This window comes from Burkholderia sp. BCC1985 (assembly GCF_905339915.1).
Lineage (GTDB): Bacteria > Pseudomonadota > Gammaproteobacteria > Burkholderiales > Burkholderiaceae > Burkholderia.
Genome location: NZ_CAJPGY010000026.1, coordinates 1 through 100,826 on the forward strand (window position 1 = coordinate 1; position 100,826 = coordinate 100,826).

93 protein-coding genes are annotated in these 100,826 nt (G+C 67.9%); 50 read left to right on the top strand and 43 right to left on the bottom strand.

The window, feature by feature from the left end; translation table 11 throughout:
- On the top strand, nt 1–769 hold a 769-nt coding region (locus tag U4Z31_RS24405), incomplete at its 5' end, for an AAA-associated domain-containing protein (RefSeq protein ID WP_321811582.1).
- A gap of 27 nt (nt 770–796) precedes the next feature.
- On the opposite strand, the gene U4Z31_RS24410 is transcribed toward U4Z31_RS24405, so the two are convergent.
- On the bottom strand, nt 797–1,675 hold the full coding sequence (locus U4Z31_RS24410; protein WP_321811583.1) for a MurR/RpiR family transcriptional regulator: 879 nt from the start codon (nt 1,673–1,675) through the stop codon (nt 797–799).
- Between the two features lie 368 nt (nt 1,676–2,043).
- Here U4Z31_RS24410 and ggt point away from each other — a divergent pair, with 368 nt between their 5' ends.
- Both ggt and U4Z31_RS24420 read left to right on the top strand, forming a co-directional pair.
- The gene (gene ggt / locus U4Z31_RS24415; protein ID WP_321811584.1) at nt 2,044–3,795 is read left to right on the top strand and encodes a gamma-glutamyltransferase; all 1,752 of its coding nucleotides are present in this window, start codon (nt 2,044–2,046) and stop codon (nt 3,793–3,795) included.
- A gap of 227 nt (nt 3,796–4,022) precedes the next feature.
- Nucleotides 4,023–5,351, top strand: coding sequence for a dicarboxylate/amino acid:cation symporter (locus U4Z31_RS24420; RefSeq protein WP_321811585.1), 1,329 nt, complete (start codon nt 4,023–4,025; stop codon nt 5,349–5,351).
- Here the strand turns inward: U4Z31_RS24420 and U4Z31_RS24425 are convergent.
- Both U4Z31_RS24425 and U4Z31_RS24430 read right to left on the bottom strand, forming a co-directional pair.
- Nucleotides 5,348–5,737, bottom strand: coding sequence for a DUF3331 domain-containing protein (locus tag U4Z31_RS24425; RefSeq protein ID WP_321811586.1), 390 nt, complete (start codon nt 5,735–5,737; stop codon nt 5,348–5,350). The two genes, U4Z31_RS24420 and U4Z31_RS24425, sit on opposite strands and share 4 nt — an antisense overlap.
- Before the next feature lie 44 nt (nt 5,738–5,781).
- A complete protein-coding gene (locus U4Z31_RS24430) occupies nt 5,782–7,074 on the bottom strand; it encodes an NAD(P)/FAD-dependent oxidoreductase (protein ID WP_321811587.1) in 1,293 nt (430 codons plus the stop codon).
- A gap of 146 nt (nt 7,075–7,220) precedes the next feature.
- Here U4Z31_RS24430 and U4Z31_RS24435 point away from each other — a divergent pair, with 146 nt between their 5' ends.
- Nucleotides 7,221–7,874, top strand: coding sequence for a TetR/AcrR family transcriptional regulator (locus tag U4Z31_RS24435; protein ID WP_124892734.1), 654 nt, complete (start codon nt 7,221–7,223; stop codon nt 7,872–7,874).
- 211 nt (nt 7,875–8,085) lie between these two features.
- Here the strand turns inward: U4Z31_RS24435 and soxR are convergent, their stop codons facing one another.
- Nucleotides 8,086–8,562 (bottom strand): redox-sensitive transcriptional activator SoxR, encoded by a 477-nt coding sequence (gene soxR / locus U4Z31_RS24440; RefSeq protein WP_044846696.1) that lies wholly within the window; start codon nt 8,560–8,562, stop codon nt 8,086–8,088.
- A 79-nt stretch (nt 8,563–8,641) separates the two neighbouring features.
- Between soxR and U4Z31_RS24445 the strand changes: the two genes are divergently transcribed.
- From U4Z31_RS24445 to U4Z31_RS24460, 4 genes are all read left to right on the top strand, one after another.
- Nucleotides 8,642–9,868 (top strand): efflux RND transporter periplasmic adaptor subunit, encoded by a 1,227-nt coding sequence (locus tag U4Z31_RS24445; protein WP_044846697.1) that lies wholly within the window; start codon nt 8,642–8,644, stop codon nt 9,866–9,868.
- A 13-nt stretch (nt 9,869–9,881) separates the two neighbouring features.
- Complete coding sequence (locus tag U4Z31_RS24450; protein ID WP_321811588.1) at nt 9,882–13,055, top strand: multidrug efflux RND transporter permease subunit; 3,174 nt, start codon at nt 9,882–9,884, stop codon at nt 13,053–13,055.
- Complete coding sequence (locus tag U4Z31_RS24455) at nt 13,052–14,548, top strand: efflux transporter outer membrane subunit (protein ID WP_321811589.1); 1,497 nt, start codon at nt 13,052–13,054, stop codon at nt 14,546–14,548. The genes U4Z31_RS24450 and U4Z31_RS24455 overlap by 4 nt, the downstream gene beginning before the upstream one ends.
- Nucleotides 14,549–14,995: 447 nt before the next feature.
- Nucleotides 14,996–16,513, top strand: a complete 1,518-nt coding sequence (locus U4Z31_RS24460) for a purine-cytosine permease family protein (protein WP_321811590.1) — start codon at nt 14,996–14,998, stop codon at nt 16,511–16,513.
- Nucleotides 16,514–16,702: 189 nt separating this feature from the next.
- Here U4Z31_RS24460 and U4Z31_RS24465 read toward each other — a convergent pair whose 3' ends face one another.
- From U4Z31_RS24465 to U4Z31_RS24475, 3 genes are all read right to left on the bottom strand, one after another.
- Nucleotides 16,703–17,458, bottom strand: a complete 756-nt coding sequence (locus U4Z31_RS24465; RefSeq protein WP_321811591.1) for a glucose 1-dehydrogenase — start codon at nt 17,456–17,458, stop codon at nt 16,703–16,705.
- Nucleotides 17,459–17,500: 42 nt separating this feature from the next.
- Nucleotides 17,501–18,034: a VOC family protein gene (locus tag U4Z31_RS24470; protein ID WP_044846702.1), complete on the bottom strand. Its 534-nt coding sequence runs from the start codon at nt 18,032–18,034 to the stop codon at nt 17,501–17,503.
- Between the two features lie 351 nt (nt 18,035–18,385).
- Complete coding sequence (locus U4Z31_RS24475; RefSeq protein ID WP_321811592.1) at nt 18,386–19,303, bottom strand: LysR family transcriptional regulator; 918 nt, start codon at nt 19,301–19,303, stop codon at nt 18,386–18,388.
- Nucleotides 19,304–19,596: 293 nt separating this feature from the next.
- Here U4Z31_RS24475 and U4Z31_RS24480 point away from each other — a divergent pair, with 293 nt between their 5' ends.
- On the top strand, nt 19,597–20,913 hold the full coding sequence (locus tag U4Z31_RS24480; protein WP_321811593.1) for an MFS transporter: 1,317 nt from the start codon (nt 19,597–19,599) through the stop codon (nt 20,911–20,913).
- A 150-nt stretch (nt 20,914–21,063) separates the two neighbouring features.
- Nucleotides 21,064–22,314 carry an MFS transporter gene (locus tag U4Z31_RS24485; RefSeq protein ID WP_321811594.1) on the top strand — a complete coding sequence of 417 codons (1,251 nt, stop codon included), beginning with the start codon at nt 21,064–21,066 and terminating at the stop codon, nt 22,312–22,314.
- A gap of 265 nt (nt 22,315–22,579) precedes the next feature.
- On the opposite strand, the gene U4Z31_RS24490 is transcribed toward U4Z31_RS24485, so the two are convergent.
- Complete coding sequence (locus U4Z31_RS24490) at nt 22,580–23,056, bottom strand: nuclear transport factor 2 family protein (protein ID WP_321811595.1); 477 nt, start codon at nt 23,054–23,056, stop codon at nt 22,580–22,582.
- 259 nt (nt 23,057–23,315) lie between these two features.
- On the opposite strand from U4Z31_RS24490, the gene U4Z31_RS24495 reads away from it, so the two are divergent.
- Nucleotides 23,316–23,702, top strand: coding sequence for a helix-turn-helix domain-containing protein (locus U4Z31_RS24495; RefSeq protein WP_321804382.1), 387 nt, complete (start codon nt 23,316–23,318; stop codon nt 23,700–23,702).
- A gap of 298 nt (nt 23,703–24,000) precedes the next feature.
- Here U4Z31_RS24495 and U4Z31_RS24500 read toward each other — a convergent pair whose 3' ends face one another.
- Nucleotides 24,001–24,375 (bottom strand): hypothetical protein, encoded by a 375-nt coding sequence (locus U4Z31_RS24500; RefSeq protein WP_321811596.1) that lies wholly within the window; start codon nt 24,373–24,375, stop codon nt 24,001–24,003.
- A 611-nt stretch (nt 24,376–24,986) separates the two neighbouring features.
- On the opposite strand from U4Z31_RS24500, the gene U4Z31_RS24505 reads away from it, so the two are divergent.
- Nucleotides 24,987–26,093, top strand: a complete 1,107-nt coding sequence (locus U4Z31_RS24505; protein WP_044846708.1) for a porin — start codon at nt 24,987–24,989, stop codon at nt 26,091–26,093.
- Nucleotides 26,094–26,279: 186 nt separating this feature from the next.
- On the opposite strand, the gene U4Z31_RS24510 is transcribed toward U4Z31_RS24505, so the two are convergent.
- A complete protein-coding gene (locus U4Z31_RS24510) occupies nt 26,280–26,678 on the bottom strand; it encodes a GreA/GreB family elongation factor (protein ID WP_044846709.1) in 399 nt (132 codons plus the stop codon).
- Between the two features lie 514 nt (nt 26,679–27,192).
- Here U4Z31_RS24510 and U4Z31_RS24515 point away from each other — a divergent pair.
- Nucleotides 27,193–27,522: a DUF4148 domain-containing protein gene (locus U4Z31_RS24515; RefSeq protein WP_044846710.1), complete on the top strand. Its 330-nt coding sequence runs from the start codon at nt 27,193–27,195 to the stop codon at nt 27,520–27,522.
- Nucleotides 27,523–27,675: 153 nt separating this feature from the next.
- Here the strand turns inward: U4Z31_RS24515 and U4Z31_RS24520 are convergent, their stop codons facing one another.
- On the bottom strand, nt 27,676–28,137 hold the full coding sequence (locus U4Z31_RS24520) for a CBS domain-containing protein (protein ID WP_044846711.1): 462 nt from the start codon (nt 28,135–28,137) through the stop codon (nt 27,676–27,678).
- Between the two features lie 177 nt (nt 28,138–28,314).
- On the opposite strand from U4Z31_RS24520, the gene ribA reads away from it, so the two are divergent.
- Complete coding sequence (gene ribA, locus U4Z31_RS24525; protein ID WP_044846712.1) at nt 28,315–28,965, top strand: GTP cyclohydrolase II; 651 nt, start codon at nt 28,315–28,317, stop codon at nt 28,963–28,965.
- Nucleotides 28,966–29,221: 256 nt separating this feature from the next.
- Nucleotides 29,222–29,791 (top strand): GNAT family N-acetyltransferase, encoded by a 570-nt coding sequence (locus U4Z31_RS24530; RefSeq protein WP_321811597.1) that lies wholly within the window; start codon nt 29,222–29,224, stop codon nt 29,789–29,791.
- Here U4Z31_RS24530 and U4Z31_RS24535 read toward each other — a convergent pair.
- From U4Z31_RS24535 to U4Z31_RS24550, 4 genes are all read right to left on the bottom strand, one after another.
- The gene (locus tag U4Z31_RS24535) at nt 29,776–30,339 is read right to left on the bottom strand and encodes a VOC family protein (protein WP_321811598.1); all 564 of its coding nucleotides are present in this window, start codon (nt 30,337–30,339) and stop codon (nt 29,776–29,778) included. The genes U4Z31_RS24530 and U4Z31_RS24535 overlap by 16 nt on opposite strands.
- A 203-nt stretch (nt 30,340–30,542) precedes the next feature.
- Nucleotides 30,543–31,304 (bottom strand): hypothetical protein, encoded by a 762-nt coding sequence (locus U4Z31_RS24540; protein WP_321811599.1) that lies wholly within the window; start codon nt 31,302–31,304, stop codon nt 30,543–30,545.
- A 52-nt stretch (nt 31,305–31,356) separates the two neighbouring features.
- Nucleotides 31,357–31,968 carry an acyl-homoserine-lactone synthase gene (locus tag U4Z31_RS24545; RefSeq protein WP_321811600.1) on the bottom strand — a complete coding sequence of 204 codons (612 nt, stop codon included), beginning with the start codon at nt 31,966–31,968 and terminating at the stop codon, nt 31,357–31,359.
- 209 nt (nt 31,969–32,177) lie between these two features.
- Nucleotides 32,178–32,621, bottom strand: a complete 444-nt coding sequence (locus U4Z31_RS24550; protein WP_044843158.1) for a DUF4902 domain-containing protein — start codon at nt 32,619–32,621, stop codon at nt 32,178–32,180.
- Nucleotides 32,622–32,694: 73 nt separating this feature from the next.
- On the opposite strand from U4Z31_RS24550, the gene U4Z31_RS24555 reads away from it, so the two are divergent.
- Nucleotides 32,695–33,414, top strand: coding sequence for an autoinducer binding domain-containing protein (locus U4Z31_RS24555; protein ID WP_044843159.1), 720 nt, complete (start codon nt 32,695–32,697; stop codon nt 33,412–33,414).
- Nucleotides 33,415–33,462: 48 nt separating this feature from the next.
- Here U4Z31_RS24555 and U4Z31_RS24560 read toward each other — a convergent pair whose 3' ends face one another.
- From U4Z31_RS24560 to U4Z31_RS24580, 5 genes are all read right to left on the bottom strand, one after another.
- Nucleotides 33,463–34,170 carry an MgtC/SapB family protein gene (locus tag U4Z31_RS24560; protein ID WP_044843160.1) on the bottom strand — a complete coding sequence of 236 codons (708 nt, stop codon included), beginning with the start codon at nt 34,168–34,170 and terminating at the stop codon, nt 33,463–33,465.
- 308 nt (nt 34,171–34,478) lie between these two features.
- Nucleotides 34,479–36,038, bottom strand: a complete 1,560-nt coding sequence (locus U4Z31_RS24565; protein ID WP_321811601.1) for a TolC family protein — start codon at nt 36,036–36,038, stop codon at nt 34,479–34,481.
- Nucleotides 36,025–38,133 carry an FUSC family protein gene (locus U4Z31_RS24570; protein WP_321811602.1) on the bottom strand — a complete coding sequence of 703 codons (2,109 nt, stop codon included), beginning with the start codon at nt 38,131–38,133 and terminating at the stop codon, nt 36,025–36,027. The genes U4Z31_RS24565 and U4Z31_RS24570 overlap by 14 nt, the downstream gene beginning before the upstream one ends.
- On the bottom strand, nt 38,114–39,163 hold the full coding sequence (gene mdtN / locus U4Z31_RS24575; RefSeq protein WP_321811603.1) for a multidrug transporter subunit MdtN: 1,050 nt from the start codon (nt 39,161–39,163) through the stop codon (nt 38,114–38,116). Before mdtN ends, U4Z31_RS24570 begins: the two co-directional genes overlap by 20 nt.
- Nucleotides 39,160–39,453 carry a hypothetical protein gene (locus tag U4Z31_RS24580; protein WP_124488186.1) on the bottom strand — a complete coding sequence of 98 codons (294 nt, stop codon included), beginning with the start codon at nt 39,451–39,453 and terminating at the stop codon, nt 39,160–39,162. The genes mdtN and U4Z31_RS24580 overlap by 4 nt, the downstream gene beginning before the upstream one ends.
- 321 nt (nt 39,454–39,774) lie before the next feature.
- Between U4Z31_RS24580 and U4Z31_RS24585 the strand changes: the two genes are divergently transcribed.
- The 4 genes from U4Z31_RS24585 to U4Z31_RS24600 all read left to right on the top strand — a co-directional run bounded on the left by U4Z31_RS24585 (nt 39,775) and on the right by U4Z31_RS24600 (nt 43,512).
- A complete protein-coding gene (locus U4Z31_RS24585) occupies nt 39,775–40,923 on the top strand; it encodes a metallophosphoesterase (protein ID WP_321811604.1) in 1,149 nt (382 codons plus the stop codon).
- A gap of 95 nt (nt 40,924–41,018) precedes the next feature.
- Complete coding sequence (locus tag U4Z31_RS24590; protein ID WP_321811605.1) at nt 41,019–41,624, top strand: alpha-ketoglutarate-dependent dioxygenase AlkB; 606 nt, start codon at nt 41,019–41,021, stop codon at nt 41,622–41,624.
- Between the two features lie 354 nt (nt 41,625–41,978).
- Entirely contained in the window at nt 41,979–42,185 is a 207-nt protein-coding gene (locus U4Z31_RS24595) for a hypothetical protein (RefSeq protein WP_044843168.1), read from the top strand.
- Between the two features lie 382 nt (nt 42,186–42,567).
- Nucleotides 42,568–43,512: an IclR family transcriptional regulator gene (locus tag U4Z31_RS24600; protein WP_321811606.1), complete on the top strand. Its 945-nt coding sequence runs from the start codon at nt 42,568–42,570 to the stop codon at nt 43,510–43,512.
- 122 nt (nt 43,513–43,634) lie between these two features.
- On the opposite strand, the gene U4Z31_RS24605 is transcribed toward U4Z31_RS24600, so the two are convergent.
- Nucleotides 43,635–44,714, bottom strand: a complete 1,080-nt coding sequence (locus U4Z31_RS24605; protein ID WP_044843170.1) for a porin — start codon at nt 44,712–44,714, stop codon at nt 43,635–43,637.
- A gap of 450 nt (nt 44,715–45,164) precedes the next feature.
- On the opposite strand from U4Z31_RS24605, the gene U4Z31_RS24610 reads away from it, so the two are divergent.
- The 16 genes from U4Z31_RS24610 to U4Z31_RS24685 all read left to right on the top strand — a co-directional run bounded on the left by U4Z31_RS24610 (nt 45,165) and on the right by U4Z31_RS24685 (nt 59,961).
- Nucleotides 45,165–45,482, top strand: a complete 318-nt coding sequence (locus U4Z31_RS24610; RefSeq protein WP_006758060.1) for a non-heme iron oxygenase ferredoxin subunit — start codon at nt 45,165–45,167, stop codon at nt 45,480–45,482.
- A gap of 3 nt (nt 45,483–45,485) precedes the next feature.
- Nucleotides 45,486–45,797 carry a recombinase-like helix-turn-helix domain-containing protein gene (locus tag U4Z31_RS24615; protein ID WP_044843171.1) on the top strand — a complete coding sequence of 104 codons (312 nt, stop codon included), beginning with the start codon at nt 45,486–45,488 and terminating at the stop codon, nt 45,795–45,797.
- 60 nt (nt 45,798–45,857) lie between these two features.
- A complete protein-coding gene (locus tag U4Z31_RS24620) occupies nt 45,858–46,928 on the top strand; it encodes an aromatic ring-hydroxylating dioxygenase subunit alpha (protein WP_321811607.1) in 1,071 nt (356 codons plus the stop codon).
- Nucleotides 46,921–47,691, top strand: coding sequence for an SDR family oxidoreductase (locus U4Z31_RS24625; RefSeq protein ID WP_124520791.1), 771 nt, complete (start codon nt 46,921–46,923; stop codon nt 47,689–47,691). Before U4Z31_RS24620 ends, U4Z31_RS24625 begins: the two co-directional genes overlap by 8 nt.
- Nucleotides 47,692–47,724: 33 nt before the next feature.
- Complete coding sequence (locus tag U4Z31_RS24630; RefSeq protein ID WP_034180369.1) at nt 47,725–48,252, top strand: cupin domain-containing protein; 528 nt, start codon at nt 47,725–47,727, stop codon at nt 48,250–48,252.
- An 18-nt stretch (nt 48,253–48,270) separates the two neighbouring features.
- Nucleotides 48,271–49,182 (top strand): alpha/beta fold hydrolase, encoded by a 912-nt coding sequence (locus U4Z31_RS24635; RefSeq protein WP_321811608.1) that lies wholly within the window; start codon nt 48,271–48,273, stop codon nt 49,180–49,182.
- A gap of 100 nt (nt 49,183–49,282) precedes the next feature.
- Nucleotides 49,283–50,140: an IclR family transcriptional regulator gene (locus U4Z31_RS24640; RefSeq protein ID WP_321811609.1), complete on the top strand. Its 858-nt coding sequence runs from the start codon at nt 49,283–49,285 to the stop codon at nt 50,138–50,140.
- The gene (locus U4Z31_RS24645; protein WP_321811610.1) at nt 50,137–50,934 is read left to right on the top strand and encodes an SDR family oxidoreductase; all 798 of its coding nucleotides are present in this window, start codon (nt 50,137–50,139) and stop codon (nt 50,932–50,934) included. Before U4Z31_RS24640 ends, U4Z31_RS24645 begins: the two co-directional genes overlap by 4 nt.
- Nucleotides 50,927–52,594 (top strand): thiamine pyrophosphate-binding protein, encoded by a 1,668-nt coding sequence (locus U4Z31_RS24650; RefSeq protein WP_321811611.1) that lies wholly within the window; start codon nt 50,927–50,929, stop codon nt 52,592–52,594. The genes U4Z31_RS24645 and U4Z31_RS24650 overlap by 8 nt, the downstream gene beginning before the upstream one ends.
- On the top strand, nt 52,587–53,414 hold the full coding sequence (locus tag U4Z31_RS24655) for an aspartate dehydrogenase (RefSeq protein ID WP_321811612.1): 828 nt from the start codon (nt 52,587–52,589) through the stop codon (nt 53,412–53,414). Before U4Z31_RS24650 ends, U4Z31_RS24655 begins: the two co-directional genes overlap by 8 nt.
- Before the next feature lie 98 nt (nt 53,415–53,512).
- Complete coding sequence (locus tag U4Z31_RS24660; RefSeq protein ID WP_321811613.1) at nt 53,513–55,003, top strand: aldehyde dehydrogenase; 1,491 nt, start codon at nt 53,513–53,515, stop codon at nt 55,001–55,003.
- Between the two features lie 18 nt (nt 55,004–55,021).
- Entirely contained in the window at nt 55,022–55,984 is a 963-nt protein-coding gene (locus U4Z31_RS24665; protein ID WP_321811614.1) for a VOC family protein, read from the top strand.
- Nucleotides 55,981–57,225, top strand: coding sequence for an NAD(P)/FAD-dependent oxidoreductase (locus tag U4Z31_RS24670; RefSeq protein ID WP_321811615.1), 1,245 nt, complete (start codon nt 55,981–55,983; stop codon nt 57,223–57,225). The genes U4Z31_RS24665 and U4Z31_RS24670 overlap by 4 nt, the downstream gene beginning before the upstream one ends.
- A gap of 38 nt (nt 57,226–57,263) precedes the next feature.
- The gene (locus U4Z31_RS24675) at nt 57,264–58,664 is read left to right on the top strand and encodes an MFS transporter (RefSeq protein ID WP_321811616.1); all 1,401 of its coding nucleotides are present in this window, start codon (nt 57,264–57,266) and stop codon (nt 58,662–58,664) included.
- A 164-nt stretch (nt 58,665–58,828) separates the two neighbouring features.
- Complete coding sequence (locus tag U4Z31_RS24680; RefSeq protein ID WP_124666740.1) at nt 58,829–59,380, top strand: GNAT family N-acetyltransferase; 552 nt, start codon at nt 58,829–58,831, stop codon at nt 59,378–59,380.
- Between the two features lie 179 nt (nt 59,381–59,559).
- On the top strand, nt 59,560–59,961 hold the full coding sequence (locus U4Z31_RS24685) for a PPC domain-containing DNA-binding protein (protein WP_124520778.1): 402 nt from the start codon (nt 59,560–59,562) through the stop codon (nt 59,959–59,961).
- Nucleotides 59,962–60,028: 67 nt separating this feature from the next.
- On the opposite strand, the gene U4Z31_RS24690 is transcribed toward U4Z31_RS24685, so the two are convergent.
- From U4Z31_RS24690 to U4Z31_RS24705, 4 genes are all read right to left on the bottom strand, one after another.
- Nucleotides 60,029–61,264, bottom strand: coding sequence for a DUF2252 family protein (locus tag U4Z31_RS24690; RefSeq protein ID WP_321811617.1), 1,236 nt, complete (start codon nt 61,262–61,264; stop codon nt 60,029–60,031).
- A 104-nt stretch (nt 61,265–61,368) separates the two neighbouring features.
- Nucleotides 61,369–62,655 carry an Nramp family divalent metal transporter gene (locus tag U4Z31_RS24695; protein ID WP_321811618.1) on the bottom strand — a complete coding sequence of 429 codons (1,287 nt, stop codon included), beginning with the start codon at nt 62,653–62,655 and terminating at the stop codon, nt 61,369–61,371.
- Between the two features lie 466 nt (nt 62,656–63,121).
- Nucleotides 63,122–63,370, bottom strand: coding sequence for an adhesin (locus tag U4Z31_RS24700; RefSeq protein ID WP_124520772.1), 249 nt, complete (start codon nt 63,368–63,370; stop codon nt 63,122–63,124).
- A gap of 483 nt (nt 63,371–63,853) precedes the next feature.
- Nucleotides 63,854–64,288 (bottom strand): universal stress protein, encoded by a 435-nt coding sequence (locus U4Z31_RS24705; protein WP_044843188.1) that lies wholly within the window; start codon nt 64,286–64,288, stop codon nt 63,854–63,856.
- 374 nt (nt 64,289–64,662) lie between these two features.
- Between U4Z31_RS24705 and U4Z31_RS24710 the strand changes: the two genes are divergently transcribed.
- The 4 genes from U4Z31_RS24710 (at nt 64,663) to U4Z31_RS24725 (ending at nt 69,123) form a co-directional block, all read left to right on the top strand.
- Nucleotides 64,663–66,147: an amidase gene (locus U4Z31_RS24710; RefSeq protein WP_321811619.1), complete on the top strand. Its 1,485-nt coding sequence runs from the start codon at nt 64,663–64,665 to the stop codon at nt 66,145–66,147.
- Between the two features lie 377 nt (nt 66,148–66,524).
- Nucleotides 66,525–67,217 (top strand): hypothetical protein, encoded by a 693-nt coding sequence (locus U4Z31_RS24715; protein WP_257769710.1) that lies wholly within the window; start codon nt 66,525–66,527, stop codon nt 67,215–67,217.
- 117 nt (nt 67,218–67,334) lie between these two features.
- Complete coding sequence (locus tag U4Z31_RS24720; protein WP_321811620.1) at nt 67,335–68,168, top strand: arylamine N-acetyltransferase; 834 nt, start codon at nt 67,335–67,337, stop codon at nt 68,166–68,168.
- 94 nt (nt 68,169–68,262) lie between these two features.
- Complete coding sequence (locus U4Z31_RS24725; protein ID WP_321811621.1) at nt 68,263–69,123, top strand: class I SAM-dependent methyltransferase; 861 nt, start codon at nt 68,263–68,265, stop codon at nt 69,121–69,123.
- 15 nt (nt 69,124–69,138) lie between these two features.
- Here the strand turns inward: U4Z31_RS24725 and U4Z31_RS24730 are convergent, their stop codons facing one another.
- The 4 genes from U4Z31_RS24730 to U4Z31_RS24745 all read right to left on the bottom strand — a co-directional run bounded on the left by U4Z31_RS24730 (nt 69,139) and on the right by U4Z31_RS24745 (nt 76,131).
- Nucleotides 69,139–73,980: an NAD-glutamate dehydrogenase gene (locus tag U4Z31_RS24730; protein WP_321811622.1), complete on the bottom strand. Its 4,842-nt coding sequence runs from the start codon at nt 73,978–73,980 to the stop codon at nt 69,139–69,141.
- 267 nt (nt 73,981–74,247) lie between these two features.
- Complete coding sequence (locus U4Z31_RS24735) at nt 74,248–74,436, bottom strand: 4-oxalocrotonate tautomerase (RefSeq protein WP_044843193.1); 189 nt, start codon at nt 74,434–74,436, stop codon at nt 74,248–74,250.
- A gap of 50 nt (nt 74,437–74,486) precedes the next feature.
- Nucleotides 74,487–75,263 carry a class II aldolase/adducin family protein gene (locus U4Z31_RS24740; RefSeq protein WP_321811623.1) on the bottom strand — a complete coding sequence of 259 codons (777 nt, stop codon included), beginning with the start codon at nt 75,261–75,263 and terminating at the stop codon, nt 74,487–74,489.
- Entirely contained in the window at nt 75,238–76,131 is an 894-nt protein-coding gene (locus tag U4Z31_RS24745) for an urea transporter (protein WP_321811624.1), read from the bottom strand. Before U4Z31_RS24745 ends, U4Z31_RS24740 begins: the two co-directional genes overlap by 26 nt.
- A gap of 242 nt (nt 76,132–76,373) precedes the next feature.
- On the opposite strand from U4Z31_RS24745, the gene U4Z31_RS24750 reads away from it, so the two are divergent.
- Nucleotides 76,374–76,928: a putative glycolipid-binding domain-containing protein gene (locus tag U4Z31_RS24750; protein ID WP_321811625.1), complete on the top strand. Its 555-nt coding sequence runs from the start codon at nt 76,374–76,376 to the stop codon at nt 76,926–76,928.
- Here U4Z31_RS24750 and U4Z31_RS24755 read toward each other — a convergent pair.
- The 5 genes from U4Z31_RS24755 to U4Z31_RS24775 all read right to left on the bottom strand — a co-directional run bounded on the left by U4Z31_RS24755 (nt 76,889) and on the right by U4Z31_RS24775 (nt 82,190).
- Complete coding sequence (locus tag U4Z31_RS24755; protein WP_321811626.1) at nt 76,889–77,812, bottom strand: alpha/beta fold hydrolase; 924 nt, start codon at nt 77,810–77,812, stop codon at nt 76,889–76,891. The two genes, U4Z31_RS24750 and U4Z31_RS24755, sit on opposite strands and share 40 nt — an antisense overlap.
- Nucleotides 77,813–77,816: 4 nt before the next feature.
- Complete coding sequence (locus tag U4Z31_RS24760) at nt 77,817–78,722, bottom strand: metal-dependent hydrolase (protein ID WP_321811627.1); 906 nt, start codon at nt 78,720–78,722, stop codon at nt 77,817–77,819.
- Nucleotides 78,719–79,657: an SDR family NAD(P)-dependent oxidoreductase gene (locus tag U4Z31_RS24765; protein WP_321811628.1), complete on the bottom strand. Its 939-nt coding sequence runs from the start codon at nt 79,655–79,657 to the stop codon at nt 78,719–78,721. The genes U4Z31_RS24760 and U4Z31_RS24765 overlap by 4 nt, the downstream gene beginning before the upstream one ends.
- A 21-nt stretch (nt 79,658–79,678) precedes the next feature.
- Nucleotides 79,679–81,271: a flavin-containing monooxygenase gene (locus U4Z31_RS24770; RefSeq protein WP_044843200.1), complete on the bottom strand. Its 1,593-nt coding sequence runs from the start codon at nt 81,269–81,271 to the stop codon at nt 79,679–79,681.
- Nucleotides 81,272–81,518: 247 nt separating this feature from the next.
- On the bottom strand, nt 81,519–82,190 hold the full coding sequence (locus tag U4Z31_RS24775) for a lysoplasmalogenase (protein WP_321811629.1): 672 nt from the start codon (nt 82,188–82,190) through the stop codon (nt 81,519–81,521).
- 432 nt (nt 82,191–82,622) lie between these two features.
- Here U4Z31_RS24775 and speB point away from each other — a divergent pair, with 432 nt between their 5' ends.
- A complete protein-coding gene (gene speB / locus U4Z31_RS24780) occupies nt 82,623–83,585 on the top strand; it encodes an agmatinase (RefSeq protein ID WP_321811638.1) in 963 nt (320 codons plus the stop codon).
- A 324-nt stretch (nt 83,586–83,909) separates the two neighbouring features.
- Here the strand turns inward: speB and U4Z31_RS24785 are convergent, their stop codons facing one another.
- Nucleotides 83,910–84,248, bottom strand: a complete 339-nt coding sequence (locus U4Z31_RS24785) for a winged helix-turn-helix transcriptional regulator (RefSeq protein WP_044843203.1) — start codon at nt 84,246–84,248, stop codon at nt 83,910–83,912.
- Between the two features lie 90 nt (nt 84,249–84,338).
- Between U4Z31_RS24785 and U4Z31_RS24790 the strand changes: the two genes are divergently transcribed.
- Nucleotides 84,339–84,665: a nuclear transport factor 2 family protein gene (locus U4Z31_RS24790; protein WP_044843204.1), complete on the top strand. Its 327-nt coding sequence runs from the start codon at nt 84,339–84,341 to the stop codon at nt 84,663–84,665.
- On the top strand, nt 84,665–85,444 hold the full coding sequence (locus U4Z31_RS24795) for an SDR family oxidoreductase (protein WP_321811630.1): 780 nt from the start codon (nt 84,665–84,667) through the stop codon (nt 85,442–85,444). The genes U4Z31_RS24790 and U4Z31_RS24795 overlap by 1 nt, the downstream gene beginning before the upstream one ends.
- A 314-nt stretch (nt 85,445–85,758) precedes the next feature.
- Here U4Z31_RS24795 and U4Z31_RS24800 read toward each other — a convergent pair whose 3' ends face one another.
- From U4Z31_RS24800 to U4Z31_RS24815, 4 genes are all read right to left on the bottom strand, one after another.
- Complete coding sequence (locus U4Z31_RS24800; protein ID WP_321811631.1) at nt 85,759–86,739, bottom strand: sulfonate ABC transporter substrate-binding protein; 981 nt, start codon at nt 86,737–86,739, stop codon at nt 85,759–85,761.
- A 123-nt stretch (nt 86,740–86,862) separates the two neighbouring features.
- Nucleotides 86,863–87,720 carry a MerR family transcriptional regulator gene (locus U4Z31_RS24805; RefSeq protein ID WP_044843207.1) on the bottom strand — a complete coding sequence of 286 codons (858 nt, stop codon included), beginning with the start codon at nt 87,718–87,720 and terminating at the stop codon, nt 86,863–86,865.
- 9 nt (nt 87,721–87,729) lie between these two features.
- Nucleotides 87,730–88,290, bottom strand: a complete 561-nt coding sequence (locus U4Z31_RS24810; RefSeq protein ID WP_044843208.1) for a GNAT family N-acetyltransferase — start codon at nt 88,288–88,290, stop codon at nt 87,730–87,732.
- Nucleotides 88,291–88,391: 101 nt separating this feature from the next.
- Nucleotides 88,392–89,297, bottom strand: a complete 906-nt coding sequence (locus U4Z31_RS24815) for a LysR family transcriptional regulator (protein WP_321800393.1) — start codon at nt 89,295–89,297, stop codon at nt 88,392–88,394.
- Nucleotides 89,298–89,422: 125 nt separating this feature from the next.
- Between U4Z31_RS24815 and U4Z31_RS24820 the strand changes: the two genes are divergently transcribed.
- Nucleotides 89,423–90,421, top strand: coding sequence for a quinone oxidoreductase (locus U4Z31_RS24820; RefSeq protein WP_321811632.1), 999 nt, complete (start codon nt 89,423–89,425; stop codon nt 90,419–90,421).
- A gap of 91 nt (nt 90,422–90,512) precedes the next feature.
- On the opposite strand, the gene U4Z31_RS24825 is transcribed toward U4Z31_RS24820, so the two are convergent.
- Nucleotides 90,513–92,027: an MDR family MFS transporter gene (locus tag U4Z31_RS24825; RefSeq protein ID WP_321811633.1), complete on the bottom strand. Its 1,515-nt coding sequence runs from the start codon at nt 92,025–92,027 to the stop codon at nt 90,513–90,515.
- Between the two features lie 229 nt (nt 92,028–92,256).
- Here U4Z31_RS24825 and U4Z31_RS24830 point away from each other — a divergent pair, with 229 nt between their 5' ends.
- Nucleotides 92,257–93,816, top strand: a complete 1,560-nt coding sequence (locus U4Z31_RS24830; RefSeq protein WP_124666711.1) for a methyl-accepting chemotaxis protein — start codon at nt 92,257–92,259, stop codon at nt 93,814–93,816.
- A gap of 79 nt (nt 93,817–93,895) precedes the next feature.
- On the opposite strand, the gene U4Z31_RS24835 is transcribed toward U4Z31_RS24830, so the two are convergent.
- Together U4Z31_RS24835 and U4Z31_RS24840 are read right to left on the bottom strand one after the other, a co-directional pair.
- Nucleotides 93,896–95,563, bottom strand: coding sequence for an ATP-dependent helicase (locus U4Z31_RS24835; protein ID WP_321811634.1), 1,668 nt, complete (start codon nt 95,561–95,563; stop codon nt 93,896–93,898).
- 120 nt (nt 95,564–95,683) lie between these two features.
- Nucleotides 95,684–96,538 carry a helix-turn-helix domain-containing protein gene (locus U4Z31_RS24840; protein ID WP_044843213.1) on the bottom strand — a complete coding sequence of 285 codons (855 nt, stop codon included), beginning with the start codon at nt 96,536–96,538 and terminating at the stop codon, nt 95,684–95,686.
- Between the two features lie 533 nt (nt 96,539–97,071).
- Here U4Z31_RS24840 and U4Z31_RS24845 point away from each other — a divergent pair.
- Both U4Z31_RS24845 and U4Z31_RS24850 read left to right on the top strand, forming a co-directional pair.
- Nucleotides 97,072–97,281 carry a hypothetical protein gene (locus U4Z31_RS24845; RefSeq protein ID WP_044843214.1) on the top strand — a complete coding sequence of 70 codons (210 nt, stop codon included), beginning with the start codon at nt 97,072–97,074 and terminating at the stop codon, nt 97,279–97,281.
- A gap of 336 nt (nt 97,282–97,617) precedes the next feature.
- Entirely contained in the window at nt 97,618–97,902 is a 285-nt protein-coding gene (locus U4Z31_RS24850; RefSeq protein ID WP_044843215.1) for a hypothetical protein, read from the top strand.
- A 229-nt stretch (nt 97,903–98,131) separates the two neighbouring features.
- On the opposite strand, the gene U4Z31_RS24855 is transcribed toward U4Z31_RS24850, so the two are convergent.
- Nucleotides 98,132–98,779, bottom strand: coding sequence for a hypothetical protein (locus tag U4Z31_RS24855; protein ID WP_321811635.1), 648 nt, complete (start codon nt 98,777–98,779; stop codon nt 98,132–98,134).
- Nucleotides 98,780–99,025: 246 nt separating this feature from the next.
- Between U4Z31_RS24855 and U4Z31_RS24860 the strand changes: the two genes are divergently transcribed.
- Both U4Z31_RS24860 and U4Z31_RS24865 read left to right on the top strand, forming a co-directional pair.
- On the top strand, nt 99,026–100,360 hold the full coding sequence (locus tag U4Z31_RS24860) for an FAD-binding oxidoreductase (RefSeq protein WP_321811636.1): 1,335 nt from the start codon (nt 99,026–99,028) through the stop codon (nt 100,358–100,360).
- Between the two features lie 60 nt (nt 100,361–100,420).
- A partial coding sequence (locus U4Z31_RS24865) for a potassium channel family protein (protein WP_321811637.1) occupies nt 100,421–100,826 on the top strand: 406 nt, incomplete at its 3' end.

Consider the following 100,826-nt stretch of genomic DNA (forward strand, 5'->3'; position numbering starts at 1 on the left):
CGAAACGCTGCGTACCGACCTGCTCGACCTGTGGACGCAAGGCCGCATGCCGATCAAGTCGGTGCTGATCGTCACGCACAACATCGAGGAAGCGGTGTTCATGTGCGACCGGATTCTCGTGCTGTCGTCGAACCCGGGCCGCGTGATCGCCGAGATCAAGGTGCCGTTCAAGCATCCGCGCAACCGGCTGGATCCGGATTTCCGCAAGCTGGTCGACGACATCTACGCGAAGATGACCGCGCGCCAGACCAACGAGGCGACGAAGAAGGGGCTCGAGCTCGGCAGCTGGATGCCGCGCGTGTCGACCAACCTGATGGCCGGCCTGATCGAGACGCTCGCGATGGCGCCGTACCACGGCCGCGCGGACATGCCGGAAATCGCGCGCACGCTGCATCTGGAAGTGGACGAACTGTTTCCGATCGCCGAAGTGCTGCAGTACCTCGGCTTCGCCGACGTGCGCGAAGGCGACGTGTTCCTGACGCCGCCCGCGCGCGTGTTCGCGGAGTTCGGCACGCAGGAGCGCAAGCTGATGTTCGCGGATCATCTGTTGAAGCACGTGCCGCTCGCCGCGCGGATCAAGAAGGTGCTGAACGAGCGCCCGGGCCATCGTGCGCCGCGTGTGCGTTTCGAGCAGGAGCTGGAGGATTTCCTGTCGGACGAGGCGGCCGAGGAAACGCTCGATGCGGTGATCGACTGGGGGCGTTACGGCGAAGTCTTTTCGTACAACGACAAGACGGAAGTGTTCAGTCTCGAGGACGTGGAGAGCTGACGTCCGCGCCCGAATGACGCGCGACCGTCATTCGGGCAAATCCCGCTGATTCGCGTCCTGCTCGCTGCCGCCCGTACTGAGCCGCTCGATCTTTTCCATCCGCTGCCGCGCCAACTCAGGAAGCCGGTTCGTCACGCCGATCACCAGCGCTTCGGCGAGCGCCAGCGCCGGCACGTTGGTCTGCAGCATCGCGAACGGGCGCCCCTGGATCCGCAGCACGATCTCGGCGAACGCGCTGATCGGCGAGCGCCATTCGTCGGTGATCAGCAGCACCCGCGCGCCGAGCTGGTGCGCGGCCTGCGCGAACCGGATGCTGTCTTTCTGATAGCGGCGAAAATCGAAAATGACCAGCACGTCGCCGGGCCCCATGTCGGTCAGCGACACCGACGAGAGATTCAGGTTCGGCTCGACGTACTGCACATGCGGGCGCGCATACGCGAGCGTGAACGAAAACAGCGACGCGAGCGGCGCGGTATAACGCCCGCCGCCGCAGAACACGCGGATTTCCGGATCGGCCAGCAGCGTCACCGCTTCGTCGAGCGCCGCCGCGTCGAGTCCCTCGATCGTGGTGGCAAGCGATTGCGAGAGCCGCTGGAAGATCGCCGCATGGCTGTCGCGCATCCCCGATTCCGAGTGGAACGCATCCATCCGCGCGAGCGGCGAATTCATCGCGGTATCGATCTCGTCGTGCAGCGCCTGCTGGAACGACGAGTAGTTCGGGAAGCCGATGCGCACGACGAAGCGGAACACGGTCGGGTCGCTGACTTCGGCTTGCTTCGCGAAGCTCGCGATCGGCCCGAGCCCGAGGCTCGGATAGCGCTCCAGCAGCGCGTGCGCGACCTTCTGTTCCGACGGCGTGAAGCTATCCATCTGGGATAGCAGCAACGCCCTGATGCTTGTCCCCATCGGGCACTCCGGCTTGTTTTTATCTGAATGAATGACAAATGGCAGGCATGCGTCTGCCGGCGACGCCGTGCATGTTAGCCGATCGCCGCGCCGCGGACCGTGTGAGGCCACAGATTAGAGGGGCGCATCATTCGGGTCGTCAATCGGCTGATTATGTAATGTATTAAACATTATCGATCGGAACCTTTCCATAAATTCATCGGGAATTCAGTAATTACCCTAGGTTTTGACATGAAAATGCCGATGCTATGATCGCGGCCTCGCCGGGATGTATGGTTTATTACATGCCGGATCAGCAGCGTCGTCCGGCCTTCCGAGTCGGTTGCGCATCCCGGCATGGCCCGGTCATTCGTCTGGAGGATTCCGTCATGAGGCGGCTCGTCGTACTCACCCTGTTGTCGGCCATCAGCGCAGGCGCGCTCGCCGCTTCGGAACCCGCGGTGGAAGCGAAGAACGGCATGGTCGTGTCGTCGCAGCACTTCGCGTCGCAGATCGGCGTCGACATCCTCAAGGAAGGCGGCAACGCGGTGGACGCCGCCGTGGCGGTCGGCTACGCGCAAGCGGTGACCAATCCGTGCTGCGGCAACATCGGCGGCGGCGGCTTCATGACCCTGCACCTGGCCGACGGCCGCGACCGCTTCATCAACTTCCGCGAGACCGCGCCGGCCGCGGCGTCGGCGAACATGTATCTCGATGCGAACGGCAACGTCATTCCGGACGACAGCCTATACGGCTATCGCGCGGTCGGCGTGCCGGGCACGGTCGCGGGTCTCGACCTCGCGCAGCGCAAGTACGGCAAGCTGACGCGCAGGCAGGTGATGGCGCCGGCGATCCGGCTCGCGCGCGACGGCTTCGTGCTGACGCGCGGCGATACGGACATTCTCGACACGACGATCGAGCGCTTCAGGAAGGACCCGGAAGCCGCGCGCATCTTCCTGCGCCCGGACGGCACGCCGCTGCAGCCGGGCGACCGCCTGGTGCAGAAGGACCTGGCACGCACGCTCGAGCGCATCGCGGAGCAGGGCCCCGACGCGTTCTATCACGGCGAGATTCCGAAGGTCGTCGAAGCCGCGGCGAAGCGCGGCGGCGGGGTGATCACGGCGGCCGATTTCGCGTCGTATCGCGCGCAGGACATGGCGCCGCTGACCTGCACGTATCGCGGCTACGAGTTCGTGTCGGCGCCGCCGCCGAGCTCGGGCGGCGTGACCATGTGCGAGACGCTGAATGTGCTCGAAGGGTATGACCTGCGCAAGTTCGGCTACCAGTCGGCGTCGGTGGTCCACTACATGACCGAGGCGATGCGCCACGCGTACGAGGATCGCAACACGCTGCTGGGCGACCCGAACTTCATCGACAATCCGGTCGCCAAGCTGACGAGCAAGCAGTATGCGGCCGAGATCCGCAAGCAGATCAGCGGCGACTTGGCGACGGCATCGGTCGACGTGCAGCCGGGTGTCGGCGTGCACGAGAAGCCGGAGACGACCCACTACTCGATCATCGACCGCGACGGCAATGCGGTGTCGACCACGTACACCGTCAACGGCCGCTTCGGCGCCGTGGTGATCGCGCCGGGCACGGGCTTCTTCCTGAACGACGAGATGGACGACTTCACGGTCAAGGTCGGCGCGCAGAACCTGTTCGGCCTCGTGCAGGGCACGCGCAACTCGATCGCGCCGGGCAAGCGCCCGCTGTCGTCGATGGCGCCGACGATCGTGAAGAAGGACGGCAAGGTGTTCATGGTGGTCGGCTCGCCGGGCGGCTCGCGCATCATCACGATCACGCTGCAGACCGTGCTGAACGTGATCGACTACGGGATGACGCCGCAGGATGCGGTCGGTGCGCCGCGCGTCCATCATCAATGGCTGCCGGACCAGGTCTATTACGAGACCCGCGGCCTGTCGCCCGACACGCTCGCGATCCTGCGCAACATGGGCTACAAGATGGTCGAGCAGACGCCGTGGGGCGCCGCCGAGCTGATCATGGTCGGCCTGCCCGGCACCGAGGCGGTGAGCCATCAGAGTTCCGGCAACGATTCGTCGGTGTCGGGCAACGTGCGCGTCGGCTACATCTACGGCGTCAACGATCCGCGCCGCCCGGCCGGTTCGGCGATCGGCTACTGACCTGAGCTGATTTGATTTGATCTGATTGCACCAGGCTGAACGGTTGCCCCGGCGTTCGCCATCGCGCGAACGCCGGGGCAGCGACAGCGCGTCCGTTCGCGGACGTTCGCAGTATCGGGCGGGGCGGGTGCCCGGAATGCCGGGCCCGACCGACCCGCAGTGCGCGCCGTGGCACGGCACTGACGCGCGCATTTTTTTCATTCCTGCTCCGTGCGTCGAGTTCCGTTATGAACAAACGAATGTCTGCGGCAGTCTGGATCCTGCTCGCGATGGCGGCCGGTATCTTCATCGGCTACCTGATCTATACGCAGTTTCCGGACAAGCAGTCCGCGACCGAGATCGCCGGCTACATCTCCCTCGTGTCCGACGTGTTCCTGCGGCTGATCAAGATGGTGATCGGCCCGCTGGTGTTCTCGACGCTCGTCGTCGGCATCGCGCACATGGGCGACGCTTCGTCGGTGGGGCGCGTGTTCGTGAAGGCGTTCGGCTGGTTCGTCACCGCGTCGCTGATCTCGCTGCTGCTCGGGCTGCTGATGGCGAACCTGCTGCGCCCGGGCGAGAACCTCGGCCTGCCGCTGCCGGATATCGGCGCATCCGCGCATCTCGCGACCTCCAAGTTCACGCTGAAGGATTTCGTCAGCCACATGGTGCCGAAGTCGATCGCCGAGGCGATGGCGAACAACGAGATCCTGCAGATCGTCGTGTTCTCGATGTTCTTCGGCGTCGCGCTGTCGGCGCTCGGCGAGCGCGGCAAGATCCTCGTCGCCGCGATCGACCAACTGGCGCACGTGATGCTGAAGATCACCGGCTACGTAATGAAGCTCGCGCCGCTCGCGGTGCTGGCGGCGATGGCCGCGACCGTCGCGGTCAACGGGCTGTCGGTGTTGTTGAAGTTCGCGGTGTTCATGGGCGACTTCTACGTGAGCCTGTTCCTGCTGTGGAGCACGCTCGTGATCGCCGGCCTGCTGTTCCTCGGGCCGCGCGTATTCAAGCTGCTGGTGCTGATCAAGGAAGCGTTCATGCTGTCGTTCGCGACGGCGAGCTCCGAAGCCGCGTATCCGAAGATCCTCGACGCGCTCGACCGCTTCGGCGTGAAGCGCAAGATCTCGAGCTTCGTGATGCCGATGGGCTATTCGTTCAATCTCGACGGCTCGATGATGTACTGCACGTTCGCGTCGCTGTTCATCGCGCAGGCGTACAACATTCACCTGTCGCTCGGCACGCAGGTCACGATGCTGCTGGTCCTGATGCTCACGTCGAAGGGGATGGCCGGCGTGCCGCGCGCATCGCTCGTCGTGATCGCGGCGACGCTGCACCAGTTCGACATCCCGGAAGCGGGGCTGCTGCTGATTCTCGGCGTCGACACGTTCCTCGACATGGGGCGCTCGGCCACCAATGCGGTCGGCAATTCGATCGCCAGCGCGGTGGTCGCGAAGTGGGAGGGCGAGCTGATGTCGGAGTCCGAAGCACAAGCGCATGCCGCGCATCTCGACGCGGAACTGGAACGGCAGAACCGCGATCCGGCCTATGGTGCCGGTCAGGCGACGTCAGTTTAAGCGGCACACGCCTCGTCGATGCACGCCGCCAGCACCATCGCGGCGGCGTTGCCCGGCGCCGAGCCGAGCAGTTGCGGCGCGTAGACGCTGTCGCCGGGCGCGATCGGCCGCCCCGACAGCGCGCAGACGCCGCGCTTGCGCGTCGTGAACAGCCGCCACTTCTGGTAGCCGTAGTGGCCGGTGCACGCGTCGCACCACGAAATCATCACGGTGTCGGCCGTGGGCCGCTCGAGCACGCTGATCGACGGCTGGCTCGTCGCATCCCACGACGGCAGGCGATCGCGCGTGATGCTGCGCCGTCGCGGGGCCGCCCATGAAACGGACGGCATGTCGAAGCTGCCGATCGCGGCGACGGTCCTGAGCCAGGCAACTGCACTGTTGCTCATCTTTGCTTTCCTCGAAACGTTGGGCGACGCCGCGAAACGCGGCGTCACGACAGGCGGATGCGCGGCTGCACGCAGCCGTTGATCCGTTCGGCGAGCCACAGCAGCGTCGCCTTGGAGAATCCGTGCAGCGCCTGCTGGTGGCGCCGGTACAGCATCAGGTGGCTGAATTGCGCGAAACGCCCCTGGATGAAGCCGCCGCGAAAGAACCCGAATTGGCCGAGCGTGCCGAACGCGTCGTAGTCGCTGATCGACACGAGCGCGCCGAAATCGTGGAACGCGAACGGCGGCAGCGGCTTGCCGTCGAGCCAGGCGGGCAGGTGTTTCGCGAGATGTTCGGCCTGCTGGGTCGCCACCTGCGCAGTGGGCGGCAGCGGCCGTTCCTGGCCGTCGGGCCGCAGGCTCGCGCAATCGCCGATCGCGAACACGTGCTCGTCGGCCGTGGCCTGCAGCGTGGGCCCGACCAGGATCTGGTTCGCGCGGTTCGTGTCGAGCCCGCCGAGTGCCTGCATGAAATCGGGCGCCTTCACACCCGCCGCCCACACCATTAGATCCGCTTCGGCGAACGAACCGTCGCCGTAGTGGAAGCCGTTCGCATCGGCCGCCGTCACGCGCATGGACGTCAGCACGTGAAAGCCGATCTGCTCGAGCCGTCGCTGCGCCGACGCGGAAATCCGCGGCGGAAATGCGGCGAGGATGCGCGGGCCGCTTTCGAGCAGCGTGAGCCGCAGCCGCTCGCGCACCGTCGCGTCGCCATACGCCTGCGCCACTTCCAGCAGCCGGCTCAGTTCCGCCGCCAGCTCCACGCCCGTCGCGCCCGCGCCGACGATCGCGACGCGAAACGGCTCGTCGCGCGCGATGCTGCGGAACACGCGCATCCGCAGCGCTTCATTGAAGGTTTCGGCCTGCCGCTGGCTGTCGATGAAGTAGCAGTGCTCGCGCACGCCCGGCACGCCGAAATCGTTGGCCTGGCTGCCGAGCGCGAGGATCAGCACGTCGTATTCGAGTTCGCGCGCGTCGATCACGCGTTCGCCGTCCTGCGAGCGGATCTCGCCGAGCTGCACGCGACGGCGCGCGCGATCGAGCCCCGTCAATTCGCCGGGCTGGTACGTGTAGCCGTGATCGCGCGCATGGGCGAGAAAGATCACCTGCTGTTGCTGCACGTCGCGCGTACCGGCCGCAATCGTGTGCAGCATCGGCTTCCAGACATGGGTCGGGCTGCGGTCGACCACGGTGACCTGGGCGCGCCCGGTGCGGCCGAGACGTTCGCCGAGGCGGGTTGCGAGCTGCAATCCGGCGATGCCGCCACCGACGATCACGATGCGAGTAGGGGTTGTCATGAATAAATCATCACGTGATGAATAAGGTATGATCCTAGCGCTTCCCGGCTTCGCGTGTCAACGGAGCGGGCAGGCAACCCGGTTCCGCGGACGCGAACCGGGGCCCGGACACGGGCATTCGATTCATTCAACGGGAGCAGGAAAACGTGGCTGAAGTCACTGAGCGCGCGCCGTCGAAGCGGCGTACGCGCGGGCGGCCGCTGGCGGAGGCGTCCGTCGGACCGGACGTGATATTGCGGGCCGCGCGCCGCACGTTCGCGAAGCGCGGCTACGACGCGACGAGCGTGCGCGAGGTCGCGCGCGAGCTGGGCATCGACGCGGCGCTGATCGCCCATCATTTCGGCGCGAAGGAGACGTTGTGGCTGGCTGTCGTCGAGCAGATCGTCGACCTGGCCGAGCCGCTGTTCGACGCGTTGCGCGCGCTGCGCACGTCGTCACTGCCGCATCGCGAGCGCGTGCGGCGCGCGATCGAGCTGTGCGTCGATCACGAGTTCGCGGAGCCGGACATCGGCATGTTCTTCTCGACGGCAGCGACCGAGGAGGGCGGGCGGCTCGACTGCCTGCAGCAGCGGATCGTGCGCCCGTATCACGACGCGATGTTTCCGCTGTTGGCCGACGCGGTCGAGGCCGGCGAGATCCGCCCGGTCGATCCGAACGTGCTGTTCTTCATGATCGCGAGCGCGGTCGGCACGACGGTGTCGTACAGCCACATGATGCTGGAGTTCACGTCGCTGCCCACGCGGCAGGAGGCGTTCCGGCAGGCCGTGCTCGACGTCGCGCTCGGCATCCTGAGCGTCTGAACGCCGCGCGCGACGCGAAGCCGGCCGGCGCGCCGGCGCGATTGACCTTACGCCGGGCAGGGCTCGGACTGCCATTGCTACCAACCGTCAACGTTTGGGCAGACTGGCGCCCTCACGGGCACGGCGATCGCGGTGAGCGGCGGGGCGGGCGGGTCGGGTGACGCGGGACGCCGGCGCGGCATCGTGCATCGCGCCGGCCGCCGCGCGTGCGTCAGTCGAGATCGGGCGGCGTATCACCGAGCCAGCGCCGTGCGCCCGGCCCATTGCGTCCCGCGCGGTCCTCGGGATTGGTCAGCTTGCAGCGCTTCAGCGACAGGCAGCCGCAACCGATGCATTCGTCGAGATTGATGTAGAGCCGCTGCAGTTCCTCGATCCGGTTCGCGACGCGCTGTTTCCAGCCGCGCGACAGCCGCTGCCAGTCCTTGTTGGTCGGCGCGGTGTCTTCCGGCAGGCTCACGAGCTGTTCGGCGATCTCGTCGAGCGAATAGCCGATCTTCTGCGCGAACACGATGAACGCGATCAGCCGCAGTACCGCGCGCGAATAGTGGCGATGGCTCGAGCCGTTGCGGTGCGACTTGATGAGCCCGCGTGTCTCGTAGAAACGCAGCGTCGATGCCGGCACGCCGCTGCGCGCGGCCACTTCGCGGATCGACATCAGCGGCCATTGCGGGATTTCGTCGATACCCATGACGCCCTCCGGGAAAGCTTGACTTGAAGTTAACTTCAACTTTTATGCTACGCGGCAGTTTAACCCGTCGCGAGGCATCATGCTTTCCTTATCCCTACGCAGGACCTCGCCTTTGGGCGCGGCCTGCGCACTGCTGCTGGCGTTGTCGGGCTGTCACGACGGCAAAGGCGAAACGGCGGCCCAGCCGCTTCCCGAAGTCGGCGTGACGACCGTCGCGCCGCGCACGATCCGCCTCGCGGACGAATTCAACGGACGCGTCGAAGCAGTCGACGCGGTCGAGCTGCGGCCGCGCGTGAGCGGCTATCTGCAGCGCATCGCGTACAAGGAGGGCGACCTCGTCGCGCAGGGCGCGGTGCTGTTCGAGATCGATCCGCGTCCGTACCGGATCGCGCTCGACCGCGCGAACGCACAGCAGCAGCGGGCGCGCGCGGCCGCGAGCCTCGCCGATGTGCAGCTCAAGCGCGTGCGGACACTGATCGATGCGCATGCAACTTCCCAGGAGGAACTCGACAACGCGCGCGCGACCGCCGAGCAGGCGCGCGCCGACCTGCGGGCGGCCGACGCGGCCGTCGCCGACGCGAAGCTCAATCTCGGTTTCACCGAGGTGCGTGCGCCGATCGCGGGGCGTGTCGGCCGCGCGATCGCGACCGCCGGCAACCTCGCGCGCGCCGACGACACGCTGCTCACGACCGTTGTGTCGCAAGACCCCGTCTACGTGTATTTCGACTGCGACGAGCAGAGCTACCTGCGCTACAACGCGCGGCGCGCCGACCCGAAGCATCGCGCGATCGGCGCCGATCCGGTGCGCGTGGGTCTCGCGAACGAGACGGGTTTCCCGCACGCGGGCACCGTCGATTTTCTCGACAACCGGCTCGATCCGCAAACCGGCACGATTCGTGCGCGCGTGCGGCTGCCGAACGCGGACCACACGTTCACGCCCGGCCTCTATGCGCGCGTCCAGCTCGTCAGCGGTCGCGACCAGGATGCGCTGCTCGTCGACGACAAGGCGGTGCTTACCGACCAGGACCGCAAGTACGTGTACGTGATCGGCGCCGGCGACAAGGCGCTGCGTCGCGACGTCACGATCGGCCGTGCGCTGGACGGCGAGCGGATCGTCGAGAAGGGGCTGGAGCCGGGCGATCGCGTGGTCGTCGACGGCGTGCAGCGGATCTACTATCCGGGTGCGCAGGTGAAGCCGAAGGTGCTGCCTGCACGCGCGGATGCGGACACCGGCACCGGCCCGGGCAGCGGCACGCAGGCCGTGGCGGTGGCCGTGGCCGACGCCGGCGCGCCGGCCGCGCGGTAACGGGAGGCCCGCAATGGATTTCTCCCGCTTCTTCATCGACCGGCCGATTTTCGCGGTCGTGCTGTCGATCGTCATCTTCGCGATCGGCCTGATCTCGATCCCGATGCTGCCGGCCGGCGAATATCCGGAAGTCGTGCCGCCGAGCGTCGTCGTGCGCGCGACGTACCCGGGCGCGAACCCGAAGGAAATCGCCGAATCGGTCGCCGAACCGCTGGAAGAGGCGATCAACGGCGTCGAAGGCATCATGTACATGAAGTCGGTCGCCGGTTCGGACGGCAGCCTGCAGGTCGTCGTCACGTTCCTGCAGGGCGTCGATCCCGATACGGCCGCCGTGCGCGTGCAGAACCGCGTGAGCCAGGCGTTGTCGCGCCTGCCGGACGAGGTGCGCCAGTACGGCGTGACCACGCAGAAGCAGTCGCCGACGCCGCTGATGTACGTGAGTCTCTATTCGCCGGACAACAGCCGCGATTCGCTGTACCTGCGCAACTACCTGACGCTGCACGTGAAGGACGAGCTGTCGCGCCTGACCGGCATCGGCGACGTCGGCGTGTACGGCTCAGGCGACTACGCGATGCGGCTCTGGCTCGACCCGAACCGGCTGGCGTCGCGCGGGCTGACCGCGAGCGACGTGATCGCCGCGGTGCGCGAGCAGAACGTGCAGGTGTCGGCCGGCCAGCTCGGCGCGGAGCCGACGCCGAAGAAAAACGACTTCCTCGTGTCGATCAACGTGCGCGGCCGGCTGCGCACCGCGCAGGAATTCGGCGACATCGTGCTGCGCAACGGCGACGACGGCCAGGTCGTGAAGCTGTCCGACGTCGCGCGCATCGAGCTCGGCGCGGGCGACTATACGCTGCGCTCGTACTTCAACGACAAGCACTCGGCCGTGGTCGGCATTTTCCTGTCGCCTGGCGCGAACGCGCTCGACGTCGCGAAGGCGGTGTATGCGAAGCTCGACGAACTGTCGAAACGTTTCCCGCCGGGCGTCGCCTATCGTCCGGTGTGGGACCCGACCGTGTTCGTGCGCGAATCGATCCGCGCGGTGCAGCACACGCTGATCGAGGCCGTCGTGCTGGTCGTGCTCGTCGTGATCCTGTTCCTGCAGACCTGGCGCGCGTCGATCATTCCGCTCGTCGCGGTGCCCGTGTCGGTGGTCGGCACGTTCGCGTGGCTCTACCTGCTCGGCTATTCGATCAACACGCTGACGCTGTTCGGGCTCGTGCTCGCGATCGGGATCGTCGTCGACGATGCGATCGTGGTGGTCGAGAACGTCGAGCGCAACATCGCACGGGGTTTGAGCCCGCGCGACGCCGCGCACCAGGCGATGCGCGAGGTGTCGGGGCCGATCGTCGCGATCGCGCTCGTGCTGTGCGCGGTGTTCGTGCCGATGGCGTTCATGTCGGGCGTGACGGGCCAGTTCTACAGGCAGTTCGCGGTGACGATCGCGATCTCGACGGTGATCTCCGCGGTCAACTCGCTGACGCTGTCGCCCGCGCTCGCCGCGAAACTGCTGCGTCCGCACGGCGCGCCGAAGGACGCGTTGACCCGCGTGCTCGACCGCGCATTCGGCTGGCTGTTTCATCCGTTCAACCGCTTCTTCGAGCGCAGCTCCGATCGCTATCACGGCGTGGTCGCGCGCACGCTGAAGCGGCGCGGCGCCGTGTTCGCGGTCTATGCGGCCTTGCTCGCCGCGACCGCGCTGCTGTTCAACGCGGTGCCGGGCGGCTTCATCCCCGTGCAGGACAAGCTGTACCTGTTCGCCGGCGCGAAGCTGCCGGAGGGCGCGTCGCTCGCCCGCACCAGCGCGGTCACCGAGCAGATGACGAAGATCGCGCTCGGCACCGACGGCGTCGAGATGGTGCCGGCGTTCGCCGGGCTGAACGCGCTGCAGGGCGTGAACACGCCGAACATCACGAACTCGTACGTGATCCTGAAGCCGTTCGACCAGCGTCACCGCAGCGCCGCGCAGATCAACGCGGACCTGAACGCACGCTTCGCGGCGATCGGCGGCGGCATCACCTATGCGCTGATGCCGCCGCCGATCCAGGGCCTCGGCAACGGTTCGGGCTACTCGCTTTACCTCGAGGATCGCGGCGGGCTCGGCTACGGTGAATTGCAGAAGGCACTGACGGCGTTCCAGGCCGCGGTCGCAAAAACGCCGGGGATGAGTTATCCCGTCAGCTCGTACCAGGCGAACATCCCGCAGCTGGAAGTGAAGGTCGACCGGCTGAAGGCGAAGGCGCAAGGCGTCGCGCTCACCGACCTGTTCAACACGCTGCAGGTCTATCTCGGCTCGATGTACGTGAACGACTTCAACGCGTTCGGCCGCGTGTACCGCGTGATGGCGCAGGCCGATGCCGGTCACCGGCAGACGGCCGCGGACATCGCGAACCTGCGCACGCGCAACGCGAAAGGCGAGATGGTGCCGATCGGCTCGATGGTGACGGTCGCGCCCGCGTATGGGCCGGACCCGGTCGTCCGCTACAACGGCTATCCGGCCGCGGACCTGATCGGCGACGCCGATCCGAAGGCGATGTCGTCGTCGCAGGCGATCGCGAAGCTGCAGCAGATCGCGAAGGACGTGCTGCCGCCGGGCATCACGCTCGAATGGACCGATCTCAGTTACCAGCAGGTCACGCAGAGCAACGCGGCGATCGTCGTGTTCCCGCTCGCGGTGATGCTCGTGTTCCTGGTGCTCGCGTCGCTGTACGAGAGCTGGACGCTGCCGCTTGCGGTGATCCTGATCGTGCCGGTTTGCATGTGCGCGGCGCTGTTCGGCGTGTGGCTGTCCGGCGGCGACAACAACGTGTTCGTGCAGGTCGGTCTCGTCGTGCTGATGGGGCTCGCGTGCAAGAACGCGATCCTGATCGTCGAGTTCGCGCGTGAACTCGAAATCCAGGGAAAGGGCGCGATCGCGGCGGCGCTTGAGGCATGCAGGCTGCGGCTGCGCCCGATCGTGATGACGTCGGTCGCGTTCATCGCGGGCTCGGTGCCGCTCCTGATCGGCGGCGGCGCGGGCAGCGAAGTGCGGGCGGCCACCGGCGTCACGGTGTTCGCGGGGATGCTCGGCGTTACGTTGTTCGGGCTGTTCCTCACGCCCGTGTTCTACGTGGCGATCCGCAAGCTCGCGCGCGGCACGCCGGCCGTGTGGAGCGAACAGCACGGCACCCTCGAAGGAGAAAACCGATGAGCGCTGCATTCCGTCTTTCCGCGCTCGCGCTGTCGGTGACGCTCGCCGCGTGCGCGGTCGGCCCCGATTTCAGGCGGCCCGATACGGCGAGCGCCGCGCGCTTTGCGCGCGACACGCATCCGGCTACGCCCGATGCGTCGTCGCCCGACGCGTCGGCCGCTGCCGATGCCGCGTTCTGGCGCGGCTTCGGCGATCCGGCGCTCACGCAGCTGATCGATGCGGCGCTCGCCGCGAACCAGGACCTGCAGGTCGCCGTATCGCGCTACGACGCATCGAACGCGCTGCTGTCGCAGGCCGCGTTCGACCGCTATCCGACGATTACCGCGAGCGGCCGGATCGGCCATCAGCTGACGAGCAGGGACCAGGCGTTCGGCGCGCCGCGCAGCCAGCGCGACACGCCGATCTCCAGTGTCGGGATCAATGCGGCGTGGGAACTCGACCTGTTCGGCCGCGTGCGCCGCTCGATCGAGTCGCAGCGGGCGGAAACGGCTGCGAGTGCGGCCGACGTGCGCGCGGTGCGCGTCGCGATCGCGGGCGAGGTCGCGAGCACGTACGTGGATCTGCGCGGCTCGCAGGAGCGGCTGCGGATCGCACGCGAGAACGCCGACAACCAGAAGCAGACGCTCGCGCTGATCAATGCGCGCGTCGGCGCGGGACGTGGCTCCGAACTCGATGCGGCGCGGGCGCGCGCGCAGTACGAATCGACGACGTCGCGGATCGCCGTGTACGAAGCGGCGATCGGCGTCGACGAGCATCGGCTCGCGGTGTTGACCGGGCAGACGCCGGATGCGCTGATCGGCCGGTTCGACATCCCGAACGCTGCCGCATCGAAAGGCGTGCCGGTACCGCTGCCGGCGCTTGCAGCCGACATCGATCCCGGCACGCCGGGCGACCTGCTGCGCCGCCGCCCCGATGTCGCTGCCGCCGAAGCACGACTGCACGCGGCGACCGCGCGCGTCGGCGTCGCGACAGCCGACCTGTTTCCGCGCTTCACGCTGTCGGGGCTGCTCGGCAGCGCGACGAGCAGCTACGGATTCTTCCGTGCGGGCAGCGATACGAACCTGATCGCGCTCGGCATCGACTGGTCGTTCCTCGATGTCGGCCGCGTGCGCGCGCGGATCGCGGCGAGCGACGCGGACGCGGCCGGCCAGCTCGCGCAGTACCGGCAGACCGTGCTCGGCGCGCTGGAGGAAACGGAGAACGCGCTGCTGCGTGTCGCCCGCACGCGGGAGGAGACCGCGCACCTCGTGCGCGCGGCGGACGACAGCGCTCGCGCGGCACAGCTTGCACAGACGCGCTTCTCGGCCGGTGCGATCGACTACTACGAAGTGCTCGACGCGCAACGGACGCTGCTGCAGGCGCAGGACGCGGCGGCCGACGGGCGGACGCGCAGCGCGGCATCGACGGTCGCGCTGTACAAGGCGCTCGCAGGCGGCTGGCCGTCGGGAACGGCGCAGCAGGCAGCCGGTCCGCTCGCGCGATCGGGGCAGTAGGGCGCGGGTCGCGCGGCGGGCAGGGACGTTGCGTCCGCCCGCCGGGCGATCGACTTCGCATCGCCGGGTAGGCGCCTGCGTCCCCGTTGCCGGCCCGCAACGGCGTCGCACGGACTGACGACGGTCGATGCGGCGCCAGTCCCGTGGATCGGCATGGCACTCCGTGCGCCTGCCTCACAGCGATGCCGGCCGTTCAGCGGGGCCGGATCGCCGGCCGGCTCGCGCGCCGGCGGCGGCCCGGCGCACCTTGCATCGCCCGGGCCGCTCGCGCGGCGCGCCAACCGGTCGATTCCCCGTCGCGAAACATTGTTCTGCCTCGTCGTAAACGTCTCGAATGCGTGATATTTGCGCTGCCCGATCCGGTTTAGAGTGGCCGCAAATCGATGACGATGTGTCGTATGGCCGCAGTCGCGGGCCGTACCGATGCACCAGAGGAGCTGGAGACAAATGACTGAAGGCAGGATTACCCAAGTCGAATCGTTCGGTTTCGAACGCATTCCCGACGTATCGCGCTATGCGCGTCCGATCGATCTGTTCCGGTTGCTGTTCGGCGGCTGCAACACGTTTTCCACGTCGGTGCTCGGCAGTTTTCCCGTGCTGGTCGGGCTGTCGTTCAAGGCCGGCATGTGCGCGATCGTGCTGGGCGTGCTCGCCGGCACCTGCATCCTCGCGCCGATGAGCCTGTTCGGCCCGCGCAACGGCACCAGCGACCCCGTGTCGTCCGGCGCGCATTTCGGCATTCACGGCCGGATCGTCGGGTCGTTCCTCGCGCTGCTCACGTCGATCGCGTTCTTCTCGCTCGCGGTGTGGAGCTCGGGCGATGCGCTCGTCGGCGGCGCGCACGACATGGTCGGCGTGCCGGTCAACGGCTTCACGCTCGGCGCCGCGTACATGGTGTTCGCGGTGCTCGTGCTGATCGTCTGCATCTACGGCTTTCGCTTCATGCTGTGGGTCAACAAGATCGCCGTGTGGGCCGCGAGCCTGCTGTTCGTCGCCGGCCTGTTCGCGTTCGCGGGGTTGTTCGACCTGAACTACGCGGGCACGCTGAACCAGGGCGGCGCAGGCTTCTGGGCCGCGTTCGTCGGCGCCGTGCTGGTCGCATTGAGCAACCCGGTGTCGTTCGCGTCGACGCTCGGCGACTGGGCGCGCTACATTCCGCAGCAGACGCCGAAGCGGCGCGTGATGGCCGCCGTGTTCGCCGCGCAGGTCGCGACCTTCGTGCCGTTCTTCTTCGGGCTCGCGACCGCGACCATCATCGCGTCGAAGGCGCCCGCGTTCATCGCGTCGAACGACTACGTCGGCGGGCTGCTCGCCGTGTCGCCGCGCTGGTTCCTGCTGCCGATGTGCCTGATCGCGATCATCGGCGGGATGTCGACCGGCACGACCGCGCTGTACGGCACGGGCCTCGACGTGTCGAGCATGTTCCCGCGCTTCCTGAATCGTGTGCGCGCGACGCTGCTGATCGGCACGATCGCGATCGCGTTCATCTTCGTCGGCCGCTTCTGGTTCAACCTCGTCGAAAGCGTCGCGACGTTCTCGACGCTGATCGACACGTTCAGTTGCCCGTGGATGGCGATCATGGTGATCGGCTACGTGACGCGCCGCGGTTTCTATCTCGCGGACGACCTGCAGGTGTTCAACCGCGGGCTGCGCGGCGGCCACTACTGGTTCACGCACGGCTGGAACCTGCGCGCGATGGGCGCGTGGCTGCCGGCGGCCTTCATCGGACTGTCGTTCGTGAACCTGCCGGGCCAGTTCGTCGGGCCGCTCGGCAACCTCGCGGGTGGACTCGATCTCAGCGTGCCGGTGTCGCTGGTGGTCGGCGGGCTGCTGTATTTCGTGCTGCTGACGGTGTATCCGGAAGCGGAAGGCGTGTACGGCCCGCGCGGACGTTTCCTCGTGCGCGGCGGCAGGCAGTCGGCACGCGGTGTCGGCGCCCCGGCGATTCAGCCGAAGGGGTATTGAGCGCAGCATCGCGCGTCGCTGCGCGCTGGAAATACCGGTGCCGCCGCGCGGGAGATCCGCCGGCGGCATGGTTGTTTCAGGATGCCGGGTTGTATGCGCGTATGGAAGGCCGCCCCTGACTTCTCCCGCGCGCGGCCGAAAACGAAAGCGCCCGCCGGGCAGGCGGGCGCGTGTCGACTCCGCTGCGGATCAGTGGAACGTGCTGCCCGCGAGCATCCCGCCGTCGACGATGAATTCCGAACCCGTGCAATACGCGGATTCGTCGGACGCGAGGAACAGCACGAGGCTCGCCACTTCGTCGGGTTTGCCGATGCGTGCGATCGGCAGACCGCTGTAGATCGACGACGGGTCGAAATCCGCGTATTCCGGCGGGCGTGCCATCACGGTGTCGATGCCACCCGGGTGGACCGAGTTCACGCGGATCCCGTAGCGGCCGAACTCGAGCGCGGCGGCCTTCGTCATCCCGCGCACCGCGAACTTGCTCGACACATACGCGCTGCCGCCGGCCACGCCTTCCATCCCGGCCGTCGACGACACGTTGACGATCGAGCCGCCGCCCGCATCCTTCAGCGCGGCCAATGCCGATTTCATGCCGAGCCAGCAGCCGACCTGGTTCACGTCGATCACCTTGCGATAGTCGTCGAGCGAACACGACTCGATCGGCACGAGCTTCAGGATCGCCGCGTTGTTCACGAGGATGTCGAGCCGCCCGAAATGCGCGAGCGTCGCATTGACGGCGGTGTGCCAGTCGTCTTCGTTCGTCACGTCGAGATGCTGATAGCGCGCGGCGTCGCCGAGGTCGGCCGCGACGCGCCGGCCCGCGTCGTCCAGCACGTCGGCGATCACCACGCGTGCGCCTTCGGCGACGAACCGGCGTGCCTCCGCCTCGCCCTGGCCGCGGGCGCCGCCCGTGATCAGCGCCACCTTGCCTTCGAGTCGTTTCATCGTGTGTGCTCCTGTGAGTGTAGGGGACGCGCGCGGGCCCGCTCAGGCGGCGGCCGACGCGTCGATGATGCGGACCGGATCGGCGCCGTCCCAGGTACGCGCTTCGGCGATGCCGTGCGCGATCATCGCGCGCATGCCTGCACCTTCGATTACTTCGACGCGCACGCCGGGATCGTCGGCGTCGTCGAGATAGGCGACGCGCGTGGCCGGGTTGTGCGCGTCGAACACCACGCGCAGCCCGCGTGCCGTAAGTTGCGCGACGGCGGCATCGAGATCGTCGACCACCCATGCGACGTGATGCAGGCCTGTGAGCAGTTGTCCGTGCGCATCGCGGTACGGCGACGGCGCGTCGTTCGTCACGTGGATCAGTTCGATCTGCAGATCGGCGCGATACGCGAGCCCGACATCCATCGTGACCGTCGTCGCTTCGCCGAGGCAGCGGCCGTCGAGCCGCACGTTGCGGAACACGGTCCAGGGGCCGACATCGTGGCGGGCGCGCCAGCGCGCGATGCTGCGGTCGAGATCGGCGACCACATAGCCGATCTGGTCGATGGGGCCGAGGATAGGGTCGTTCATGGTGTCTCCGTGGCGGGCGCGCGAGCGGGCGCGGCGCCGTTTCGTGCGGCAATCGGCGCGCGATGAATGACGGTCATGATGGCAACAAAGGCGGCGCGGCGTGCCGTCCAAACGGACTAGCTGCAGGCTATCCGGACGGCGCTGGGCGCTGCATCGATGACGACGGATTTGCGTACAGGACGGGACGAGCGAGGAAGGCGAGAGAGGCGAGGAACGCGAGGAACGCGAGAAACGCGAGGAAGCGGGCAAGCGGCAAGCGGCAAGCGGGGAAAGCGGAAAAGCAGGAAAGCAGGAAAGCAGGAAAGCAGGGAGGAGCCCAAGCTGACGAAGCGGGTAAACCGGATCCGCGCATTACCCCGCGTTCGGCCTCTTTACCGTCAGCCGGCACACCGTTGCGAGCGCAAGCAGGTTCGGATCACGTTCACGCCGATGCAGGAAGCTGAGGCCGATCGTCTGGCGGATCGTCGGTCCGGCGAGCGGCACCAGCGCGATCTTGTGCGAGAAGAGGTCGCGCACGCGGCCCGGCAGCAGCGAATGGCCGACACCGCCCGACACGAGGTTGATCAGCGAAAAGATGTCGCCCACGCGCATCACGACGTTCGCCGTGACGCCCGCGGCCCGGAACGCTTTCGTGAAACCGTCTTGCGTCGCGAAACCTTCGCCGAGCGACACGAACGGCACGTCGCGGCAGGCGGCGAGATCGACCGCATCGCATTGCGCGTACGGCGAATCGATTGGTGCGGCGAAGAACATTTCGTCCTCGAATAGCGCGATCGATTCGATTTCGGCGTCCGGTTCGGGCAGCGCCATCAGCGTCGCATCGATCGCGCCTTGCCGAAGCTTGTCGAGCAGGTCGGCATTCGAGCCGAGCACGAGCTCGGCCTGCAGCTCGGGCCGACGCTCCTTCAGCGCGATCACGACCTCGGGCACCGTACGGATCGTCAGCGAATAGAGCGAGCCGATCTTCAATTGCCCGGCGCCGTAGCCGGCGGCTTCCCGCGTCGAGCGGATTCCGTCCGTCATCGTCTTTAGCACGTCGCCCGCGACCTCCGCGAGCACCTGCGCGGCTTCGGTCGGAATCAGGTTCCGCCCTTCGTGGCGAAACAGCGCGCAATGCATCCCTTCCTCGAGCGTGTGCAGCGCGCGATGCACGCTGACCGTGCTGACGTTGAGCGCCTCGGCGGCTTTCGCGAGGCTGCCGGCTTCCATGAAGGCGAGAAGCACCTCGAGCTTGCGGAAGGTGATCTCTTCGTTGATGCGATTGCGCATGGTCGGGGCGGCGGGAAGGGCGATCGACGATTCTGCCGCAGAACACCGGCAGCAACAATGCGCGAATGTCCGGAATATCCGCATCGCGGCGGTACGCGATGACGACGTTTAATCTGCGGCTAAGTATCGACCGCTCCCGTTAATTGATGCGGGTTTTCGGCGTCCCTATGATCGGTTCATGCCGGTTGCGCTCGGGCGCGGGACGATCTTGCGTGTCCCGTCGCGCGCAGCGGTTCGCGATCGCCCGCCCGGGCGGCGGCCGGCACGGCCCCACGAGACTGCAGGAGACAAGCATGCGCGACCTACGTCGGAACACGCGGCATCGGCAAGTCGTTGCCGCTGTCGTCGGCAATACCCTCGAGTGGTACGACTTCATCGTCTACGGTTTCTTTTCCGGCATCATCGCGCGGCTGTTCTTTCCCGCCGAAAACCAGTATGCGTCGCTGCTGATGTCGCTCGCGACGTTCGGCGTCGGCTTCTTCATGCGTCCGGTGGGCGGCATCCTGCTCGGGCTCTATGCGGACCGCAAGGGTCGCAAGGCCGCGATGCAGCTCATCATCTTCCTGATGACGCTGTCGATCGCGCTGATCACGTTCGCGCCGTCGTACGCGACGATCGGCCCGGCGGCGCCGATCCTGATCGTCGTCGCGCGGCTGCTGCAGGGCTTCGCGACCGGCGGCGAATACGCGAGCGCCACCGCGTTCCTGGTCGAGAGCGCGCCCGCGCACCGGCGCGGCCTGTACGGCTCGTGGCAACTGATCGGCCAGTGTCTCGCCGTGTTCTCAGGCGCTGCGATGGGCGCGTGGGCCACGCAGTCGCTGTCGGATGCGGCGCTGCACAGCTGGGGCTGGCGCGTGCCGTTCGCGCTCGGGCTGCTGATCGGGCCGGTTGGCTTGTGGATCCGCCGTCACATAAAGGAGACTGAAGCGTTCCTTGATGCGAGCAAGTCGACGGTCGAGCCGCCGGCGAGCGTGTCGCGCGTGCTGCGCGACAACCTGCGCGGCGTGCTGGTGTCGATGGGGCAGACGATCACCGGCACGGCGGTGTTCTACGTGATGCTCGTCAACATGCCGACGTTCGTGCACAAGACCTTCGGGCTGCCGCTCGACCAGGTCTTCAAGGTGCAGATGGTGGCGGTCGCGCTGCTGACGGTGACGATTCCGGTCGCGGCGATCGTGTCCGACCGCATCGGCCGGCGGCCCGTGCTGATTGCCGGCACGCTGTCGCTGCTGACGCTCACGTATCCGCTGTTCTCGTGGCTGGCCGCCGCGCCTGGCATCGGGCGCCTGCTCGTGATGCAGCTCGTGATCTGCACGATCATCGGCATCTGCTACGGTCCCGCGCCGACCACGCTCGCCGAGCAGTTCGCGACGCGATCGAGATCGACCGGCGTCGCGCTCGCGTACAACGTTGCCGTGATGGTGTTCGGCGGTTTCGCGCCGTTCATCGTCACATGGCTGACGCGTGCGAGCGGGTCGCCCGTCGCGCCCGCGTGGTACGTGCTGTTCGCCGCGTCGTTCGGGCTGGCCGCGAGCGTGTTCATGCACGACGGCGCGCCGTGCGTGCTCGCGCGCCGGCAGTTCTCGGGCGAGCCGCTGAGCGCCAAATAGTCGTTCGCCGTTCGGGTCGAGCAGCCATCGGCCCGGGTGGCATGCGACGTATCGGCGCCGCCGATGGTCAGCATCGCGGGCGGCGGCCTACCGGGGCCGCCGCCCGCTCGTTACGCTTGCGCGATCATCCACTCTGTCCGGAAGGTCGCCATGTCCCGGCTCGACTACACGCTGCTCGGCCCCTGCCTGCTCGCCATCGCGATCGACGCGATGGGGTTCGGGCTCGTCTACCCGATGATGTCCGCGATCTTCAGCGATCCGCACGCGGGCATCCTGCCGGCCGACGCCGGCGAACACGCGCGCAATTTCTACCTCGGTGTCGGCTACGGGATCTATCCGCTCTTCATGTTCTTCGGTTCGTCGCTGATGGGCGAGTTGTCGGACCGTTACGGCCGCCGCCGGATCCTGCTGCTGTGCGTGCTCGGCCTTGCGGCCGGCTACGCGCTGATGGCGGCCGGCGCATGGCACGGGAGCGTCGCGCTGTTGCTGGCCGGCCGCGGGCTCACCGGTTTGATGGCCGGCTGCCAGGGCATCGCGCAGGCGGCCATCACCGACCTGAGCACGCCCGGGAACAAGGCGTACAACATGAGCATCATGTCGCTCGCGTTCAGCGCCGGCGTGATCGTCGGCCCCGTGCTCGGCGGCGTCACGTCCGACCGGACGATCTCGCCGCTGTTCGACTACGGCACGCCGTTCGTGCTCGTCGCCGCGCTGTCGCTCGTGTGCGCGTTCTGGACCTGGGCGTCGTATCGCGACACGGCCGCGCCGCGCGGCGACACGCGCATCGATCCGCTGCTGCCGCTGCGGATCATCGGGGAAGCCGCACGTCAGCACAACGTCGCGTTCCTGTCGGTGGTGTTCTTCCTGATGCAGGTCGGCTATGGACTCTACCTGCAGACCATCATGCTGCTGCTGCAGGCGAAGTTCGGCTATACGAGCGCGCGGCTCGGGCTGTTCAGCGGCGTGATCGGCATCTGCTTCGTGTTCGGCCTGCTGTTCGTCGTGCGGCGGATGCTGCGCGTGTGGCGGGTGGTCGACATCGCGAAGACGGGCCTGCTCGTCGCGGGCCTCGGCCAGATCGCGTCGGCACTGTTCCCGCACGAGCCGGTGCTGTGGGTGCTCGCGATGGTGGTCGGCTGTTTCGACATGGTCGCCTACACCACCATGTATACGGCGTTTTCCGATGCCGTCAGCGAGGACCGGCAGGGCTGGGCGCTCGGCGTCGCGGGCTCGGTGATGGCCGTCGCATGGGTCGTGACGGGCGCGCTGACGAACCTGCTGCCGGTATTCGGCGAGAGCGGGCTGCTGCTGATCGGCGGCGCGGGCTTCCTGCTCAGCTTCGTGATGATGGTGAGTTACGGGCGCAAGCAGGCCGGCGGGCGCACGGCCGCGCTGTCGTAGACGGTTGCGCGCAGGTTGGCCTGAACCTGTCGGACGTTGTCCCGCGGGTCGCTGTCGCGCGTGAGCGCGCGGCCCGACACCGGTGCCTCGCGGTCGCGGCTGGTCAGCCCGCGGCGGCAATCTGGCGCGGGGCCGCGTGCGGCGACGTGCTGACGACCGGGCAGGTGCTCGCGCTCGATGTCGCACGACACATGCGTGGCCGGTGCGCTGGCCGCGTTCAAGCGTGCGAAGCGGTCGGCCGCGCATCGGCGCGCGGCCCGCCCGGTCAGAACATCGTGTTCCCGTTCGCGGCTTTTTCGGGCACCGGCTGGATCACGTCCCAGTGCTCGACGATCTTGCCATCCTTCACGCGGAAGATGTCGACCACCGCTTCGCCGCGATCGCCCGGGCGCTCGGTCGCATGCACGTGCAGATAGACGAGGTCGCCGTCGGTCGCGCTGCGGACGATTTGTGCGCGTGATTCGGGGTTCTTCCGGAACGCGCCGACGAAGTACGACACGAAGGGCTTCTTGCCGTCGGGCACGTACGGGTTATGCTGCTTGTAGTCGTCGGCGACGACGGCGGCAGCCTCGAGCGCTTCGTGCTTGTTGAAGAAGCGGTCGTAGAACGTCAGCACGAGCTGGCGGTTGGCTTCCTCGGCGGCCAGGTCGCGCGCGGGCGGGCCGGCGGCTGGCGCGGCGGTCGATGCGGCGAGCAGGACGAACGCGGCAACGGTACGAACGGGCGAGCGGAGCGATGACATGCGGCAGGTTCCTTGTCTGGAGATGCGTGGACGGACGCGCGGTGCGTGGTGTGCGACTGCGGATGACGCCGATCGTCGTCATCGGCGGCGACGGGGTGCCGGTGGTGCGCGTGCGCATGCTTCGTAGAACTGGCAAGTCCGCTCGGCCATCGAGTCGATCGAATGGTACAGTTGCCGCGAACCCGTCACAAGAAGTCACCGCGGTGTGAACAGGTCACACCGCGATGACCGTGCATTGCCCGTGAAAGAGAATCCCGTCATGTCGTTTCCGTCCGCCGACGAATCCGTCGAATTCGATCAGCCGTGCCCGATCCGCGATGTGCTCGACCGCATCGGCGACCAGTGGAGCCTGCTCGTGCTCGAGGCGCTGTCCGGCGGCACGATGCGTTTCAACGAACTCGCCCGTGCGATCGGCGACGTGTCGAAGCAGATGCTGTCGCGCACGCTCAAGCGGCTCGAGCAGGACGGCTTCGTCAGCCGCACGCTGTATGCCGAGGTGCCGCCACGCGTCGAATATGCGCTGACGGACCTCGGGCGTTCGTTCCTGACGCCGATGCACGCGCTGATCCGCTGGGCCGACGAACATCATCGTGCGATTTGCGCGGCCCGTCGCCGCGCGCGCGAGCAGGAAAGCAGCGGGCGTTGAGCGGAGTACGTCGTGCGGTCGCGTGACGACCGGCGACGGGATGCGTGCGTTGCGGCAGCAGCAGATGATTTCGTTATCCGAACGTTTCGAGGGCGCTGCTTTCGCATGCGGTGTCGCGAAGGGCGGAACGCACGCGTGGCGATCGGCGTTTGAAGGGTGCCGACGACTGTCGTGACCGTGGCAAGCGCGATCGGCCTCCGCCCGGTCGGTCAGCTCGTAGGCAGGACAGGGCGGCGTGTCGATCGGCAAGGGCGCGGAAGCGGCGGATTCGCGCCGACCGACGGCCGGCGCGGACGACTTAACGCCAGGTGCCGTCGACGTAGACCCACACTTGACCCTGGCGCCGCCAGTATCCAGGTACCCACCTGCGCCCGGGGCGGCGGGCGACCCAGCGTCCGGACACCCATATATAGTGGCCGCGCTGCCAGCGCCAGTAGCCGTCGGTCCAGACATAGCCGTGCGGCCGTGGAGGCGGCGGCCGGCGATCATGCCGCGGTGCAGGCGGTGCGAAGCCCGGGCGATCTGAATAAGGCGGCCTGCCGTGGCCGGGAGGCGGTCCGGGCGGCCGGTACCCGGGCGGGGCGGGCTGGGCGGAGACGGTACGCAGCCAGCCGCCGGTGGCGGCAAAGGCGGCGGTCAGTCCGACGGCGCGTAGCAACGAGCGTCGATCCATGCGGGTCCTCTATATATGTAGTCGAAGCCGCCTTACATTAGCCCGCCGGTCCCGGAGCCGGGTTACGCGGGTCGTTAAGGCTGTTACCGCATGTCACGACGGCCCGGCGGCTGCCGGGGCGCCGCCGTCGATCTCCCCGTTGAAGTTGGCGCCGACGGCCAATGGGGTCGGCTACGGCCGCGCGGCCGAATGTTTACCGTTCAGTCGCTGCGTTTTAGGCGGCCAGACCCAACATTTGAGATCAATTCGGGTAAAAATTACCGTTTTCGTATGGTTCCATCGATTCCGTTTGTTGTTTCTATGCAACCGTCAAGACGATGACACGAAAGAATGGTGGGATGAAAGCCTCCAAAAAACATCCGTCAATAGGTCAAAAAAAGACGTTAAAACAAATACTTATAACGCGTCCCCACTTTCATTATTTCTAGTTCTGGAAAAGCTTATTTCTTTATTTGCAGATCGCGCCCCTAGGGTACACCCCTAAACTCACGGTTCCCAAACGGGCAACTATCCGGGCGCGGCCAGAAGGACCGATGGCGCTCCCGGGCGGTTGCAGACCGTTTATGAACAAGGTCGCGAGACCTGCCTCTTTTTAGAAGGGAGCTCCACGAATGAACAAGACTCTGATCGTTGCAGCAGCTGCAGCATCGTTCGCTACCGTCGCTCACGCGCAAAGCAGCGTCACGCTGTACGGCGTGCTGGACGCAGGCATCACCTACCAAAGCAACGTCCAGAACGCAGCCGGCCAAGGCAAGTCGCTGTGGTCGATGGGTTCGGGCATTGACCAGAGCCGCTTCGGCCTGCGTGGTTCGGAAGACCTCGGTGGCGGCCTGAAGGCAATCTTCACGTTGGAAAGCGGCTTCAACATCGGCAACGGCAAGTTCGCGAACAACAACGGCATGTTCAACCGCCAGGCTTTCGTCGGCCTGTCGAGCCAGTACGGCACGGTTACGCTGGGTAAGCAGTACGACTCCGTCCAGGACTACCTGGCACCGCTGACCGCAACGGGCTCGTGGGGCGGTACGTACTTCGCTCACCCGTTCAACAACGACAACCTGAGCACGAACGGCGGCTACTCGGCTAACAACACGATCAAGTTCGCAAGCGCGAACTACGCTGGCCTGCAATTCGGCGGCACGTACTCGTTCTCGAACAGCACGAACTTCGGCAACAACCGTGCTTACAGCGGCGGCGTGTCGTACCAGTACCAAGGCCTGAAGCTGGGTGCAGCTTACTCGCAAGCGAACAACCCGAACAACAACGGCACGGGCGCAGTTGACTCGTCGTCGGCTCTGTTCAACGGCCAAGGCCGCCTGCGCACGTACGGCGCGGCTGCTGCATACGCATTCGGCCCGGCGCAAGTTGGCGCAGCATGGACGCAATCGCGTGTCGACAACCAAGCTAACGGCGCGGCTACGTTCCACGCTGACAACTACGAAGTCAACGCGAAGTACAACCTGACGCCGGCTCTTGGCCTGGGCGCAGCGTACACGTACACGAACGCGAAGGTTGCTGGCGAAAGCACGCACTGGAACCAGTTCGGCCTGCAAGCTGACTACTCGCTGTCGAAGCGCACCGACGTCTACGCACAAGCTGTGTACCAGCGCGCTGCGAAGAACGGCGTTGGCGCATCGATCTACAACGGCGACGTCAACACGCTGCCGAGCTCGTCGATCAACCAAACCGCAGCAACGGTTGGTCTGCGTCACCGCTTCTAAGCGTGACGGCTGGGTAACCAGCTTCGCAGTATCGAAAAAGGCGCCTTCGGGCGCCTTTTTTTTCGCCCGCCGCATCGGCGATGCGGGCTGCGATGACGCTGCGTATCGTCCGGCCGCAAAAAAAGCGAGGCGCTGAGCCTCGCTTTTTGTTTGGTGTGCCGACGTGTGCGCTGCCGGCCGGCAGCATCAGCGCGTGTATTCGCCGTTGGCTTCCGGCTGGAACACGATCGCGGCGACCTTCATCAGCCTTTCGGCGCCGCTCGGCTGCAGCACTTTCACCAGCTGGCCGCGTTGCGTGCCGAGCAGCGCCATGCCGACCGGCGAGAACACGTTCAGGCGGCCGAGTTCGAGATTGGCGGCGTCCGGATAAACAATCGTCCAGGTGGCCTGTTCCTGGGTCGCTTCGTCGAGCAGTGTGATCTGCGAGTTCATCGTGACGACGTTTGCCTTGATGGCGTCCGGTTGCACGATGTCTGCGCGCTCGAGCAGCGTGTCGAGCATCGTCTGGAAGCGCGGGTTGTGTTCGGCGTGCTTCTCGAGGCGAGCAACGTCGAGTTCGGTCAACTGGTAAAGGCGTTGTTTCATGGCAGTTCTCCAAATGATCGGCATGGGGCAGGCGGGGCGTGCCTATGGGGATCGCCCGGAGCCTGTCTGACCTGGCTCCGGGAAGGAGACCGAGCCGTCAGATCAGGCGCCGGGCAGGCGCGAGCGGCGCCTGGGCCGTGCGTCGAGCGAGGGGATGCGCCGGCTGGCCGGCGCGCACGCGCACGCCGACCGGGCCGGGCGGCGAAACCGAAGCGAGCATGGGCGCGTGCATGGTGAATGGGGTATCGAGAGGTGAATAAAACCTTACGATTCTACAACACAACCTTCCGGATCGGTGCTTCGGCTGTCGGCCTTTCGTTAGGCATTGTTGTGAAAATGATTTAAGTAATAGCGATCGCGCACGGTGACAGCGGTCGATTTTTTCCGAAAATGCAACGCTGTATGTTCAAACCAAGGGTTTCCCCTTGGTATGGCCAGCACTACACTTGATCCATCGCTTCAGACAGTCCCGCCGGGAGCGACGTCAAAAGAGAACATATTTCGGAGGTCCACCATGAAGTCGATCATCTACGCAGCGATCGCTGCATCCGTTCTTGCCGCCCCGATCGCATCGTTCGCACAGTCCGAGCAGGGCTTGACTCGCGACCAGGTTCGGGCCGAGCTCGTGCAACTCGAACAGAACGGCTACAAGCCGCTCGCGAGCGATTCGCAATATCCGGACAACATCCAGGCCGCGGAACAACGGATCCAGCCGAACCAGCCGATGCTCGCCCAGGCCGATACGAGCGGTTATGGTGCGGTGGCGACGGGCGCAGGCCAGTCGGGCCGCCGCATGACGCATGAAGCCGCGAATCCCGTGAACTCCGTCTACTTCGGCAACTGAACATTCCCGGGTCTGCCCGAGCACAGCATGTGACCGACGGGACGCGCGCCGCTTGCGCGCGTCTGCGTCAGCAGAGCAGAACCTCCGTCGCCGCATTCCGGCGGCTTTTCCGCCCAGACGCTCGCGCGTTTGGGCCTTTTTCGCTGGGACGGATCAGGCGGACGTGACCGTCGGGGTGCCGTGGATATAGTGTTCGAGTTGGCTGATCGTGAATTGCTGGTCGGCAATCACGCTCTTCACGAGGTCGCCGATCGAGATCAGGCCGATCAGCTTGCCGTCCTGGATGACGGGCAGGTGGCGCATCCGGTGCTCGGTCATCAGTGCCATGCACTCGTCGGTGGATTGCGACGGTTCGACGTAGCGCACCTTGGCCGTCATGATTTCCTCGACGCGGGTGGCTTTCGACGAACGGTCCTGCAGCACGACCTTGCGCGCGTAGTCGCGCTCGGTGACGATGCCCGCGATGTCGTCGCCGTCCATGACCAGCAATGCGCCGATTCCCTTTTCCGCCATCAGCTTGATGGCGTCATAGACGAAATCGGCTTTCTTGACGGTGTAGATCGTGCGGCCGGAATCCGGCTTGGCTTTGAGAATTTGCGCGACAGTCGTGCTCATTTGCTTTCTCCGTGTGCGGGACGATGCAGCGAAGGCAGGGCGTGATGCGCGGCACCCGACGGGCCCAGTATAGCCGGGCCTGCTGCGGCAGTCGCGTGACGTTTCCAGATTAGCGGTAAACTCCGGTCACGCACTATCCACACAACTCCTACATTCCAGATCGTTTCGATTGAATTCATGATGTCTTCGCGTCCCCAATCGCCCACGCAGGGCAATGGCCAGGCAGACGAGTGCGTGACGCTCGTCGCCACCGCGTCGCTGCCCACGCGCTACGGTACGTTCACGTCGTACGCTTTCCGCGTATCGGGCAGCGATGCCGAACATCTCGCGCTCGTGATGGGCGACGTCACAGGCGAGCAGTCCGTGCTCACGCGGCTGCATTCCGAATGCCTGACCGGCGACGTGTTCGGCTCCTTCCGCTGCGATTGCGGTGAGCAGCTCGATCTCGCGCTGCGCTACATCGCGGCGGAAGATCGCGGCGTGCTGCTGTATCTGCGCGGCCACGAGGGGCGCGGCATCGGCCTGAGCAACAAGATCCGCGCATATGCGCTGCAGGAGCAGGGGCGCGACACCGTCGAGGCGAATCTCGACCTCGGCCTGCCCGACGACGCTCGCGAATACGATTCGGCCGCCGCGATCCTGCGGATCCTCGGCGTGACGTCGGTGCGACTGATGAGCAACAACCCGAAGAAGTTCGACACGCTCGTGAAGCACGGCATTCCCGTGTGTGAACGCGTGGCGCTCGCAGTGCCCGTGCGCGAGGAAAACGAGCGTTACATCCGGACCAAGCAGGTCAAGTTCGGGCATTACTTCGAAGAAAACGAGTAATCGCGTTCGACGCGGGGGCGCCCGATCGGGCGTCGCGCTCATTCCGTGAACGCCGGGCGGGACGATGCGTCCCGCCGCATTCGATTCCCGTCGCCGGTTCTCGCGACTGTCGCCGCTGGTTGCCGGCGCAGCTGACGAGCGCGATTGCTTCATCCCTCCGCTTCGCCTTCGAGCTCGCTCCTGCGTTACGAGAACGGTGTGCGCGGCCCGACGCACCCCATGCCTTCTGCATCTCCCGATCACGGTTGATCCGCCATTGAAGATAGAAACCGAACGTTTGACGTTGCGTCGCTGGCGCTCGGACGATGCCGATGCGCTGGTTGCGATGCACGCGGATCCTGATGTGACCGCGTGGCTGGCGCGTGGCCCGATGTCCTTCGATGAGGCGGAGGCCGTCATCGCACGTTTCGAAGCGCATTTCGACGCGCACGGTTTCGGTGTGTGGGCGATCGAACGCCGTGCGGATGGCGCGCTGATCGGGCTCTGCGGGTTGTCGCGTGAAGTTCGTGACGAGCATCCGATGGCGCCGTGCGTCGAGATCATGTGGCGCCAGGCCCGCGCATCGTGGGGGCATGGCCATGTCGCGGAAGCGGCCGCTGCGGTATTGGTCGACGGGTTCGGCCGGGTGGGGCTCGGCGAGATCTTTGCATGGACGGCTGCTGCCAACCAGCGATCGCAGCGTGTTGCACGGCAACTCGGGATGGTGCGGCAACCGATGCGCGATTTCGAGCATCCTGCGTTGCCGCCGGGGCATGCGCTGCGACCGCATGTGGTGTTTGTCGCGCACGCAACGCCCGTTCGTCCGGATGATTACGTCAGCGCGTAACGTGCCCCGGGCACGCTTGCCCGCTCACGCCACCTCGCGTTCTGCAGCACGATCCGGTAGCCGTCGGCGTCCTCGAACGTCTGTCCGCACGCATCCCAATATGGATTGAACGATGTCGCCCGCATGAAGCCGTGCGCGACTGCGCGTGCGCACGCGGCTTCCCATGCCGGGCGGTCGGGAAGATAAAAGACGATCAGGTCTTCGGGTGTCGGCGACGGGGCAACCGGATGCGCCGGACCGTGCGTGAATTCAAAGTGGTAGTCGAGTTCTTCGCGTCCGGGCATCACGCCGGAGAAACCGTCGTGATCGTCGAAGCGCGCGAGCACTGCTAGCTCGAATGCGTCGCGGTACATGTGCTCGGTTCTGGCGAGGTCGGCGACGGGGAGGGCGATGCGCAGGTGGGCGTGCATGACGATGTCGGCTGGGGTGAGCGATTCGTCGATGCCGCCGGGCAGGCGCGGGCGCGCTGCTCGCACGGGGCTTTGATATGTCCCCGATAAATTATCGCAGGCAAGAAAAAGCCCGCTACTGGAGCGGGCTGAATCCATGTTTGGAGACATGGAGGAGACGGATGCAACTTTAAGGGAAAACCCGAGGGATGGCAAGCCCTAGTTGTAATTGTGCAACGCAGCGCGCCTTGAGCTGTCCTGACCAGGCTGGTGCTGCACGCCATCCAGCTGTCGCGGGCGTTCCACCGTGTCGTGCCGAACAGCCGCCGCACCGTCGCGTATCCGCGGAGCCGCCGCCGGTCCTACATTGCGCCTGCCCGCGCGTGCGCGGCAAACGCGCCGAACCGCTCCTGCGCAACCGGCACCGCGTACTTGTTGCGCATTTCCGTCTCAATCCACGCGCAGGCCTCGCGCGCGCAGTCGGTCAGCGCATGCCGTGTCGTGTGTCCGTCGATGTCGTAGACGAAGCGCACGCCCACCTCGTCGTCGGCGACTTGCCGTTGCAGCTGATTGAGCTGCAGTTGCGGCCCGTGTCGCTGCGACAGCGCGCGCAGCTCGTCGAAGTGATATTCGAGCCAGTCGGCAAAGAACAGCGCGTCGCTATGGCAGCGCAGACGGAACGCCGCACTACGCGACGGACGCTGCGCGCCGCCGCCCGCGGCCTGCGGCTCGCCGTTTGGCGCGATGGCCGCATCGACGGGCGCAAGCGGCTGCCCGGTCTGCCGGTACGGTTTGCGGTCGCGCAGTGCGTGCCACAGCAGTTCGTCGCCGGCGGCACCGGACGGCTGCATCGTCAGGTCGCGCCGGCCCTCGCCGACAGCGGCGACGTCGCGGATCACGAGGCGCAGCGAGCAGAGCGGCTCGTCCGCTACCAGCAGCGTCGCCGTGCGCGGCAGCCCGCACACGAGCGGCGCGGCGCCGGCGGCCCGGAACACGAGCCCGCGGCGATCGAGCCGCACGAGCGGCAGCGGCCGCGCAAACGACGGGTAGGCGACTGCGATGCGGGCGCCGCCGGCACCCGTCAACCCGGGCATCATCGCGCGAAAGACCTGAGACTGGTCCACGGTGGTTCTCCTTCGTTACGTTGACGCCCGGCCGGACTACGCGCGTTCCGGCTCAGGCGGCGATGGCTTGCCGGGCAGCCCGTCCCGGCTCGATTCCCAGTGCGGCAAACGTTTGCGGATCGATGTCGATCCAGCACGCGACAACCAGACGACCGTCCACCTGTTTTGGGGGACCTGCCCGGTGCGCGTGCACGCCGATCCGGCGGAACAGCCGCTCCATGCTCGCGAACGTCACGCCGATCAGCTGCCGCGCGCCCCGTTGCGCCGCGCATTCGACGACCGCGGCGAGCATCGGGCGGACGGCCCACTCGGCATTGCCCGGACCGCCTTCGTCGTCACCGGTCGCCGCGAACCGCGACAGCTCCCAGACGGCAGCGGATTGCGGCAGTGCGACGTCCTCGGCGATCAGGTCGGCGAACAACGACTTCAGCAGATACGGGCGGGTGGTCGGCAACAGGCGCGCACATCCGCACACTTCGCCGCCGGCGTTTCTCGCGAACACGTAGACGGTATCGTCGCGATCGAACTGGTCGCGCTCGAAACAGTCGTTCGCCGACGGGAGCGCCCAACCGAGCTGTTCGACGAACACATGGCGCCGATAGCGCCCGAGATCCGCTGCAAGTTCGTGTGGTAACCGCCCTTCATCGTGAACGAAGGTCCGCATGGTGTCCTCGGATCGGTACTTTGGTATGCCCGCATTACATCGCGCGTTCCGAGGAGGCGGTAACTGGTAACTCTTACAGGGTGAGGGTGCGCCGACACCATTCGACCGGTGGTAACGGTTTCTTGATCGGCGGGATTGAAATACCGGCGGCTTTTGCTTATAAAGAGCGCCAGTCTTGCGGAAATGTCAGACGAAAGCGCGGCCGGTTGTCACTGGAGCACGGGACCGGCATGATAGACGTCGTTGCGACCGAGCAATGCCGACGCAACCGCGGCCGGCCAGTCGATGTGTGCGAGCCGCGCGGCGAGCACGGCGGCGGTGCGGAACATGCCGAGGTCGGCGCCGGTGGCGTCGACGGCCATGATGTTGCTGCGGACATCGCCGCCCGCGATCGCGAACGTGCCCGTCGCGCGCTCGAGATACCAGTCCCAGCCGACCGTCAGGTACGCGAGGCCGGCACTGGCCGGGCGGTGCCATTCGGTGTAGCCGGCCAGGCGCGCGTCGACGGCGCTGTCGCGCAGCTCCGCGAGCAGCGATGCATCGAGGCCGCTCGCGACATGGTCGAGCGCGAGCGCGGCCAGCGCGCTTTCGGACAGACGCACGTAGCCGTCCGGAGACGGGCCGCGGACCGGGTGCAACAAAGGTGAAGTCATGCGCGGAATGTATCAGCCCCGAACCGGCGCTGGCACCTGACAGGTATGACAGCGTAACGTTGTCGGAGAATGAATGGAACTGCGCTGGCAGGATGCCTACCAACAATTCAGCGCCGCGGAAGACGAGCAGCAGCTCTTCCAGCGGATCGCCGCTTATTCTAAACGCCTCGGCTTCGAATATTGCTGTTACGGCATTCGCGTGCCGTTGCCCGTGTCGAAGCCGGCCGTCGCGATCTTCGATACCTATCCGGACGGCTGGATGGCCCACTACCAGGCGCAGAACTACATCGAGATCGACTCGACGGTGCGTGACGGCGTGCTCAGCACCAACATGATCGTCTGGCCGGACGTCGACCGGATCGATCCGTGTCCGCTTTGGCGGGATGCGCGCGACCACGGGCTGTCGGTGGGCGTCGCGCAGTCGAGCTGGGCGGCGCGCGGCGCGTTCGGGCTGCTGAGCATCGCGCGTCATGCGGACCGGCTCACGCCGGCCGAGATCAACATGCTGACGCTGCAGACCAACTGGCTCGCGAACCTGTCGCATTCGCTGATGAGCCGCTTCATGGTGCCGAAGCTGTCGCCCGAGGCGAGCGTCACGCTGACCGCGCGCGAGCGCGAGGTGCTGTGCTGGACGGCCGAAGGGAAGACCGCGTGCGAGATCGGCCAGATCCTCAGCATCTCGGAGCGCACGGTCAACTTCCACGTGAACAACATCCTCGAGAAGCTCGCCGCGACCAACAAGGTCCAGGCGGTGGTCAAGGCGATCTCGGCCGGGCTCATCGATACGCCCTGACGCGGCACCGGCGGCGCGGCGGTCGTGCCGAGCCGGCCGCCTTTGCGCTCACTCCATCATCGGCTCCGCTTCCTTCGCGGTCCAGCTCACGCTGGAAATGCTCTTCTCCATGCTCATCCGGCTCGCGATCTGCTCGAGCTTCTGCTGATCCTTCGGATGCAGCTTCAGCGTCGCGGTCACCTTCAATCGGTCCGGCTGCTCGGGCACGTCCTCGCTCGTCAGGCTCTGGAACGACAGCGGTTTCGCATACATCGCGTTCGACAGCAGCGTGCGGATGTGTACTTCGTCGGCGGCGAGGCAGATCACGGTGATCTGGTATTCGCGCACGAGGTCGGCATTCGACACGGGTGTCGCGTTGATCGCCTGGCTGACGCCGCGCAGCACCGTGTTGGTGAGCAGCACGACGCCCGTGCCGGCCAGGGCCGGCACGTAGTGGCCGGAGCCGGCCAGCACGCCGACGGCGGCCGAGCACCACAGCGTCGCGGCCGTGTTGATGCCCTGGATCGAGCCCTTGTCGCGCATGATCACGCCGCCGCCGAGAAAGCCGACGCCCGACACGACGTAAGCGGCGATCTGCGTGACGCCGGCCACGCCGTTGCCGGTCAGCACGCCGAGCGTGACGAACAGGCAGGCGCCGCTCGCGACGAGCGTGATCGTGCGCAGCCCCGCCGTGCGTTGCCGCATCTGGCGTTCGAGGCCGATCGCGACGCCGCAGGCGAACGCAGTGAAAAGACGGAGTGCGAAATCGAGAGTCATGATGGTCCTGCCGTGCCAAGTGCGCATGCCGGCCCGCGGCGCGGCGGCGCGAAGCCGAACGCGGCACGATGGCCGTCATCGCGCGGTACTGTACCGCGCGGATGCGTCATTCAATGTGAAACGGATGGCGTGCGGGCTCGCGGAACGCGAGCCGCAGCAGGAGAACTGCGGCGGACAGGCGTTCAGGCGGCAAGCGGCGCACGCAACGGAGTGCTGCAACTGTCCACGATGGTTCCTGAAGGAAGAATGGGCGGCATTCTAGTGGGCCGCGCGCGCAGGCGTCAACCCGTCTGGCGGCCGGCCGGTGGTCACTGCGACGGTGACTGCGACGCGCCGATCGTCCCCGTCGCGAGCGCGAGCGCGGCGGCGGCCGACAGCGCGCCGGCGTAGCTGTCGACCTCCGCATTGCGGGCCGCGAGCAGCTGGCTTTGCGCGATCGTCGCATCGGTGACCGAGCCGACGCCGTTGCGGTACGCGGTCAGCGCCGCGTCGTAGCTCGTCTGCGCGGCATCGACGAGCGCCTTCGCCGCGTCGTGCGACGCGAGGCTCGTCTGCACCGCGTTCTGCGCGGCGACGACCTGGCGGACGGCCTCCTCCTTGGTCCGCGTGAGGCGCGCGGATGCGCTCTGCGCATCGTTGCGCGCCTGCATCAGCACCGCCGAGCGCAGGCCGCCGTCGTACAGCGGAATCGTCACGCCGAGGAACACGCCGCCGCCGTAGTGGCTGCCGTTCAGGTTCACGGTCGGGGCCTGGTCGCCGATCGCGGGCAGCGCGGTGATCGCCGTGCCGCCGCTGGCGTAGGACGTCGACGCCGACAGGAAGATCTTCGGCATGAACGCGGCTTGAGCGGCCTTGATCTTCGCGCGGTTGGCCTGCTCGAGCGCATAGGCGCCCTGCAGGTCGGGGCGGCGCGCGATCGCGTCCGACACGATCGCGTCGACCGACGACGCGAGCGCGGGCGGCAGCGCTCGCCTGGGCAGCGCGGCGATCGACGGTTTCGACAGCGGCGAGATGCCGAGCGCGGAAACCAGCGCGAGGTAGCTGTCGCTTTCCGTGCCGTTCGCCTGGACCAGCGCGAGGTTCGCCTGTGCGCGATTCTGCGTCGCCTGCGCGAGTTCGACGACGGTGCCGACGCCTTGCCTGAGCCGTGCGCGCGACGCCGCGAGAATCGCGTCAGCGTTCGCCAGGCCCTGCTGCGCGCTGACCGCGCGCGAGCGGGCGGCTTCGTAACGGTAATACGCGACGGTCACGTCGTGGATCACCTGCTGATGCACGGCCGTGAACGCGACGTTCGACGCGACCGACGCCTGCTCGGCCGCCTCGACGCGTGCGGCGCGGCCGCCGAAATCGAACAGCAGCCATTGCAGCGACAGCGCCGAGATCGTGCCGTGCACGGTCGTGTTGCTCGACGAGTCGCCGAGGATCGTCGACGTCGAGCCGTGACTCGCCTGGTACGCGCCCATCGCGGTCGCGGACAGGTTCGGCAGGTACGCGGCCTTCGCGATGCCGACCGCGAGCGCCGCGTTGCGCGCGTCGTTCCACGCGATGCGGGTCAGCGGGTTCGTCGATTCGGCGAGATCGATCAGCTCGGGCAGCGTGTATGGATGCGCGGCATCGAGCGCGGCCGGCGGCGACACCGATGCGAGCGCGGGCGAGGCAGGCAGCGTGTAGTCGTGTGGCGCACGTTGCGCGGATGCAAGCGGCGGCGCCGGCACGATGTCGCCGGCGGCCGACGTTTGCGGCTGCCACGGGCGGTCGGGGGCCTGCGGCGCGAGATCGACCGACGACGTGGCGCAACCGGTCAGCGCGATGGCGGTCGCGAGCGCGGCGGCGGCGATCGATGCGGCCGGCGGTTCAGGGACGCGCATGAGGGGCAGGCTCCTTCGGGGTGTCGGGGCGCGCGGCGTCGGCGATGTGCGCGAGCCGCGTGTCGATCAGGTTCAGCAGCGCGTCGCGTGCAGGGTCGGTGGAAGTGGCGGCCGGCGGCGGGGCCGGCTCGGCTGCCGCGCCTGCCGTCGACGACGGCGGCGCCGAAGCGGCGTCGGCAGTCGGGGCGTCGTCGCGCAGTTCGACCACGCGCGCGAGGTGCGCGCCGATCGCCGCATCGCCCGGCGTGCGCTCGGTGAGCAGGAACAGCGGGCCTTCGAGTGCGCCGAGCTCCGCGAGCGCGCGTCGCCGGGTGGCGAGCCACGTGGCGGCCGGCCGCACCCACGATGGTTCGTAATGGATCAGGCTCAGCTCCTGCGCGATCGCGCCGTGGCGCGCGAACGCTTCGGCGGCGAGCGTGCGGCGTTCGGCCGGCTGCACGACCTGCGCGATACGGCGCCATTGATCGAGCAGCGCCGCGAACGCGACGTCGATCTGCTTGCCGATGCTGACGGGCCAGATGCGCGTGAACACGAGATACACGACGACGTTGCCGAGCAGGATGCCGATCGTGCGATCGCGCGCAAGCGTCAGGTCGAAGCCGGGGCCCGCGCCCTGGATCACGCACAGGAAGAACGCGAACGCGACCTGGAAGCCCGCGTACGCAATGCGCGGCGAACCGAACGCGACCCACGCGGACAGCCACGCGCCGACGAACACGAGCGCCATCAGCTCGCCGATCGACGACAGTGCCGGCACGACGAACACGAGCGCCGCGGTGCCGATCAGCGCGCCGACGATGCAGCCGGCGATCCGCAGCGTGAGCTTCTCGACCGTTTCGGCCGTCGAGCCGAGCGACACCATGTAGCAGGTGATGAAGCAGGTATGGATGCCCGACCAGTCGAGCTGCGAGTACAGCAGGTAGCAGAACATCGCCGCGACGGTCGTCTTCAGCGCGTAGCGGATGTGGTCGGGGTTGGTGCGCGCGTCCGGCAGGAAGAAGCCGCCGCGCGGCGCGGCGGGTGCGTTGGCGGTTGCAGCCGATGCGTCGGGCGGAGCCGCCGTCGGTGCGGCAGCCGCGGCCGATGCGGCCGGTGCAGTCGCTGCAGTCGATTCAGCAGGTATGGCCGGCTCGGCGAACTGTGTGATGGCCGTGTGCAGATCGGCTGCGACGACGCGCGCGAGCGGCGGCAGCGTATCGGCCGGCGGCAGCGCCAGCGTCACGTCGACCGGATAGCCGCCTTGCTCGAGGATGCCGGCCATCTCGTCGAGTGTCGCCGCAGCCGGTTCCGCGAACGCGGCGGGCAGTCGCGCGTCCGGCTCGCGGTCGGCGAGCGAGACCGCGACGAGCAGCGCGGTGCTCGACGCGATGGCTTGCCGTATCGCGGGTGCGTCGGCGGCAGGCGTCGACCCTTCGAGCGTCGACAGCTTGAGCCACGTGAGCAGCTGCTTGTCGCCTTCGCGCAGGCTCGTGTCGAAGGCCGCGCGCGCGTCCTCGTCGCCGCGCAGCCGCTGCGCGGCGATCCGCAGCCGTTTCGCGAGCTGCGCGAGCGCGAGCTTACGCGGCGAAGGCGCGATCAGCAGGTTGACGACGATCGCGACGCCGACCGGAATCGCGACCATCAGCCATGCGTAGAGCAGCGCACGCGTCGCGGCTTCGCCGACCGGCGCGAGGCCGAGCTGGTCGAGCCCGAAGCCGACGATCATCGCGAGGATCGCGCCGACCGGGCGCAGCTTGCTCGCCGACGTGAGGTACAGCAACCCGGCCGACAGCACGGCCATGCACGCGACGCGCAGCACCGAATAGTCGATGCTGAAGATCGCGACGCCGATCACGAGCGCGATCACGAGCGTGATGAGCAGCAGCATCGCGACCGCGAGCACGACGCTCGTCACGCGGTCGGCGCGGTTCAGGAAGAACACGACGTATGCGGAGATCGCGGCTTCCGGCGTACCGTAGCCGCTCGTCACGAGCACGACGAGCGCGCAGATCAGCGCGACCCGCGCGGCCATCGCGGCGCGCCCCGGAAACGGCGCGAGCAGTCGCAGGACTTCGCGCGGGCCGGGGGCGCGGACCTCAGCGGCAGGCTGAGCCATGCCGGACCTCGACGATCGCGCTCGCGCCGACGCGCACGAGCTTGCCGTCGGGTTCGTCGAGCTTCACACGCACCGGGAAGCGCTGCGCGACATGTACCCAGTTCACCGAGCGCTGCACGATCGGCAGCGCGCGCGGCAGGTTGATGCGGTCGCTGTCCGAGATGCCCGCGCCGATCCCGACGACCTTGCCCGTCAGCGGCCGGCTGCGGTCGATCATCGAATAGACGGTCGCGCAGTCGCCGACCGCGATGCGGTTCAACGACGTTTCGCGGAAATTGCCGACGGCGAACCATTCGCTCGCATCGATCAGCGTGAAGATCGACTGGTTCGGCGCGAGGGTTTCGCCGGCAAGCACGGTCAGGCCCGTCACGAGCCCGTCGTGCGGCGCGCGCACCACCGTGTCGTCGAGCGCGTGCTGCGCGCGGGCGAGTGCGGCTTCGCGTGCATGGAGCGTGGCGATCGCGTCGGCGTCGTCGCCGATCGTCTGCGCGGACGATCGCTGCTGTTCCTGCGCCTGCGCGAGCGACACGGCCGCGTCGCGCTGCCGGACCTTCGCCTGGTCGAACTGCTGCGCGCTGACGTAGCCCTGCGCCGCGAGCGGCGCGAGCCGGTTCACGTCGCGCGTCGCGAGATCGTGATTCTGCGTCGCGCGCTTGACCTGCTCGGCGGCGACGGCTGCGTTCGAGCGCTCGCCGATCAGCGACCGGCGGCGCGTGTCGAGCGACGCGCGCGCGAGTTCGAGATCGGCCTGCGCCTGCGCGACCGTCAGCCGGTACGGCACCGGATCGATCTGATACAGCAGGTCGCCTTTCGCGACGCGCTGGTTCTCGTGCACGGCAAGCTGCACGATGCGGCCGCCGACGGGCGATGCGACGTGCACGACGTCCGCGTCGATCGATGCGTCGTCGGTGGACGGGTAGGCCGTCGTGCGGTGGTACGCGTATGCGAGCGCGGCGATGCCGAGCGCGACGATCGCCAGCGCGATCACGCGGCCTTTCGTGGACGGGCGGGCGGTGCCGGCGGCCTTCATGCGAACGGCCCCGTGCCGGTGAGCCACACGATCACGGCGACCACGAGCCCGATCGCGGTGCAGACGGCGAGCTGGTAGGGCACCGTGGCGGCCCAGCCGGTCGCGACGAACACGCGGTGCGCGACGATCGCGCCGACGATGCCGACGATCGCGCTGACGAGCCAGAGCGGGAAATACGCGCCGAACAGGACGTACGACGGTGCGCCGCGCGACGTGCAGCCCGCGAGCGGCAGGGCGGGCGCGAGGACGGCGGCGACGCGCAGGGGCGCGCGCGGCGTTGTTTTTCTCATGGTGTGACGAGCTCGACGTTGGGGGTGGATGCCGGGCGCGGCGCAAGGCGGTTCGTCGCCGCGACGACGATTCCGCGATACGGAGCCGATAATAAATCAGCGCGATGTAGACCGCCAGCGATGCGGCGTGCATCGGTTGCATGCGGCAGCCGCCCGGCGGGCCGCCGCACCCACCGCACCCGTGACCGGTCGTGCCGGCCGGTATCTGTGTACCATCGTGCGAAGGGCGCGGCGCGTGGCGCGGGGCATGACGAGACCTGGCGTCACGGTCCCGACCGACGCGCGGCGCGGAAGCGGTATCGCAACGAGGACGAGTATTCCATGCGAAGTTTCTTTGTCCGGTTCATCGCAATCGGCGTGGTGTTCCATTTGTATGTCGGGCTGCGGATCATTCCCGATGCCTTCACGTCGCCGCTCGCGCGCACGATCGCGGCGCTCGTGCTGGCGAGCTTCGTCGTGCTGATCCCGGTCGGCATGTTCTCGCGCCGCTTCGACGAAGGCTGGGCCGCGACGCTGGTCGGCTGGCTGGGTTCGATCGCGATGGGTTTCTTCTCGTCGCTGCTGGTGCTGACATTCCTGCGCGAGCTGGTGCTGCTCGGCGTCGTCGTCTGGCGGCATCTGGGGCACGACGGCGCCTGGAGCGGCGCGGCATCCGACACGGCGCTCGGCGTGCTGGCGGGCGCGGTGCTGGTCAGCGCGCTCGGATTCGTCGGCGCGCGCCGCACGGCGGCGGTCAAGCGCGTGTCGATTCCGGTCGACGGGCTGCCGGCCGCGCTCGACGGGCTGACGATCGTGCAACTGTCGGACATTCACGTCGGGCCAACGATCAAGCGCCCGTATATCGAGCGGATCGTGCGCGCGGTCAATGCGCTCGAGGCCGATCTCGTCGTCGTGACGGGCGACGTGGTCGACGGCTCGGTCAAGCGGCTGCGCGAGCACACGGCGCCGCTCGGCCGCATGAAGTCGCGGCACGGCAGCTTCCTCGTGACGGGCAACCACGAGTACTACGCCGGCGCGCACGCATGGATCGACGAGTTCCGGCGGATCGGGTTGACGGTGCTGCTCAACGAACACGTGCTGATCGAGCACGACGGTGGGCGCGCGGTGCTCGCCGGCGTCACCGATTTCACGGCGGGCGGGTTCGATCCCGCGCATCGCAGCGATCCCGAGCAGGCGCTGGCGGGCGCGCCGCACGACGTCGCCACGAAGATCCTGCTCGCGCACCAGCCGCGCAGCGCGGAAGCGGCGAGCCGCGCCGGTTTCACCGTGCAGCTGTCCGGCCATACGCACGGCGGGCAGTTCCTGCCGTGGCCGCCGTTCGTGCGCCTGCAGCAGCCGGTGATCGGCGGGCTGAACCGGTTCGGCGCGATGTGGCTCTACACCAGCCGCGGCACCGGCTACTGGGGGCCGCCGAACCGCTTCGGCGTGCCGTCCGAGATCACGCTGATCCGCTTGACCCGCGGCCGCTAGCGCGCCGGAATGACAGCGCATGGCGTCGCGCGTCGCCGTTGGCTACCATGCAGACGTGGTTTCCCCGCACCGTTCATTTGCTGCCTGATCGCGACATGTCGACGCCCGATCTTTTCGCCGATTCGCCCGTGCCCGACGTGGACTGGTACCCGGACTGGCTCGCGCCGGCCGACGCCGATCGCGTGCTGGCCGCGCTGATCGACGAGGTCGCGTGGCGGCAGGACACGATCCGCACGCCGCGCGGTCGCATTCCGCTGCCGCGGCTCACCGCGTGGCAGGGCGAGCCCGACGCCGTCTACGAGTATTCGGGGATTCGCAACGTGCCCGCGCCGTGGACGCCGGCCGTGCTCGACCTGAAGCGCGCGGTCGAGGCGACCTGCGGCGCGCGATTCAACAGTGTGCTGCTCAATCGGTATCGCAACGGGCAGGACAGTCTCGGCTGGCATGCCGACAACGAGCCGGAGCTCGGCGACGCGCCGGTGATCGCATCGGTGAGCCTCGGCGCGATGCGCGTGTTCGACCTGCGTCATCGTGCGACCGGCGTCGTGCACGCGTACCGGCTGACACACGGCAGCCTGCTCGTGATGCGCGGCCGCACGCAGGCCGAATGGCAGCACCGCGTGCCGAAGGCGCCGGCCGTGCAGGGTGAGCGCGTCAACCTGACGTTCCGGCGGGTGGTGTCGGCGGGAAGCGGCCGGTAGCGGCGGGAGATGCCGACCGGCGGACGCCACGGGCCGACTTAGGTGATGGTCCGGCGCACGCGTGCCGGTCGCACCCCGTTTTTCATCCGGGCGAAGCAAGCCGCCGTCGATGCGGCACGTTGCCGCACTCAGGTGTCCGGGGCGGCTTGAACCGGCCTGCGAGGCCCGTCCCATAAGGGTTTCAGGTGGTTTTGATTGACCGCCCGGTTCTGATAGGCAGGTGTAAGCCCTGATGGTGCGTCGCAACATTCATTGACTAGACTGTCGAATGGCTGAAACGCGCCGGACGCCGGCGCATTTTTTCGACATGCCTGACGCGTCGCCGACGTGATGCGCAGTGCAGGAGCATAACCCGTGACCGTACTGGACTCATCCCTCGAACCCTCGCTGCACGTCTTCGAACAAGACGGCGGATGGCAATGGGCGCTGACGGTGAAGCGGGCGTCGGGTGTCGGTGTGAAAGTCGTCGCATTCAGCACGGACGGCTTTCGCGGTGAAGCCGACGCATACGCCGCCGGCCAGCTCGCCCGTGCCGAGTACGACGCTGCCGTGACGGCCTGACGTCGCGTCGCGCCGATCCCGCTCGCGGATCGGTGCGGTCGTTTGTTCCCTCGCGTTTCTTCCCCCTTTCGTTTTCTAGTCGCACATCGGCCGTGATCGTGCCGGCCGGTACCGCACGTGAGGCATCCCGATCGCGGATGAGCAGGGCCGGCGGCCCGCCTTGCCCACGGCGACGTTCCGGTGGGCAGTCCTGTCTATCGCTGTTATCCTTTCGATCGCATCGGGCTATATGACAGTCCGGCGACCCGATTCGGGCGCGCCGGGCCATCGGCCGCCTGCGCCGGATCGTGTTGATCCGGTCCGGTCGAAATTCCATAATCAAGCATTGCGGGTCATTCGTGAACGCTTCCATTCCGTCCATGTGCACAGGATCAATCCAACGATGAGCGGCGCATCGAAACCGCCGGCGAAGCCGGCAAGCGCGCCGCGCGCGACAGCCGGCGACGACGTCGACCACGACGCGTCGAAGCAGGGCGCGGGCGACGACGAATCGTCGGGCGGCGCGTCGTCGTATCTGGTGCCGGGCCTCGAGCGCGGGCTGCGGATCCTCGCCGAATTCTCCGCGCGCGAGCCGGTGCTCGGCGCGCCCGAACTGTCGAAGCGCATCGGCATTCCGCGCACGACCACCTTCCGGCTGCTGCAGACGCTCGAAGCGCTCGGCTTTCTCGAGCGCGTGAACGGCGACCGTTATTTCCGGCTCGGCGTCGGCGTGCTGCGGCTCGGCTTCGAATACCTGAATTCGCTGGAACTGACCGATCTCGGCACGCCCGTGCTTGAACGATTGCGCGATGCGGCCGGCCTGTCGACGCACCTGCTGATCCGCGACCAGCGCGATGTCGTGTTCGTCGCGAAGGCGCAGAGCAACACGTCGATGTTCGGTTCGGTGAAGGTGCACGTCGGCACGCGGCTGCCTGCGCACGCGACCGTGCACGGCCATGTGCTGATGGGCGACCTCACGCGCGACGCGCTGCGCCAGCTGTATCCGGAGAAGCGTCTCGAGCAGTTCACCGAGCGCACGCCGGGCACGGTGGACGAGCTGTACGAGCGCGTGCGTCATTACGCGCGGCTCGGCTACGCGGTCAGCGAAGCCGCGTTCGAGAGCGGCATCTCGGCCGTGACGGCACCCGTGCGCGACCATTCGGGCGCGATCGTCGCGGCGATCACCGCGACGGTGCCGCGCTCGGAAATCGGCGAGGCCGGCGAGAAGGAACGGCTCGTCGAAGCGGTATGCGGCGCGGCGGTCGACCTGTCGCAGCGGCTGAACTACCGGCCGCTCGAAAGCGACCCGACGTTCGCGCACGCGCGCCATCGCGTCGCGATGTTCTGATTCGCGGCATGAGCCGCGTCGCGCGGCTTCGTCAGTAGCCTGTCGCAAGTAGCCAAAAAAAGAGCAGCCCGCGGGCTGCTCTTTTCGTTTCCGCCGTCGGGCGCATCCGCCCGTCGCCGCTCTCAGAACGAGTGATGGATGCCGGTCAGCACGATCACCTGGTTCGCGGTGCTCGACGCGCCGGCCGTGAAGAACGCGGCCTTCGCGCCGCCCGAACCGTGCTCGTACAGCACGTTCGCATACAGCTGCGTGCGCTTCGACAGCGCATAGATGTCGCCGAGCTCGACCTGCGTCCAGCGGCGGCCGGCCAGCGTTGTGGTCGCCGCGCCGCCCGCGATCGTGTTGAACGCGCTGCTGCGGTAGTTCACGCCCGCGTCGTAGCTCTGGAACGTGTCGGAAAACCCGTTCGACTGCATCTTCACGCGCGTATAGAGGCCGTGCACGAGGAAGTCGCCGATCTGGTAGGACGCGCCCGCGCCGATGTTCTCGACCTTGTTCGCGATGTAGCCGGTCGCGGTGTTCTGCCCCTGGAACGACGTGATACCCGTCTGGCTGATCAGGATCGCGCGGTCGTGCTCGTTCGAGTAGACGGCCGACGCCTTGAACGGCCCGTTCGCGTAGTTCAGCGCGACCCCGACCGACTTGCCGGTCGAGAAGTTCGTCGTGTTGCCGAGCGCCATCGCCGCCGCGGCCGAGAAGCCGGCGAAGCTCGGCGAACGGTACTTGACCGCGTTGTTGTACGGCACGTTGCCGGTCGCGGCGAGCCCGTCGATGTTGCCCGGATGGAACGCATACCAGCTCAGCGCGAGATACGCGGTGCTGAGCGGATCGAGATAGTCGAACGTCAGCGGCGTCTGGCGGCCGAGCGTCAGCGTGCCGTAGCGGTCGGAGCTGAGGCCGACGAAGGCCGCGCGGTTCCAGATCGTGTTCGCGGTCGCGAACTGGCCGTTGTTCGTATAGAAGCCGTTTTCGAGCTGGAAGATCGCCGACAGGCCGCTGCCGAGGTCTTCCTTGCCTTTCAGGCCCCACCGGTCGGGTTGCGTGTTGCCCTGGATCATCGCCCACTTCGCGTGGCCGCCGACGTTGTTCACATAGGCGACGCCGGCATCCAGGCTGCCGTACAGCACCACGCTGCTTTGTGCCCAGGCGCCCGACATCGCGCCCATTCCGATGATTGCTGCTGCTACCGCTTGCTTGACCATTTGATCTCCTGACTCTCCAAACCTGATGAGAAACGTGCCGTGGCGGCGGGCGCGGGGGACGGCCGGCCGTCGCGCGTTCTTCACCACCGGGCGGGCATTTTTAATGTTCCATAGAAGGAACAATGTGCCTCTGATGGAATGAAGTATAGAGGTGTCGTGCGCCGGATCAAAAATAAATTTATCGGGCCGGATGCGGGTGGTGACGATCCGCAACACGGGACCGAGCGTCCTGAAAAAAGGACTTAAATCCCCGCCACAAAACAAAAAATCACCTTTTCCAAGAGGAGTGGCGGCGATCGTCGACCTGGCGGTCGGTGTTTTCCCTAGGACGTGCAGCTTTTTGTTTTACTCGTGGGAAGTCACTCCTATAATCACCATCCATAAACTGCTGTTCCGGGTATGGAACAAACCCGGGGCGAACCGAGAGTCGATCAGAAGGAAGGGTGTGAGATGTCTGAACAATGGGTTTGTGCCGGGCACGCCGGCGCGCTGTCGGAAGACACGCCGATCGAGTTCAAGCGGACCGATGGCGTCGAAATCGGGATCTACCGCGTCGGCGACGAGGTGTATGCGCTCGAGAACGTGTGCCCGCATGCCTACGCGCTGCTGACGCAGGGGTTCGTCGACGAAGGCACGGTCGAATGTCCGCTGCACGAGGCCGTGTTCGACATCAAGACGGGCGAATGCCTGAAGGGCCCGGGCGGGCGCGCGCTGAAGCAGTACGCGGTGCGCCTGGCTGGCGAGGAAATCCAGATCAAGGTGGAGTAATCGATGAAAGAAGCGACCGTCAACTTCAATCCGTTCCTGAAGCCGTGGGTGGCGCCGCAGCCGAACAACGTCGCCGGCAAGGGGCAGATCGAGATCCCGGGCCAGGTCGAGAACCGCATCTGGCAAAACCGCAAGGCCGAGCCGACGCAGTACGAGAACGATCTGGGCGATGCGCTCGAACGCGTGTTCGAGAGCGGCGCGACCGAGCTGGACGAGGTCGTCGCGGGCCTGAACCGCATCGGCTTCCGCGCGCCGGACGGCACGGCGTGGACGCCAGAGCGCTTCCGCGCCGAAATGGCCTCGCTGGCGGAATGAGCGCACCGACCACGCCGCACGCCTGAGCGCCGACCCGACAACCGCATCCGGAGCACACTGATGACGTCCCCCGCACAACACGAAACACAACACGACCCGGTCCGCGACTATCTCGACCGCGGCATCAAGAACTACTGGTATCCCGTTGCGCCCAGCTGGCAGGTGTCGAATGCGCCCGTCGGCCTCACGCGCCTGTCCGAGCAGATCGTGCTGTGGCGCGATCACGAAGGCAAAGTCCATGCGCTCGAAGACCGTTGCCCGCACCGCGGCGCGCGCCTGTCGCTCGGCTGGAACCTCGGCGGCAGCATCGCGTGCTGGTATCACGGCATCGAAGTCGACGGCGGCGGCACGGTCAACCGCGTGCCGGCCGTATCGAACTGTCCGCTCGAAGGCACGAAGTGCGTGAAGTCGTATCCGGTCGAAGAGAAGGCCGGCGCGATCTTCCTGTGGTTCGGCGACGAAGCGCACGGCGAGCCGGCGCCGCTGAACCTGCCGGAAGAACTGGTCGCCGACGAATACGCGCACTTCCTGTGCGTGTCGAACTGGAAGTGCAATTACCAGTACGCGATCGACAACGTGATGGACCCGATGCACGGCGCGTACCTGCACGCGACGTCGCACTCGATGGCCGAAGGCGACAAGCAGGCCGACATGCGCGTGCGGAAGACGGAAACGGGCCTGATGTTCGAGAAGATCGGCCAGCGCGACGTGAACTTCGACTGGGTCGAGCTCGGCGAAACCGGCTGCCTGTGGATGCGCCTCGCGATTCCGTACAAGCAGAAGTTCGGCCCGGGCGGCAACTTCGGGATCATCGGCTTCGCGACGCCGGTCGACGGCGACAACTGCCAGGTCTACTTCTGGCGTACGCGCAAGGTCAGCGGCTGGCAGCGCGACGTGTGGCGCTTCATGTACCGCAACCGCCTCGAAGGCCTGCACTGGGACGTGCTCGAGCAGGACCGCTACGTCCTCGAGAGCCTCGCGCCGAACGCGCGCGATCACGAATACCTGTACCAGCACGACGTCGGCATGACGCGCGTGCGCCGGATGCTGCGCACGCGTGCGCAGGAGCATCTTTCCGCGCTCGACGCGCATCGCGCGGCGCAGGCCGCGGCGGAGCCCGCGAATGGCTGAGTTCGCACCGGTGGTGTCGCTGCCGGGGCGCCGCGTGCTCGTCACGGGCGGCGCGCGCGGTCTCGGCGCCGCGTTCGTGAAGGCGCTCGTCGAAGCGGGCGCGCAGGTCGCATTCGGCGACGTGCTCGCCGAAGAGGGCCGCGCGCTGGCCGCGCAGCTCACGCAAGCCGGCCACACCGCGCATTTCTTCACGCTCGACCTGGCCGATCCGGCGAGCGTCACGGCTTTCGTCGCGCAGGGCGCGGCGGCGCTCGGCGGCATCGACGCACTGATCAACAACGCGGCGATCACGAACTCGGGCGGCAAGCTGTCGACGGAGCTCGACGTGTCGACCTGGGATGCCGTGATGAACGTGAACGTGCGCGGCGTCTGGCTCGTCAGCAATGCGGCGCTGCCGTACCTCGCGCAATCGGGCCGCGGCGCGATCGTGAACCTCGCATCGGACACCGCGCTGTGGGGCGCGCCGAAGCTGCTCGCGTACGTCGCCAGCAAGGGCGCGGTGATCGCGATGACGCATGCGCAGGCGCGCGAGTTCGGCGCCCACGGCGTGACGGTCAACGCGATCGCGCCGGGGCTCACCGAAGTCGAGGCGACGGCCTACGTGCCGGCGGAACGCCACGCGTTCTACATGCAGGGCCGCGCGCTGACGCGCGCGCAGGTGCCCGAGGACGTGACGGGCCCCGTGCTGTTCCTGCTGTCGGACGGCGCGCGCTTCGTGACGGGTCAATTGCTGCCGGTAAACGGCGGCTTCGTAATGAATTGAATTGAAGTTTTCACTCTGATGAAGGAGAGGACGATGGCGGACGCCGATCTCGAACGCAAGTCGTGGGACCAGCCGGAAGGCGCAAGCTTCAACGACTGGATGGAAGGGCGCGTCGCGCGCTACGCGACGCGGCGCTACGACTGGGACGCACTGAAGTTCCAGGCCGACTACGACCCGAAGTACCGCCGTGCGCAGATGCGCTACGTCGGCACGGGCGGCACGGGCGTCGCGAAGGACGTCAACACGGTGCCGGCCGGCAACTTCACGTTCTCGACGATGGTCATTCCGGCCGGCAACATCGGCCCGAGCCACATCCATATCGACGTGGAAGAAATCTTCTTCGTGCTGCGCGGCAAGATGAAGGTGATCTGCGAGCGCGACGGCGAGACCTGGGAAGCGATCCTCGGCGAGCGCGACCTGATCTCGGTGCCGCCGGGCGTGTACCGCACGGAAATCAACATCGGCGAGGAAGACGCGCTGATGTGCGTGATGCTCGGTTCGCCGAAGCCCATCACGCCGACGTATCCGCCGGATTCGCCGCTCGCGAAGATCAAGCGCTGAGACGGGGCGGAGCAAGCAATGCGTGTCATCGACAAACGTGAACGCGACCGCACCGCGGCGTTCGCCGCGCTGCTCGGGCAGTTTCCCGAACAGCGCTGCGCGGCCGGCGCGGCGGGCACGATCGGCTACCGTGAGGCTGGCGCAGGCGAGGCCGGCGCGCAGCATGCGGGCCGCGCGCTGCCCGTCGTGCTGCTGCACGGGATCGGCTCGGGCGCCGCATCGTGGGTGTGCCAGCTCGACTCGCTCGGCGCGTCGCGCCGCGTGCTCGCGTGGGATGCGCCCGGCTACGGCGTGTCGACGCCCGTGCACGGCGCGTCGCCGGCGGCCGCCGATTACGCGGCGTCGCTGAACGCGTGGCTCGAGGCACTCGGCATCGAACGCTGCGTGCTGGTCGGGCATTCGCTCGGCGCGATCGTCGCGGGCGGGTTGGCCCGCGTGATGCCCGCGCGGATCGCCGGCCTGCTGCTGATCTCGCCCGCGGGCGGTTACGGCAGCGCGCCCGCGGAAACGCGCGACACGCGCCGCGATGCACGCCTCGCGATGCTCGACGAACTCGGGCCGGCCGGGCTCGCCGAACAGCGCAGCGGCAACATGCTGTCGGGTTTCGCGAGCGAGGATGCGCGTGCATGGGTGCGCTGGAACATGGCGCGCATCGTGCCGGCCGGTTATGCGCAGGCCACGCATCTGCTCGCGAACGCCGATCTCGCGTCCGATCTCGCCGGCTTTCGCGGCCGCACGGCGGTGGCGGTCGGCGCGAACGACGCGATCACGCCGCCGGCTGCCTGCGAGCGGATCGCCGCTGCCGCGCACGTCGGGCTGCAGGTGATTCCGCAGGCCGGTCATGCGGGCTACGTGGAAGCGCCGGCGGTCTACTCGTCGCTGATCGACGCGTTCTGCCGTCAATGCGACCGTCAACGGGGGCTGGAATGAACTACCCCCACGCTCACATTCGTTCGCTTGGGGGCGCGCAGCCCGCCCAATCCCGACATGCATTTCAACGTGCCCCTGGGGCGGCCAGACCGGAGGCATCATGAGCGAACCGTTGCAACAACAGGATGCGGACACCGCGAAGTCCGAGGCCAACTACGTGGTGCCGGGCCTCGAACGCGGTTTGCGGATCCTCGCCGAATTCTCGCCGCGCGAGCCGGTGCTCGGCGCGCCGGAACTGTCCAAGCGCCTCGGCATTCCGCGCACGACGGTGTTCCGTCTGCTGCAGACGCTCGAATCGCTCGGCTTTCTCGAGCGCGCGGACAAGGATCGCAACTACAAGCTCGGCATCGCCGTGCTGCGGCTCGGCTTCGAATACCTGAGCTCGCTCGAGCTGACCGATCTCGGCCTGCCGGTGATCGAAAGCCTGCGCGATGCGACCGGCTTCACGACGCACATCGTGATCCGCGACGGCCGCGACGTGGTGTTCGTCGCGAAGGCGCAGAGCCAGTCGCCGGTGTTCAGCTCGATTCGCGTGAACGTCGGCACGCGGCTGCCCGCGCATGCGACGACCCACGGCCACGTGCTGATGGGCGACCTGTCGCTGAAGGAGTTGCGTGCGCTGTATCCGGAAGGCGCGCTGAACCGGATGACGAGCGCGACGCCGGAAACGGTCGACGCGCTGTACGAAGTGATCCGGGAAGATGCGCTGCGCGGCTACGGCGTCAGCAATTCGTCGTTCGAGCGCGGCATTTCGGTGGTCACGGCGCCGGTGCGCAACGACACGCAGAGGATCGTCGCGTGCATCACGGTGACGGTGCCGCGGCCGGAGATCGACGCGGCGCTGATCGCCGACGGCCTGATCGACAAGGTGCAGCGCGCGGCGGCGGAATTGTCGCGGCGGCTCAATTACCGCTCGGATGACGAGCACACGTTTCTCAAGGCTTTAGGACTGCGATGATTCAGATCGATCTGACCGGGCAGGTGGCGGTGGTGACGGGCGGTTCGTCCGGCATCGGCCTCGCGACTGCCGAACGGTTCCTGCAGGCCGGCGCATCGGTCGCGATTTGCGGCCGCGACGGCGAGCGTCTCGCGCGCGCCGAGGCGATGCTCGGCGAGAAATATCCGGGCGCGCCGCTGCTCGCGGTGCGCTGCAACGTGCTCGACGAAGCCGACGTGGCCGCGTTCGCGCAGGCCGTGTCCGACCGCTTCGGCCGCGCCGACATGCTCGTCAACAACGCAGGCCAGGGCCGCGTGTCGACTTTCGTCGACACGACCGACGACGCGTGGCGCGAAGAGCTCGAACTGAAGTACTTCAGCATCATCCGCCCGACGCGCGCATTCCTGCCGCTGTTGCGCGATGCGGCCGCGCCGACGATCACCTGCGTGAATTCGCTGCTCGCGCTGCAGCCGGAGCCGCACATGGTCGCGACGTCGTCGGCGCGCGCGGGCGTGCTGAGCCTCGTGAAGTCGCTCGCGACCGAACTCGCGCCGCAGCGCATCCGCGTGAACTCGATCCTGATCGGCATCGTGGAGTCGGGGCAGTGGCGCCGCCGCTACGAAGCGCAGGCGCCGGCCGGCGAAAGCTGGGAGGACTGGACGGGCGCGCTCGCCCGCAAGAAGAACATTCCGCTGAACCGCTTCGGCAAGCCCGACGAGGCAGCCTGGGCACTTTTTTATCTCGCAACGCATCTGTCGTCCTACACGACGGGCAGCCATATCGACGTTTCTGGAGGCTTTGCACGCCATGTCTAAAAAAACCACGGTTGGCGAGCTGATTGCCGCCTTTCTCGAGCAGTGCGACGTCAAAACCGCATTCGGTGTCATCTCGATCCACAACATGCCGATCCTCGACGCGATCAACTCGCGCGGCAACATCCGGTATGTCGGCGCGCGCGGCGAAGCGGGCGCGGTGAACATGGCCGACGGGCTGGCCCGCGTGTCGGGCGGCCTCGGTGTCGCGTTCACGAGCACCGGAACGGCGGCGGGCAACGCGGCCGGCGCGATGGTCGAGGCGCTGACGGCCGGCACGGCACTGCTGCACATCACGGGGCAGATCGAGACGCCGTACCTCGACCAGGATCTGGCGTACATCCACGAAGCTCCAGACCAGCTCACGATGCTCGATGCGATCTCGAAGGCCGCGTTCCGCGTGCGCACGGTCGAGACCGTGCTGCCGACGATCCGCGAAGCCGTGCGCATCGCGCAAACGGCGCCGACGGGCCCCGTGTCGGTCGAGATCCCGATCGACATCCAGGCCGCCGAAATCGAATGGCCGGAAGATCTCGCGCCGGCGCACGTCGCGGTGCGCGAGCACGATGACGCACGCGTCGCGAAGCTCGCCGACGCGCTGGCGGCCAAGCGCCGTCCGCTGCTGTGGCTCGGCGGCGGCGCGCGTCATGCGCGTGCGGAAGTCGAACGCCTGGTGAAGCTCGGCTTCGGCGTCGTGACGAGCGTGCAGGGCCGCGGCGTGCTGCCCGAGGATCACCCGGCGACGCTCGGCGCGTTCAACGTGCATTCGGCGGTCGAAGCGTTCTACAAGACCTGCGACGCGCTCGTCGTGGTCGGCTCGCGCCTGCGCGGCAACGAGACGCTGAAGTACAAGCTCGCGCTGCCGCAGCCGCTGTTCCGCGTCGACGCCGATGCGCTCGCCGACAACCGCGGCTATCGCAACGAGCTGTTCGTGCACGGCGATTCGAAACGCGTGCTGGCCGAGCTGGCCGATCGCCTCGAAGGCCGCCTGTCGGTCGATCCGCAGTTCGCGGGCGATCTCGCGGCGGCGCGCGAAGCGGCCGTCGCGAGCGTGGCGGAAGGCCTCGGGCCGTACAAGAAGCTGGTCGATACGCTGCAGTGCGCAGTGGGCCGCGACTACAACTGGGTGCGCGACGTGACGATCTCGAACAGCACGTGGGGCAACCGCCTGCTGAAGATCTTCGAACCGCGCGCGGGCGTGCATGCGCTCGGCGGCGGCATCGGCCAGGGCATCCAGATGGGCATCGGCGCGGCGCTGGCCGGCTCGGCGGCGAAGACGGTCTGCCTGGTCGGCGACGGCGGCCTGATGGTCAACGTCGGCGAGCTCGTGACGGCCGTGCAGGAAAACGCGAACGTGATGATCGTGCTGATGAACGACCAGTGCTACGGCGTGATCCGCAACATCCAGGACGCGCACTACGGCGGCCGCCGCTGCTTCGTGCAGCTGCACCAGCCCGATTTCGCGCAGTTCTGCGCGAGCTTCGGCCTCACGCACTACCGGATCACGTCGCTCGACGATGCCGAAGCGATCGTGCGCGAAGGGATGGCGAAGGAAGGCCCGGTGATGGTCGAAGTCGACATGCTGTCGGTCGGCTCGTTCGCGTCGAACTTCGCGGGCCCGCCGGTGAAGAAGGAAGCGCCGACGGAGCGCCAATATGCTTAACGGGCAAAAGCGGGCCCACGCACCCGTCGACGTCGCGATGATCGGCTTCGGTGCGATCGGCGCGGCCGTGTACCACGCGGTCGAGCACGATGTGTCGCTGCGCGTCGCGCACGTGATCGTGCCGGAACACCAGCGCGCGGCGGTGCAGGGCGTGCTCGGCGGCGCGGTGGAGGTCGTGTCGTCGGTCGACGCACTGGCCCGCCGCCCCGAGTTCGCGCTCGAATGCGCGGGCCACAGCGCGCTCGTCGATCACGTCGTGCCGTTGCTGAAGGCCGGCACGGACTGCGCGGTCGCGTCGATCGGCGCGTTGTCCGACCTCGCGCTGCTCGACGTGCTGTCGCAGGCGGCCGACGAAGGCGACGCGACGCTCACGCTCTTGTCCGGCGCGATCGGCGGGATCGACGCGCTGGCGTCGGCGAAGCAGGGCGGCCTCGACGAGGTGCTGTACGTCGGCCGCAAGCCGCCGCTCGGCTGGCTCGGCACGCCGGCCGAGGAACTGTGCGACCTGCGCGCGATGACTGACGAGAAGGTGATCTTCGAAGGCACCGCACGCGACGCCGCGCGGCTCTATCCGAAGAACGCGAACGTCGCGGCGACGGTCGCGCTCGCGGGCCTCGGCCTCGACGCGACGCGCGTGCGCCTGATCGCCGATCCGGCCGTCGAGCGCAACGTGCACCGCATTACCGCACGCGGCGCATTCGGCGAGATGTCGCTCGAAATGAGCGGCAAGCCGTTGCCCGACAACCCGAAGACGTCCGCGTTGACCGCGTACAGCGCGATCCGCGCGCTGCGCAATCGCGCGGCCCGCTGCGTGATCTGAGCGGACCACCCGGCCGACCCGGCCATTCGGGCCATTGAACGGCCGCCTGCGCCACGGCGCGGGCAGCTGCGCAGAGACAGATTTGTGGGACTTGTGACATGACTCCATTCGATACGAGCCTCGTACCCAACGGCGACATCCTGATCGGCGGCGAGTGGCGGCGCGGCCGCGGCGCGCCTTACGCGAGCATCTATCCGGCCGACCAGTCGCTGAACATGGAAGTCTCGACGGCGGACGCGGAAGACGCGGCCGACGCCGTCGTGGCCGCCGACGCCGCGTGGCGGCGCGCCGACTGGGCCGGCCTCAAGCCGCACCAGCGCGCGCTGGTGCTGTACCGGATCGCCGACCTGATCATGCAGCGTCACGAGGCGCTCGCGAACCTGCAGCGTCGCGACAACGGCAAGCCGATCGGCGAGACGCGCGTGCTGGTGGCCAGCGCGGCCAACACGTTCCGCTATTTCGCGGCGTGCCTGGAAACGCTCGACGAAGAACTGACGCCGTCGCGCGGCGACTACCTGACGATGAGCGTGCACGAGCCGATCGGCGTGATCGCCGCGATCACGCCGTGGAATTCGCCGATCGCGTCCGACGCGCAGAAGCTCGCGCCGGCGCTCGCCGGCGGCAACGCGGTGGTGCTCAAGCCGGCCGAGGTGACGCCGCTCGTGTCGCTCGCGCTGGCCCGCATCTGCGAGGAAGCCGGCGTGCCGAAGGGCGTGCTGAGCGTGCTGCCGGGCAAGGGCTCGGTGATCGGCGACGTGCTGGTGCGCCATCCGCTCGTGAAGAAAGTGTCGTTTACCGGCGGCACCGAAGTGGGTCGCGGCATCGCGCGCATCGCGGCGGAAAAGCTGATGCCCGTGTCGCTCGAACTCGGCGGCAAGTCGCCGACGATCGTATGCGACGACGCGGATCTCGATCACGCGGTGAACGGCGTGCTGTACGGCATCTTCAGCTCGTCGGGCGAAGCGTGCATCGCGGGTTCGCGGCTGTTCGTGCAGCGCTCGGTATACGACGAGTTCATGAAGCGCCTGGTCGCGGGCGCACGCAAGCTGCGCGTGGGCGACCCGACGCGGCCCGACACGCAGATGGGTCCGCTGATCACCGCGAAGCATCGTGAAGCGGTGGAACGCTACGTCGCGCTCGGGCTGGAGGAAGGCGGCCGCCTGCTGTGCGGCGGCGAACGGCCGTCGGGCGACGGGCGCGAGGACGGCTTCTTCTACCAGCCGACGATTCTCGAAGGCTTGCCGAACAGCGCGCGCATCTGCCAGGAGGAAATCTTCGGACCGGTGCTGGTCGCGATGCCGTTCGACGACGAAGCGTCGCTGATCGCGCAGGCGAACGACAGCGTGTTCGGCCTCGCCGCCGGCATCTGGACGCGCGACTACAAGCGCGCATGGCGCATCGCGCGGGCACTGGAGACGGGCACCGTCTGGATCAACACGTACAAGCTGTTTTCGATCTCCACGCCGTTCTCGGGCTGGAAGGAGAGCGGGATGGGCCGCGAGAAGGGCCGTCTCGGCATCCGCGAGTACATGCAGCAGAAGAGCCTCTACTGGGGCTTGAACGACGCGCCGCTGCCGTGGGCGAACTGAGCGAAGGGGAATGACGCAATGAGCATCTTGGGTATCGAGCAGATCACGTACGGTGTCGACGACCTCGCGACGTGCCGGCGCTTTTTTGCCGACTGGGGCCTGAAGGAAGTCGCGCACGACGACACGCGCGCACGTTTCGAAACGCTGAACGGCTGCACCGTGCTGGTCGTGAAGGCCGACGATCCGTCGCTGCCGCCCGCGTTCGAAGCGGGCCCGACGCTGCGCGAAGTCACGTGGGGCGTCGCGACGCAGCAGGAAGTCGACGCACTGCGCACGAAGCTGGCCGGCCAGCCCGGCTATTACGCGCAGGACGATGCGGTCGGCTGCATCGATCCGAACGGGATGGCGATCCGCATCGAGGTGACGCGCAAGCGCGCGCTCGACATCACCGGCTCGCCGTCGAACGTGTGGGGCCGGACGGCGCGGGTCGACCAGCCGAGCCCGATCTATGCGCGCGCCGAGCCGGTCGAGGTCGGCCACGTCGTGTTCTTCACGAACTGCCTCGACGCGCAGGAGAAGTTCTATCACGAGTTGCTCGGCTTCGAGACGTCGGACCGCTATCCGGGCCGCGGCGCGTTCATGCGCTGCGCGCCGCACGGCGGCCACCACGACCTGTTCCTGCTCGCGTTGCCTACGGGCAAGCGCGGCCTGAATCACGTCGCGTTCACCGTGCGCGACATCCACGAAGTGTTCGGCGGCGGCATGCACATCGACCGCTGCGGCTGGGAAACGCAGCTCGGCCCGGGGCGTCATCCGGTGTCGTCCGCGTATTTCTGGTACTTCCAGAACCCGGCCGGCGCGCTGATCGAGTACTACGCGGACGAAGACGTGCTGACGCCCGAATGGCAGCCGCGCGAATTCGAACCGGGCCCGACCGTGTTCGCCGAATGGGCCGTCGACGGCGGCCTCGACGGCAACACGCGCCGGCAGAAGAATGCGAAGGCGCCGGAAGGCAAGTTCATGACGGAGCGCAAATCATGAGCGCAACGAACTCGCAGGAATCGGCCGCGCCTCGCACGGTCGTCGTGATCGGCGGCGGCCAGGCCGCCGGCTGGGTGCTGAAGACGCTGCGCGCGGAGGGCTTCGCGGGCCGTCTCGTGATGATCGCCGACGAGCCGCACCTGCCGTACGAGCGTCCGCCGCTGTCGAAGGCCGTGCTGGCCGGCGACGCCGACATCGAGACCGTGCGTGTCGTGCGCCCGGACGAATTCGCCGCGCTGAACGTCGAGGCATGGCAGCCGGAACGCGCGGTGTCGATCGACCGTGCGCGCCGCGTGGTGAAAATCGAAAGCGGCCTCGAAGTCGAATACGACCGCCTCGTGATCGCGACCGGCGGCACGTCGCGCCGCTTGCCTGACTCGATCGTCAGGACCCCGAACCTGCATTACCTGCGTACGCTCGACGAAGCGGCCGCGCTCGGCGATAAACTGCGCGCGAGCCGGCGTGTGCTCGTGATCGGCGGCGGCTGGATCGGCCTCGAGGTCGCGGCGACCGCGCGCAAGCTCGGCGTCGAAGCGGTGGTCGTCGAAGGCGCGCCGCGGCTGTGCGGCCGCTCGGTGCCGCAGGTCGTGTCGGACTTCCTGCTCGACCTGCATCGCGCGAACGGTGTCGACGTGCGCCTCGGCGCGGCGCTCGCATCGCTCGACGCACAGCCGGACGACGCATCGAAGGTGCGCGCGACGCTTGCGGACGGCACGACGATCGACGCCGATTTCGCGGTGGCCGGCATCGGCCTCGCGCTGAATGCGACACTCGCGAGCGACGCGGGCCTCGCAGTCGACGACGGCATCGTGGTCGACGAATTCGGCGCGACCAGCGATCCGGCGATCTTCGCGTGCGGCGACGTCGCGAACCATCACAACGGCTGGCTGAAGCGGCGCGTGCGGCTCGAATCGTGGGCGAACGCGCAGAACCAGGCGATCGCGGCCGCGAAGGCCGTGCTCGGCGTGCGCGCGCCGTACGCCGAGATTCCGTGGTTCTGGTCCGATCAGTACGACGTGAACCTGCAGATCCTCGGCGATCTGCCGGCCGATGCGCAGCTCGTCGTGCGCGGCGATCTCGCCGCGCGACGTGCGACGCTGTTTTTCGTGGGCGACGGACATGTGAGAGGTGTCATCGCCATCAACAACGCGCGCGAGCTCAAGCTCGCACGCAAGTGGATGAACCAGGGCCGGGCAGTGAACACGGAAGCCCTGGCGGACACGACCCAAGCGCTTGCCTGATCGGCGAAACCGGTACAAAGACCCAGGAGACACCCCGCATGAGCACTTTCGACAACGTCGTGGCCGGCAGGGCCACGATGGAAGCTGCCGCCTCCACGCCCGGCGCGATCATCGCGCGGCTCGAGCGGCTTCCGGCCAACGCGATGCAGATCCGCGCGCGCGTGCTGATCGGCACCGCGACGTTCTTCGACGGCTTCGACGTGATCACGATCGCGGCGACGCTGCCGCTGCTGATTCACAAGTGGGGGCTGTCGCCGACGCAGATCGGCATGCTGATCGCGTCCGGCGCGATTGGCCAGCTGATCGGCGCATTCCTGTTTCCCGCGCTCGCGGAGAAGCATGGCCGCGTGAAGGCGATCGCGTGGAGTTCCGCGGTGATCGGCATCACCAGCATCGCGTGCGGCTTCGCGCCGACGTTCGAGGTGTTCGTGCTGCTGCGGATCCTGCAGGGGCTCGGCCTCGGCGGCGAGCTGCCGGTCGCGGCCACGTACATCAACGAAATCACGCGCGCGCACGGCCGCGGCCGCTTCGTGCTGCTGTACGAAATCGTGTTCCCGATCGGCCTGCTGGTATCGATGGCGCTCGGCGCGTGGCTCGTGCCGCGGTTCGGCTGGGAGATCATGTATTTCGTCGGCGGGCTGCCGCTGATCCTCGCGCTGGTGCTCACGCGTCTGGTGCCGGAATCGCCGCGCTGGCTCGCGTCGCGCGGGCGGCTCCCGGAAGCCGGGCGCGCGGTCGGCGTGTTCGAAGCGTCGGTGCGCGGCGAACTGCCGCCGGTCACGCAGGTGGCCGCGTACGACGAGATGGTGCGCCAGCACCCGAAGCGCCGGATGACCGACCTGTTCAGCGCCGCGTATCGCAAGCGCACGCTCGCGGTGGCGACGCTGTGGGCGACCTGCGGGTTCATCCAGTACGGGCTGTCCACGTGGCTGCCGACGATCTACAAGAACTTCTATCACGCGCCGCTGCAGCTCGCGCTGAATCTCGCGGTGATCGGCTCGGTGATGGGCGTGCTCGGTTCGCTCGCGTCCGCGCTGCTGGTCGACAAGCTCGGCCGCAAGCCGGTGATCGTGTGGTCGTTCGTGCTGTGCGCGCTGTCGCTGGCGTTCGCGGGCATCTACCACGCGTCGTCGGTGTACGTCGTCGCGACCTTCTGCTCGCTGTCGCTGGGGCTGATGGCATCGGGCTTCATCACCGCGTACGTCTATACGCCGGAACAGTATCCGACGAGCATCCGCGCGTCGGGCTGCGGGCTCGGCAGCGCGTGGCTGAAGATCGCGTCGTTCGCGGCGCCGATGATCGTGCCGCACGCGATCATCGGCGGCAATCTCGCGCCGGCGTTCTACCTGATCGGCATCGTGCCGCTGATCGCCGCCGTGACCGTTCATTTCGTCGGGATCGAGACGAAGGGGAAGGTGCTCGAAGCGCTCGAGGCATAAGCGCGGCGCGCGGCAAAGGCGATGTGGAAGGCCCGGACGATGTGTCCGGGCTTTTTCGTTTCGGGCAGCGGATCGTGCGTGCCGGACAGCGCGAACGCACGCGATGGCCGGCCTCCGGATAGCGTGTTCTAATTCATGCTTGCGTTTTTTCCCCGGCCGCCGCGATGCCCTTGTTCGAACCCGTCACGCTGCATACGTCCCGACTCGTCCTGCGTCCGCTTCGCGACACGGACGCTCATGCGTTCTTCGACCTCTGGTCCGATGCGCAGGCGATGCGCTATGCGTCGTTCGCGCCGCTCACGGATTGGCGGCAGGCCGCCGAGCGCGTCGCGCGCAACCTCGCGACGACCGCCAGCGGCCAGGATCTCGTCTGCGTGCTCGAAGCGCGGGACACCGGCGACGTGCTCGGCGAATGCGTGCTGTTCCATGCGCACGAGCAATGCCGGCGTGCGGAAATCGGCTTCAGCCTGCGGCGCCGCTACTGGCGCGGCGGCTATATGCGCGAGGCCGCGTCGGCGGTCATCGACCACGCGTTCGGCACGCTGCGCCTGAATCGCATCGAGGCCGACATCGATCCGCGCAACGTGGCATCGGCCGCGCTGCTCGAACGGCTCGGGTTCGTCAGGGAGGGCGTGCTGCGCGAACGCTGGATCGTCGGCGACGAGGTGTCGGACAGCGCGCTGTACGGGTTGCTCGCGCGCGATCGTCGCGGGTGATGCGGGTGATGCGGGTGATGCGGGTGACGCGGCGTGTCCGGTGCGAACGAATGACGCATCGGCATCGTTCCCGTAGCCGCGACGCAGGCGCGGCGGCCGATCCGGCTGGCGGCTTGCCGGATTGCCGTGTCGAACGTACGCTTTGCCTACCCGCGACTCCATCAGCAGGTTACCGCCCCATGCAAGCCCATCCTCTGCGTCTTTCCCCCGGCGACGATCTGCGCGCGTCGATCGAGCAGGCGTTGCGTCGACTCGACGCGCATGCAGCATTCGTGATCCAGGGCATCGGCAGCCTGAACGTCGCGCAGCTGCGCTATGCCGGCGTCGCTGCGCCGACCGAGCTGCGCGGCGATCTCGAGATCCTGACGCTTGCCGGTTCGGTCTCGCCGGACGGCGCGCACCTGCACATGGCGGTGTCCGACGCGCACGGCCGCGTCTCGGGCGGCCACGTCGCGAGCGGCTGCGTGGTGCGCACGACCGCCGAGATCCTGCTCGTATCGTTGCCCGCGCATCGTTTTTCCCGCGAGCACGATGCGCTCACCGGGTTCAACGAGCTGGTCGTCCGTCCGGCGAAAGACTGAGATCGCGCGGGCCGGGCCGTTCACGATCGTGCGTCCATCGCGACGACGCACGACCGGCGGCGACGATTCAACGGGCCGTCTTGCCGACCACATGGCGCCGGCAATGTTCGAGATACGCCTCTTCGTGCGCGGCCATCAGTTCGATGATGCTTCGCCACAGCCATGACGGTGCGTCGACCGTCTTCGGGTGCTGGCGCCGCAACTCGCTGCACCACGCGCGTTGCGTCGCGTGGTCCATCTGCGCGGCATGCGCGTTGCCGATCACCAGCGCCAGATAGCGCGCGACTTTGACCGCATCGGCCTCCGACATCCGTTCCGCGTCCAGTTTCAGATCCTGCGGCATCAATTCGCGTATGACGACGGGGCATCCGTCGAGGCGTGCCGCGCACATCCGGCTGCCCAGCATCGGCGATACGTGCCGCGCGCCTTCGAGCACCCGTTGCGCGGGATCGCGCGGCATACGCACGCCGGGATCCTTCGGGGCCTTCGCCGCCGCGGCCTCCTTGATGTCGATCAGATACGGCGGATGGCCGTCGGAACACGCGTCGTCGATATCCAGCATGACCGCGAAGCGACGCCGTCCGAGCGAGCTGCATCCCTTTACCCAGAAGGCGGCGTCGAGCACCTTCATCCTCGCGTCGCGGTGTGGCGCGCGGCTGAGCGCCGCGCCGATCGGCGAATCCGGCGTGGATTCGAACAGCGCGTGGATGGCGCTCCGCTCGCGCTCGGACAACGGCCAGAAGCGTTTGCCGAGCGGAATGCGCGGCGTGACGTTCTGGATCGTCTGCCGGTCGAGCTTGCGCCACGATCGGTGCAGCGCCGCCTTCATCGCGATCTTGATCGCGGCTGGGCGTTGCAGGTGACTGGTCTCGGCGCGGTGCCGGCCGTCGAACGCCTGCTCGTATCCGGCGATGAGCGCTTCGACCATCCGCCACGTGATGATGCCGGGCAGATCGGAGCTGCGCGCCGCGGTCGCGAGCGAGAAGCCGAGACGCAGCAGGTCGTGTACGGGATTGCCGATCACGCTCTGGTCGAGATCGCGGATCTGCACGGCAACCTCGCCCGTCTTCGCCGCGACGGGCCCCAGATTGCCGAGATGGCAGTCGCCGCCGATCCATACCGCGGGGCCGTCGGGCAGGGTGCCGGAGCGATGGTCCGCGAGCCATGCGTAGAAGCGCTCGGCGCTGCCGCGCGTATACGTGTGTATCGAGCGCGCCATCTTGCCGCTGCGCAGGCGCGCGAGAATCTGCGCGCGCTGGTCGCTGGACGGCAGCCGTGCCGATCCCGATGCTTTCTTCGCCACGATGCGTTCTCCTTCTGTTCCGCGGCATGCGTCGCCGGTGCGTGTGCCGGCTCGCGTGACGTCGGTGTATCCGGCGCCGCGCCGGCCGGCGCGGCTCCACCTGCTCAACCCGGCACGAACACGCCCAACGCCGCGACCGCCATCGCGAACGTCGCGAGCCAGCCGCCCCAGGCCAGCAGGCCGGTGATCGCGAACTTGCCCATGATGCGCGTGCTGTGGGCCATCAGCATCATCACGACCATGATCGGCACGGCGGTCACGCCGTTGATGACCGCACTCCAGTAGAGCGCGCGGATCGGGTCGAAATGCATGAACGTGATCGCGACGCCGCCGATGATCGCCAGTGCGATGACCGCATAGAACTCGCGCGCGACGCCGAATTGCAGCGCGAGGCTGCTGCGCCAGCGGAAAGTGCCCGCGGCCGCATAGGCGGCCGACCCCGCGAGGACCGGCAGCGCCAGCAGGCCGGTGCCGATGATTCCGAGCGCGAACAGCACGTACGCGAAGTGCCCGCCGATCGGCTCGAGCGCCCGCGCTGCATCCGCCGACGTCTTCACGTCGATGTGGTGCAGGTTCAGCGTGGCAGCGGCCGTCAGCGTGATGAAGAACGCGATGACGTTCGACACGCCCATCCCGACCCACGTATCGAAGTTGATCCGGCGCAGCTGCGCGGGGGCCTGGTGAGGCGCGTGCCGCAACGACTGCTGGTTCGGCACCGCGCGCAGCTCCTCGACTTCCTGCGATGCCTGCCAGAAGAACAGGTACGGGCTGATCGTGGTGCCGAGCACGGCGATGACCGTGGTCAGGTAGGCGGCGGACAGCTGGACGCGCGGCAACACGAGCGCACGGCCGACCTCGCCCCACGGGACGGGCACGATGAGCGCCACGGCGACGTAGGCGAGCAGGACCAGCGCGGTCCATTTGAGCAGGCGCGCGTAGCGGTCGTACGGCACGAGGATCTGCAGCAGGGCCGATGCGCCGCCGAGGCACACGACGTAGAGTTCTTGCGGGCCGTTCAGCAGGAGCTTGACCGCCGCGCCCATCGCCGACAGGTCGGCCGCAATGTTGATCACGTTCGCGACGATCAGCAGCACGACGGTGACGTAGAGCAGCCACGGGGGATAGTGCGTGCGTATGTTCGACGCGAGGCCCTTGCCCGTCACGCGGCCGATGCGCGCGCTGACCAGCTGGATCGCCGTCATCAGCGGATACGTCAGCAAGAGCGTCCACAGCAATTCGAAGCCGAACTGCGCACCCGCCTGCGAGTACGTGCCGATGCCGGACGGATCGTCGTCCGCGGCACCGGTGACGAGGCCCGGCCCGAGGCGGCGGAGCCACGTTGCGGCACGCGGACGCTGCTCCGCGGAATCGAGGGACTCGTTGTCGTTCATGATCGCGACTCGTGGGGAAGGGGGCAATCGAGTCGCAATTGGCATGCCCGACGGAACGCGCGGCGGCGCGGGCGGGTTATGGGATGCGACCGCCAGACGCGGTGCAACCGAACGCAATTTGACGCGATGGAAGACCGGCTCGGCTAACGGGCGGGGAGCGGCGGTACGGCAGGGAGCGCACGACGTGCTCGCGTGCTCGTGACGGGGGGAACCCGAACCCAGTTGGAGAAGCGACGGACGGTGCCGAGCGATTCGCGCAAGTCGCTATCGCTGCGACGTGCTTGACGTGTCGCGGCGAACGCTCATCGGTCGCCGCGATCGTCGGATGGTCGGCGAATTCGTATTGCCGCTACCGGCGAGCCAATGCCGCCGGTGGCAAGCGAAAGAACCTCGGAAGGCGCCGCGGATCACAGTTGGCGCCCACGCGCCGCGACACGCATGCGACCGGCGCGGCGCCCGGTCGGCCTCAACGGGCCGCCACCGCGACGTCCTGATTACCGCGCCCGGACACGAGGCAGCTCGACATGAACGCTTCGCTCTGGCTGTCGGCCGCAGCGCTGCCGAAGCCCTTGCCGAGCGCGGCGTATTTCACCTGCTCGGCGCCCTGCGAGCAGGCGGTCGGGCTGGCGTCGCGGCCTTGCGCGTGCAGCAGCGCGCGATCGCCGATCAGATAGACCAGCAGCGCGAAAAAAGCGATGTGTACGACTCGTCTCATGGTTCGTCTCCTCGTCGCTCAAGCGTAACGCGGAGACGTTTCTCGAAGCACTTGGGGCTTCCCCCGGTAAACGTCTGCAGAAATGACGGCGAGCCCGGCTGATCGTGTCCCGTTTTTACCGTGCGGACGACGAAAAGGCACGTTGGCCGCCCGCATCGCCGCGCGATTGACGCGAGTTTGACGAATGTCAGACGGCGGGCAGGGCGAGACGGTCGTGCCGACGGTCAGGGCGATAGCATGAATACATGTTTCAACGGAACGCGATGCGCGGCAGGCGATGGGCGCCGCGGCTCCGAATGCAGCGGGTACGTATTGAACATCGCTATCGAATTAGTGAGGAATCCAAATGCTTAACGTATCGTCCGTCCTGATCAGTCTCGCGCCGATGTGGGCGATTCTGCTGGTTGCATCGTCAGCCGCGACCTATCTCGTGTTCTGGCGCAAGGTCATCAAGTAAGCGGCGAGCGCCGCATCGCGTGCCGCTTATCTGACCGCCGTCACCGGCACGTTCGAAATCCGCACGAGGCGGCCCATCATGCTGCGACCGAACATCGACAGCATCTGATGAAACGGATCGTGCCGCGGCGCGACCACGACGATTTCGTCGCAGCCCGTCTCGGCCGCAACGGCCGCGATCGTGTCGGCCACCGGCCCGACCTTCTTCACGACGCTGTATCGGACGCCGGCTTCCCGCAGCACCCGTTCGGCCGTCGCCAGATCGTCGCACGCGAACTGGTCCTCGATCGAACGCAGTCGCGACAGCGAGTGAAATGCCTCGAGCCGCGTCGCTTCGAGCGGCGGCTGGACGTTGATCAGCACGATTTCCGACGCGCAGCGTTCGCGATACAGGAAGGTCGCATGGCGGACCGCCTGCAGCGAACGCGGCGAATGACCGACCGGAACCAGCAGCTTGAGCATGGAAGATGCTCCGGAATTGAGATGTTTGCAGCGTAGCGCGGCGCCGGATCGCCCGACCTAAAGAGATCGGGCGGCCGCGTAAAAATGTCGTCAACGTCCGCCGCGCCTATTAGAAATATAAGAAATTTAAGTTTATGCGCATAAACGTTTTCACCGACCGGCCGGGCGGCGGCGCGGGGCGGGCCGCGCCGATTTAGTCGGATCCTCAATGAATCGCGGCGGAAAATATCGGAGGTCGGCGATCCGGCGTCGCGTAGAGTAGAGCGTCGGCCGCGGCGCGGCCTTCTCCCGGCTCCGGCGCCATCCCGGCCGTTCGGGACGGACCGCCGCCACGCCGCGGCCCGCCATTCCATTCCGATTCCAGGAGACCTCGCATGCCGCATGGCGCCCCGCAGCTTCTCGCACCCGCTTCCATCACCGTCGACCCGATCGTGCGCCTGTCGGCCGGCGAACTCGCGTCGGCGATCCGCGGCAAGGCGGTCTCGTGCGTCGAGACGATGCGTGCGTATCTCGATCACATCGAGCGCGTGAACGGCGCGGTGAACGCGTTGATTTCGCTGCGCGATCGCGCCACGCTGCTCGCCGAAGCGGCGGAAAAGGACGCGGCACTTGCCCGCGGCGAGTACCACGGCTGGCTGCACGGAATGCCGCAGGCGCCGAAGGATCTCGCGATGACGAAAGGGCTGCGCACGACCTACGGCTCGCCGATCTTCCGCGATCACGTGCCGCAGGCCGATTCGGTCGGCGTCGGCCGGATGCGCGCGGCGGGCGCGATCTTCATCGGCAAGACCAACACGCCGGAGTTCGGCCTCGGCTCGCATACGTTCAACGAAATCCACGGCGCGACGCGCAATCCGTACGACCTGACGAAGAGCGCGGGCGGCAGCAGCGGCGGCACGGCGGCGGCGCTGGCCGCGCGCATGCTGCCGGTCGCGGACGGCAGCGACTTCGGCGGCTCGCTGCGCAATCCGGCCGCGTTCTGCAACATCTACGGGTTCCGTCCGTCGCAGGGCCGCGTACCGCGCTGGCCGGGCGTCGACGTGTTCATGCAGCAACTCGGCATCGAAGGGCCGATGGGCCGCACGGTCGGCGACGTCGCGCAGCTGCTCGCGATCCAGGCCGGCTACGACCCGAACGATCCGCTGTCGCTCGCGGAAGATCCGGCCGTGTTCGCGAAGCCGCTCGACACGGACCTGCGCGGCAAGCGCATCGCGTGGGTCGGCGACTGGAACGGCTATCTCGCGACCGAGCCGGGCGTGCTCGCGCAGTGCGAACAGGGCCTCGCGACGCTGCGTGAGATCGGCTGCGACGTCGATGCCGCGCTGCCGGCGTTCGCACCGGAGCGCCTCTGGCGGCTGTGGCTCGCGCATCGGCACCTGCTGTCCGGCGGCGGGCTGCTCGCGCACTATCGCGACCCGGCACGGCGTGCGCTGCTGAAGCCCGAGGCGATCTACGAGGTCGAAGGGCTGCTCGCGATGCAGGGGGCCGAGGTGTTCGACGCGAGCGTCGAGCGCACCGCGTGGCACCAGGCCGTGCTGGGCTTCTTCGATCGCTACGACTTCATCGCCGCGCCGACCGCGCAGGTGTTTCCGTTCGACGTCGAGCAGCGCTGGCCGCAGGAAATCGCGGGCCGCGCGATGGATACCTATCACCGCTGGATGGAAACGGTCGTGCCGTGGACGCTGGCCGGCTGCCCGGTAATCAGCGTGCCGGTGGGCTTCAACGACGCGGGGCTGCCGATGGGGATGCAGCTGATCGGCCGGCCGCGCGCGGATCTCGCCGTGCTGCAGCTCGCGCGCGGCTACGAGCAGGCGGCCGACTGGGTCGGCCGGCGGCTGCCGGGCTGGATGGCTGCGTAATGCGACGGCCGGCGGGCCGGTGACACGCGCCGAACCCAAGTGACGAACCGGGCGGCCGCGTGCCGCCCGGTTCGTTTCCACACCTCGAAACGCGCCGGCTAATCCTGCCATTTGTGCGCCGGGCATCACGCTGTCGCACAACGGTGCCGGCCGACACCGGCGCAGCGCCGGCGCATACCGGGCGTCGCCGGGATTGCCGCGGTGCAGGAACGAATCGCGGCGCCAGCCCGATATCGCGCGGCAAATCCGGAGGAATCCGCGCGCCGGGCGACGGTCGTGCCGGGCGATTTCGTATCGATGTGTTTCAGTCGTTGCGGCGGCGCGCGGCGCGCTTCGACAATATCGGCCTCAAACAAATTCGGGCACGAGGGAAACACATGAAGCACATTCGCGCGACGGGCAAGCACCTGGCATCGGCGGGCATCGCCTTCGGCATCATGCTCGGCGTGAACGGCACCGCCCATGCACAACTCGACCTCCAGTCGATCGGCTCGGCGCTGCTCGGCGGCGGGCAACAGCAGGCCGCACCCGCGCAGGGCGGCGTCGCGCAGCTGATGCAGGCGTACGTCGGCGCGAACCAGCAGGTGCTGGTCGGGCAGTCGTCGCTCGCGTCGGCGATGGGGCTCACCGGCGCGGCCGGTCAGGCACAGCAGGCCGCCGGCCTGCTCGGCGGCGGCAATGCGCTGACGCCGGCCGCGTTGTCGCAGATGGGCGGCGCGCAGCAGTCGGTGTCGCAGGCGCTCGGCCAGGCGTTCGCGAGCGGCGGGGCGTCGCACGGCCCGATCGACAAGCAGGCGTTCAGCAACGGCCTGGCGTCGCTCGGCCAGGGCCTGACGCAGTACTCGCAACTGCAGTCGGGGCTCGGTAATCTCGGTTCGACCAGCGCGGCATCGCTGCTGCAGTCGGGCCTGAATCCGCAGAACATGCAGGCCGCGTCGTATATCGCGCAAAGCGCGCCGGGCCAGTTGCAGTCGCTCGCGTCGACGCTCAGCCAGGCTGTGCAGTTCGCGACGAGCCAGGGCATTACGGTGCCGTCGGTCGCGTCGTCCGCGCTGAAGCTGCTGCCGTAACGCGGCCGCACCCGCTACGGAGCTGGCAGCGCGCGCGGCGATCCGGGATGGCCCCGCGCAACATGTGGATATCGCTCGATGCTATCGTGGCGTGTTCCCCGTTACCGGTGCCGGTTCATGACTGACTCGTTCGACCTCTCGCGCTACTTCGCCCGCATCGGCTACGACGGCCCGGCCGAGCCGACGCTCGACGTGCTGCGACGGCTGCACCTGCTGCAGCCGCAGGCCATTCCGTTCGAAAATCTCAATCCGCTGACCGGCGCGCGCGTCGCGCTCGACCTGCCCGCGATCGTCGACAAGGTGATCGGGCGCCGCCGCGGCGGCTACTGCTTCGAACTCAACAAGCTCTTCTACACCGCGCTCACGACGATCGGCTTTCGCGTGACGCCGCTGATCGCGCGCGTGCGCTGGATGCGGCCGCCCGAGCTCGTCACCGCGCAGACCCACATGCTGCTGCGCATCGATCTCGACGGCGCGGCGTGGCTCGCCGACATCGGCTTCGGCAGCGCGACGCTCACCGCGCCGCTGCGCTTCGTGCCGGGCGAGCGGCAGCTGACGCCGCATGGGGCGTTTCGCGTCGTCGACGCGCCGGTCGACGGCGAATTCGACATGCAGTTCCAGATCCCCGACGGCTGGCAGACGACCTACCGCTTTTCGCTGAAGCCGGCCGAGTGGATCGATTACGACGCCGCGAACTGGTTCACGTCGACCTATCCCGAGTCGATCTTCGTCAACGACCTGATCGCCTGCCGCGTGCTGCCGGACGGCCGCGCGGCGCTGTTCAACACCGTGCTGACGCTGCGCGACGCGGCGGGCGCGGGGCGCACCGTCACGTTCGACGACGCGGCCGCGTGGGGCGCGTGCCTGCGCGACACGATCGGCATCGATACGACCGGCTTCGACCTCGACGCGTTGTTCGCGCGGGTGGCGGCGCGGGCGAACCCGATGTAATGCGTCGCGGGCCGCGACATGAGCGTACGCAATCCGGCCGGCCGTGCGTGGCGCCTGCAGGCGCCGCGCCAGCCGCGCGCATGAGGACGAGACGATGACCGACCTTCATCCGGACGCCCCTGACAGCACCGCCGCGCGCGTCGCGCTGTGGCGCGCGCTGCACGTCGAGCTCGATGCGCCGCCGCACGTGTTCGCCGACGAAGTCGGACTGCGCCTGCTCGCGCCGGCGCCCGGCTGGCAGCAGCGCGGCGACATGGATCCGCAATTCACGCGGCCGTTTCGCGCGTCGATCGTCGCGCGGGCGCGCTTCATCGAGGATCTCGTCGTCGAGCAGGCCGCGCGGGGCGTGAACCAGTACGTGATCCTCGGCGCGGGCCTCGACAGCTTCGCGCAGCGCCGGCCCGAGATGGCGTCGCGCCTGACCGTCTTCGAGGTCGATCCGCCCGCGCCGCAGGCGTGGAAGCGCCGCCGGCTGACCGAGCTCGGCTTCGGCGTGCCGGACTGGCTGCGGTTCGTGCCGGTCGATTTCGAAGCGAAGCAGTCGTGGCGCGACGCGCTCGTGCGCGCGGGCTTCGATGCAGGCAAGCCGGCGGTCGTCGTGTCCACCGGCGTCAGCATGTACCTGACGCGCGACGCGAACGCGGCGGCGCTGCGCGAAGTCGCGTCGCTCGCGCCGGGCTCGACGTTCGCGATGACGTTCCTGCTGCCGCTCGAGCATGCCGATCCGGACGTGCGCCCGGCGCTCGAAATGGCCGCGAAGGGCGCGCGCGCGAGCGGCACGCCGTTCATCAGCTTCTTCATGCCGGCGGAGATCCGCGCGCTCGCGACCGGGGCCGGCTTCGCGCGGGCCGAGCATGTGTCGGCCGCGGAACTCACGCGCCGCTACTTCGCCGATCGGACCGACGGCCTGCGCCCGCCGGACAACGCGGAAGAACTGCTGGTCGCGACGGTGTGACGTCGCGACCTTCCATCACGCGCGTTCGAGCACGGCCATCTCGCGCACGATCACGAGCAGCACCGCGAGGCTTGCGCCGCCCGACGCGCGCAGGTCGGCGAGCAGGTGCTCGTAGCGCTGCAGCGCGGCTTCGCGGCGTTCGCGCCACGCGTGGACGATCGTCTCGGGCGCCGTCGAGTCGGCCGACTCCGCGAGCGCGCTGGTGGCGAGCGTGCGCTTGAGCCGCGCGACTTCCGCGAGCGCGGCCGCGCGCGCCAGCATGTCCCAGTGAGTCGGGGTCGGCAGCGAGGCCGCGCGTTCGCCGATCCACCCGTAGTTCAACAGCGTGCCGAGCGAGAAGTAGACGCCCGCGACCAGCTCGAGGCTGCGATCGCAGGTCGCGGCCACTTCGGCGATGTCGAGCAGCGCGGCCGAGATGTCGCCGCTCGCGACGCGTACCGCGAGCGCGCTCTCGACGCCGGCTTCGACCAGCGCGCGCTGCCGCTCGGACAGCGCCTCCAGATCGGCGGTTGGCAGCAACGACGGCAATTGCGGCGCGATGCGCTGCACCGCGTCGCGGCACCGCGCGATCAGGCCGGCGACGCCGCCGTCGGCCACCGTGCCCGACTGCAGCTGCCGCAGGAACCACAGCGCCGCGCGCTCCAGCAGCCGCGCGACGTCGACGAACATGCGCGCCTGCACGTCGTCGGCGACGCGGTTGTCGAGCGCGTCGATGTCGCGCCACACCGCATCGAGATCGAACACGTCGCGCGCCATGATGCAGGCGCGTACGATGTCGCCCGGCTTCGCGTCGGTTTCCTCCATCAGCCGGTGCACGAACGCGCAGCCGACCCGGTTGACGAGCGCGTTGGTCAGGTGCGTCGCGAGAATCTCGCGGCGCAGCGGGTGGCGCTGCATCGGTTCGCTGAAGCGCTGTTGCAGCGGCTTCGGGAAATAGTCGACGAGCATCGCGGCGACGAGCGGATCCTCGGGCACGTCGGATTCGAGCAGCGCGTCGTACAGCCACATCTTGCTGTACGCGAGCAGCACCGCGCGCTCCGGCGACGTGAGGCCCTGTTTCGCGGCCTGCCGTTCGGCGATCTCGTCGTCGGTCGGCAGGAATTCGATCACGCGGTTCAGGCGGCCCGCGCGTTCGAGCCAGCGCATCAGGCGCGCCTCGGCGTCGAGCAGCTCGACGCCGTAGCGGCCCGCGATCGACAGCGCCTGCGTCTGGTAGTAGTTGTCGCGCAGCACGAGCAGCCCGACTTCGTCGGTCATTTCCGCGAGCAGGGCATTGCGCTGCTTCTCGGTCATCTCGCCGTCGCCGACGACGAGCCCGAGCAGGATCTTGATGTTGACTTCGTGATCCGAACAATCGACGCCGGCCGAGTTGTCGATCGCGTCAGTGTTGATGCGCCCGCCGCGCTGCGCGAACTCGATGCGGCCGAACTGCGTGCAGCCGAGGTTGCCGCCTTCGCCGACGACCTTGCAGCGCAGGTCCGCGCCGTTCACGCGTACCGCGTCGTTCGCGCGATCGCCGACCTGCTGGTGGGTTTCGCGCGCGGCCTTCACGTAGGTGCCGATGCCGCCGTTATACAGCAGGTCGACCGGCGCCTGCAGGATCGCGCGGATCAGCTCGGTCGGCGGCAGCGCCTGCGCGTCGATGCCGAGCGCGGCCTGCACGGCCGGCGACAGCGGGATCGTCTTCGCGGTGCGCGGGTAGACGCCGCCGCCCGCCGAGATCACGGACGTGTCGTAGTCGGCCCAGCTCGAGCGTTCGAGCGCGAACATCCGCTGGCGCTCCGCGAAGCTCGTCGCCGGGTCGGGGTTCGGGTCGAGGAACACGTGGCGATGATCGAACGCCGCGACGAGCCGGATATGCGGCGACAGCAGCATCCCGTTGCCGAACACGTCGCCCGACATGTCGCCGACGCCGACCACCGTGAAGTCGGTCGTCTGCGTATCGATGCCCATCTCGCGGAAGTGCCGCTTCACCGATTCCCACGCGCCGCGCGCGGTGATCGCCATCTTCTTGTGGTCGTAGCCGACCGAGCCGCCGGACGCGAACGCGTCGTCGAGCCAGAAACCGTATTCGTGCGAGATCGCGTTCGCGTAGTCGGAGAAGGTGGCCGTGCCCTTGTCGGCCGCGACGACGAGATACGGATCGTCGGCGTCGTGGCGCACCACGTCGGGCGGCGGCACGATCGCGTTGCCGGCGAGATTGTCGGTCAGGTCGAGCAGGCCGCGCAGGAAGGTCTGGTAGCACGCGATGCCTTCGCGCATCCATGCTTCGCGATCGCTCGGCGGCGGCGGGTTCTTCACGACGAAGCCGCCTTTCGAGCCGACCGGCACGATCACGACGTTCTTCACCATCTGCGCCTTCATCAGCCCGAGCACCTCGGTGCGGAAATCCTCGCGACGGTCGGACCAGCGCAGCCCGCCGCGCGCGACGCGCCCGCCGCGCAGGTGCACGCCCTCGACGCGCGGCGAGTACACCCAGATCTCGAACATCGGCTTCGGCTCGGGCAGGCCGGGCACCTTCGCCGGATTGAACTTGAACGACAGGTACGGCTTCGATTCGCCGTTCGCGTCGTGCAGGAAATAGTTGGTGCGCTCGGTCGCGTTGATCACGCCGAGAAACTGGCGCAGGATCCGGTCCTCGTCGAGGTTCGGCACCTGGTCGAGCGCCGTCTCGATCGCCTTCAGCAGGCGTTCGGCCTGCACGTCGCGCGTGCCGCCCGTGGCCGGGTCGAAGCGCACCAGGAACAGCTCGACGAGCTGCCGTGCGATCGCCGGGTTGCCGGTCAGCGCGCGCTCGATATAGGCGTCGCTGAACGTCGAGCCGACCTGCCGCAGGTATTTCGCATATGCGCGCAGGATCGTGACTTCGCGCGCGCTCAGGTGCGCGCGCAGCACGAGGCGGTTGAAGTCGTCGTTCTCGATCCGGCCGCTCCAGATCCGGTCGAACGCATCCTCGAACAGGCCCTTCACGCGTTCGATGTCGAACTCGGTATCGTCGGCGAGTTCGAGGCCGAAGTCGTGCACCCAGGCGGGCGCGGCATCCTGCGTCTGGATCCGGTACGGCCGCTCCTCGTCGACGCGCACGCCGAGATGCTCGAGCATCGGCAGGCTGCGCGACAGCGCGATCGGGTCGCCCGCGCGATACACCTTGAAGCGGAACGCGCGCGCGTCGGCCTCGATCGGGCGGTACAGGTTCATCGCCAGCTGGCCCGACGCCTTCACGCGCTCGATCAGCTCGATGTCGCGCACGGCCGTGCGCGCCGGATAGTCGTCGCGATAGCCGGCCGGGAACGAGTCCGCATAGTGCTGCAGCAGGCGGTTGCCTTGTTCTTCGCCGAACGCGTCGAGCAGCGCGTCGGCGAGATCGTCCTGCCAGCGGCGTGCCACCTGCACGAGCCGCGTTTCGAGTTCGCGCGTGTCGACGTCGGGCATCGTGCCCGGTTCCGCATGGACGACGAAATGAATCCGCGCGATCGCCGATTCCGACAGCAGCGGCGTGAACTCGACGTTCACGCCGTTGTACGCATCGACGAGCAGCTTCGCGATGCGGCGGCGCAGGTCGGTGTTGTACTTGTCGCGCGGCACGAACGCGAGGCACGACACGAAGCGGTCGAAGCGGTCGCGCCGTACGAACAGGCGCGTGCGCTGGTGTTCCTGCAGGCGCAGGATGCCGAGCGCAATGTCGTAGAGCTGGTCTTCGTCGGCCTGGAACAGTTCGTCGCGCGGATAGGTTTCGAGCACCGTCACCAGCGACTTGCCGAGATGCCCCTTCGGCAGGAAGCCCGCGCGCCGCACGATGTTCGCGCATTTGCGGCGCACGATCGGTATCTCGGTGTACGAACCGAAATAGGACGTCGACGTGTAGAGTCCGATGAAGCGCCGTTCGCCGGTCACCTTGCCGTCGGCGCCGACCAGTTTCACGCCGACGTAGTCGAGATAGCCGGGCCGGTGCACGGTCGCGCGCGAGTTCGCTTTCGTCAGGAAGATCGGCCAGGGGCCGGTGATGATCTCGGCGGCGGCCGGCGGCAGCGGCGTCACGTCCGGCGCGCCGGGCGCGCGCAGCGATTCGCGCAGCAGGCCGCAGCCGGAGCCTTCGACGCCGCGCAGGCCGAAACCCGTGCCGTCCGACACGAGCGCGTAGTCGCGCTGGCCGAGGAAGGTGAAGTGGTCGGCGACCATCCATTCGAGGAACGCGCGCGCCTCGAGGTCTTCCGCGGTGGATTCGCGGGCCTTCATGTCCTTGATCGTCGCGCGCGCGATGTCGACGATCTTCGGCCAGTCCTCGACCGATGCGCGCACGTCGCCGAGCACGCGCGCGATGTCGTTGCGCAGCGTGTTGAGCAGCGCGGCGTCGCCGCAGCGATCGACTTCGAAGTGGATGAACGACGCGAGCTGCGACTGGCCGTCGCCGGCCGTCGCGCCGCCGGCGTCGACGCGCTCGATCGCGCCGTCGCCGCCGCGCCAGATGCGGAACACCGGGTGCAGCGCCGAGTGCAGCGCGAGCCCGAGGCGGTTGACGGCCATCGTCACCGAGTCGACGAGGAACGGCATGTCGTCGTTGACGATCTCGATCACCGTGTGGTCGGAGTGCCAGCCGTGCTGTTCGAGGATCGGGTTGTACACGCGCAGCCGCTCGCTGCCGGGCACGAATTTCTGGGCGGTCTGCCAGTGCGCCATCGCGGCGCCGTAGAGGTCGGCGATGCCGCGATTCTGCAGATCATCGGCGTCGACGAAATCGTAGTAATGACGCAGGAACGGTTCGACGATCCGGAACGTGGCTTCGGGCAGGCGTCCGCGCGCGAATTCGACGACATCGGAGAGCAGGTGTGCGACGACTTCTTCGTTCTTCGCTTCCATGGCGGTCTCCTGGTCGGGTGGCCATTGGCTGCTGCGTCTGTGCCGCATTATATGCGCCGATTGCGTGACAACGCGATGTGCGGGCGCACAACGCGGCTCAGGGAACGAAGGCCGCGTGCGACGCCGGAAGCTGGCGTCGCGCGGGCGAGTCAGGCGAGGTCCGGCGGCTTCACGTCGAGCCGCATCGTGCGGTGCATTCGTCCGGATGTCACCGCAACTCGAACGCCTGTCGCCAGGCAGGTTCCGCCACCGCTGAACGCAGCGGTGTCAGCGTTCGTCGCTCCACAGCTTGCCGCCCGTCGCCCAGTTCTCCTTCTTCACGTCGGCGAGGATGATGTCGACCGAGCCCGGGTCGCAGCCGAGCGTCTCGCACGTGACGCGCGTGATCGCTTCGACGAATGCGCGCTTCTGCTCGACCGTGCGGCCTTCGAACAACTGGATATTGAAAGTCGGCATGACTGGATGCTCCGATGGTTGGGAGTAGGGAAGTCGGGACGCGAGCGGCGTCAGTCGCGATACGACGGATCGATCCGGTCGAGGCGGCGCAGCAGCGCCGGCCATTCCAGTTCGCCCTCGATCGCGCCGCCGTCGCGCAACTGCGCGGCGGTGCGCTCGGCGACGGCCGGCTCGGGCAGCACGAGCGTCCCGCCGCCTGCCTGCGCGCGCACCTGGATGTCGCAGGCCTTGATCAGCGTATCCATCAGCACATATGCCTCGGCGACGGTCCGGCCGACCGTCAGCGTGCCATGGTTGCGCAGCAGCATCGCGGATTTCGCGCCGAGGCTGGCGGTCAGCCGCGCGCCTTCGGCCGGCGAGAACGCGAGCGCCTCGTAGTCGTGGTACGCGAGGTCGCCGTGAAACCGCAGCGCGTGCTGCGACGCGGGCAGCAGCCCGTCGCGCTGGATCGACACGGCGATGCCGGCCGTATTGTGCAGGTGCATCACGCAGACGGCGTCCGGCCGCGCGGCGTGCACGGCCGCGTGCAGCGCAAAACCGGTCACGTTGACTGCGTATTCGCTCTCGCCGATCCGGTTGCCGGCCAGGTCGATCTTCACGAGATTCGATGCGCGAACCTCGTCGAACGCGAGGCCGAACGGGTTGATCAGGAAATGCCCGGGTTCGCCGGGCACGGTCGCGGAAAGATGCGTGTAGATCAGGTCGTCCCAGCCGTTCAGCGCGACGAGGCGATAGGCGGCGGCGAGATCGACGCGCAACCGGCGCTCGGCGTCCGAGATCGGGCCGCCGGGCTTCACGGTGTCAGGACGGTGTGCGAATGACGACATCGGGTTCTCCGAGGGTGAAGCGGCGCGCGACGATCACCGTGATCCACGCAGCGATCGCGAACGGGGCGGTGAATGCCGGGAAGCCCGCGCGCGTCGCGAGCCACTGGATCAGCGCGGCGAGCGCGGCGGCCGCGAACGCCGCGCGCGGCCCGCGCGGCATCAGCGCGAGTGCGGCGAGCGCGCCGTTGAAGCCGAGCAGGCCGTCGGCGAACGACGCGCCGTTCGCGCCGGCCGCGATCAGCAGCACGGTCGACACGATCGTGCCGCCGAGTGCGAACGCGGCCGCGCGGCGCGACGCGACGGCGAGGCCGGCGACGATCAGCGCGCCGGCCCACGGGCCTTGCGCAAAGGTGGTTTGCGCGACGCCCGACAGCAGCGCGTCGGCGACGGAAGGCAGCGTCAGCGGCGCACCGGCGGTCGCGTCGCCCGCATGCTGCGGCGCGACAAACGGCAGCCACAGCGCGGTGACGGCGAGGCACGGGCTCGAATACGGGCACTGGCGCCAGCGGGCGAGCGGCACACGCATCGCGCGTTGCACGAGCGCCGCGCCGATCGCGACCAGCGGTACCAGCGCGACGGCGGCGGGCGAAGCGGGCGCGAACAGCACGGCGATCAGCGCGGCGAGCGCGCCGTTGAAGCCGTGCAGTCCCTGTTCGACGTCGCGGCGCTCGGCACCCGTCAGCACCGCCGTCATGCTGGCGGCGGCCGAGCCGACCAGCGCCGCGGACGCGAGCCGCAGGTCGGTCAGCGCCAGCGCGGCGAGCAGCAGCGCGCCGGTGACGGCATGCGCCTGCAGCACGATCTGCCCGATGCCGCGCAGCAGGATGCGCAGGTCGATCGACGGCGAGGCGGGGCGGGCGGTAGGCATGGCGGCGGTGGAGCAGGACGAGCCGCGAGCATAGGACACAATGCCGTGCACCGGAATAGGGAATTCTGGATAGTCAGGATTTGTGGCGCATGCCCTGAGTTGGGGCGGGGCGCGTGTTTCGGCGTCTTGTCTGCCGGGGACAATGGCGCTGTCGCGGGATTGCCGGGCCGGGAAACGAAATTTTGGCCGCAGCCGGATTTTTCGTGCGTATGCTGACGCGTCGGCGTTTTCGAGGAGGAACGATGCGTGAACTGCGCTGGGTGTCGCTCGAGGGCGACGGAATCGAACACCTGACGTTCGACCGGGGGGACGCCGGCATCGTCGTCGAAAGTGCCGTGGTCGGCCAGCGGTACGGCCGCGCGTACGGACTTGCATACCGGGTCGAGTGCGATCCGCAATGGCGGGTCAGGTATGCGGTGCTCAAAGTGATGGGCGGCGGCACGCTGGAACTGCACGGCGACGGGGCCGGGCACTGGCGCGACGGTTCAGGCAGCGCGCTGCCGGAGCTGGATGGCTGCGTCGACATCGACATCGCGGCGACGCCGTTCACGAACGCGCTGCCGATCGGCCGCCTCGGCCTCGCTCGCGGCGAGCGGCGACCGATCGACGTCGCATACATCTCGACGCCGGACCTGAAGGTGACGCCGGTCAAGCAGGCTTACGCGTGCATCGAGCCGGGCCGGCGCTACCGCTACGAAGGCGTCTTCCGGAATTTCACGGCCGAGATGGACGTCGACGCCGACGGGCTCGTGATCGACTACGAAACGCTGTTCAAGCGCCTGCCGCCGTTGCGCTGAACCGCCGCCCGCGGTGCCGCGGGTGCTGCCGCGACCGCCGGTCGTTCATGCGTCGAGGCAAACCGGTCGATCCGCGCCGCGATCAGGTCGGGATTGCGCGCCACGACCCAGTGCCCGCCGTCGATTTCCTCGCGCACGTGCTCGCCGAGCCAGCGCTCGAGATCGACCGACATCTCCGGCGTCACGTAGCGGTCGCGTACCGGCACGAGGATCTGCACCGGCGCCTGCGCATACCGCTCGCGCGGCTTGCTCGCCCGCGCGAGGAAATTCGCGCGGTAGAGCTGCAACCCGTTCAGCGCGTTCTTCAACTGCGCGGGATCGCGCTCGGGCCGCACGCGTTCGGTCAACTGCAGCCAGCGCGGCCACAATGCGGCGCCGCCGAGGCGCCACACCAGCGACGGCACGACCGGCAGGTGGAAGAACGCGATGTACCACGATTTCAGGCTCTGCCTGAGCCGCATCTTCGCGCGGAACACGTGGTCGAGGCACGGGCCGGAGATCGACGTGTACGACGCGATCCGGCCGCGCAACGCAGGGTCGGTCACGGCCTCCCAGCACTGGATCGACCCCCAGTCGTGGCCGACCAGATGGAACGGCCGCGCGCCGCAGGTCGCGTCGGCGACGGCCTTCAGGTCGTCGGCGAGCCGCGCCAGCGTGTAGTCCGCGCGGCGGCGCGGCGCATCGGATGCGCCGGCGCCGCGCACGTCGTAAGCGATCACGCGGTAGCGCTTCGCGAGCCGCGCGCGGACCGGCGCCCACACGGCCGACGAATCGGGATAGCCGTGCACGAGGATCAGCGGCGGCGCGCGGCGCGGGCCGCTGACATGGACGGCGAGTTTCACGTCGCCGGAGCGGACGGTCAGCATCTCGTGCGTGCGTGCCATGACGTCATGCCTGCGGAACCGGATGCAGCGGCACGCGGCGCGGGGCGGCCTGCGCCGCGTGACGCGCATTGGTCGCGTCGATGTTCGCGAGCAGCGTGTCGAGCCCCTGGAGGTACTGATGGTTGTCGTGGTCCCACGGATGGAAGCCCGGACGGAAGTAGTCGAGCCATTCGCGCGCGATGCTCGGGAACACGCCGGTCCGCGGGCTGTACAGATACTTCACGAGCCGCCACATGCCGCCGAACCTGCCGTGTTCGCGACGGTGCGCGCGCATCAGGCGCACGTGGAAGTCGAACACGATCGTCCAGAACAATACCGTCGTCGTCAGCATCGTGCCCGTGCGCAGCAGGTAGCTGCCGAGGCCGGGCTTCATCACGGCGTTCCATACGTCGTACGACACCGCCTTGTGCTCGGTTTCCTCCATCGCGTGCCACATCCACATCTGCTGATAGCCTTCGACCGACCCGTCGATTCGGTGCTCGTGGCCCGCCAGCAGCTGGTTCGCGAGGATCGCCGTGTAATGTTCGAGCGCGATCGTGATCGCGAGCTGCATCGAGTGCGGCAACGTCTTCTTGAAGAAGCCGAGGATCGTCCACAGCCGCTTTTCGAGCTTGTGCGCGGGCAGGCCGGACGACTGCAGCAGGTCGTTGTACTCGATGTGCTCGCGCGTGTGCATCGCTTCCTGGCCGATGAAGCCGAGCACCTGCTTCTTCAGCTCCGGATCCTCGATGCGGTCGCGGTAGTGGCGCACCGAATCCATGAAGAAGCGCTCGCCGGCCGGGAACAGCAGCGACAGCGCGTTCATGAAGTGCGTGACCGGCACACCCTGGACATGCCAGTCCTTCGCGCGTTCGGGCGGCAGCGCGAAACGAATGTCGCGCCGCACCGGCATCATGTTCGGGGTCGTCATGATTGTTCTCCTCCCTGATTGCCTGCGTTGTTGTAGGTGGCGTGAAGCGGCGCGGCGGCCGGCGTGCCGTAGCGGGCGGCCGCGCGGCGAGCCTTCGCGGCCTCGCGGCGCGTCGTGAGCACGACGAGCGCCTGGTACGCGGCCGGCAGGATGCGCGCCATCCAGTCCGCGGCCTTCGCGTCGCGGCCGATCAGCACACGCCGCTTGTTGCGGCGCACGCCGGCGAGGATCGTGCGCGCGGCGTCGTCGGCGGTCGTGATGAAGAACTTCTCGAAGCTGTCCTTGCCTTGCTGCTCGCTCTCGACGATGAAGCCGACCATGTTCTTCGCGACGCGGCTCGACTGCGCGATGTTGGTGCGGATGCCGCCCGGATGCACGCAGGTGGCCGACACGCCGCACTTCATCATGTCGAGTTCCTGGCGCAGCGATTCGGTGAAGCCGCGCACCGCGAACTTGGTCGCGTTGTAGCCGCTCATGCCCGGCTGCGCGAAGATCCCGAAGATGCTCGACGTGTTGATCACGTGACCGTCGCCGCTCGCCTTCAGGTGCGGCAGGAACGCCTTCGTGCCATGCACGACGCCCCAGAAGTTGATGTTCACGATCCACTCGAGATCGCCGTATTCCATCCCTTCGATCGTGCTCGACAGCGCGACGCCCGCGTTGTTGAAGATCAGGTTGACCTTGCCCTGTTCCTGCGCGGTGTCGTCCGCCCACGCGAACATCGCGTCGCGGTCGCCGACGTCGAGCACGCGCGTCGACACGCGCACGTTCGGCGCGATCGCGCGGACGATCCGCTCGGTTTCGGCGAGGCCGACGCCGTTCTTGTCGGCGAGCGACACGTGGCAGCCGGCCTGCGCGAGCTGGACCGCGAGCGAGCGGCCCATGCCCGAGCCTGCGCCCGTGATCGCGGCGACCTTGTTGGCGAAATCTCTCATGTCGTTGGCTCCTTGTCTGGCTCAGGCCGCTTCGGCGGACGTGGAAGCGGAAGCGGCGGACGCGGCGGGCGCGGCGACGGGCCGCCCGCTCGTGTCGTGGTGCGGCGCGCGATACGCGTGGTAATCGGCGATCGAGAAGTGCGCGGTCGCCTGGCGGAAGCGCCAGGTGAAGCCCGGCCACAGCGTCGTGTTCTTGCCGGTGCGCGGGTCGAGGTACCAGCTCTTGCAGCCGCCCGTCGACCAGATCGCCTTTTTGAGGCGGCCCTGCAGGTCGCTGTTGAACTGCGCCTCGACGAGCGGGCGCACCTCGATCGCATCCGCGCGTTCGCGCTGCATCGCGTTCAGCGCGCCGAGGATGTATTCGATCTGCGACTCGATCATGAACACCATCGAGTTGTGGCCGAGGCCGGTGTTCGGGCCGACGATCATGAAGAAGTTCGGGTAGCCCGGCAGCGTCGTGCCGAGATACGCGTGCGCGCCGTCGCGCCACGCATCGACGATGTCGAGGCCGCCGCGGCCGATGATCGCGCCGCGCGGATACGGATCGGCGACCTGGAAGCCCGTGCCGTAGATCAGGCAGTCGACTTCATGACGCTTGCCGTCGGTCGTCACGACCGCGTCGGCTTCGATGCGCTCGATGCCGGTCGTGATCACGTCGACGTTCTTGCGCGACAGCGCCGGGTAGTAGTCGTTCGAGATCAGCACGCGCTTGCAGCCGAGCGTGTAGTCCGGCGTGACCGCACGGCGCAGTTCCGGATCGGGAACCTGCTTGCGGATATGGCGCAGCGCGAGCTTCTGCACGTTCTTCATCAGCGACGGATGGATCGCGAAGCCGAGCACGCGCGATTCGAGCATCCAGTAGATGCCGCTGCGCACCGCCTTCTGCGTGAACGGCAGCGTGCGGAACAGCCACTTCTCGAAGCCGCTCAGGTTGCGGTCGGGCTTCGGCATGATCCACGGCGGCGTGCGCTGGAACAGCGCGAGTGTCTTCACGCGCGGCGCGATCTGCGGCACGAACTGGATCGCGCTCGCGCCGGTGCCGATCACCGCCACGCGCTTGCCTTCGAGTGCGTAGTCGTGATCCCACTGCTGCGAATGGAACGCACGGCCCTTGAAGGTCTCGACGCCGGGAATCGCAGGCAGCGCGGCGCGCGACAGTCCGCCCATCCCCGACACCAGCACGCGTGCCGACAGCCGCTTGCCGTTCGCGAACGTGAGGCGCCAGCGTCGCGCGGCCTCGTCGTATTCGGCACGCTGCAGCTCGTGGTTCAGGCGCAGGTGCGGGCCGACGCCGAAGCGCTGCACGCAGTCTTCCAGGTACGCGCGGATCTCCGGCTGCGGCGCGAACATGCGCGTCCAGCGCGGGTTCGGCGCGAACGAGAACGAATAGACGTGCGATTGCACGTCGCACGCACACCCGGGGTAATGATTGTCGCGCCACGTGCCGCCGACCGACGCGGCCTTCTCGAGCACGACGAAGTCGGTCACGCCGGTCTGCCGCAGGCGAATGGCCATCCCGAGACCGGCGAAGCCGGTGCCGATGATGGCGATGTCGGTGGTTTCGTCCGGGCCGTCGTGGCCGGGCGGGCCGAAAGGCAACGTGCGAGCATTCATCCGGGTGTCTCCGATTTGGCTCATTTTTTAATGTTACATTGGTTGATGTAACGATAGTGGGTGAACCCGGAAACCGCAAGAGGCTAGAAGCGGCGCTCTAAGGGCCGGAAGCCGCGCGGGGAAAGGCTGAGCGGGGTTTGGAACGGTCTGGTTTCCGCATTGCGGAATGCACGGAAACGGCCGTCGGCAGGGCTGGAGAGGCGGGAGACGAAGGCCGCCGACACGCGGCGGCCTGTTTGAAACACTATCAGGGACGGATCGGGTGGGCGGCCGTCTCATGGAAAACCCCGGCGACGATCGTGATCTGCGCGAGCGCGTAGAGGCCCCAGATCAGGTAGTCGATGCCGGGAAAGCCGCCGAGGAAGCGTCCGACGCCGATCAGCGTGTCGGAGCCGACGAAGATCAGGCTGCCGACGGCGACCAGCGGGCCGCGTGTGCGGGCCGCGAGCGCGAAGCTCGCCATCGCGCACAGCACGAGCATGTAGACGGCGACGGGTACGAGCAGTTCGCCCAGATGCGGAAGGAACGCTGCATAGAACGCCGGCGCGGCGATCCACAGCCCGATCAGTGCGAGGAAGCGCCAGCCGTGCGGCCGCGCGCGCCAGCGCACGAAGATCGCGCAGTAGCACAGGTGCGTGAGCAGGAACGCGCCGAGGCCGAGGACGAACGACAGCGGCCACTCGGGCAGCGCGAGCAGCACGTCGCCGAGTACGGCCGTGACGAGCGCCGCGCACAGCCACGCGCGTTCGCGCGGTGCCGCGCAGCTGCTGCCGGCCGCGAGCAGCAGGATGCCCATCGCGGCTTTCGCGGCGGCCTGGCCGGGATAGGGCGCGGCGGCGAGCGACAGCCCGTACAGCAGCGCGGCGGCGATGGCGAGCGGCCAGAGCCGGCGATAGGTGGCGGGAAGCGTGGCGATCAAGGCGGGTGTCTCCGGGGTTGTTGTCGTCTGCGGTGGACGGCGCGCCGGCGGGGGCGCGGCTGCGGCCATTATCCGGAAGAAAGCGCGGGCGAAAACCGGCGAATCCTTCTAGGCGCGGCATGGCGACGGGGGCGGTGGTGCGGCGGTCCGGCTGCACGGGATCGGGCCATGCGGCGCCGGTGCGCCTGCCGCCGCGCCGATCGTTTCGATGCGTTTGCCCCGGTCGAACCGGGGCAATACGGCGGTTTCGGCTTGCTATCATCGCCGCGTATCGACGTTGTTCCGCCCGGCCGCGCTACAGGGTTCGCAGGCCGGCGCGACGGCCGCGCCCGATGAGGGCATGCCGCCGCGCTTTCAATGAATCCGTGCCGAGTCCCGCCAGCGCGCCCGATGCAGTGGCTGGGGCCGGTCCTCATGACCAACAGGTTCGACATGACCGAACTGCTCCACGGCGACGGCGCGATCCGTCGCACGACGCCATATGGCTCCTCGATCGAAAACACCTATGCGGGCGTACTGTCGTTCATGCGCCGCAACTATTCGCGCGCGCTCGACGGCGTCGACGTCGCGATTTCCGGCGTGCCGCTCGACCTCGCGACGACCTTTCGCTCGGGCGCGCGGCTCGGGCCGGCCGCGATCCGCGCGGCGAGCGTGCAGCTCGCGGAGCTCAAGCCGTATCCGTGGGGCTTCGATCCGTTCGAGGATCTCGCGGCCGTCGATTACGGCGATTGCTGGTTCGATGCGCACAACCCGCTGTCGATCAAGCCGGCGATCGTCGAGCATGCGCGCACGATCCTGCGCTCGGGCGCGAAGATGCTGACGCTCGGCGGCGATCACTACATCACGTATCCGCTGCTGGTCGCGCACGCGGAGCGCTACGGCAAGCCGTTGTCGCTGATCCACTTCGATGCGCACTGCGATACGTGGGCCGACGACGAGCCCGACAGCCTCAATCACGGCACGATGTTCTACAAGGCGGTGAAGGAAGGGCTGATCGATCCGGCGACGTCGGTGCAGGTCGGCATCCGCACGTGGAACGACGATTTCCTCGGGATCGAGCGGCTCGATGCCGCGTGGGTGCATGAGCATGGTCCGCGCGCGGCTGTGGAGCGGATCGTCGACATCGTCGGCGCGCGGCCCGCGTACCTGACGTTCGATATCGACTGTCTCGATCCGGCGTTCGCGCCCGGCACGGGGACGCCGGTCGCGGGCGGGTTGTCGTCCGCGCAGGCGCTCGCGGTCGTGCGTGCGCTCGGGGCGGTGAATCTGGTCGGCGCGGATGTGGTCGAGGTTGCGCCTGCTTATGATCACGCGGACATTACCGCGATCGCCGCTGCGCATGTTGCGTGCGATCTGCTGTGTCTGTGGCGGCAGAAGAAGGTGGCGGGGCGTTGAAGTGGGGGTAGGCCGGCGGGCATGGCCTTGTCATGCAGAAGACCGGCGGGCTGAGCGCCCACCGGTCTTCTTTGATGCGCCGCGTGCAACTTCGACGGATCGATGGCCGTGGGTGGATTGTTTGCCGTGGGCTGAGGAAAAGGGCTTGTCGCGCGTTTCGGTGGATGGTGCTTTCCGACCCGGTGCGGCCCCTCAAATGAAATCGACGACCGTCAGGTTCCCGCCCGACATGAGACGATCGCGGATGAGACCACGTCGACCACTTGCGAAATTCGAGCTCTGGATGAAAGGCTGCTGGCCTCAAGCACGCAAGCTCGGCGCGGCCTACGGAAAGTCTTCACGGCGCTCCGCCCATGTCAGGATCGCATCCAGTGCGGGGCATAACGCCTGGCCCCAATCAGTCAGGCGGTAGTCCACCTTCGGCGGCACCTGGTGATAGACCGTACGCGTTACGATGCCGTCCGCTTCGAGGCTGCGTAGCTGCTGGGCAAGCATCTTCTGCGTGATGCCGGGGATCAGCCTCTCGAGGTCCGAAAAGCGCCTCACTTGCCCGCCGAATAGGTGGAACAGGATCACCAGTTTCCAGCGGCCTTCCAGCAGCTTGAATGCGGCTTCGACATCGCTTGCGGCAGTCGCGGGGGTGTAGTTTTTTCGGTTAGCCACGGGTTACTTACTTTTTTGTGCGTTCTTGCGATGCGGTAACTGTAGCGCCATGATCGGGGCATGCAAACCTTCACGTTGAGGTGAGCCCCGATGAACATGATGCTGCCTCCGCCGCTGGATGCCTATCTGCTCGCGGAAACCGTCACCGACACCGCCCCTCTATCGAACTGCTTTACCGCCGATGCCGTGGTGCGGGACGAAGGCCGCACGATCAAGGGGCTGGAGGCCATCCAGGCCTGGAAGAAAGACAGCAAAACCAGGTACCAGTACAGCGTTGAGCCGCTGGACGTATCGCAGGACGGCGCCACCGTGACGATGCGCGCACGGCTCACGGGCACCTTCCCGGGTAGCCCGGTTGAGCTGACCTATACGTTCGTCCTGGCCGGCGGCAGGATTGCGTCGCTGGAAATCCGCTGATGAGCTCCGCATCCGAACTTCTGGGGCTTCGGGCGCTCGTTACGGGCGGAACGAAGGGCGTCGGCAAGGCCGTTGTCGGACGCCTTTGCGAGGCAGGTGCGAAGGTTCTGACGACCGCGCGTTCCCGTCCCGATGAGCTTGCCGAAGAACGGTTCATCGGGGCGGACATCGCGACGGCCGAGGGCTGTAAAGCCATCGTCGACGCCGTGCTCGAGCGGTTGGGTGGCGTTGATATAGTCGTGCACGTAGTGGGCGGCTCGTCTGCACCGGCCGGTGGCTTCAGCGTGCTGGATGACGCTGAATGGAACAAGGCATTGAGCCTGAACCTATTCCCGGCAGTGCGCATCGATCGCGCGCTGTTGCCCTCGATGATCGCGCAGCGTTCGGGCGTCATCATCCATGTCACGTCGATCCAGCGGCAATTGCCGTTGCCGGAGGCGACGATTGCCTATGCCGCCGCCAAGGCCGCGCTGTCAACCTACAGCAAGGCCTTGTCCAAGGAGGTCAGTCCGAAGGGCATTCGCGTCGTGCGTGTCTCCCCGGGCTGGGTCGAGACCGATGCCGCCGCAGGTCTCGTTGCCGAGATCGCCCGACAAAGCGGTATCGACACGGAAGGCGCCCGCAAGATCATCATGGATTCGCTCGGTGGCATTCCTCTCGGCCGACCATGCTCGCCTCGGGAGGTTGCGGAACTCATTGGCTTCCTCGTCTCCGCGCGGGCCAGCGCAATCACCGGCACTGAATACGTCATCGACGGAGGAACTGTTCCGACTGTGTGATCCGAGCCACTTGCCCGGCCGTCGCGGTGCCGAACCTGTTTGCCAACGGGCTGGCAGTCACGACCAAGCCTCTTCCGCGAGACAGGGCTTCTGTTCGCGACCGCCGCAACGGTAGATGCTCCGAAGGGTACAGCATCATCGATGACCGTCTCTTCCTGGTCCGGGAGCGGGCAGTCGTAAATCTTCGTTGAGCGACTCAAACTGGCCGAACGCCGCCAGCGCGCCCGACATTCCCCCGAAAATTCGAGCAGAATCAAAAAAGGCCGACGGGCAGGGTACCCGTCGGCCTGTTCGAAACGAGTGCGAACCGTGCGTTACTTCGCCGCGAGCGCGCTTGCCACGCCCTTGTCGGTCCACGCGTTATCGGCCACGTTCAGCTTCTGCGGAATCAGCTTCGCCGCATAGAACGCATCGGCCACCCCCTGCTGAACCGCGACGATCTTCTCATCGACCGGCACCGCGCCGAACGGCACACGCTTGATCCACGTTTCCACGAGCGGCTGCGGCAGGCCGACCTTCGGCGCGATCAGCGCGGCCGTCTCGGCCGCGTGCCCGTTGACCCACAGGCCCGTCTCGCGCAATTGCTTCAGGATCGTGCCGACCAGGTCGGCGTGTTGCTCCGCGAAGCCACGCGTTGCCTCGTAGAAGTTGTTCGCGGGCGTGAGGCCCGTGTAGTCGGACAGCGTGCGGATCTTCAGCGAATTCTGCGCGGCCGCGTAATACGGATCCCACACGGCCCACGCGTCGACGTTGCCGCTCTCGAACGCGGCACGCGCGTCGGCCGGCGGCAGGTACACCGGGCGAATTTCGTCGTAGCGTACGCCGGCCTTTTTCAGCGCTTCGAGCAACAGATAGTTCGCGCTCGAACCCTTCTGCAGCGCGACCTTCTTGCCGCGCAGGTCGGCGAGTGAACGGACCGGCGAATCGGCCTTCACGAACACGGCTTCGTTGTGCGGCGACGGCGGTTCCGCGGCGACGTACACGAAGCGCACGCCGGCCGCCTGCGCGAACACCGGCGGCGGCGCGCCCGTGTAGCCGAAGTCGATGCTGTTCGCGTTCAGCGCCTCGAGCAGTTGCGGGCCGGCCGGGAATTCGAACCACTGGACGGTGTAGCCGAGCGGCTTGAGCCGCGTCTCGAGCGAGCCCTGCGTCTTGACGACCGACAGCAGGCCGGCCTTCTGGTAGCCGATGCGCACGACCTTGTCGGCGCTGCCTTGCGCGAAGGCCGATGTGGCGGCGACGGCGACGAGCGCCGTCGCGGCGGTGCGGGTGATCCAGCGGGTGAAACGAATCATCGAACGGACTCCATGCGAAACGTCTTCGGGGAGCGGCGCGCGCCGCTCGGTTGGAAGAATCGTCGCACGGGCGATCGGGCCCGCAAACCAAGCAATGCCGATATGAATATGACGGCGGCGGTCCTATGCTTTGTCGCCGTCGCCTTGCGGGCCGGACGCATCGGACGTATCCGACGTGCCGGCCTGGCGTGCTGCTTCGTCGCTGAGTTTCCGGTCGAGGATCGTCGCGACACGGCCGCCCAGATACGCACTGGCGGCGTTCTCGAGCGCGCGGTTCGTCTCGCCCTCGACGAACACGGCCGCGAGCGGGCGCAGGCGCCAGATCGCATCGACGAGCGCGGGCACGTCGGTGACGGGTGGCAGCGTGCCTTCGTCATAGCGGTCGAGCCGCTTCACGACGAGATCGACGAGCAGCCGCGCGATCGCATCGAAGTGCGGCCGCGCGAGGCTGATCACGTCGAGCAGCTCGCGCGGCGGGATGCCTTCCTTCGTCATCGCGGCTGCCGCCTCGAGCAGCGCGGGGCTTTTCGCGACGAACGACAGGCCGCGCCGTTCGAGCAGGCCGAGTTCGGTCACGCGCGACAGTTGCGACGCCGTCTGCGGGCCGAACATCTGCGCGAGTTGCGCGAGCGAATAGGTTTTCGGCAGTTCGTGCGACCAGCGGCCGCCGATCGCGTTTTCCAGGCCGAGGATCGAGCGCAGGTCGTGACCCTCGTCGATCGCCATGATCAGGTCCTGGATGTTCGACAGCGTGTAGCCGCGCGCGAGCAGGTGGTTGATCAGCTTCAGGCGCGCGACGTGCGTGTCGTCGTAGATGCCCACGCGCCCACGCTTCTCGGGCGGCGCGAGCAGCCCGCGATCCTGGTACGCGCGCACGTTGCGCACGGTCGTGTCGGACACGCGAGCGAGTTCGTCGACCGTGTACTCGTTGCGGGAATCCGGCGCGGCCTCGTCTGGCATGGTTGGAGTCTGTTTTGACATGCGGCCATTCTAGCGCGGCGCGACAGGCTCGGGCGCGGCGGGGAGCGTGCGTGCGCCGTCGCCGAGCGCGCGCTGCATCAGCGCGGTGTCGATCCAGCGGCCGTGCTTGAAACCGACCGCCTTCAGCACGCCGGCCGGCTCGAAACCGAACGCGCGGTGCAGCGACGTCGACCCGCCGGTGCCGCCGTCGGCGATCACCGCGATCATCTGCCGCCACGGGCCGGCTTCGCAACGCGCGATCAGTGCCGCGAGCAGCGCGCGGCCGATGCCGCGGCCGCGCTGCGCGTCGTCGATGTAGATCGAATCCTCGATCGTGTGGCGGTACGCGCTGCGCGTGCGATAGGGCGTCGCGTACGCGTAGCCGGCGATGCGGCCGTCGCATTCCGCGACGAGATAGGGCAGCCCGTGGCGCAGCACCGCGTCGCGGCGCGTGCGCAGTTCGTCGACGTCGGGCGGCGTCTCCTCGAACGACGCGACGCTGTGGCGCACGTGGTGCGCATAGATCGCGTGAATGGCGTCGAGATCGGCATCGGTCGCGTCGCGGACGACGCAGGCGGGAGCGGCGGGCATGGTGGCGGAGTAGGCGGATGAAACCGCTACTATGCCGGCCGTCGGGCGGTGCGGTAAAGGCGTTGGCCGCGTCGCCTGCGTGCAGGGCCTGCCCGACCGGCCTACAGATGGCCGTCCGCGTCGCGAACGGCGTCGGCGATCGCCTCCGCGACGCGCTGCACGCGCGGCGAGCGGCGCACGTCCGGGTGGACGACGAGCCAGATCTCGCGCTCGACGTCGCAACGAGGCGCGGACGTCAGTTCGACGAGCGCTGCGGGGGCCGACAACGACGGATCGGCCGCGGCCGGGCCCGAGCTCGTGGCCGGCACGTCGACGAGAAAGCGCGGCAGCAACGCGATTCCCGCACCGGCCACGCACGCACGATGCAGCGCGGCCAGGTCGTTGGCGACGAACGCGAAGCGGCGCCCGGCCGCGAAGCGCTCGAGCCATTGCTGCTGCGGCATTTGCGCGAGCGCGTCGTCGTAACCGAGGAATGCCCAGGTGTCGGGCGGCGCGGTGGCCCAGTCGCGCGATGCGCACAGCGCGAAGCGCATCGTGCCGAGCCGGCGCGCGGCCAGCCCCGGCTCGTTCGGTCGTGACAAGCGCACGGCGAGGTCGGCTTCGCGCGCGTACAGGTTCGCCGCGTGCATTTCGCCCATCAGGTCGATCCGCAGCGCGGGCCACGCGCGCTGCGCGCGGGCGAGCCGCGGCGCGAGGAAGTGGCTCGCGAATACCGGCGACGCGGACACGCGCACCACTCCGTCGAGCGCCGCCGCCCCCTGCGCGGCGCGCGCGAACGCATGCACGTCGGTTTCGACGCGCGCCGCATGTTCGGCGAGATGCAGCCCTTCGTCGGTCGGCGGCCAGCCGCGCGGCAGCCGGTCGAACAGCCGGATGCCGAGCGCGGACTCCAGCGCGTCGATGCGCCGGGCAACCGTCGAATGCTGGACCTGCAGCGTCCGCGCCGCGGCCGACAGGCTGCCGCCGCGCATCACCGCGAGGAAATAGCGGAGGTCGTCCCAGCTCATCGGCGGCGCGGACACTGCCGTTGGTTCGGTCGAATTTTGCACAGTAGATGGGCGTGTAACGGGAATTCCGTTCGATTATGCACGATGGGATGATCGTGTCACTTCATTCGATTGCGAGGAACGTCATGACCCAAACTGCCACCGCCACCCGGATCGGGATCGACCGCTACGGCGACGCCGGCGTGCTGCGCCGTGTCGATGCGCCCGTCGTGCCGCCCGGTGCCGGCGAGGTGCGGATTCGCCAGACCGCCGTCGGCGTGAATTTCGTCGACATTTATTTCAGGACCGGCGCGCACCCGTTGCCGGCACTGCCGGACGCGCTCGGCGTGGAGGCGGCCGGCGTGGTCGAGGCGGTCGGGCCCGGCGTGACGGCGGTCGTCCCGGGCCAGCGCGTTGCCTATGCGGGACTGCCGACCGGCAGCTACGCGAGCCTGCGCACGCTGCCCGCCGAGCGCGTGGTGCCCGTGCCCGACGGCGTGAGCGACGAAGCGGCCGCGGCCGGGCTGCTGAAAGGCATTACCGTCTACATGCTGCTGCACCGCGTGCGGCAGGTCGGCGCCGGCGAGACCGTGCTCGTGCATGCAGCGGCCGGCGGCGTCGGCTTGCTGGCGACGCAGTGGGCGCGCGCGCTCGGCGCACGGGTGATCGGCACGGTCGGCTCGGCCGCGAAGGCGGCGCTGGTGCGCGCACACGGGGCGGAAGCGGTGGTCGATTATCGCGAGGCGGATTTCGTCGCGGCGGCCCGCGCGTTCGGCGGCGGCGCAGGCGTCGACTACGCGATCGACGGAATCGGCGGCGACGTGCTGACGCGTACGCTCGGCGCGGTCCGGCCGTTCGGGATGGTCGCGAGCATCGGGCAGGTCGCCGCGATCGGCGCGCGGCAGACGATCGATCTCGACGAACTCGGGCCGGCCCGCTCGATCGCGCTGGCGCGGCCGAGCGTGCTGGGTTTCATCGCGCGTGACGTGGCAGGGTATCGGGAAGCGGCGCGCGCGACGCTCGAGCGGCTCGCGGGCGGGATGCACGTGGAGATCGGCGCGCGGCTGCCGCTCGAACACGCGGCCGACGCGCATCGCCTGCTGGAGTCGCGGCAGACGACGGGCGGGGTGGTGCTGGTGCCGTGACGGCGGGCGGGGCGGCACGGCGATCGCAAATCGGGAGAACGGTCGCCTCGTGGCTTCGATCGGCCGGCGATCGCTGCCGCCGGCCTGCGAATCAGTGGTGCTTGCGCAGCGGCGCGCTCTCGACGAACCAGGCGAGCACGAACGCGATCGCGATCACGCCGGCCGCCGCGAGATACACCACATGCAGCGACCCGGCGAACGCATGCAGGTACGCATCGCGCACCGCATCCGGCAACTGGTGCACGGCCGCCGGGCCGAGCGCGGGCGGCAGCTCGGTGCCGGCCGGCAGCGCCTGCACGATCCGCGACTGCAGCTCGTGCGAGAACAGTGCGCCGAACGCGGCAACGCCGAGCGAACCGCCGATCGAGCGGAACAGCGTCGCGCCCGACGTCGCGACCCCCATGTGCCGGAATTCGACCGTGTTCTGCACCGCGAGCGTCAGCACCGGCATCACCATGCCGAGCCCGATCCCGAGCAGCGCCATGTACGCGTACATCGTGTGCAGCGGCGTGTCGAGCGACAGCGTCGACAGCAGCGCCATCGCGACGCCGCCGATCAGCGTGCCCGCGATCGGAAACGGCCGATACGTGCCGAGCCGCGAGATCAGCCGGCCGCTGACCACCGACATCGCGAGCATCCCGCCCATCATCGGCAGCAGCTGCATGCCGGCCTGCGACGGCGTCGAGCCTTTCACGACCTGCAGATAGAGCGGAATGAACGTGACTGAACCGAACAGCGCGATGCCGACGACGAAGCCGATCAGGCTCATCAGTACGAAGGTGCGCTGGCGGAACAGTTCGAGCGGCATGATCGGCTCGGCCGCGAGCCGCTCCTCGTAGATGAAGCCGCCGACCGCGACCACGCCGAGCACCAGCGTCATCCACAGCTGCGGCGACGACCACGGCAGCAGCGAACCGCCTTCGCTCGTGAACAGGATCACGCAGGTGAGGGCCGTCGCGAGGAACGCCGCGCCCATGTAGTCGATCCGGTGCTTCACGTGCGCGGTATGCGGCCGGAACGCGATGCCGATCACCGCGAGCGCGAGTAGGCCGAGCGGCAGGTTGATCGTGAAGATCCAGCGCCACGACAGGTGTTCGACCAGGAAGCCGCCGAGCAGCGGCCCGACGATCGTCGCGAGGCCGTACACGCCGCCGAACATCCCCTGATAGCGCGCGCGGCGGTCGGGCGGCACGAGGTCGCCGATCGCGGCCATCGTGACGACCATCAGCCCGCCGCCGCCGAGCCCCTGCAGCGCGCGCAGCACGATCAGTTGCGTCATGTCTTGCGCGATGCCGCACAGCGCGGAGCCGGCGAGAAACAGCACGATCGCGGCCTGCAGCACGATCTTGCGGCCGTACAGGTCGCCGAGCTTGCCGTACAGCGGCAGCACGACCGTCGACGACAGCAGGTACGCGGTGACGACCCATGACAACTGGTCGAGGCCGCCGAGCTCGCCGACGATGGTCGGCAGCGCGGTCGACACGATCGTCTGGTCGAGCGCGGACAGCAGCATGACGAGCAGCAGCGCGGCGACGATCAGCCCGGTCGGCGCATCGCGGCGGGCCGCGTCGGCGGCCGGCGGGGCAAGGAGGGTATCGGTTCTCATCGAGATATCTGCCATGGCAGGGAATTGAGCGAAATATAGAGATAATTTGTTGCCTGGTCAATTTCTGTCGGGCCTCGATTTGTTGCATCGGTAACAGGAGATTGCCGACCGGGAAAATTGATCGCGATCAGCCCGACGGCGGACCGGACTCAAGTTTTTTGCAGGCAAACCGTAATCCAGAGTGCCGCGGACCGATTGCCGCGGCACCCTTTATCGCTCCCGTCCCGTCATGAACCTGAACGCCCTGTTTTCCCGTTTCTCGATCCGTACGCGGATTTTTTCCACGCTCGGGCTCGTCGCCGTGCTGCTCGTCGTGTCGGGCCTGATCGGCCTGACCGGCATGCAGCGCTCGAACCGCGCGCTCGACGAAGCCTATACGCGCGAGCTGGCCGCGAAGACCGCGCTGTCCGCCGCGAGCCTGAACCTGACGATCGTGCGCACCACGCTCGACCGCGCGATGCTGCATCCGGAGGCGCCGGAAGTGCCCGAGATCGTCAACAAGGCCGAGGGCTATCTCGCGAAGGCCGACGCCGCGTGGCGCACCTACGCGACGATGCCGCACGACGGCGACGAAGGCCCGCTCGCGACCCGGCTCGACGCCGCGCGCCAGGCGCTGATCGGACAGGCGTTGAAGCCGATGATCGACGCGATCCGCGCGGGACGCCGCGACGACGCCGACCGCCTGCTGATGACGGTCGCGCCGCCGCTGTCGGTCGCGCTCACGCAGGCGACCGACGCGCTCGACGCGTACCAGGCCGCGCGCGGCAAGGACGTCTACGACACCGCGCAGACCTATTACGGCTGGATGCGCGCGGGCGCGATCGCCGGCATCGCGTTCGGTCTCGCCGCGTGTCTCGGCTGCGCGGTCGGCCTGCATTTCGCGATCACGCAACCGGTGAACCGGCTGCTGTCGCATTTCCGCCGCCTGTCGGACGGCGACCTGACGTCGGAAGTGCGCTGGTCGTCGCGCGACGAGATGGCCGAGCTGGTCAAGGGCGTGACGGGCATGCAGCGCAGCCTCGCCGATACGGTGCGCCAGGTCAGCCAGGGTTCCGAAGCGATCTCGACCGCGACGCACCAGATCGCGGCCGGCAACACCGACCTGTCGCAGCGTACCGAGGAGCAGGCGTCCGCGCTGCAGGAGACGGCCGCGAGCATGGAACAGCTGACGGCGACCGTGAAGCAGAACGCCGATCACGCGGTCGAGGCGCAGGCGTGCGCGGACAACGCGAGCGAGATCGCGACGCGCGGCGCGACGGTCGTCGGCGAGGTGATCGGCACGATGAACGAGATCGACCAGAGTTCGCAGAAGGTGGCCGACATCATCGGCACGATCGAGGGCATCGCGTTCCAGACCAACATCCTCGCGCTGAATGCGGCGGTCGAAGCCGCGCGCGCGGGCGAGCAGGGCCGCGGCTTCGCGGTGGTCGCGGGCGAGGTGCGCACGCTCGCGCAGCGCTCGGCGTCGGCCGCGAAGGAGATCCGCACGCTGATCGGCGAGTCGGTCGAGCGTGTCGCGACGGGGTCGCGGCTGGTCGGCGTGGCCGGCGCGACGATGCAGGACATCCAGCAGGCGATCGGTCGCGTGACGGGCATCATGACCGAGATCGCGGCCGCGTCGAACGAGCAGCGCGACGGGATCGAGCAGGTGAACCGCGCGGTGTCGCAGATGGATCAGGTGTCGCAGCAGAACGCGGCGCTGGTCGAGCAGGCGGCGGCGGCAGCGGCGTCGCTCGAGGAGCAGGCCGATGGGCTGCGGCGGGCGGTGGGGGCGTTTCGGGTGGCGTGACGCACGGTGCGGCGCGCGCAGCGGGAGCAGTGGGCGGGGTAGTCATCCGGCGCGCGCCCGCCACCCGCGTTCCGCCGCGTCATCCACCCGCAAGCTGCGCCGCCGAGCGTGCCGACGCGACGAGCAGCAGCTTCATCGTCGCGCGCGTCGCGCCGACGAACAGCTTGCGGGCCGCACGCGCATCGAGCGTGTCGAAGTCGATCTCGGTGAGAATCACGCACGGCGCGGACTGCCCCTTGAAGCGGTAGATCGAATCGAGCAGCACGTCGCCTTCGCGATATTCAGGGTTGCCGAACAGGTCGTACTTGCCGGTGAAGCGCTTGACCCGGTGCGGGCCGAGATGGTCGAGCCGCGCGAGCACCGAGCTTTCGCGGCCGCGATACGACAGCACCGCGATGTCCTGCTTGCGGAAGCCGAGCGACAGCGCGTGCGTGATCGCGCGCTTGGTCGCGTCGATGCACGCTTCGGCGAGTGCGTCGCCCGACGCGCCGTCTTCCCCGTATGACGACACCGACGGATCGGAACCGTCGAACGGGCTGCCCGAGCGCAGTTCGGCCGCGAGCGGCTCGACGCGGCCGACGACGTCGCGCACGAATTCGAGCAGGTCGCGCGGGCTGCGGTAGTTCGTCAGCGCCTTCAGCGTGACCCAGCCGGGCAGCGCGACGGGCTCGCGCAGATAGAGGTTCTGCAGCGGGTCTTCCAGCCACCACCACGCGGCGTCCGGCGCCAGCAGGCGCTCGAGCGCCGCCGCCCACGGCGCGTGGAAGTCCTGTCCTTCGTCGACGATCAGCACATCGAAGCGCCAGCGTTCCGGAATCGGCGCTTGCGCGAAGCGCGCCTCGAGCCGCTCGAACGCGCCGGGCGTGTCGAAGTCGGGCGTATAGCCGCCGTCGCGGGCGACCCAGTCGCACAGCTGATGGTAGTTCGCGATCTTCGCGCCGGGCGGCGCGATGCGCGCGATGTAGTCGGCGAGCGGCCGGTTGAAACACACGTAGAGCACGCGCTTGCCGGCCGCGACCGCGTCGCGCATCGCCTGCACCGCGAGCTGCGTCTTGCCCGAACCCGCGGTGCCCGTCACGCGCAAGCGGAACGGCGTGAATTCGAGCTGGCGCGCCCACTCGGCAAGCCCGCCCGACAGCCGCGTGACGAGCGTGCCGGCCTGCCCGACGAGCGCGCTCGTGTCGGGCGTGAGCGCCAGTTCATCCGCAAGGAAGTGATGCAGCTTCGCTGCGTTCGGCAGCGGCTCGTCGTGCTCGGGCAGGATCTGCAGGATCACCTGCGCGAGCTGCGCCTTGCGCGACGCGTCGACGATGCGGTCGGCCGCGACGCCGGCGATCGCCGTCTCGCGGATCGCGTAGTCGGGGCAGTACAGCAGCGCCTCGACGCCATAGACGCCCGCGCCGAGCGCGGCGGTCAGCCGCCGGTGCAGCGTCTCCTGCGTGCGCGCGAGCTGGATCGGGACGTTGCGCTCCTTCTGCAGGTAGACCTTCACGAGCCCCTTCGGCGTTTCGCGCAGGAAGCCGGCCTTCTGCTCGATCAGCAGCACGCGGCCGGCCGGGCTCACGACGACGAACGCCGCTTCGCCGAACACCGAGAAACCCTGGTCGGCACGCGTCCAGTGCACGCCGTGATAGACGGTGTAGTTGTCCGGCAGCGCATGTTCGAGGGCGGCAAGCGTCTCGCGCTCGCGTTCGGCCGCGCCGGTGGCGGCGAGGCTTTTCCAGTCGTCGGGAATGAGGCGGGCCATGAAGTCGGGCGGCGGATGCCGGTCGTGAACGGGGTCCGGCTATTGTACTGAGGAACCCGTTCACGACCGCCGCGCCGCAGGGGCGCCGGCCATGCGAAAGAGGTGGACGGCGTGCGGGAATTACCCGCGTGCGAGCCGCTTCGCGAGGTCGGCGCTGAGGATCGCCATGCGCGCGGGTTTTTCGTAGCAGACGACGTCGAATGCGCGGATCACTTCGCTGATGTCCGCTTCGCTCGCGCGGCCGGTGAGCAGGTCGCCCGTCAGCACGAAGATCGGCGCGCCCGGATTGTCGGACGTGCGCACCGCCTTGATCGCGGTGGCGGCCGTGCTGTCGTCGAACAGCCATTCGGTGACGACCGCGTCGAACGCCTGGCCCTGCAGCGCGTCGACGAACGGCGCGAGGCCGTCGAACGCGGCAGTCGAGAATCCCTGCCGCTCGAGATAGCGGCACAACTCGGTCGCGCTGACGCGATCGGGATCGATCACCGCGACGACGAGCTTGTCGCTCTCCGCGCGGCGCGGATAGATCTCGATCTTGTGCACGTCGTACGCGTTCTGATACAGCACGCCCGTATGGCGCAGCACGCGCCAGCGGCCGTTCTGTTCGTACGCGACGAACTCGGGGCGCGCGCCGGCTTCGAGCGGCGCGCCGATCCAGGCAGTGCACGGAATTTCGGCGACGCCGGCGTACAGGACGGCCTCCTGCGAATAGGCGCCGACCATGCCGGGGTCGAGCGTCTGCGCGCCGAACAGTTGAGCGGCGGGCTCGCCGTAGGCTTCGGCGACTTTCTTGATCTGCGCGAGCGTCCAGGGGCTGCTGCCGCGCAGCTTGCGGTGACCCTGCGAAAAGCTCAGGTCGAGGATGCGGCACAGCTCGGTGGTTTGCTGGCGCTTGCCGATGCCGTTGCGGGTCATCAGCTCGCGCACGCGCTCGGCAACCGCGAGGGAATCCGTGGTGATTGCTTCAGTGGTCATGCTACGGGAACGGATCGTGACGTTCAGAACGACGCCTTGCGGCAGTCTCGGCGGACAGTCTTCATGACGTCCAGGGGCGAGCCGACCGGCCACGCGCGGAAAAGATAACTTTACCGCAAAACGAGTGTCATTCCATGTCGCAATCGGTGCCTTTCTGTGAAAGGTGTGTCACGACGTTACGCTAGATCCGCAGGTGTGCGTCACGCGCCGCTGGCCCGTTCGCAACCTTCGGACGCGGATCGCGAGGCGCCGGGACACGATTCCTCGCCGAGCGGCACGTAATCGCACCGCACTGCCGACGAAATGCACCAGAGCAGGGCGTGTCGGCGAGCCGAACCGCGGGATTCGTGCCGCTGCGTCGGCGACAAATTTTTACATGGCGTCGCGCGTCGGGCCGGATGGCCCGACATCTTGTACGCGAATGATTCGACGGCTTACTCTAATGAAACCGATGGGGATGCCCTTGTCGAGCGCGCATGAACGCGGCGGAACCCCATGCTACGATTCGCCCGTCTCAAAATAGTGTTGAAGCGATGCAGAAGAAATTTGTGATGCGCGGGTACGAGATGAACTGCGAACCGCGCGTGACGGAGGACGGCAAATATGCCGCCCAGGTCGAGGTCACGAAGCTGGGTTTCAGCCGCGAGGCCGCATTCCGCAAGCTGGGCGAATTCGATACCGAAGCAGACGCCGTCGCCTACGCGAAAGCATTCTCCGAAGCCTGGTTGAGCCGCTACGCGTAGCGCGTCGTTTGCCCGTGCAAGACGGGCGCCGGCTCGACCGGCCGGTGCATGCACCGTGAGCCATTAGGGCGCCGAACGGGCGCCCCCCATTCAAAGCGAAAATCACGAGCGACGCCCGGATGCGCGGCGGGGTCGCGCGCACCTTCCCGCCTTTGCCGCATGGCGACGCGCCCGGATGGTCGCGCCCGGCAGAAAGGTTCGCGGAAGGCGATGGACAGCCGGCCCGCGATTGATTCCTGATGGTTTCGAATATCCGGGGAAGCGAGTAGATTCATCGCCCGGGTTGTGAGGTATCGTTCGATGCTCGATTGAAGGCAACGCAATTGGAGGCAGCGAATGGCCACTTTGTGCATGCAGATCGTCGTTCTCGGTAAAACTGTCCAGCTCGTGTTGTCGTCGGAGCACCGTACCGCCAGGATTTACATCGTCGACGCCGACGCGGGCAGCCATCCGCCTCGAACGATGAGCATCGAACAGTACGTCGACGCCGGCATGACGGACGACGAGATCGCACGGCATGTGCTCGAAGTCGTCACGATGTCGATCGAGCAGCTCGCGCGGCTTCAGCCGTACAACCGCACGGCGCGCGCGCAAACGCGTCGGTTGAGCTATCCACACTGATCACCCCGATACCGGTTGCACCGGGATCGTCCCGGCGCGAACCCGCCTGTCGACCTTCGATAACGTCCATGTATTGCGATGACCTCGCGGTCATCGCGCCTTCGGCATTGATCAATGAAGCATGGCCTTCCCGACGCATTGCACGGGAAAGTATCGTCATGTCATCATGGTCAGGAAAACGAACGACATCGAAGAACCCTCGAAAAACGTCCGCCGAATTCGAATTGCCTTACGCCGGCATATACGTGAACGGCTCGCCGTCTTCCCGTTCGACGGACAGCAGCCGCTTGAGTTGATCGAGCGCGAACAACTGCTTGCCTTCCGCCGCCGCTTCGGCGATCGCGGCATCGACGAGTTTTCGCGCGCGCGCGAGGATCACGGATCGCTGACGCGCGATCTCGAGCACCATGCGTTGCTCGATGTTCTGCCGGCTCGATTGCCTGTCGCTCAGATGACGCCAGCGATCGCGAAGCTCGGCCCAGGTGACGCGCCGGAATTCCGGAATCGTGCAGGGGAGCGTGCCGGCTTCCGCGGGTTCGGGCTGCGCGCGCAATGCACATCGCAGCGCTTCACGGGCGCGCCATTCGTCGGAAAACGGTGCATACACGTCGCGCGAGCGGCCGATCGGATTCGCGCGCTCGATTTCCTTTTCGAGCAGGTAGGTCAGCCGTCTCAGTGCGGAGCCGTGCGCGAGCATGGCCGGATCGAGCACGCGGATCCCGCGCGATGCATCCGCGACGTGTGCTTTCAGTTCCCACAGCGTCAGACGAAGGTGCTGCACCTCGAGGATCAGGCGCTGGACGTCGGCATAGGTGCACTTCGTCCACCATTCGGTGAGGTCGTTCAGCTTCGGGGGATCGAATGGGGGGAGGATCATGTTACTGCTGAAGGGGCACTGTATGGATATACAGTTTATCGCGCGGTAACATAGCGCCGTCAAGGCGAAAAAACAGGGACGGTCGACGGGCAACCGTCACCGGCGGCGGGGCCGCGGCCACGCACCGGATCGTTCATCGACTTTCCCCCACGTTCGCCATCCCGATCCTCAATCCGGGCGCCTGTCCGGCGCATGCCATCGCGAACGCCGATGCGTGTGCCGGCGTATCGACGCCAACAGAGAACAATGACGACCACCTATCCGCTGCACGACGCATTGACGCACGCCGACACGGCGTTTCCGGCCGAAGCCGACATCGTGATCGCCGGCGCCGGCATCATGGGCTGCGCGGCCGCCTACTACCTCGGCCTGCGCGGCCTGAAGGCCGTCGTGCTCGACAAGTCGCGCATCGCCGGCCAGCAATCGACGCGCGCATGGGGCTTCGTGCGGCAGCAGGGCCGCGAGTCCGCCGAAGTGCCGCTGATGATGGCCGGCATGCGGATCTGGGAAGGGCTCGAGCAGGCGCTCGGCTTCGACCTCGAATGGCGGCAGGGCGGTTGCCTCTATATCGCCGACAACGACGACGACTGGGCGTCGTTCCAGGCGTGGCTCGCCGTTGCGCGCGAACACGGGCTCGACACGCGCACGCTGACGCGCGCGGAAATCGACGAACGCGTGACCGGGCTGTCGACGCAGGCGCGCACGCTCGGCGGGCTGTATACGGCGACCGACGGGCAGGCCGAACCGCGCCGCGTGGCCGCCGCGTTCGCGGCGCGCGCGACGGAAGCCGGCGCGCGTTTCTTCGAAGGCTGCGGCGTGACGGCGATCGAGACGGCCGGCGGCGCGGTCGTCGGCGTCGTGACCGAGCGCGGCACGATCCGCACGCGGCGCGTGATCTGCGCGGCCGGCGCGACCAGCTTCCGGCTGCTCGACGGCGTCGGCATCCGGCTGCCGCAGCAGGCCGTGCGCGGCACCTGCATGCGCACCAACGTGTTGCCCGACGTGTCCGCGTCGACGATCTGGGGACACGGCCTCGGCATCCGGCAACGCAGCAACGGCGCGATCAATCTCGCCGACGACATGCAGGTCGACGTCGACCTGACGCTCGGCCATCTGCGCGGCCTGAGCCTGTTCTGGCCGGAATTCTGGTCGCAGCGCGAGAAGTTCCGGCTGCATCTGAATGGCGCCGCGTGGCGCGATGCCTGCGCGCGCATCGGCCGCGGAGGCGGGCCGATCGAGCCGCGCGATCCGCAGCCGCAGCCGAATCGCGCGCATGCGCCGCGCGCGCTCGCGAAGCTGAAGGCGATCTTCCCCGCGCTGAAGGACGCGCAGATCGTCGAGGCCTGGGCGGGCCTGATCGACGTGCTGCCCGACGGGATTCCGGTGATCGACGCGCCCGGCACGCCGTCCGGGCTCGCGATCGCGACCGGCTTCTGCGGGCATGGTTTCGCGATGGGGCCGATCGTCGGGCGGCTGCTGGCCGAATGGATCGATACGGGCGCGCCGTCGCTCGACCTCGCGGCGTTTCGCGCCGGGCGTTTCGCCGACGGGACGATGGTCCGGCCGCGCAGCATGCTGTAGCGGACGGGCCCGCGTGTTCCCGTCGTAGAATCGAGCCCGCAATCTTCAGGAGATTCCCCGTTGGCAACGCCCTCCGACAAGCGCCGCTCGTTGCGCTCACGCCTGCGTCGTGCCCGCGATCCGTGGCAGGCGCCGCGTGCGCGCACGCTGTTCACGCGTCCCGCGACGTCGCCGCGGCGCACGCTGCTGTTCCGCCTCGCCCTCGTCGTGTTCCTGTGCGCGCTCGCGTTCCTCGTGCTGTATCTCGATCGCGACGGCCTGCGCGATTCGACGAAGAGCACGCCGATGAACGTCGCCGATCTCGTGTACTTCACGATGGTCACGGTCGCGACGGTCGGCTATGGCGACATCGTGCCGGTCACCGCGCGCGCGCGTCTGATCGATGCGTTCTTCATCGTGCCGATCCGCATCGGCATCTGGTTCATCTTCCTGGGCACGGCGTATCAGTTCGTGATCCAGCGCGTCA

Bases quoted from the DNA above. Each gene is read 5' to 3' on its own strand.
- U4Z31_RS24410 (WP_321811583.1), bottom strand. From the start codon at position 1,675: ATGGGGACAAGCATCAGGGCGTTGCTGCTATCCCAGATGGATAGCTTC.
- ggt (WP_321811584.1), top strand. From the start codon at position 2,044: ATGAGGCGGCTCGTCGTACTCACCCTGTTGTCGGCCATCAGCGCAGGC.
- U4Z31_RS24420 (WP_321811585.1), top strand. From the start codon at position 4,023: ATGAACAAACGAATGTCTGCGGCAGTCTGGATCCTGCTCGCGATGGCG.
- U4Z31_RS24425 (WP_321811586.1), bottom strand. From the start codon at position 5,737: ATGAGCAACAGTGCAGTTGCCTGGCTCAGGACCGTCGCCGCGATCGGC.
- U4Z31_RS24430 (WP_321811587.1), bottom strand. From the start codon at position 7,074: ATGACAACCCCTACTCGCATCGTGATCGTCGGTGGCGGCATCGCCGGA.
- soxR (WP_044846696.1), bottom strand. From the start codon at position 8,562: ATGGGTATCGACGAAATCCCGCAATGGCCGCTGATGTCGATCCGCGAA.
- U4Z31_RS24445 (WP_044846697.1), top strand. From the start codon at position 8,642: ATGCTTTCCTTATCCCTACGCAGGACCTCGCCTTTGGGCGCGGCCTGC.
- U4Z31_RS24450 (WP_321811588.1), top strand. From the start codon at position 9,882: ATGGATTTCTCCCGCTTCTTCATCGACCGGCCGATTTTCGCGGTCGTG.
- U4Z31_RS24455 (WP_321811589.1), top strand. From the start codon at position 13,052: ATGAGCGCTGCATTCCGTCTTTCCGCGCTCGCGCTGTCGGTGACGCTC.
- U4Z31_RS24460 (WP_321811590.1), top strand. From the start codon at position 14,996: ATGACTGAAGGCAGGATTACCCAAGTCGAATCGTTCGGTTTCGAACGC.
- U4Z31_RS24465 (WP_321811591.1), bottom strand. From the start codon at position 17,458: ATGAAACGACTCGAAGGCAAGGTGGCGCTGATCACGGGCGGCGCCCGC.
- U4Z31_RS24470 (WP_044846702.1), bottom strand. From the start codon at position 18,034: ATGAACGACCCTATCCTCGGCCCCATCGACCAGATCGGCTATGTGGTC.
- U4Z31_RS24475 (WP_321811592.1), bottom strand. From the start codon at position 19,303: ATGCGCAATCGCATCAACGAAGAGATCACCTTCCGCAAGCTCGAGGTG.
- U4Z31_RS24480 (WP_321811593.1), top strand. From the start codon at position 19,597: ATGCGCGACCTACGTCGGAACACGCGGCATCGGCAAGTCGTTGCCGCT.
- U4Z31_RS24485 (WP_321811594.1), top strand. From the start codon at position 21,064: ATGTCCCGGCTCGACTACACGCTGCTCGGCCCCTGCCTGCTCGCCATC.
- U4Z31_RS24490 (WP_321811595.1), bottom strand. From the start codon at position 23,056: ATGTCATCGCTCCGCTCGCCCGTTCGTACCGTTGCCGCGTTCGTCCTG.
- U4Z31_RS24495 (WP_321804382.1), top strand. From the start codon at position 23,316: ATGTCGTTTCCGTCCGCCGACGAATCCGTCGAATTCGATCAGCCGTGC.
- U4Z31_RS24500 (WP_321811596.1), bottom strand. From the start codon at position 24,375: ATGGATCGACGCTCGTTGCTACGCGCCGTCGGACTGACCGCCGCCTTT.
- U4Z31_RS24505 (WP_044846708.1), top strand. From the start codon at position 24,987: ATGAACAAGACTCTGATCGTTGCAGCAGCTGCAGCATCGTTCGCTACC.
- U4Z31_RS24510 (WP_044846709.1), bottom strand. From the start codon at position 26,678: ATGAAACAACGCCTTTACCAGTTGACCGAACTCGACGTTGCTCGCCTC.
- U4Z31_RS24515 (WP_044846710.1), top strand. From the start codon at position 27,193: ATGAAGTCGATCATCTACGCAGCGATCGCTGCATCCGTTCTTGCCGCC.
- U4Z31_RS24520 (WP_044846711.1), bottom strand. From the start codon at position 28,137: ATGAGCACGACTGTCGCGCAAATTCTCAAAGCCAAGCCGGATTCCGGC.
- ribA (WP_044846712.1), top strand. From the start codon at position 28,315: ATGATGTCTTCGCGTCCCCAATCGCCCACGCAGGGCAATGGCCAGGCA.
- U4Z31_RS24535 (WP_321811598.1), bottom strand. From the start codon at position 30,339: ATGGATTCAGCCCGCTCCAGTAGCGGGCTTTTTCTTGCCTGCGATAAT.
- U4Z31_RS24545 (WP_321811600.1), bottom strand. From the start codon at position 31,968: ATGCGGACCTTCGTTCACGATGAAGGGCGGTTACCACACGAACTTGCA.
- U4Z31_RS24550 (WP_044843158.1), bottom strand. From the start codon at position 32,621: ATGACTTCACCTTTGTTGCACCCGGTCCGCGGCCCGTCTCCGGACGGC.
- U4Z31_RS24555 (WP_044843159.1), top strand. From the start codon at position 32,695: ATGGAACTGCGCTGGCAGGATGCCTACCAACAATTCAGCGCCGCGGAA.
- U4Z31_RS24560 (WP_044843160.1), bottom strand. From the start codon at position 34,170: ATGACTCTCGATTTCGCACTCCGTCTTTTCACTGCGTTCGCCTGCGGC.
- U4Z31_RS24565 (WP_321811601.1), bottom strand. From the start codon at position 36,038: ATGCGCGTCCCTGAACCGCCGGCCGCATCGATCGCCGCCGCCGCGCTC.
- U4Z31_RS24570 (WP_321811602.1), bottom strand. From the start codon at position 38,133: ATGGCTCAGCCTGCCGCTGAGGTCCGCGCCCCCGGCCCGCGCGAAGTC.
- mdtN (WP_321811603.1), bottom strand. From the start codon at position 39,163: ATGAAGGCCGCCGGCACCGCCCGCCCGTCCACGAAAGGCCGCGTGATC.
- U4Z31_RS24580 (WP_124488186.1), bottom strand. From the start codon at position 39,453: ATGAGAAAAACAACGCCGCGCGCGCCCCTGCGCGTCGCCGCCGTCCTC.
- U4Z31_RS24585 (WP_321811604.1), top strand. From the start codon at position 39,775: ATGCGAAGTTTCTTTGTCCGGTTCATCGCAATCGGCGTGGTGTTCCAT.
- U4Z31_RS24590 (WP_321811605.1), top strand. From the start codon at position 41,019: ATGTCGACGCCCGATCTTTTCGCCGATTCGCCCGTGCCCGACGTGGAC.
- U4Z31_RS24600 (WP_321811606.1), top strand. From the start codon at position 42,568: ATGAGCGGCGCATCGAAACCGCCGGCGAAGCCGGCAAGCGCGCCGCGC.
- U4Z31_RS24605 (WP_044843170.1), bottom strand. From the start codon at position 44,714: ATGGTCAAGCAAGCGGTAGCAGCAGCAATCATCGGAATGGGCGCGATG.
- U4Z31_RS24610 (WP_006758060.1), top strand. From the start codon at position 45,165: ATGTCTGAACAATGGGTTTGTGCCGGGCACGCCGGCGCGCTGTCGGAA.
- U4Z31_RS24615 (WP_044843171.1), top strand. From the start codon at position 45,486: ATGAAAGAAGCGACCGTCAACTTCAATCCGTTCCTGAAGCCGTGGGTG.
- U4Z31_RS24620 (WP_321811607.1), top strand. From the start codon at position 45,858: ATGACGTCCCCCGCACAACACGAAACACAACACGACCCGGTCCGCGAC.
- U4Z31_RS24625 (WP_124520791.1), top strand. From the start codon at position 46,921: ATGGCTGAGTTCGCACCGGTGGTGTCGCTGCCGGGGCGCCGCGTGCTC.
- U4Z31_RS24630 (WP_034180369.1), top strand. From the start codon at position 47,725: ATGGCGGACGCCGATCTCGAACGCAAGTCGTGGGACCAGCCGGAAGGC.
- U4Z31_RS24635 (WP_321811608.1), top strand. From the start codon at position 48,271: ATGCGTGTCATCGACAAACGTGAACGCGACCGCACCGCGGCGTTCGCC.
- U4Z31_RS24640 (WP_321811609.1), top strand. From the start codon at position 49,283: ATGAGCGAACCGTTGCAACAACAGGATGCGGACACCGCGAAGTCCGAG.
- U4Z31_RS24645 (WP_321811610.1), top strand. From the start codon at position 50,137: ATGATTCAGATCGATCTGACCGGGCAGGTGGCGGTGGTGACGGGCGGT.
- U4Z31_RS24650 (WP_321811611.1), top strand. From the start codon at position 50,927: ATGTCTAAAAAAACCACGGTTGGCGAGCTGATTGCCGCCTTTCTCGAG.
- U4Z31_RS24655 (WP_321811612.1), top strand. From the start codon at position 52,587: ATGCTTAACGGGCAAAAGCGGGCCCACGCACCCGTCGACGTCGCGATG.
- U4Z31_RS24660 (WP_321811613.1), top strand. From the start codon at position 53,513: ATGACTCCATTCGATACGAGCCTCGTACCCAACGGCGACATCCTGATC.
- U4Z31_RS24665 (WP_321811614.1), top strand. From the start codon at position 55,022: ATGAGCATCTTGGGTATCGAGCAGATCACGTACGGTGTCGACGACCTC.
- U4Z31_RS24670 (WP_321811615.1), top strand. From the start codon at position 55,981: ATGAGCGCAACGAACTCGCAGGAATCGGCCGCGCCTCGCACGGTCGTC.
- U4Z31_RS24675 (WP_321811616.1), top strand. From the start codon at position 57,264: ATGAGCACTTTCGACAACGTCGTGGCCGGCAGGGCCACGATGGAAGCT.
- U4Z31_RS24680 (WP_124666740.1), top strand. From the start codon at position 58,829: ATGCCCTTGTTCGAACCCGTCACGCTGCATACGTCCCGACTCGTCCTG.
- U4Z31_RS24685 (WP_124520778.1), top strand. From the start codon at position 59,560: ATGCAAGCCCATCCTCTGCGTCTTTCCCCCGGCGACGATCTGCGCGCG.
- U4Z31_RS24695 (WP_321811618.1), bottom strand. From the start codon at position 62,655: ATGAACGACAACGAGTCCCTCGATTCCGCGGAGCAGCGTCCGCGTGCC.
- U4Z31_RS24700 (WP_124520772.1), bottom strand. From the start codon at position 63,370: ATGAGACGAGTCGTACACATCGCTTTTTTCGCGCTGCTGGTCTATCTG.
- U4Z31_RS24705 (WP_044843188.1), bottom strand. From the start codon at position 64,288: ATGCTCAAGCTGCTGGTTCCGGTCGGTCATTCGCCGCGTTCGCTGCAG.
- U4Z31_RS24710 (WP_321811619.1), top strand. From the start codon at position 64,663: ATGCCGCATGGCGCCCCGCAGCTTCTCGCACCCGCTTCCATCACCGTC.
- U4Z31_RS24715 (WP_257769710.1), top strand. From the start codon at position 66,525: ATGAAGCACATTCGCGCGACGGGCAAGCACCTGGCATCGGCGGGCATC.
- U4Z31_RS24720 (WP_321811620.1), top strand. From the start codon at position 67,335: ATGACTGACTCGTTCGACCTCTCGCGCTACTTCGCCCGCATCGGCTAC.
- U4Z31_RS24725 (WP_321811621.1), top strand. From the start codon at position 68,263: ATGACCGACCTTCATCCGGACGCCCCTGACAGCACCGCCGCGCGCGTC.
- U4Z31_RS24730 (WP_321811622.1), bottom strand. From the start codon at position 73,980: ATGGAAGCGAAGAACGAAGAAGTCGTCGCACACCTGCTCTCCGATGTC.
- U4Z31_RS24735 (WP_044843193.1), bottom strand. From the start codon at position 74,436: ATGCCGACTTTCAATATCCAGTTGTTCGAAGGCCGCACGGTCGAGCAG.
- U4Z31_RS24740 (WP_321811623.1), bottom strand. From the start codon at position 75,263: ATGTCGTCATTCGCACACCGTCCTGACACCGTGAAGCCCGGCGGCCCG.
- U4Z31_RS24745 (WP_321811624.1), bottom strand. From the start codon at position 76,131: ATGCCTACCGCCCGCCCCGCCTCGCCGTCGATCGACCTGCGCATCCTG.
- U4Z31_RS24750 (WP_321811625.1), top strand. From the start codon at position 76,374: ATGCGTGAACTGCGCTGGGTGTCGCTCGAGGGCGACGGAATCGAACAC.
- U4Z31_RS24755 (WP_321811626.1), bottom strand. From the start codon at position 77,812: ATGGCACGCACGCACGAGATGCTGACCGTCCGCTCCGGCGACGTGAAA.
- U4Z31_RS24760 (WP_321811627.1), bottom strand. From the start codon at position 78,722: ATGACGACCCCGAACATGATGCCGGTGCGGCGCGACATTCGTTTCGCG.
- U4Z31_RS24765 (WP_321811628.1), bottom strand. From the start codon at position 79,657: ATGAGAGATTTCGCCAACAAGGTCGCCGCGATCACGGGCGCAGGCTCG.
- U4Z31_RS24770 (WP_044843200.1), bottom strand. From the start codon at position 81,271: ATGAATGCTCGCACGTTGCCTTTCGGCCCGCCCGGCCACGACGGCCCG.
- speB (WP_321811638.1), top strand. From the start codon at position 82,623: ATGACCGAACTGCTCCACGGCGACGGCGCGATCCGTCGCACGACGCCA.
- U4Z31_RS24790 (WP_044843204.1), top strand. From the start codon at position 84,339: ATGAACATGATGCTGCCTCCGCCGCTGGATGCCTATCTGCTCGCGGAA.
- U4Z31_RS24795 (WP_321811630.1), top strand. From the start codon at position 84,665: ATGAGCTCCGCATCCGAACTTCTGGGGCTTCGGGCGCTCGTTACGGGC.
- U4Z31_RS24800 (WP_321811631.1), bottom strand. From the start codon at position 86,739: ATGATTCGTTTCACCCGCTGGATCACCCGCACCGCCGCGACGGCGCTC.
- U4Z31_RS24805 (WP_044843207.1), bottom strand. From the start codon at position 87,720: ATGTCAAAACAGACTCCAACCATGCCAGACGAGGCCGCGCCGGATTCC.
- U4Z31_RS24810 (WP_044843208.1), bottom strand. From the start codon at position 88,290: ATGCCCGCCGCTCCCGCCTGCGTCGTCCGCGACGCGACCGATGCCGAT.
- U4Z31_RS24815 (WP_321800393.1), bottom strand. From the start codon at position 89,297: ATGAGCTGGGACGACCTCCGCTATTTCCTCGCGGTGATGCGCGGCGGC.
- U4Z31_RS24820 (WP_321811632.1), top strand. From the start codon at position 89,423: ATGACCCAAACTGCCACCGCCACCCGGATCGGGATCGACCGCTACGGC.
- U4Z31_RS24825 (WP_321811633.1), bottom strand. From the start codon at position 92,027: ATGAGAACCGATACCCTCCTTGCCCCGCCGGCCGCCGACGCGGCCCGC.
- U4Z31_RS24830 (WP_124666711.1), top strand. From the start codon at position 92,257: ATGAACCTGAACGCCCTGTTTTCCCGTTTCTCGATCCGTACGCGGATT.
- U4Z31_RS24835 (WP_321811634.1), bottom strand. From the start codon at position 95,563: ATGGCCCGCCTCATTCCCGACGACTGGAAAAGCCTCGCCGCCACCGGC.
- U4Z31_RS24840 (WP_044843213.1), bottom strand. From the start codon at position 96,538: ATGACCACTGAAGCAATCACCACGGATTCCCTCGCGGTTGCCGAGCGC.
- U4Z31_RS24845 (WP_044843214.1), top strand. From the start codon at position 97,072: ATGCAGAAGAAATTTGTGATGCGCGGGTACGAGATGAACTGCGAACCG.
- U4Z31_RS24850 (WP_044843215.1), top strand. From the start codon at position 97,618: ATGGCCACTTTGTGCATGCAGATCGTCGTTCTCGGTAAAACTGTCCAG.
- U4Z31_RS24855 (WP_321811635.1), bottom strand. From the start codon at position 98,779: ATGATCCTCCCCCCATTCGATCCCCCGAAGCTGAACGACCTCACCGAA.
- U4Z31_RS24860 (WP_321811636.1), top strand. From the start codon at position 99,026: ATGACGACCACCTATCCGCTGCACGACGCATTGACGCACGCCGACACG.